Below are 98,859 nucleotides of genomic sequence, written 5' to 3' on the forward strand. Positions count from 1 at the left end.
CGGTCAGTCGACTTATGTGCCATTGACGAGTGCAGAAGTGGGGCAGGCGGAAAACCTTGTGCGCGAGGCAATGGGTTTTAATACACAACGTGGTGATACGCTGAATCTTGTAAACGCACAGTTTGCCGATTCTATGCCGTTAGTAACGCCATCAATGATGGAAAAAATTACCACGGTGGCTAGCACCAACTGGTTGGATATTGCTAGGTACACAGTGGTTGGCTTGATTGTATTCTACTTGTTCTTTGGCGTACTTCGCCCAATTATGCGAGACCTTACTGGTGCAAGTAAGCGTTTCGAGCCGCAATTGGCGGGTGCAGGTGGGGCGGCAGCTGGTGCGGCTACTGGTGAGCCTGGTGCAGCCGGTGAAATGGTTGTCGGGGACGATGGTGTATTGGTTTCGGTCAGTGAGCATCAGCAATCCGCTGACGAGTTGAGGCAAAAAGCAGAAAACGAAGCAAGACTCGCGACCTACACGGAAAACTTGGCTACTATTAAACAAATGGCTAAAGAAGATCCTAGAGTGGTGGCTACCATTATCCGTGAATGGATGTTGAAGGAGGAGTCGGCATGAGTGAAGAAGGTGTTCGACGTAGTGCCATTCTTTTAATGAGTCTTGGTGAAGAAGAGGCTGCTGAAGTTTTTAAGTATTTGGGCCCAAAAGAGGTTCAGAAGCTTGGTTTTGCGATGGCGGAAATGGATGGTGTCACGCAAGAAGAAGTAGAAGGTATTTTAAAAGAATTTAGAGCGTCGACATTAAACCGTGCAAATCTGGGGGCGGCAGACGAATATATTCGTTCTGTGCTGACTCGTGCACTAGGCACCGACAAAGCAGCAAACTTGCTCGATCGTATCTTGCAAGGTGGCGATAATAACGGGATTGAGAGTCTTAAGTGGATGGACTCCTCTTCCGTTGCTGAGTTGATTAAAAATGAGCACCCCCAGATTATTGCAACGATTCTAGTTCACTTAGAGCAAGATCAGGCAGCCGAAATTTTATCTTGTTTTACTGAGCGTTTAAGAAATGATGTCTTGCTACGGGTGGCGACTCTGGAGGGTGTTCAGCCTTCTGCATTGCGAGACCTGAATGAAGTATTGACTCAGTTACTTTCAGGTTCTGACAAGATTAAGAAGAGTGCACTGGGTGGTGTTAAGACCGCGGCAGAAATCCTTAACTTTATGGGGGCGGTGGTTGAAACTTCGGCTATTCAGGCTATTCGTGAGTACGACCCTGAGCTAGCTCAGAAAATTCAAGACAAAATGTTTGTCTTTGAGAATGTTATTGATATTGATGATCGCGGAATTCAATTGTTGCTTCGTGAAGTGCAGTCCGACTCGCTCGTCTTGGCGCTAAAAGGTACAAGCCAAGCGTTGCGCGATAAAATTTTCAAAAACATGTCGCAACGTGCCGCTGAAATGTTGAGAGATGATTTTGAGGCAAAAGGGCCTGTACGGTTGTCTGAAGTTGAGGCTGAACAAAAAGAAATTCTTAAAGTGGTTCGCCGTTTAGCTGATGAAGGTCAAATTGTGCTAGGTGGTAAGGGCGGAGACGAAGGTCTTGTCGAATAGAGTCATTCCAGCTGAAATGCTGACTCAGTATCAAAGATGGGAAATGTCGCCTATTTTTGAGGGGGTGGCACCAGCCTCTCCACAACCGGTTGTGGAAGTGGAGGAGCTTGTTGCGGAGTCTATTGCGCCTGAATTGGTGGAGGATTCCTCAGTAGATCTTTCTGAGGAGTTAATCGAAGCGCAGAATTACCCCACGCCAGAAGAATTGGAGTCGATTCATCAAGCTGCATTTGAAGATGGCTACCAAGCGGGTCTCTCTCAAGCGCAAGATGAAATTACTGTGCTCAAATCTCAGCTCGAGTCTCTCATCGGACAGCTCGATTTTCAATTTAGCACGATGCAAATTCAATTGGCAGATGATTTGGTCGAGTTGTCGGTTCGGTTGGCAGAGCAAGTGCTAAGACAAACCTTAGTCGATGAGCCAGCTCGCTTAGGGCCGATTGTTCAAGAAGCGATCAGTGCATCTCCATTTCTGGGTACTAACCCACGTATTTTAATGCACCCTGATGATGTGCTGCTGCTACAAGACCGCTTAAATCTCACGTTGCCAGATGGCAGTAAATGGCAATTAATTCCTGATGGTCAAATTAATCGTGGAGATTGCCGATTATTGGCGGCCGAAGGTGAGGTTGATTTGTCCCTTGAGATTCGATGGAAGCGCGTTCTCGCTGCGCTTGGTCGATAATCCCCAATGCCTTACGAATTCTCTGATTTTAAATCTTACCTATCCCATTCAATGACGGCGCTGCAGGATGTTTCTCCGTGGCAGTCTTATGGTCGCCTAGTCAAAGCCTCTGGTTTGGTCTTGGAAGCCTCTGGTCTTCGCTTGCCTGTGGGGGCGAGTTGTATCGTAGAGGCGGGCGATCTTCGCATTGAAGCAGAGGTTGTGGGATTTTCGGGTGATCGCCTATTCTTGATGCCATTATCGGATGCCTACGGTTTGGAGGCCGGGGCCCGTGTCGTACCTGTAGAGGCATTAGGGCAGCATACTCCCACTTTTGGTAAGGCTTATCTTCGTGCCGCTTCCGCTGAAGATAAAGGGCGCCAGGTGCCAGTGGGTGAAGGGTTGCTTGGTCGGGTGTTGGATGGTGTTGGTCAGCCATTAGATGGTAAGGGTAAGCTAGATATTGAGCGAATGGTGTCATTAACCACGAAGCCATTTAACCCAATGGAACGAGCGCCTGTTCGGCAGGTGCTGGATGTTGGTGTGCGGGCAATTAACGCAATGCTGACTGTTGGGCAAGGGCAGCGATTGGGCTTGTTTGCGGGCTCTGGTGTCGGTAAGAGTGTCCTTTTGGGGATGATGGCTCGCTACACTGCAGCTGATCGAGTAGTGGTTGGTTTGATTGGTGAGCGCGGTCGTGAGGTAAAGGACTTTATTGAAAACATTCTCGGTGAAGTGGGGCTGCGACGATCTGTGGTGGTGGCCGCACCTGCGGATGCTCCGCCTTTAATGCGTCTGCATGGGGCGAGTTACGCAACGAGATTAGCCGAGTATTTTCGTGATCAAGGTCATAATGTACTTTTGATTATGGATTCCTTAACTCGTTATGCCATGGCGCAGCGTGAGATTGCACTAGCAATTGGCGAACCCCCGGCCACAAAGGGGTATCCTCCATCTGTATTTGCAAAATTGCCCCGCTTGGTTGAGCGTGCAGGGAATGGCTCTCCTGATTCTGGTTCGATTACCGCCTTTTACACTGTGCTATCTGAAGGGGATGATCAGCAAGATCCTATTGCCGATAGTGCTAGGGCGATTCTTGATGGTCACTTTGTCTTAACGCGGCAATTGGCTGATCAAGGGCATTATCCTGCAATTGATATTGAGCAGTCTATTAGTCGTGTGATGACTGATATTATCCAACCAGAAGAGTTGCAGCAGGTGCGACAATTTAAATATCTGTATTCGCGATATCAGCGAAATAGAGATTTAATTAATGTCGGCGCCTACGTACGTGGTTCAGATCCTATTCTCGATCGTGCAATGGCACTCATTCCTTCAATGGATGCATTTTTGCGCCAAGATATTCATCAGCAAGAGAATTACTTGTCTGCTAGAGCGCATCTTGCTGCGTTATATAAGCAAATGGTGTAACGCAACAAGTGTTGAGTCTCCATTTCTGTCTATCGATCATTTACGACTTGGAAAGCAATTGATGAAAAAGATTTTCATATCACTTGGCGTGATATTGAGTACGGCTTTGCTGTTGTCTGCTTGTCATTCTGAAGACCCGAATTCTCCTGTTTCAATGCGTAAGCACGTATTTAAACAAATGCTTTCCTCAAAGGAAGTGTTGTTTAAAATAGCGAGTGGTCAAAAGGGTTTTGATGCAAAGTTGGCGTTGACTGAGGTGAATGCGCTAAACGCACTTTCCGATCAGCCTTGGAAATACTTTAGTGAAGAGTTTAAATCTGCAGGAAATGGTGCAGCTAAAGATAATGTTTGGACGAACAAGGCATTGTTTCAGCAAAAAGTAACTGCATTTAAAGGGGCTGTTTCAAATATGAAGCAAGTGATGGCGGCAGATCGTGTGGATTTTGTTACCTTTAAAAAGGCATATCACGACCTAGAAAATACCTGTGCCCAGTGCCATCAGCAATTTAGAGATTTTTGATAAAAAATATGCTATAAAAATAACCGTTTTTACTAGCTGGAAACGGTTATTTTTTTGGAGACTGTAAAAGAAAAAAGCCAGCTTTTCAGCTGGCTTTTTAATTGGCGTCCCCACGGGGATTCGAACCCCGGTTACCGCCGTGAAAGGGCGATGTCCTAGGCCTCTAGACGATGGGGACAGTAACCTGTCTTCGTTAAAAAAAACTGATTTGAGGCATTCAGTTTTTTCCTCTTGTGGAGGTAAGCGGGATCGAACCGCTGACCTCTTGCATGCCATGCAAGCGCTCTCCCAGCTGAGCTATACCCCCTTGCGAAGAAACGAGATTATGCATTAGCTAAAAGTTTTTGTAAAGAGGTATTTGAAAAATTATAGACCTTTTACAGCGTAAATTCCTGGGGCGTTGCGCCAATACCCTTTGTAGTCCATGCCATATCCAAATAAGAAGCGATCTTGTACAGAAAGCCCAACAAAGTCAGCGTGTGCACCATCGGCTTTTCGATTGTGTTGTTTATCAATCAGCACCGCTACTTTTACGCTAGCAGCCCCTGCTGCTTGGCAGGATTTTACAATTTCAACTAGCGTGTTGCCTTCATCTAAAATATCGTCAATGACCAGAATGTTTCGACCGCTTAGGTCCGCTTTAGGAGGTACTTTCCATAATAGTTTTCCACCACTTGTCTCATCTCCATAGCGTGTAGCATGGATATATTCATACTGTAGTGGAAAATTTAAATGGGTAAGTAACTGACCCGCGATGATCAGTCCACCGTTCATGACACAGAACACTATTGGGTTACTGTCTGCCATGTCTTCGGTAATTTTCTCCCCCATCTTTGCTATGGCTGCGTTGATCTCCGCTTGTCCATGCAACAGGTCTGCTTCCGCCATTACTTGGCGTGCTTCATCGATTGAAAATGTCATGATGGAAATTTCACAGAAAACTTCAATATCGTATTTTACTGGAAACTCCTACCCCTAATGCAAGGTTGTTTATTAATTTTTCTTACGTGTTTGATTTGGGCACGTATCACATTGATTTTCTTTACACAGTCCTGCTTGTTGTAAACCTTCAAGGAGTGCACAAGTAGAGCGGCGGCAAGCGAGAATAGGGATCGACTTTTCTTGTGCAAGCATGCGGAAATGTCTCATCACATTGTGGCCAACAAAGTCGGTAAATAGAATCAAAATGTCAGTATCTTTTGGTAAGCCTGGTAGCTTGCGCTGGTGAGAAGCGTTTCTCCCTGAAATATGTTTCAAAATACCTATTCCTTGATTGGCTAGTAAGCCTGGAATGTTTCCTAGTGTATCGGCACCAACTAATATTGCATTCATTGAAAATCCTCCTTTTTATTTATTAAACGATAATCATTATCATTTGTCAATTGATTATCACCAACTTTTCATGCGTTTGTACTTGCGGCTAGATTCAGAATGTACGATGCTTAAGGCATGGGAACTGCTTTAAATAAGGTGCAAAAATGATTGATGCAAATTTTGGTGAAATTAAATTGGCTGCGACTGGTGAAAAGTCGATTTCTCTCAATGATTTAACAGGCCAATGGATCGTTCTTTATTTTTATCCAAAAGACAATACGCCGGGATGTTCAACAGAAGGAGAGAATTTTCGCGATTTACATCATGAGTTTGAATCGTTAGGTGCGGTTGTTTTGGGCGTGTCGAGAGATAGCATCAAGTCTCATGAAAACTTCAAGTCAAAAATGACTTTTCCTTTTGATTTATTGTCAGATTCTGAAGAATTGTTATGTAATGCTTTTACTGTCATCAAAATGAAAAACATGTATGGCAAACAGGTAAGAGGTATTGAGCGTAGTACTTTTATCATTTCTCCATCTGGAGAAGTAGAAAAGGAGTGGCGAGGCGTCAAAGTTCCTGGGCATGTAAATGAGGTATTGGAGTTACTAAAAAATCTATCAGTTTCGTGACTGGTATTCAAAATCTCCTCTTGAAAGGTAAGAATATGGCTACCACAAGGAAGTCCAGCAAGAAAAAAAATGTAGATATTAAGCTGTTCGTTCTTGATACCAATGTCTTAATGCACGATCCAACCAGTCTTTATCGGTTCGATGAGCATGATATCTTTGTGCCAATGATGACGTTAGAGGAGTTGGATAACAACAAGAAAGGGATGTCTGAAGTTGCGAGAAATGCACGTCAGGCTAGTCGATTTCTTGATCAGATGGTTGGAAATGTAGAGCACATTCTCACTGAAGGTATTGCACTTTCAGAGCATTCTCAAGGCGCGGCTTCAGGTAGGCTCTTTTTGCAAACAGAACCACTGGTTCCTGTTCAATCCATGACGATGTCGATTGGCAAGGCAGATAATTTAATTCTATCTGTTGTGCTGGCACTCAAGGAAAAGCATCCGACTAGACAAGTGATCCTTGTCTCGAAAGATATCAACATGCGGATTAAGGCTCGTGCAATGGGCCTTTCTGCTGAAGATTATTTCAATGATAAGGTACTTGAAGATACTGATCTGCTGTACACCGGCATGCGTGAACTCCCTGCTAACTTTTGGGAGACGCATGGTAAAGATATGTCTAGTTGGAAAGAGGGTAATCGTAGCTTTTATAAACTTAAAGGCCCAATTTGCAAAACATTGGTGGTCAATGAGTTTGTGTACCATCCAAATGACGGGGGTGAGTTTGCAGCCATTGTGCGCGAGCAAAGTGGCTCTACTGCTGTCCTAGAAACGCTGACAGATTATTCTCATCAAAAGAATAATATCTGGGGGATTACAGCGCGAAATCGTGAGCAGAATTTTGCTTTGAATTTGCTCATGGATCCTGAGATTGATTTCATCACTTTACTGGGTCAAGCGGGAACAGGGAAAACCTTACTCACATTAGCGGCTGGTTTAGCGATGACATTAGAGAAGAAAATTTTCTCTGAAATTATCATGACCCGGGTGACGGTGCCAGTTGGTGAGGATATTGGTTTCTTACCAGGTACTGAAGAAGAGAAAATGACCCCTTGGATGGGCGCGTTAGAAGATAACCTCGATGTGCTTAATAAGTCCGATCAAGATGCGGGTGAGTGGGGGCGTGCAGCTACTAGGGATTTAATTCGTGCAAGGATTAAAGTGAAATCTTTAAACTTTATGCGTGGACGAACATTTCTAAATAAGTTGGTCATTATCGATGAGGCGCAAAACTTAACTTCAAAACAAATGAAGACACTGATCACCCGTGCTGGTCCTGGCACTAAAGTGGTATGTCTTGGTAATATTGCTCAGATTGATACCCCGTACTTAACCGAGGGTAGTTCTGGCCTTACCTTTGTGGTGGATCGCTTTAAAGGATGGGCCCATTCTGGTCATATAACCTTGCAAAGAGGTGAAAGATCTCGTCTTGCGGATTACGCTGCTGAAGCACTGTGATTTTTTTCTTGTATAATGTGTAATTGTTTGGCCGGCCTTCGCCGGCCAATTCTTTGGATGAACAGACACTTCTGAACAGGTTGACGAGATGAGTATTCTGGCAGTCTTTAATCAAAAGGGTGGCGTAGGTAAAACAACCACTTCATTTAATCTTTCTGCCGCGATGCGTCGGGATAATGTTCATCCGTTGTTGCTAGATTTAGATCCGCAGTGCCATTTGACTATGTTGGCAGGGGTGCAAACCCAATTAGGTACTTCTTTGTATGGATTTTATAAGGAAGGTAGACAGCTAACCGATTTAATTCGACAGTTGCCAAATGGCTTTAATCTCATTCCATCACATATTGAATTATGTAAGATGGACATGTTGCTTGGTCGTGAGCCAAGAATTGCAACGAAATTAAGAAATGCCATTCGTTCTGAAATGTTAGAAACACCTGACATGCCAATTGTTTTTGACTGTTGTCCGATGCTTGGCGTGCTTTCTATAAATGCCCTTGTTGCTGCAGAACGTGTGTTAGTCCCAGTTGCTGCTGACTACCTCTCTTATCAAGGTGCAGTTCAACTTTCTCATACTTTGACGGGGTTGGAGCATGCGCTGAAACGCAAGTTTAAACGCCGTTATCTAATCACGAGATTTGATAAAGATCGTAAAACCTCACAGGAAATTGTAGATAAGCTTCGTGATACGTTTGGGGATGATGTATGTGATACGGTCATTAGTGAGAGTGCTCCACTGGCCGAAGCATTACTGCTTGGTAAAGACGTTTTTCAATACGATGCAGCAAAAGCGGCCGCGGATGAGTATACTAAATTATTCGAAGAGTTAGTCGGATGTGGCTTTTTGCCAATTGGTGACTAATGCTTACTTCAATTAGGCATGGCGATCAGTTTGTTTTAACCAGTTTTCAATTCCTCGCCATGCCTCTCTATCTCTTGTGAATCGCTGCGCGGGTAAGTCGAATAAGGTTAACCCTCTTGGCAGGGTTTGAAGATAGAGTTGTGTGTCTCGAATAGTAGCGAGTAATGGTAGTTCTTTATCTCGAATAAACTCGGTCAGCTTTTGATGGCTCTGAGTTCTGACATTTTGTCTCATTGCCACAACGCCAATCTGCAGCTTCCCTTTGCGGATTGTCTTATGATCTAGCACTTTTTCCAAGAATTCTTCTACCGCCCACATATCAAACTGTGATGATTGAATGGGAATAATCATCTGGTCGACGGTTTGAATAAGTTGATCTAGTTTCTTTCCATGTAATCCAGCAGGACTATCTAGTACAGCTATCTCTGTTTCTTTTGGTAGCTTAGCCGGACCGTTTTCTTGAATTTCCCAGCTATGAATTTCTGGCAGATTATCGGGTCGGTGCGATAGCCATCTGAGGCTGGACTGTTGACGATCTACATCTCCCAACATGGTTTTTTTGCCTTGCCATGCATACATGGCAGCAAGATTGGTTGCGAGCGTTGATTTGCCACTACCACCTTTAGGGTTTGCGATGAGAATTTTACGAGTGCTCATAATGTTTTTCGCTCGTAAACTGATTGCGCGAGTGTGCCGGTATCGACGTATTCTAACTCGCCGCCTACGGGCATGCCTCTCGAAATTCTCGTCACAAGAATGGAAGATCGTTTTAGCATCTCGGAGATGTAGTAGGCCGTTGCTTCACCTTCTGCAGTGTAATTGGTTGCCAAGATTACCTCTTCAACAATTCCATCTTTCGCACGGGTGAGAAGGCGATCAATTTGTATATCATCTGGTCCAATGCCATCTAACGGGGAGATTTTCCCTTGTAGCACGTAATAAAGACCAGAATGGCATTTTGCCTGTTCCATTCGATTTAGGTCTGCAGGCATTTCAACAACACAAAGCTTTGTTGCATCACGATCTGCATCGAGACAAAGTTCACAAACCTCAGTGTCGCTATAGTTATTACACCGCTTGCACTGCTTTAGTCCATCTAATGCCATGTTCAAGGAAAAGGCTAGACGCCGAGCCCCTTTTTGGTCTCGCTGAAGTAAGTGGTAAGCCATTCTCTGTGCAGATTTTGGACCAACCCCAGGAAGGCACTTTAACGAATCAATTAGTTCGTTCAGTATACTCGGCGTGCTATCTTTCATTGTGGTCTTAGAATGGGAATTTCATGCCTGGTGGTAGGTTTAAACCTGCACCAAATGAAGCCATTTTTTCGTCTGATGTGGTTTTTACTTTGTTCAGGGCATCATTTAACGCGGCTGTGATTAGATCTTCCAGCATTTCTTTATCATCTTCGTCGCCAGACATAAGGCTAGGATCAATATTGACACGTTTGACTGCGTGATGACATGTCATTGTTATTTTTACCATACCAGCACCGGCTTGACCTTCTACTTCGATCTGGCCTAGAGATTCTTGCACTTTACGCATGTTCTCTTGCATCTGCTGGGCCTGTTTCATGATATTGCCTAGGCCACCTTTAAACATTTCTAAATCTCCTAACCGAATAGATAATTACAACTGCAAACTTTATTTCTTCATTTCAATGCTCAGCATATAAGTCCAAATCATTGAAATTCAATCTTGTTAGCCAATTGGCGTGACGCTATCATCAATTAGCCTTGCCCCTGCATGTTCTGCTAAAAAACTAACCACCGGGTCTGTCAGTATTGCTTGCGTGGCAGCTTCTAGGCGTTCTGCTTTTGCTTTGGCCTCTAAATGAATGGGAGCAGGGCCTTCGGACTCACCTAACTCAATCCGGATGATCACTTTTTTACCTAGCCACGCCCAAAGACTTTCCTTAACTTTTTCTTCTTGAAGTCTTAAAGGTTGTTGATTAGCAGGTAACTTGAATGTCCACTCTTCGTCATTTCTGCTGATTAAGGACATGTGTTTTGCGAGCATACTCGCCATGCCAGATAAGTTCAGTTCATTGACTATTTGTTGCCAATCTTCCGCGTTTTCCAATGCTAGTTCTGGGATTTGCACTGGCGCTTCTGGTTGTGGTGCTTGCCCGGATTCAGGATTTGTAACTTCTTGGATATCTTCAGCAGAAATGCTGACGGCCTCTAGTACTTCCGAAGATGAATTAACTTCTGCCATTTGATCAATGGTTATTGTTTCATTCGGCACGCTGTTTGATGAGTCGACTACAGGTACATTTTCTGTAGTTGGAGCGTTATCTTCCCAAGGGGCAGCTGGCGGTGAAGATATATCTGAGGGCTCTTCGCTGCTTGTGATGACGGCACTATGTGTAGGCGTAACGGTGACTTCTGATTTTGACGTCACGTCAGAACTTACTGCTTGAGCTGTGGGTAAGATTGTCTCTGGCAAGTAATTTGCAGGTTTAAACGCAAGCATTCTCATGATTGCCATCGTAAACCCTGCATATTCATCAGGTGCTAGCTCGAGCTCTTTTCGCCCATGAATTGCAATTTGATAATAAAGCTGTACATGTGCAGGTGGAATCCGCTTCGCCAATTTGATTAAGTGATCATAATCGGGCGACGTGTTATCAATCGCTGCAGGTACGGTTTGAGCAAGGGCCGTTTGATGAAGAATCAGCGCCAAGGATTGAAGTGCTTGATCAAAATTAATTGATCTAGCCTGCATTTCTTGAGCTTCACGAATCGCTGCTGAGCCAGCCCCTTCGCAAACAGCATTTAAGACGTTAAAGAGATGCGTATTTTCAACGGTACCTAGCATGCCCTGAACTGCATCAACGGTGACGTTTCCTAAACCGTAGGCAATCGCTTGATCTAGTAAAGACAGCGCATCGCGCATACTACCTTGTGCGGCTTGCCCAATTTGTATTAATGCACTGTTTTGGAACGTGATGTTTTCAGCGGTCAACACATGCGCTAAGTGCTCAGAAACCACTGAAGGAGGAATTTGCTTTAAATTAAATTGAAGGCAACGACTCAAAACCGTTACTGGCACTTTTTGTGGGTCGGTCGTTGCAAGAATAAATTTTACATGTGCAGGCGGCTCTTCTAGTGTTTTTAGCATCGCATTAAATGCACTTTTAGAAAGCATGTGCACTTCATCGATGATATAAACTTTAAAGCGGCCTGCAGTTGGCGCATATTGAGCGTTTTCAAGTACTTCTCTGATATTATCAATACCAGTGTTACTTGCCGCATCGATCTCTAACAGGTCAACAAATCTGCCTGTATCAATTTGCTGGCAGGCGTTGCAGGTACCACATGGGGTATCTGTCATACCGACTTCACAGTTTAGAGATTTCGCTAAAATACGAGCAAGCGATGTTTTGCCAACACCGCGAGTGCCGGTAAATAAATAAGCGTGATGCAACCTACCTGTTTGTAGGGCATTGGTGAGCGCGCGAACCACGTGGTCTTGCCCAACTACTTGAGCAAAGTTCTTGGAGCGCCATTTTCTAGCAAGTACTTGATAAGTCATAGACCTGAATTCTACCAGAATCACACACGAAGCGAAGACGCTCACGCACGTTGTTATTTAAAGTCGTAGATTAAATTTCAGAAATCATCGAGTTTTTAGCTATTTTGGCAGTTTTTCGACTATAGTTGAAATAACTATCCAAAATAAATATTAAATGAATCACGTGATACTTCTATTGCGGCAGTAATGGAAACTGATTTTTTCTCAAGCAAAGGCTAACAGGGTAAGTGATTACTAAGCGTACTCTTTCCATCCGCCAAGCAATCTTTTTTGTGATTGCCATGGGGTTGCTGATTCCAGCACTGGTCAGCAGCGTTATTTCTTTGCGTTATTCCCAAATAGCTCTCCGTAAAAACCTTGAGTCTCAAGGGCAAATCATGCTCGATAATTTGGTTGTTTCTTTAGAGCAACCTTTATGGGATATGAGCTTTGCAACGGCTGAGCGTCTGGTTGATTCATTGATGCGGGATACGCGTATTGTTCGTGTGACGGTGACAGATGCAAATTTTGGGAAGTTTGTCGATCGTTTTAAACCCGAGAGAAAGCGGGCGACACAGTGGCAAGAGCAAAAGACGATTGTGCATGAAGGTCAGTCGATTGGACGCGTTTTATTGGTCTTGGATGATGAGCAACTACATAAAGATTTGAATGCTCAAATTACCGGGATTTGGGTGCTGATTATTGGCCAATTGTTCATATCATTGGCCTTAATTAGTTGGTTACTACAAATACGTTTGGTTAAACCACTTGTTCAGTTGATTAATGACTCGAAGCGCCTTGCTTCTGGCGCTTTAGATTTGTCGTTCAATTGGACCCGAAGCGATGAATTAGGCATGTTAGGTAATAGTCTTGAGTTTACCCGCCAATCAATTGAAAAGATGGTGGGAGAACTCGAGGAAAAGAATAAGCAACTTAACTCGGATATTCAGGCTAGAAAGCAAGTGGAAGAAGCATTGAGGGCTTCTGAACATCGCTTCCGGACGCTAGCTAGTAATGCCCCCGTAGGTATTTTCCGTGTCACTGCTACTGGGCGTTGCTTGTTCATTAATAATTACTGGACAGGCCGTACCGGCATTTCTGTTGAAAGTGTGATTGGTTCTGACTGGACAGAGTTGGTTGTAGAGACTGAGCGAAGCCGAATATTTGATCTTTGGCATCTGCATTCGCGTGATAAGTCTGCCTTTATGACTGAGTTTTTAGCGGCGACAGTTTTGGAAACCCCATTTTGGGTGGATTGTAAATTACTCCCCCTTCTGGATGATCAAGGAAATTTGACTGGCTATATTGGCACATTGACGGATATTTCTGAGCAAAAGGAAGTAGAGACAATTCTTTTAAAAGCGAAAGAAAGTGCAGAAGCGGCAAACGCTGCAAAAAGCGAGTTCCTGTCTAATATGTCTCATGAATTACGCACGCCAATGCATGCGATTTTGTCCTTTTCTGATATTGGCGAACGTCGAGTGGAAGAGGTTGGGGCGGATAAAGTTCGTCAGTACTTTTCAAAAATCAGAATTAGCGCCCACCGCTTACTCAGCTTGCTAAACGATTTGCTAGATTTGTCTAAACTAGAGGCAGGCCGAATGACATACCTTCGCAGACCTTCTAGCTTAGCAAAGGCAACGCATGAGATTCTTGATGAGTTCCAATCGTTAGCGTTATCAAAGAAAGTACCGCTTAAACTTTTACCTATAGATGATGAACCGGTTGTGTTAATCGATCAGCAGCGTATGAAACAGGTGATAGCGAATATCGTTTCTAATGCGTTGAAATTTGCCCCGGAAGAGTCGACGATCGAATGTGTGCTAACGAAGAATTACAAGATTGACGGGAAAAAAGGTTTGCTGCTTTCTATTTCTGACCAAGGTCCAGGTATTCCGTTGGAGGAGTTGGAGCTAATCTTTGATAAGTTTATCCAAAGTAGTCAAACAAAAACAGGCGCAGGAGGTACTGGCTTGGGTTTATCAATCTCTCGGAAGATTGTTGAAGACCATGGTGGAAAAATTTGGGCAAGTAATCAGACTGAACCTGCAAATGGGGCTATATTCTATGTATGGTTACCAGTAACGGAAAGTAAGGACGAAGTGATCGAGATCTGATCATTTTTGATGACCTTGGCTATTTTTGTGCACTACAATGGTGCGTGAAAATAAGTAATGGTGCTAGCAAAACACGATTTTGTGTTCGCTTGATGGATGGCATGTTTATTGCATAGTGTTTATGTATAAAATTGCCAATAGACCGATGTCTCGTCATTCAAATGAATTTAAACGATATGCCAAATATTTTGTCCGCTGAGCTAGCCTCGCGATTTTCATCTCTGATTGCACCCAAACATATCACGAGGGTAGAGAGCTTTTTTCAACCAGTTTTTGGGTTGGCACACAAGCATATCATCGGGTTTGAGGCTTTGCTGCGAGCAGGTAATGATGCTGGTGAATGGGAGGAAACGGCATCGTTAATTGCTGATGCAGAAAAACTTGGTTTGGCTGATGCCTTAGATGAAGTTGGGTTAGACGCACATATTGCAGCTTTCAAAGCAACTAATTATGCATCCACTTGGTTGTATCTAAACATTACAACGCAAGTGTTTTTGTCCGATGATTTTGCCAATCGTATTTTACCGAATGCACTAAAGAAGCATCAGTTCCCGGCAGGTAGCTTGGTGCTGGAAATTACGATTGATACCGATATTGATACAGATCATTTTCTAAATGTGTTCAAAAAGTACCGTGCATTAGGTTGTATGGTCGCAATTGATCAGTTTGGAACGGGTCGTGGTTCTGTTGATTTGGTTTGGCAAATTCAGCCTGATATTGTAAAGATCGATAAAAACCTCTTGGCGAGAGCGGCGACAGATCAAAGAACACATAGTTTGTTAAAAGGTTTGGTGGCGTTACTGCATGAGTCCGGTTCTTTGATCGGTATTGTTGGCGTAGAAACTGAACGACAAGCGATGGTTGCTATGCAAACGGATTGTGACTTTGTGCAAGGATTTTACTTTGGTAAACCACAGGCACAGATTGATATGATCCATGAGCAAGCCGAAGTGTTCGATCAACTTTGGCAAAATTATCAGCGCATCGATATCGAAACTAGTACTGAGCATCGTGAGCGTTTAAGCCCATATGTCGATGCCTTTAGATTAATTCCTACTCACATGATGATGAATGGTGTGCCTTGGGAATCTGCTGCGAAAGATTTTCTAAAGCTTGCAGCGTCTGAACTTTGTTTTGTGTTAGATGCAGATGGTAAGCAAATTGGTGAGTCACTTCGGAGTGATAGTCGTCAGACTGCTAGCCCAAAGATCAATAGGCTACAAGAAACTGCTGGTGCTAGTTGGTTACGTCGTTCGTACTTTAGAGATGCAATGCACGCGGTGGGTGAGTTACAAATTTCTCGTCCTTATTTATCGTCAAGCACGGGGCGGTTCTGTGTCACCTTGTCGATTGCATTTGAGTCTGGTGGCCAGACGATTGTGCTTTGTGGTGATATCGACTGGGATCAAACGAGATAAAATACGATTGTTCTAAGATAAAGATCACTAAAACAAAGTGAAGCTTTTGATTTGATCGAGATTAAAAGGGTACAATCTTATCTCTGTACGGGTAAAACACCTGTTATGAAAGTAACAGGTGTTTTTTTATGCCAAATTCGAATGAAAATATTGGCTTAACAGCATTAAAAGTTTGATTGTGGAAAACAACATTCAGCGAATTCCTGTGTTGGCCGTTGTTGGCGTAGGGCTAATTGGCGGTTCATTTGCTTTAGCAATGAAAAAGGCTGGTCTGGTCGATAAAGTGATCGGCGTTGGACGTGGCTTGGCCAATTTAGAAGATGCGCTTCATCATGGTGTAGTGGATGAAATAACGACCGACCCTGCTTCGGCTATTGCTACTTGCGATTGCTTAATGCTGGCGACCCCTGTGGGGCAGTTAAGCCATCTTTTCCCTTTGGTTGAAAAGCATTTAAAGCCAACAGCAATTGTTACAGACGCGGGTAGTACAAAAGGCAATGTTGTTGGGTTCGCTCGCGAGCATTTAAAGGATCGATTGCCTAATTTTGTGCCTGGACATCCAATTGCAGGTGCCGAATTTAGTGGTGCGAAAGCGGCTAAAGAAGATTTGTATCACCGCAAACATGTGGTTATTACGCCTTTAGCTGAATCATCTATTTCCGCAGTAGCGGCAGTGTCTGCTTGGTGGGCGGCGACAGGTGCTGATGTCAGATCGATGACGCCTGAGTTGCACGACCAAATATTTGCAGCAGTAAGTCACTTACCCCATGTATTGTCATTTGCCTTGGTGGATATGTTGGCGAATAGAACAAATGGCAGTCTCTTTTTTGACTTTGCAGCAAGCGGATTCAGAGACTTTACACGTATCGCAAGTAGCCACCCTGAAATGTGGAGAGATATATGTCTCGCAAACAAATCAGCCTTGCTACAAGAAATGTATGATTACCAAGCGCAGTTGAGTAAGATCACTGCTTTATTAGAAGCCGCAAATGGCGCTGAAATCGAATCCATTTTCGCGACAGCTAGAGAAGCAAGAAATGCCTGGCTTCATCAAAAGCAACAATCATTATTGAAATAATTACAACGGGTTTAAAAAAATGAGTGATTTGGAATTTTTGGATCTTGCGCCTATTCAATCGGTGAAAGGTACCGTTGTATTACCTGGGTCAAAAAGTATTTCTAACCGCACACTGTTGTTGGCAGCATTGGCTGAAGGAAAGACCGAAGTAAAGGGCTTACTCGCTTCTGATGATGTGCACTACATGCTGGAAGCACTGAAAACGTTAGGTGTGAACTGGACTCAACAGGGCGAATCACGAGATTTTATTGTTGAAGGTGTTGCTGGAGCGTTACCTGTTAAATCGGCCGACTTGTTTTTGGGTAATGCAGGAACCGCTTTTCGTCCGCTAACGGCGGCATTGGCTTTGGGTGCGGGAACCTATCGTTTATCAGGTGTGCCGCGGATGCATGAGCGCCCAATTGGTGATTTGGTCGATGCGCTTCGACAATTAGGTGCGGATATCGCCTATGAGCAAAATGAAGGTTATCCACCTTTGGCAATCAAACCTGCCAATATCGCAGCGAATGGTTCTGTCAAAGTAAAAGGCAATGTGTCTAGTCAGTTTTTAACAGCGTTATTGATGGCCTTACCTTTAACTGGTGAAGCCGCGACTGTCGAAGTGGTTGGCGAGTTGATTTCTAAGCCATACATTGAAATTACATTGAATCTAATGAATAAATTTGGTGTAACGGTGACAAGAGATGGGTGGGAGAAATTCCATATTGCTGCTGGCCAACGTTACGTGAGTCCAGGACTAGTGCATGTAGAGGGGGATGCTTCTAGTGCGTCTTATTTTCTAGCGGCTGGCGCAATGGGATTGGGGCCTGTTCGTGTGGAAGGCGTTGGAAAAGAGAGTATTCAGGGGGATAAGCGTTTCGCTGAAACGTTAGAACAAATGGGTGCTCAAATCATCTGGGGTGATAACTGGATTGAAGCAAGTGCGCCCCTAAATGGGCAATTAAACGCAATTGACGTGGATTTAAACCATATTCCAGACGCAGCAATGACAATTGCTGTTGCCGCGTTAAAAGCAAATGGAACCACCACCATTCGCAATATTGCTAGCTGGCGAGTCAAGGAAACCGATCGCTTGTCTGCGATGGCGACAGAGTTGCGAAAAGTTGGTGCATTGGTTGAAGAAGGGGAGGACTATATTTCTGTTACCCCTCCAGAAGCATTTATTCCTAATGCAGCAATTGATACTTATGATGATCATCGAATGGCAATGTGCTTCTCACTAGTGGCGCTTGCAGGGGTACCTGTTCGTATAAACGATCCAAAATGTACCGCAAAAACCTTCCCAACCTACTTTGATGTGTTGGCAGGAATCTGCAATTAATTTGTGCGACTGCGCAACTGAAATAAAAAGGGCTGTGCTCAAAAAGCTGGGCAAGCCCTTTGTTTTTTAAGATAAAATACTCAATGTTTGCCAATCTTCTATTGGCTTTATTACTTTTGTGACCAAAATGACTCTTCTGCAATTATTAAATCAACGTGTTAAAGCCGCTCTAGAAAAAGCCGGTGCCCCAGATGCACAGCCAATTGTTCAACCTGCTGCTAAGCCAGAGTTTGGCGACTACCAAGCCAATGGTGTGATGGGGGCTGCAAAGCAACTGAAGAAGAATCCTAGAGAGTTAGCGCAAACCGTTATTGATTGTTTGGATTTAGAAGGTATTGCGAGTGAGGTATCGATTGCTGGTCCTGGGTTTATCAATATTCGCTTGGATAATGCCTTCTTAGCGAAATTAGCTAATCAAGCATTGGTAGATGAAAAGCTAAGCGTGTCCACTAGCCAGCCACAAACAATTGTGGTTGATCTGTCTTCGCCGAATTTAGCGAAAGAAATGCATGTAGGGCACCTACGTTCTACGATTATTGGCGATGCGTTGGCTAGAACACTAAGCTTTATTGGCCACCGTGTGATTCGCCAAAATCACGTTGGCGATTGGGGTACTCAGTTTGGCATGTTAACCGCGTATTTAATTGAGTCTGGAAATACCGAGAGTGCAGATCACGCACTGGAAGATTTGGAAGACTTCTATCGCAAAGCTAAAGTTAGGTTTGATGAGGATGCTGCTTTTGCTGAACGCGCACGCGAATATGTGGTGAAGCTACAAGGTGGTGACACAGAAGTGTTGGCGCTTTGGAAGAAGTTTGTGGACGTATCTTTGTCGCACTGTGAAGCAGTGTATGAAACCCTTGGTGTCGATTTGACACGTAAAGATGTGATGGGGGAATCTGCTTACAACGAAGATTTACCACGTGTTGTTTCAGAATTAAAAGCTAAAGGCTTGTTAACGGAAGATGCCGGTGCACAAGTGGCTTTCTTGGACGAGTTCAAAAATAAAGAAGGCGAACCCGCTGCTTATATCGTACAAAAGCAGGATGGTGGCTATCTCTATGCAACAACAGACTTAGCCGCTGTTCGCTATCGTGCGCATACGTTGAAAGCAGATAGGGCATTATATGTGGTGGATGCTCGCCAAGGTTTACATTTCCAGCAAATGTTTACGTTGGCTAAAAAGGCTGAGTTTGTCCCGTCAGAAATGCAATTAGAACATGTTGCATTCGGCACCATGATGGGTGAAGACAATAAGCCTTTCAAAACTAGGTCTGGTGGTACTGTCAAACTGGCAGAATTGTTAGTGGAAGCAAAAGAACGCGCTTTTGCTTTGGTATCTGAAAAGAATGAAGATCTATCTGTTGAACAGCGTCAAGTAATTGCAAATGCAGTCGGTGTTGGCGCTGTAAAATACGCAGATTTAAGCAAGCATCGCACTAGTGATTATGTCTTTAACTGGGACACAATGCTTGCATTTGAAGGTAACACAGCACCGTATTTGCAATATGCTTATACCCGTATTCAGAGTATTTTCCGCAAAGCTGAAGTGGAATACGCGCAAGCTTCCATTGACGTGAGCGAGGTTGCTGAGCATGGTTTGGCGTTAACCTTGGCACAATTCCCTGATGCAGTGGAAAGTGTTGCAAGAGAGGCTTGCCCACACTTTATGTGTGCCTATTTGTACCAACTAGCGACTCAATTTATGCGCTTCTATGAGGCCTGCCCGGTATTGAAGGGGGAGGAACAAACCCAGAAGAGCCGATTAAAGCTTTGCCAGTTGGTTGCAGAAACATTAAAAACTGGTTTGGGATTGCTGGGTATTGATGTGCTAGAAACCATGTAAGTTAACGATTTATTTTCTAAGACGGGGTGCAAAGCGCCCCGTTTGTACTTCTTGCTTAATATGACCTGTTAAAGGGTGAGTATTGGAATCCTGCCTAGGATTCCTTATGTTAGGAACATAAGCTGATGAATGAACCAGTTCCCATTATTGCAATTGACGGACCATCCGCTTCAGGTAAAGGTACCGTGGCTCAAATCGTCGCCCAAAAGTTAGGGTTTCATTTTTTAGATTCAGGCTCTCTATATCGTCTTGTTGCGCTAACGGCCATTAATGCTGGGTGTGCTTTAGATGATGAAATTACGATTGCAGAAAAAGCCAAATCTTTGGATGTAAAGTTTGAGCAAGGAAAAATCTTGCTTACAGGAGAGGATGTCACTGAAACCATTCGGCAAGAGCGTATTGGAACTTCCGCGAGTAAAATCTCGGCGTTGCCTAAGGTGCGTGATGCATTAACGCAACGTCAACGCGATTTTGCCAAAGCGCCAGGATTGGTTGCAGATGGACGAGATATGGGCTCTGTGATTTTCCCAACTGCGCAAACAAAGATTTTTCTGACCGCATCTGCAGAAGTGCGCGCGGAAAGAAGATATAAGCAGTTGATCACAAAGGGAAATAGTGCTAACCTAGACGACATTCTTAAAGATATCCGGGATAGAGATGTCCGGGATAGCTCAAGAGCCGTTGCTCCATTAAAGCAACAAGCTGACGCCTTACTACTAGACACATCAGACATGACCATTGAGACCGCTGTCCAATTTGTGCTTGATGCCTATTTAGGTAAATAGGTTTCTTACTGCTCCCGAGCCAAGAAAAAAACTTTGCCCAATTGTGGGTATTGGTTCTGTTTTTCTCAAAAAACAGACGTTATTAACTAACAGTTGTCGCAAGACAACACTCCTAGGTAATTATCTCATGTCAAATGTAACCTCTGCTGCCGTGGATTCTATGGAAAGCTTCGCCGCCCTGTTCGAAGAAAGCCTTCAACGTCAGGAAATGCGTGCTGGTGAAGTGATCACTGCTGAAGTGGTAAGCGTTGACCACAACTTCGTGGTTGTTAACGCAGGCCTTAAGTCTGAGTCTTTGATTCCAGTTGAAGAATTCAAGAACGACAAAGGTGAAATCACTGTTAACGTTGGTGACTTCGTTCAAGTAGCGATCGATTCTCTAGAAAACGGCTTCGGTGAGACCAAACTGTCTCGCGATAAGGCTAAACGCCTAGCAGCATGGCTGGATCTAGAAGTTGCTCTAGCTGAAAACAAACTGATGTCTGGTATGATCAGCGGCAAAGTCAAGGGTGGCTTGACTGTTATGATCAACGGCATCCGTGCTTTCTTGCCAGGTTCATTGGTAGATATCCGCCCAATCAAGGATACCTCTCCATTTGAAGGCAAGCAGATCGAATTCAAAGTGATCAAACTTGATCGCAAACGTAACAACGTAGTTGTATCACGTCGTGCAGTGTTGGAAGAAAGCCAAGGCGCAGAGCGTCAGGCATTGTTGTCTAACCTGAAAGAAGGCGCGATCGTTAAAGGTATCGTTAAGAACATCACTGATTACGGTGCGTTCGTTGATCTTGGCGGTATCGATGGCTTGCTACACATCACTGACTTGGCATGGCGCCGTGTTAAACACCCATCTGAAGTGTTGGCTGTGGGTGATGAAGTTGAAGCTAAAGTATTGAAGTTCGATCAAGAGAAGAACCGTGTTTCTCTAGGTCTGAAACAACTAGGTGACGATCCTTGGATCGGTCTATCTCGTCGTTACCCACAAAGCACTCGCTTGTTCGGTAAAGTAACTAACTTGACTGACTACGGTGCGTTCGTTGAAATCGAACAAGGTATCGAAGGTCTAGTTCACGTTTCTGAAATGGATTGGACTAATAAGAACGTTCATCCATCTAAAGTGGTTGCTTTGGGTGATGAAGTTGAAGTCATGATCTTGGAAATCGACGAAGAACGTCGTCGTATCAGCCTAGGTATGAAACAGTGTATGTCTAATCCATGGGATGACTTCGCTGCTAACTACAAAAAAGGCGACAAGATGAAAGGTACTATCAAGTCAATTACTGACTTCGGTATCTTCATTGGCTTGCCTGGTGGCATCGATGGCTTGGTACACCTATCTGACTTATCTTGGACATTGGCTGGTGAAGAAGCCGTTCGTTCATTCAAGAAAGGTGACGAAGTTGAAGCCGTTGTTCTGTCTATCGACGTAGAGCGCGAGCGCATTTCTATGGGTATCAAACAGTTGGATGGAGATCCATTCAACAACTACATCGCTATCAACGATAAAGGCGCTGTAGTTAAAGGTACCGTTAAGTCTCTAGATGCTAAAGGCGCGGTTGTTACACTTGATGGCGATGTAGAAGGTTACCTACGTTCTACTGAAGTTTCACGTGAGCGCGTTGAAGACATCCGTACCGTGTTGAAAGAAGGCGACGAAGTTGAAGCGTTGATCATCAACGTTGACCGCAAAAACCGCACTATCAACCTGTCAGTAAAAGCTAAAGATATGGCTGAAGAGTCTGATGCAATGAAGTCTCTGGAAACTGCAGGCAATGCCGGTACTACCAGCTTGGGCGCTCTGCTGAAGGCTAAACTAGATGGTCGTTCTGAGTAATCAGTTTAACGATTAGCGATTAGCTAGTGTGTTAGTTTGGGCTCTGTGCGAAATGTTCAGAGCCCAAATCTTGAGTCTTATGTTTTATTGAGCAGGGGTCACATGACAAAGTCCGAGTTGATTGCGAAGCTCGCGATGCGTTATCCGCAACTTGTGGCCAAAGATGCCGAACTTGCGGTAAAGGCAATTCTGGATACCATGGCACAAGGCCTGGCTGAAGGACAGCGAATTGAAATACGTGGCTTTGGTAGTTTTGACCTTAACTATCGTCCTCCGCGTTTAGGTCGCAACCCTAAATCGGGGTCAAAGGTAGAGGTTCCGCCGAAGTACGTGCCACACTTTAAAGCTGGCAAAGAGTTGCGAGAACGAGTTGATGCCGCTATTTTGCCGGATGATTTTTAATTTAGCGTCATTGACAAAAAATGCTCATAGACAGTGAATTGATTTGATTGATTTACGCTGTAACTGAATCAAGTTGATCAGTTGTATTCGATACCAGACACACAGTGTCTGGTATTTTGTTTTCTAAAGTAGGGTAGGTATCTTGCCTACATCACGTAGATTATTTGAAATGGGTGCTATTTCGGATTCATTCAACTAGTTATCCTGAATTATAATCTGACACCTTTCTATATCGGAAAATCGATCTCATGCCATTACTTACGCTAGATAACGCGCAATTAGCTTTCGGACATTGGCCACTTTTAGATGGCGCAGAACTTGTCCTAGATAAAGGTCAGCGTATCGGTTTAATTGGCCGTAATGGTGCGGGTAAATCGTCGATGATGAAGGTGCTCTCAGGAAAACAGGCATTAGATGATGGCAAACTGTGGGTTTCTCCAGACGCAGTGATCTCCTTTGTGCCGCAAGAGCCAGTCTTCCAAGATGGCCATACTGTGTTTGAGGCGGTGTCAGAAGGTTTGGGTGACTTACAAAAAGTATTAGTAGACTATCATCACATTACCCAACTAATTGCGACAGATTCATCCGAAGTGAATTTAGAAGAAATGCAACGGTTGCAGCATTTGCTGGAGTCGCAAGATGGATGGCGCTTTAATTCGCTCGTTGATACAACCATCTCTCAGTTGGGTTTAAGTGCAGACACCTTGATTTCTTCCTTATCTGGTGGCTGGAAGAAGAGGGTCGCGTTGGCTAGAGCCCTAGTTGCTGAGCCAGAGGTGCTATTGCTCGATGAGCCAACCAACCATTTGGATCTATCTGCTATTCAATGGTTAGAATCGCTTTTATTGACTTTTTCTGGTGCGATTCTGTTTATTACGCATGATCGTCAGTTTCTGGACAATGTCTCTACCCACATTGTTGAATTGGATCGCGGCCGTTTGGCGAGCTTTATAGGTAATTTTTCTGCTTATCAAATTAAAAAAGCAGAAATGTTAGAGGTTGAAGCGATTCATAATGCGAAATTCGACAAGTTCTGGAAAGAGGAAGAGGTCTGGATTCGTAAAGGAATTGAGGCACGCCGTACGCGTAATGAAGGCCGTGTTCGCCGTTTGGAAGAGTTACGCCGTGTGCGCGCGCAAAGAAGAACGCAGCAAGGACAAGTCAATCTGCAGTTAGACGCTGGTGAGAAATCCGGAAAACTAGTGGCAGAACTAGAGAATGTGAAATTCTCTTATGGTGATAAGCCGGTCGTTAAAGATTTTTCAACTCGCATTCAGCGTGGAGATCGTATTGGTCTGATAGGGCCAAACGGGATTGGTAAAACAACCTTACTTAAGCTGATTTTAGGAGAGATTACGCCTGAAGCGGGTAAGGTGAAGCAAGGTACAAACCTAAATATTGCCTATTTTGACCAATTTAGAACGCAGTTAGATGAAAATGCGACGTTGACCGATACCATCAGTCCCGGTAGCGAGTTTATCGAGATTGGCGGCAGTAAAAAGCATGTCATTAGTTATTTAGAAGAATTTTTATTTCCACCAGCACGCAGCCGTTCGCCAGTCAGTTCACTATCTGGTGGAGAGCGAAATCGCCTGCTGTTAGCTCGTTTATTTGCTCGCCCTGCGAATGTGCTAGTCCTCGATGAGCCAACTAACGACTTAGATATTGATACCCTAGAGTTGCTAGAAGCGCTTTTATTAGATTATCCGGGTACCGTTTTCTTAGTTAGCCATGATCGTATATTCCTTGATAACGTTGTGACGAGTGTGATTGCATTTGAAGGGAATGGCATCTTAGAAGAGTACGTTGGCGGCTATTCTGATTGGCTAAAATTTAAAGCTGACCAAGCGCTGAATGCTCAAGTGATTAAGAAGTCGAGCGTTGAGCAGAAAACCATGCAAGAAGGGCGTCAAAGAACACGTGCCACCAAGCTTTCTTTCAATGAAAAGCGCGAACTTGAACAATTACCGGTCGAGATTGAATATCTTGAACAAGAGCAGCAGGGCTTACAATCCATGCTGATGGATCCAGAGATTTATCGGACTGATCCAAAGGGGGCAGCGAAGGCGCAAGCCCGTATTGAAGAGATTGAATTGTCGTTATTAGAAAAACTCACGCGTTGGGAGTCGCTAGAAGCAAAGTCAAACGCTTGATCATCATGTTAATATGTGAGTCACGTTTACGCCAACGCTTCCATTTTTGCCAATTTTTGTTCAGGAGTTTTGCAATATGTACAGCAAATCCGTTTCTCTTGCAGAGCAAGATCCTTCACTTTGGGGTTTTATTCAGCAAGAAGTACAACGTCAGGAAGATCACATTGAGTTGATCGCATCTGAAAACTTTACTAGCCCTGCAGTGATGGAAGCGCAAGGTTCTCAGCTAACTAACAAGTATGCTGAAGGTTACCCAGGCAAGCGTTTCTACGGTGGTTGCGAGTATGTTGACCAAGTAGAACAACTAGCGATTGACCGTTTGAAGCAGTTGTTCGGCGCTGAATACGCTAACGTACAGCCACACTCTGGTTCTCAAGCTAACCAAGCCGTGTATTTCTCTATCTTGAAACCAGGTGATACCGTAATGGGTATGAACTTGGCTCATGGTGGTCACTTAACACACGGTTCTCCAGCAAACTTGTCTGGCAAACTGTTCAATATCGTTGCTTACGGTCTTAACGACAAAGAAGAGATCGACTACGACGAAATGGAACGTGTAGCGACTGAAACTAAACCAAAATTGATCATTGGTGGTGCTTCAGCATTTGCATTGCGTTTCGACTTTGCTCGTATGGCTGAAATCGCTAAAAAAGTTGGCGCTTACTTCATGGTTGACATGGCTCACTATGCAGGTTTGATCGCTGCTGGCGTTTATCCAAACCCAGTTCCACACGCTGACTTTGTAACCTCAACTACTCACAAAACATTGCGTGGCCCACGTGGTGGTTTGATTCTTGCTAAAGCTGAACACGAAAAAATCTTGAATTCAAACGTGTTCCCAAGCTTGCAAGGTGGTCCTTTAATGCACGTGATCGCCGCTAAAGCAGTTGCTTTCGGTGAAGCATTGAAACCAGAGTTTAAATCTTACCAAGAGCAAGTGTTGAAAAATGCTGCAGCAATGGCTGAAGCATTGGCTGCTCGCGGTGTTCGTATCGTTTCTGGTCGCACAGAGTCTCATGTTTTCCTAGTTGACCTACGTGCTAAGGGTCTAACTGGTAAAGCTGCTGATGCTGCCTTGGGTAAAGCGCACATCACTGTGAACAAAAATGCGATCCCTAACGATCCAGAAAGCCCATTTGTTACTTCTGGTATTCGTATTGGTTCTCCGGCGATTACTACACGTGGTTTCAAAGAAGAAGAAGCTCGTATTGTTGCTAACCTAGTTGCAGACGTACTGGATAATCCAGAAGACGAAGCAAACTTGGCAACTGTACGTGAAAAAGTAAAAGCACTAACTGCTCGTTTCCCTGTATACGGCGCATAAGCTTTCTTGCTTTTTCCAAAAAAACCCCGCTTCGGCGGGGTTTTTTATTTTGTGTTTACTTGTAGAGTTGAACTGTCATGGATGAATCTAAGCAACTGTCTATGTTTGTCAGCTAAGAATATTTCTAAAGTCGCGACTTACAAAATCAATTTTGGATACAAAATGAATTTTAAAATGCCCGTTTCTACAGTCATCGCTGGGTTGATTACCGTGCTAGTTGGCTATACGAGTTCGGCAGCTATTGTGTTTGATGCCGCCAGAACAGCGGGCGCAACACCTGCCCAGTTAGCTTCTTGGCTGTGGGCATTGGGGCTAGCAATGGGGCTTACCTGTATTGGGCTGTCCTTCAAGTACAAGGCTCCTGTTGTCACTGCTTGGTCTACACCAGGTGCTGCATTGTTGGCCACTAGCTTAGCGGGCTACTCAATGAATCAAGCGGTTGGTATTTTCCTGTTTTCTGCCCTGCTAATTATGGTGGCTGGATTTAGTGGCATTTTTGAAAAAATGGCTGACCGTATTCCCGTGAATATTGCTTCCGCTATGTTGGCTGGCGTGCTGTTACATTATGGTATAGATGTGTTTGGTGGCATTTCTCAAGCACCGGTATTAATTGTTGCCATGCTTGCAACGTATTTGATCATGAAACGACTCGCACCACGCTATGCAATTTTGCTTGTGTTGTTGGTTGGCATTGGCTTAGCCATCGGGCAAGGGCAGATGAGTTTATCGTCTGTTGGCTTTCAAATGACCCGACCAGAGTGGATTACTCCTTCGTTTAGCGTGAAAGGGATGATTGGCGTTGGTATTCCTTTATTCCTGGTCACCATGGCATCTCAAAACCTCCCTGGTGTAGCTGTCTTACGAGCAAACGGTTATGAGGCACCCATTTCGAAACTGATTGGATGGACTGGCGTAACTAACTTTGTTTTAGCGCCGATTGGTTGTTTTGCGGTTAACCTTGCCGCGATTACCGCGGCAATTTGTGCAGGCCCAGAATCTCATGAAGATGTAAAAGAGCGATATAAAGCGAGTATGGCTGCTGGTTTCTTTTATTTAATTCTTGGTTTACTTGGCGCGACAGTTGGTGCGCTGTTTAATGCATTTCCTCATCAGCTGGTATTAGGCTTGGCGGGTATCGCGTTATTTGGAACGATCGGCCAATCTCTATCTGTCGCTATGCGAGATGAACTAGAAAGAGAAGCTGCATTAATTACGTTATTAGTGACCGCATCAGGGGTGAAGATATTTGATATTGGTGCGGCCTTCTGGGGCTTAATTGCTGGGCTTATTGTCAGACAGGTGATGATTAAGCGTTAATGCAATTGTTTTATTCTCCACTCATTGTAGCTTGGCATGTATCATATGTTTTTTGATTTTGTCGGTCATACCAAGAATAACTAGTCACAATTGATGTACTAGAAATAGTGAGTGGAGTAGTTGATGAAATGCCCTTTTTGCGGTTCTCCAGACACACAAGTAATTGATACTCGCATGACCGAGGAGGGCGATACGATTCGCCGTCGTCGCCGTTGTGTGTCATGTGAAAAGCGCTTCAATACATTTGAGACTGCCGAGGTTCGGCTCCCTCAAGTCGTTAAACAAAATGGTAATCGCTCAGAGTTTGATCGTGAGCGTTTACGTATGTCTTTTATGCGTCCTTTGCATAAGCGCCCTGTTCCAACTGCTCTGGTTGATGAAGCAATTGGAAAAATAACGCAACGCATTCTGAGTCTTGGTCTTAGAGAGATTCCATCTCGCCAAATTGGTGAAATGGTCATGACTGAACTGAAAAAATTAGATCAGGTTGCCTACATTCGTTTTGCTTCGGTATACCGTAGCTTTGAAGATGTAGACGATTTCCGTGATGTGATTAAAGAAGTCCAAAAAGATGCCTGAAGTAACTGCGGCAGATATTGCTTGGATGCAAGAAGCGCTTGCTGAAGCAGATAAAGGTATTTACATCACCACACCTAACCCTTCGGTTGGTTGTGTGTTGGTAAAAGAAGGTGAAGTTGTTGGACGTGGACATACGCAACCAGCAGGTCAAGCGCATGCTGAAGTAATGGCATTGCGATCTGCAGGAGCGCTTTCTGTTGGCGCGACTGCTTATGTGACACTCGAACCATGTAGCCATTTTGGAAGAACTCCTCCGTGTGCCGATGCTTTGATTCGAGCAGGAATTTCCCGTCTTGTGGTGGCTGCGTTAGATCCTAACCCGCTTGTGTCAGGGCAAGGGCTAGATAGAATAAAAGCCGCTGGGATTGAAGTCGTGACCGGCGTGTTGGCCGATGCTGCAACTTATCAACTGCGTGGCTTCCTTAGTCGAATGACAAGGCACCGCCCTTGGTTGCGATTAAAAATAGCAGCGAGCTTAGATGGTAAAACTGCATTAGCCAATGGTGATAGTAAATGGATAACCGGTAACGCCTCGCGTTCGGATGTACAGCATTGGCGAGCCAGAAGTTGCGCAATGGTCACAGGTATCGGCACCGTTATAGCGGATGATCCTCAGCTAAATGTGCGGATATTAAACGGTGAGGATTGGCATGGACGTCAGCCCGTTACGGTTATTTTAGATACAGATCTGAAAATATCACCCAATGCCAAAATTCTGAAAAACCCGCAGGTGGTGGTTTTAACGGCAAATACAGCACAACTTCAAACCATTGCTTCAGACCATATACAAGTAGTGGTTCTGCCAAGAGAAGGTCATCACCTTTCTATGAGAGCCGTCCTGGATTTCTTGTCGTCGCAATCTTGGAATGAAGTAACAGTGGAAGCTGGTGCAATACTGAATGCGGCATTTCTAGATAGTGGAATGGTTGATGAAATTATTCTGTACCAAGCGCCGAAGCTTTTAGGCACGGGTGGCCGAGAAATGATTGCATCTAAACCATTGCAAAACTTAGCATCCGCCACCACCTTTGTAGTGAAAGATTGCCAGCCTGTTGGTGAAGACATGCGCTGGATATTACATACCCAACCTAAACCATCTGCGTTAGTGCAGACAGAAGTGGAGTGATCGTGTTTACAGGTATTATTCAGGCGGTTGGTACGATTACCGCAATAGAAGAAAAAGGCCAAGATGTTCGTCTGACAGTCGATAGCAGTAAGCTAGATCTAGGTGATGTTGGTCTCGGTGATAGTATTGCCCACAACGGTGTGTGCTTAACGGTGATTGAAAAATTACCGAATGGCTACTTATTAGATGTATCTGCAGAGACGTTAAATGTCACTGTGGGTCTAGACAAGGTGGGTAACCTAGTCAATTTAGAAAAGGCTATGCGCTTATCTGATCGTTTAGGTGGTCATTTGGTATCTGGTCACGTGGATGGTGTTGGTATTGTAAAAAGTTTTGCGACGCCAGAAGGTGAAGCTGATAGTGATTGTATGGAGTTGGTGATTGATGCACCAACGAATATTGCTCGTTATATTGCCAAAAAAGGATCAATCACCGTCAATGGTGTTAGCTTAACCGTGAATAAGGTTGATCACACGGCCTTCTCAATCAATTTGATTCCACATACGTTACAAGAAACGAATCTGCATCAATTGGCACCAGGTAGTAAAGTGAACTTAGAAATTGATTTGATTGCACGTTATGTAGAGCGAATGAATCAGTTTGATCGCGCCTAATTTGTGCGATTAACTGATTTTGTCTCAAAATAAAAAAGCCCCGAGTTAATCGGGGCTTTTTACTGGTGGGAAGACTTATTGCTAAGTTGTTTTTTTCCGTCGTCTAGTTCCCGTCGGCTTAGCAGCAGGTTTTCCACTTGGAGTCGTTGATGCTGTTCGCGGTTTGGCAGTTGATTTTGCACGACGACGTGGGGGTCGAGGGTTCGGTTCAGTTGGAGCTGCCGATTTTTGTTCAGACTTTCCAGTTGCAGCAGAACGACTCCGCTGACTTGTGCTGTTCTTACGTCTAGGTTTTTTCTGAGGAGTTAGATCCGTTTCTTCGTTCTCAGATTTTTCGTCAACTAGTACAAAATCTATCTTGTTGGTTTCCATGTCTACACGAACAACTTTAATGGTGACACGAGAACCTAACTGATAGACAACGCCTGTTTTTTCACCTAGTAGTTGATGTCTGATTGGATCAAAATGGAAGTAATCACGACCTAACTCAGAGATATGTACCAGACCTTCAATATAGATATCATCTAATAGTACGAAAATACCAAAGGCAGTCGCTGCTGAAATGGTACCAGCATACACTTCACCCACCTTGTCTTGCATGAAATAGCATTTCAGCCAATTTTCGACGTCGCGAGAGGCTTCATCTGCACGACGTTCTGTCATCGAGCAATGTTCACCTAATTGCGTCCAATTACCGGCTTTATATTTTTTTCCAGCAAGGATTGCCTTGATCGTCCGATGTACCAGTAAATCTGGGTAACGGCGGATAGGGGAGGTAAAATGCGTATACGCTTCGTAACCTAAACCAAAGTGGCCAATATTGTCAGGTTCATACTGTGCTTGCATTAGCGAACGCAGTAAGACGGTTTGCATCAGCCCCGCATCAGGACGTTCACGGATTTTTTCCATCAACTGCGCATAGTCTTTGGCCGTTGGTTTTTCTCCACCACCTAGACCTAATCCGGTTTCTCTTAAAAAAGTACGAAGCTTTTCCTGTTTATCAGGAGATGGTACATCGTGATTACGGAATAAACATGGATGCTTATGCTTTAGAATAATATCTGCTGCGCACACGTTGGCCGCTAGCATACACTCCTCAATTAATCGGTGCGCATCATTGCGGACAACCGGAACGATTGTTTCAATTTTACCTTGATCATTAAAGATCATTTGTGTTTCGGTTGTGTCAAAATCAATCGCGCCACGTACATCGCGCGCTGCTTTTAATGCGTCGAATACTTGATTGAGATGTTGCAAGTGCGGTAATAAGGCTTTTGCTTCCGGGTCTACGATTTCCTCTGGTTTTGCTAACCAGTTTGCCACCTTTGTATAAGTTAAACGTGCTTGAGAGAACATCACCGCTTCGTAGAACTCATACTTCTTAATTTCACCCTTCTTATTGATTTGCATATCACAAACCATACAGAGGCGTTCAACCGCAGGGTTTAGTGAGCAAATCCCATTTGAAAGGGCTTCTGGCAACATTGGGATCACACGCCTAGGGAAATAGACCGAGTTACCGCGTGCTTTCGCTTCTTCGTCTAAAGCTGTACCCGGTGTGACATAAAAGCTAACGTCAGCAATGGCAACAACCAATCGCCAACCTTTGCCTTGCGGCTCACAAAATACCGCGTCATCAAAGTCTTTTGCCGTTTCACCGTCAATCGTTACTAACGGCAGGCTAGTTAGATCGACACGGCCTTCCTTATCTTTCTTACGTACTTTTTTCGGGATCTTTGTTGCTTCTACTTCATCAGAAAAAATGTGCGGCAAATTATGTTTGCGTAACGCAATTTCAATTTCCATGCCTGGATCAGCATAGTTGCCTAATACTTCTGTCACTTTCCCAATGGGTTTTGCGTACTTACTCGGCTGTTGAATCAGTGAAACCATCACAATCTGACCAGTTTGTAATGGTTGTTCTAAATGAGAATTTTCTGATTTAGGAAGCAGAATTTCATGAGAGATGCGTTTATCTTCTGCTAATACAAAAGGGATACCGCGCTCGACAATAATTCGACCAACTAGATGTTGTTGGGCGCGTTCTAATACTTCAATGATGATGCCTTCACGCTTGCCGGTTCGATTTCCGCCGCGTTTTTCACCGGGTACTTCACGCACTAAGACCTTATCGCCATGCATGACTTTCTGCATTTCTCTTGCAGATAAGAATAGATCTGATGATCCATCTTCAGGTAAGCAAAATCCAAAACCATCTGCATGGCCTTGAACTTTACCCACGATTAAGTCGATTTTCTCCGCAATGCAAATCGCACCTTTTCGGTTAAAGATGATCTGGCCATCTCGCTCCATCGCGGCTAGTCGTTTAATGAAAAGTGTTTCTTCATCATTTCGGATTTCTAACAGATTCATCAGTTCAATCGGAAGAACTGGTACACCCTGGTCGGTTAAGATTTGGAGAATATATTCACGGCTTGGAAGAGGAAATTGATAGTTTTGCTTTTCTCTATCTAGCCATGGATCTTGCATTCGTAAACCACTTGAACGCGCATTTTGTGGCGCTGTTTGTCTCGCTGGTTTTGTTGCGGTTTTTTGTGGGGGATTTGCCTGTCTTCTAGGACTGGCGCGTTTTACTGAAGAGGTGTTTGCTGTACTTTTGCTTCTTGGTTTTTTTTGCATCGTGATAGTTGACACGGTTTTGTAAAGTCTTATAATGCGTGCTTCTTGACAGGCATGCAATAGATTTATATGGTCTATTTGCAAAATAGTTTGTAAAGCTGGTGAGCCCAGGTGGCGGAATTGGTAGACGCACTAGGTTCAGGTCCTAGCGGTGGCAACACTGTGGAAGTTCGAGTCTTCTCCTGGGCACCACGCAAATTATTGAAAACTCTGCTCATCATGCCCAGGTGGCGGAATTGGTAGACGCACTAGGTTCAGGTCCTAGCGGTGGCAACACTGTGGAAGTTCGAGTCTTCTCCTGGGCACCAGTTGTCCTTCTGTAGTATTTCTCCTTTAAAATTATCCAAATCATTGTTTTAGATGCAATTTATCGTTGGCTTCTAACATACATTTGTGCCAATTTGTCGATTTCCACTTGTCTACACCCAAGGTTCTGTGAAATAGTTAATGTTTTTTCAAATCGTTTGCAGATTTGGCAAAATTTAGAATTTAGATGTACCCGTATAACTCAAGAAACGAGGAAAACATGGCAGTAAAGCATTTCTTGCAATTCAGTGACTTCACTTTGGCCGAGCATGAATACTTGCTACGACGAACAGCCGAATTGAAACGACGCTGGAAAGCAGGCGAAATTTACCAGCCACTTGCAGGTAAAGTGTTGACCATGATTTTTGAGAAGAACTCGACACGTACGCGTGTTGCGTTTGAAGCTGGTATGGCGCAATTAGGCGGTCATGCAGTTTTTCTATCTAATAATGACTCTCAACTTGGTCGTGGTGAGCCAATTGAAGATGTATCTCGTGTTGTTTCACGCATGACAGACATTGTCATGGTGCGTACTTTTGAACATCGCATTGTTGAACGTTTCGCATCGGTTTCAAAAGCACCAGTGATTAACGCACTGACGAATGAATTTCATCCATGCCAAATCATGGCAGATATCTTTACCTTTATTGAGCACCGAGGTGATATCAAAGGTAAAACTGTTGCTTGGATTGGTGACGCGAATAATATTTCTTATACATGGAGACAAGCAGCGAAACTGTTTGATTTCCAATTACGTGCAGCGACACCAAAAGGGTATGAGTTCAAAGATGTCGATGGCGTGAAGTATGATGAACGCCATTTTGTACAATTACATGATCCAATTGCGGCAGTAAAAGATGCTGACATTGTCACTACTGATGTTTGTGTCTCAATGGGCTTTGAGCGTGAATCATTGCAGCGTAAGATGGATTTTGAACCATACGAAGTAACAACAGATCTAATGTCTCATGCAAAGCCAGATGCGTTATTTATGCATTGCCTACCTGCTCACCGTGGTGAAGAAGTGGCCGCAGAGGTGATTGATGGGCCGCAAAGCGTGGTATGGGATGAAGCAGAAAACCGTATGCACACCCAGAAGGCGCTTTTAGAATACCTATTGTTAGGTCAAGTTGACTAAAATGAGTGGCTTCTTGATGAAGTCACTCTAAATCCCAAGTGAAGGAATATAGATCATGCAAATTAGTGAAGAAGTTGTTGCTACGCTAGGTATGCAAATCGGTCTAACGGGATTGATCCTTTACATGTCATTTATTGTTTATGACTTAGCTAAAGAATCAAAAGCGGGAAAGTACGGCACCATCGTCTTGTTTGGTACATTAGGTTTAGGTGTATTTGGGTTTGTTTTGAAAACTATTTTGACCGAAATTTTGGTCTGAGTTGAGAGAGAAAAATGGCTGATTTAGTAATTGCAGATGTAACCGTAAATAAAAAAGCTAGCGTTTATTTTGATGGTAAATGTATTAGCCATGGTGTTACTTTTCCTGATGGTACTAAAAAATCAGTTGGTGTGATTTTGCCAGCATCTTTGACTTTCAATACCGGCGCACCAGAAATCATGGAAATTGTTGACGGTGCATGCAAGGTACGCTTGAAAGGTACTGAAGAATGGGTAGCTTATGCTGCTGGTTCAGAATTCAAAGTACCAGGTGATTCTAGCTTTGATATTGAAGTATCAGAAACAGTGCATTACGTCTGCCATTTTGGTTGATTTAAACTCGCCAGCGGTTAGCGAGTTTATGCATCGCAAAAAAGCCAGCAACTGTTGATGCTGGCTTTTTTATTGCTAAGTGTTTGGCAATTGCCAATTAATCGGTTTCACGCCTCTCTCTTGTAACCATTCATTCGCTTTATTAAAGTGGTTACAACCAAAAAATCCTCGGTAGGAAGATAGTGGGGAGGGGTGAGGTGCTTCTAGCACCAACTGATGAGAAGGAATGAGTGATTTCTTCTTTTGTGCATCACTTCCCCAAAGTAAAAATACAATCGGTTGAGATTGGTTGGCGATAACACTTATCAGATGATTGGTAATGGTTTCCCAGCCGTGCCCTCGATGACTCCCTGCTTTGTCTTTTCTTACACTAAGAACCGTATTTAGTAACAAAACCCCTTGCTTTGCCCATTCTGAAAGCTCTCCGCTAACTGGTGCAGATGTAATCGCGTTTGATTCTAGCTGTTCTTTAAACATGTTTCGTAAGGATGGCGGGATCTTCACACCTTTTTGTACACTAAATGCCAGCCCGTGCGCTTCACCTTCCCCGTGATAAGGGTCTTGCCCTAGGATCACAATTTTTATTTGATCAAGCTTGGTCAAATGAAATGCAGTAAATAAGCTAGTAGGGTAAACCGTTTGTCCAGCTTCCTTTTCCTTTGCTAGTAAGGCATTGACTTGTTCCCATGCACTATCAAGTAAGGAGTTACTTAAAATTTGTTTCCAAGCATCAGGCAATGCAGCTACTTGATGGGTGATTGACTCGAATTCAGTTTCATTTTGAAACATAAAATTTTGCTGCATGATTATCTCTTTAGCTTGGCAAATGCCTCTGAAAAGGCGGTTGCCTTTGGCTGGTTTACATTGGCCTTAGGTGATGCGGTTGGTTTGTTAGTCGTTTGCTTATTCGCTTGTTTAACCGGCTCTGCGTTTAACTTCATACTTAATGCGATTCGTTTTCTTGCGACATCAATTTCAGTCACTTTTACTTTGACAATATCGCCAGCTTTGACTACTTGGTGTGGGTCTTTCACAAACTGATCGGATAATGCAGAAATATGAACTAAACCATCTTGATGAACGCCAATATCAACAAATGCACCAAAATTAGTAACGTTAGTGACAACGCCATTTAATAACATACCAATTGCTAGGTCTTTTATTTCATTGACTCCATCGTCAAAGGTAACCGCTTTAAATTCTGGCCTTGGGTCACGACCGGGCTTCTCTAGTTCTTTCAGAATATCCATGATGGTAGGAAGACCTGTTTCACCATCAACAAACTCAGTTGCGGGAATTTGCTTAAGAAGGCTGCTATTTCCAATTACTTCTAAAACCGGTTTGTTTAGTTTTGCTAACATTTTTGCGACAACAGGATAAGACTCTGGATGAACAGAAGAGTTATCTAGCGGATTATTGCTATTGCGAATGCGTAAGAATCCCGCTGCTTGCTCAAACGTTTTTTCTCCGAGGCGAGGTACTCTCTTCAATTGTTCTCTGTTTAAAAACTCGCCGTTCTGATCGCGAAACTCAACAATGTTTTTCGCAATCGTTGCAGATAACCCAGATATTCTTGTTAGCAGTGAAATAGACGCTGTATTTAAATCTACACCGACCGCATTGACACAATCTTCGACTACCGCATCAAGTGACTTTGCTAATTGGACCTGATTCACATCGTGTTGATACTGGCCAACACCAATGGATTTTGGTGTGATTTTGACGAGTTCCGCGAGCGGATCTTGTAATCTTCTAGCGATAGAAACGGCACCTCGTAAACTCACGTCTAGCGTAGGAAACTCTTTCGCCGCTAGTTCTGAAGCAGAATAAACTGAGGCCCCTGCTTCAGATACAACAATTTTTTGCAGCTTGACTTGGCTATCGAAAGACTTGATTAATTCTTGTGCTAACTTATCTGTTTCTCTACTTGCAGTACCATTTCCAATCGCAATTAATTCTACTTGATGGGTGTTCACTAATTGGGTCAAGGTTTTAAGGCTACCAGACCAATCGTTGCGAGGGACATGAGGATAGATAGTATCTGTTGCGAGTAATTTTCCCGTTCCGTCTACTACTGCAACTTTGACGCCGGTACGAAGTCCTGGGTCTAACCCAATCGTTACGCGTTGACCTGCAGGTGCGGCCAGTAACAAATCTTTTAAATTCTTGGCAAAAACGCGAATGGCTTCTGTTTCACTGCTTTCTTTTAGGGTTGCCAGCAATTCATTTTCTAGACTTGGTCCAATTTTACCTTTCCAAGCTAATTTTGCAGTTTCTACACGCCATTTTTGCGTGGCATGAGCATCAATTCGGGCATGCTGCAAGATCATGACTTCGGCTGCATTATTTACTTCTGAGGACTCTGGTAAATCTAGTTTAATACTCAGTGCATTTTCGGCAACTCCACGCAATATCGCTAATGCTCGGTGAGAGGGAATGGAGCGGATGTCTTCAGTAGCAGCAAAATAGTCTTTAAATTTCTCAGCACTTTCGCTTTGGTCAATTCGCTTGGTGGTGATTTGTCCTTTTTGCCAAAGTAAATTTCGAAGCTTCCCAATTAAAGAGGCGTCTTCTGACCAGGTTTCAATCACAATGTGTCTAGCGCCATCTAGCACGCTTTTAAGGTCAGCTAAATCTGGGTGTGAGCCGACAAACGTTGCCGCTAATTCTGCTGGCTCCAAATGTAATTGGCTGAGAATTTTATCTGCTAGCGGAGCAAGTCCTTGCTCCCGCGCAATTTGTGCTTTGGTTCTTCTTTTGGGTTTAAAAGGGAGATAGAGGTCTTCTAAGGATTGCTTTGTATCTGCTTGTTGTAATTGTGTGAGTAACGATGGCGTCAGTTTTTCTTGCTCTGTGATGCTTTTAATAATCGCAGCACGTCGGTCTTCTAGTTCGGTTAGATAAGCTAGCCGTTCTTCTAAGGCGCGTAATTGGGTGTCGTCTAAGCCGTTGGTGACTTCTTTACGATATCGTGCAATAAATGGAACCGTTGCACCTTCATTAAGTAAGGTAATTGCAGCATTAACCTGCTGCTCACGAACGTTTAGTTCAACCGCAATTCGTTTGGCAATCGAAGAAGACATATAGTGGCAATCTAGCTATTAACAAGACCGCCACTTTGAAGAGGTTTCTATTGAAAATCAAGCAGGAATTTCATTTTGCATGAATAAGGCCATCTCAGCAGATGGCAGTGGCTTACTGTATAAGAAGCCTTGTGCAAACTCACATCCTAATTCTTTCAGGAAACTAGCTTGCTGCTCCGTTTCTACGCCCTCGGCCACTACTTTTAACTTTAGGTTGTGCGCCATCGCGATAATCGCAGAAGTAATCGATGCATCATCTGGGTCATTAATTACATCGCGAACAAATGAGCGGTCAATTTTTAGGTGGTCAATTGGGAAGCGTTTTAAGTAGGACAAGCTAGAGTAACCAGTACCAAAATCATCAATCGCAAGTGAAACACCTAGTTCATTCAATCGAGAAAGCAGCTGGATAGTATCTTCTACCTCATACATCAGTAGAGACTCAGTAATCTCCAATTGTAGTAATTCGGGGTCTAATCTACTTTCGGCAAGCGCGGAGGCAACCGTTTCTACAAGCGATCCTTTTAAGAACTGACGTGCAGATAAGTTAACCGCAACTGGAACAACTTTTAAGCCTGCATCTTCCCACACTTTTGTTTGTCGACAAGCTTCACGCAGAACCCATTCACCAATTGGCACAATTAGGCCAGTCTCTTCTGCAATTGGAATAAAGCGTAGTGGCGATACTAAACCTAGTTCTGGGTGTCTCCAGCGAATCAACGCCTCCATGCCGACTAGTTCTTTGGTAATCAAATCAATTTGAGGTTGGTAATGTAATTCAAATTGATCATTACGTATGGCAATACGTAACTGACGCTCCATATCAAGGCGTTCAGTTGCGGCAGTGTTCATGCTTTGTTTGAAGAACTGATAGTTATTGCGACCACTATCTTTCGCAAAATACATGGCAGTATCAGCGTTACGCATTAAGCCATCAACAGTTGATCCATCGTCAGGGCATAAGGCAATACCTATAGATGGTGTGATGTGTAAGTCCATGTTATCAATAACGAAGGTGCTGGTTAGCGCCTCCATGATTTTTAATGCGGTATTTTCTGCCTCTTTCGCATCATCTAAGCCAGACAACACAATCACAAACTCATCACCACCAATTCTAGCTACCGTATCCGCATGACCAACACAACCGATTAGGCGGTCTGCAACGTGTTTCAGCAAGCGGTCACCAAAACTATGGCCTAAGGTGTCGTTAATGTTTTTAAAGCGATCTAGGTCAATAAAGAGAAGTGCGCTTTTCTTATGATTGCGCTCAGCTTGTAAGATAGATTGCATCAATCTATCGTGCAGTAAGTTTCTGTTAGGTAGTCCAGTGACGGTATCGTGGTGTGCCAAGTGCCAAATGTGGTCGGCGTGCTGTTTTTGTTCTGTAATGTCAGAAGTGATACAAACAAAGTTCCGAATTGCACCATCATCGCCTCTAATTGGCGATAACGTCACTAGCTCTAAGAACATTTCGCCATTTTCTTTTCTGGTCCAAATTTCACCTTCCCAGAAAGTGTGGCTATTCAAATGATGCTGAATCGTATCGATTAATGTGTGGTAATGATCTCTGCCTTTAAGCATTGGTGCTACCACACCAATTAAATGATCTTCTGTTGTGGCCAGCATTTGGCAAAATGCCGGGTTCGCAGAAATAATGCGAAACTCATTATCTAGAATCAGAATACCGTCTCGGCTTTGCTGAATTGCTTTAGATGCAAGTTGTAGGCCTTCTTCAATTAGTTTTCGCTGTGTCACATCTACAATGGTTGCGCGGACAAAGTTACCATTCATCGAAGGCATTCTAGATAAACGGATTTCAACAAATAAATTCGGGTTTCTAGCTGTAGTGTGCTGCCATTCAAGTACTTGTGGTTTTCCGGCAAAGGCCGCATCGAGAATTTTGTGGCCAAGGTCAGATGAAGATTTTCCATCCGGCTGAAAAGCTGGTGTAATGAGTCCATCCCAAAGCGTTAAAGACAGTAGCTTCTCGCGCGTTAAGTTATATAGGCTACATGCAAATGGGTTTGCGTCTGTGAACGTACCGGTGTTTACATCGATCACGACAATGGCTTCCGGCGCATTTTCGATCAGTGAACGATACCGGTCTTCACTTAAGGCCAATGCTTGGGCTGACTTTTTGCGTTCTTCTAGTTCTTCTTCAAGTCGGATATTGGTTTCTTCTTGTGCAACAAATAGGTTATTCAAAGCCATCCGCGTGGTTTCGAGCGATTGACCTAGCATGCCTAATTCATCCGTTCTTTCCCAAACAAAGGGTTCGTCTAATTCACGACGCGCCAAGCTAGTCGATTCTGAGATTAGTTTTCTGAGCGGATCTAACAGACGACGTTGAAGAAGTACCAAAATCATGATCATACTGAGCAGAATCTGCCCAAGTAGAATGTTCAAGAAGGTTTTTTCGTAAATCGTTAGCTGTTCTTGTAATTGCCCATCGTGCATGACAATCTGAACTTCACCAATTTGAGCCCCTTTTCTTACGATAGGGCGTTTGACCACATAAGGTTTACCGGTCGCAAATTCTGAATGTGTCAGGGACAAAAAAGTACCGACGTTTTCGGCATGAACTTCTATGCTCGAAATTCGACGGTCACTAGATAAAGCTTCTAAGATAGGCTTGGCAGACTCTGGGCTTAAGTTCCAAACAGGTTCTTGCATACCTAATGAAAGGATCTCCGCCAAACGAGTTTGGTCGGTCATAAATGCATCATACAGATCAGCACGGCGTTTTTTGATCGCATAAAGGCCTGTACCAACTGCTGGTATCAGCAAGGCAAGAACGACCGTAATGATGAGTGCGCTACGTAATGTTAGTCTTGGCTTCAGTTTCATCAATTGCTTATTCATCCATGCAATAGGCAGATGTCACAAAAAGGGGATATTTGCTTATCATCGAATTAGCATAACAGATGTGCTCGGTACTGTCTTATTTAACCTGTAGTCTTCTGACAGTTTCAGTTAAAATTGTCCCTTTGCATCTCTTTTAATGCAGTTTTCATACATATGCAACCATACCCAATAGGGTAATCCGTGTGTATGGTTATTTTATAGCTGTTCTGATAATCTTCCGGGCCGATTTCTATAGGTTTTTTGGGTTTAATGCAATAAAAATTTTGCAAGCAGTCGATTCAAATTACACATTCGAGTTCAAGCAGGTATTCGGATGGTGTGTTGAGTTGAAGGCTCCAAAGCGCTGTAGAGATGTTTCAAAATAAATGACTTGTCAACCAACTGTTTCGACAGCTCGTTGTTAGTAAATGACTTTAATTCGCATAGTGAACAATGAATGAAGCAAGCTGAATCTCGAATGTCACCCATCGAAATGAGAGCAAGCCTAGGGCTGGCAGGCGTTTATGCCCTTCGTATGTTGGGGATTTTTCTCTTTTTACCTGTGTTCATGCCCTATGCATCACACTTGCCAGGTAGTGATCCCGCTTTAGGTGGTTTTGCGTTTGGTATTTTTGCCTTAGTACAAGCCTGCCTATTGATTCCGTTTGGCATGTTGTCTGATCGTATTGGCCGCAAAAAAGTAATTTATATTGGCTTAACGCTGTTAGCAATCGGTAGTTTTATTGCGGCTTATGCCAGTAATATTTACTGGCTAATTGCAGCTAGGGGTTTGCAAGGAACAGGGGCGATATCTGCTGCTCTAACCGCATTACTCGCGGACTTAACGCGTGAAGAACATCGTACCAAAGCGATGGCGATGATTGGTGGCAGTATTGGTGTCACATTTGCAGTATCACTAGTGCTTGCAGCAAGGATTGAGCATTGGATTGGTGTGCCTGGCATGTTTAAGCTGATAGGATGCTTGGCGATTGCCGCAGCAATTGGTGTTAAATTTATTGTTCCAGACCCTGTTATTTCTCGTTTTCACTCAGATACAGAAACGAATGCAAGTAGATTACCTTCTGTATTGAGAAATACCGAATTACTGCGTTTAAATTTTGGTGTATTTGCATTGCATGCTGCACAGGCTGCGATGTTTGCCGTCATTCCGTTTGTATTAAGTAAAGAACTAAAGCTAGATCAATCAATTCAATGGCACGTGTACTTACCCGTTGCAATTTTAGGATTTGTACTTATGGTGCCCGCCATTATTTATGGTGAGAAAAAAGGAAAGCTAAAACCTGTATTCTTGGCGGCAATTGCACTGATGCTGGTTGCCCAAGCGGGCATGTCTTTCGGCCTAGTTTCCTATGCGGGTATTTTTGGATTGCTAGGTATTTACTTTATTGCCTTTAATATTTTAGAGGCTACTTTGCCATCAATGATTTCCAAAATGGCGCCAGCAGATGCAAAGGGTACGGCAATGGGGGTACAGAATACCGCCCAGTCGATTGGTTTTGCCGTTGGTGGTGGTTTAGGTGGTGTGGTTTATAAGCATGCAGGTATTGCGCCTACCTTTTTGTTTTGTGCATTTCTAATGTTCTTGTGGCTGATTGTTGCCGCAGCAATGAAGCCACCGCTAAAAGCATCTAGCAAGATGTTCCATCTCGCTGATGATTGGAATGGTGATGCTAATTTACTAAAACAAAGTTTAGCGGCATGCCATGGTGTGTTGGAAGCGGCGGTAATCACTGAAGAGCGGGCGATTTATCTGAAGGTTTCACAGGCTGGGTGGGATGAGGCAGGTGTAAAGCAATTGCTGGAAGCTGCCTAATCTGATGTTTTGTTTAGATGGTAATTGAAAATTTTGCGCTTTTATTTTCTTCAGCTCAGCTTATCCGGTAGAATTTACAGAGAACTATTGGGTTGTCTACTGTCATGTAGGGCAATCTGTAAGATTAATGATGTTGAAAATGGATGATTCTAAAAGATGGCATCTCTGAATAAAGTGTTGTTGATTGGTAATTTGGGTCGTGACCCAGAAGTGCGTTACATGCCAAACGGAGAGGCAGTTGCCAACTTTAGTATTGCAACGACAGATTCTTGGAAAGACAAGAATGGTCAAAAGCAAGAGCGTACCGAATGGCATAACATTGTTATGTATCGTCGCTTGGCTGAGATCGCAGGCCAATACCTGAAAAAAGGAAGTTCAGTGTATTTGGAAGGTCGTTTACAAACCCGTAAATGGCAAGACAAACAAACAGGTGCAGATCGCTATACGACAGAAGTGGTTGCTGATCAGATGCAAATGTTAGGTGGACGTGGCATGGGCGGCGGTGCTGCCGACTTTGGTGGTAATGATGACGGCGGCTTCCAAAGTGCGCCACCTGCGCCAGCTTATGGTGGTGGTAATCAAGGTCAGGGTGGTCAGGGTGGCGGCTTTAGTCAGCCAGCCCCAAGACCAGCTCAACAACGTCCTCAGATGGATGACTTTGCCGATGACGATATCCCTTTCTAAGCCGAGAATGGGGTAGGTGTGTTGCAGAAAAATTAAAAGCCACTAGTGATAGTGGCTTTTAATTTAGAAATTTTAGATATTCTTTTAAGACTTGATAAATTTGGTCAGAAGTCTATCTAACTGATTGGAAAACTGTTGTTTGTCAGCAGCGCTAAATGCACTAGGGCCACCAGTTTCTACCCCACTATTTCGTAATGACTCCATAAAGTCGCGAATCGATAAGCGTTCACTGATATTGAATTTGTCGATTAACTCCCCCTTAAAGTCTATTACGGTTGCCCCTTTGGCAATGACCAAACTCGCTAGCGGGATATCAGAAGTAATCACTAAGTCATTTGCTTCGACAATCTCATGAATATATTTATCCGCCTCATCAAATCCCGATGGAACTTGATATGCTTTGATCCAGTCTGAAGGCGGAGTGTTCAGTAATCGGTTGGCAACAAATAAGGTGGATAGTTGACAGCGATTGGCTGCACGATAAATCACCTCTTTAATGGCAACAGGGCAAGCATCAGCATCTACATAAATGCGCATAACATTTCTTTTCGGTAATTTGGAGGTGATTTACTCGTCTGAGTAGGTCAGTATTATGCCATCCAATTCGCTGTCCAGTTAAAATTGCCATTAAAAAGGATAGCTCGTCGTATTAGGACAAGTAATTTAGAATTATTTCTGTATGCTTGATACATTTTTTTCAAAACCTCTGGCAAGGAGATTCTGTTAAGTAAAGCGATAGGGCTACTTAATATGAATGCCAGATAATTTAGGAGAACAAGATGGATGTTCGTGCAGCGGTTGCACATAAAGCAGGTGCGCCTTTAACGATTGAGACTGTTCAGCTTGAAGGCCCTCGCTACGGTGAAGTATTGGTCGAGATTAAAGCGACTGGTCTTTGCCACACAGATGAATTTACCCGTTCTGGTGATGATCCTGAAGGTTTGTTTCCTGCGATTCTTGGCCATGAAGGCGCCGGTATTGTGGTTGATGTCGGTCCCGGCGTAACGACGCTGAAAAAAGGAGATCACGTCATTCCTTTGTACACCCCAGAATGTCGCCAATGTAAGTTTTGCTTGAGCCAAAAAACAAACTTGTGTCAGGCGATTCGCGCCACACAAGGTCAAGGATTAATGCCTGATGGTTCTAGCCGTTTTACCTTAAATGGTGAAAAAGTATTCCATTATATGGGTACATCTACCTTCGCAAACTACACCGTTGTGCCAGAAATTGCGTTGGCAAAAATCCGCGAAGACGCACCATTTGATAAGGTTTGCTATATCGGTTGCGGTGTAACAACAGGTATTGGCGCTGTGATCAACACCGCAAAAGTAAAGCCAGGTGACAATGTAGTTGTCTTTGGCTTGGGTGGTATTGGTCTGAACGTGATTCAGGGCGCGCGCTTGGCCGGTGCGAATATGATCATTGGTGTGGATATCAACCCTGCACGTCGTGAATTAGCAGAAAAATTTGGTATGACTCACTTTGTGAACCCGAAAGAAGTTGAGGGTGATCTAGTTCCATACCTAGTTCATCTAACTGATGGTGGTGCAGACTATAGCTTTGAATGTATTGGTAATGTCGATGTGATGCGTCAAGCACTAGAATGCTGCCACAAAGGCTGGGGCGAGAGCATCATTATTGGTGTGGCTGGTGCAGGTAAAGAAATTAGCACACGTCCATTCCAGTTGGTAACAGGCCGTGTATGGAAAGGTTCAGCATTTGGTGGCGCACGTGGCCGTACCGATGTGCCAAAAATTGTCGACTGGTACATGGAAGGCAAGATCAATATTGATGATCTGATTACCCATGTGATGCCACTGGAAGACATCAACAAAGGCTTTGACCTGATGCACTCTGGCGAGTCTATCCGCAGTGTGGTGGTATTCTAAATGAGTAATCTGACGATGGAAGTGCTGAGCGAACATCGTGCATTTGGTGGCAAGCAGGGCTTTTATCGTCATGCGTCCACCAGCTGCAACGGCAGCATGAAGTTCTCGCTCTACCAGCCGCCACAAGCGGAAGCAGGCAAGGTGCCCGTACTGCTGTACTTGTCCGGGCTGACTTGTACCGAAGAAACCTTCATGATCAAAGCAGGTGCTCAGAGGCTTGCTAGCGAACTAGGCATGATGCTGGTGACTTGTGATACTAGCCCGCGTGATGCAGCTGTTGCTGGTGAGTCAGATAGCTGGGACTTTGGTCTGGCAGCCGGGTTTTATCTGGATGCCACGCAAGCACCTTGGTCGACCGCTTACAATATGTATAGCTATGTCGTTAAAGAGTTGCCCGCAGTGCTAGCAGCTAATTTTCCTGCAGCAGACCTAGACCGTATGGGGCTTTTTGGCCATTCGATGGGTGGGCATGGCGCGTTAACAATTGGTCTAAAGCATCCAGAGCAATTTAAATCTGTTTCCGCTTTTGCGCCAATCGTTGCTCCTAGCCAATGTCCGTGGGGTGTCAAAGCCTTCACCGGTTACTTGGGCGCAGATCAATCGGCTTGGGCGGCTTATGATGCGACTAGCCTCGTTGCCAAGCAGCAGCATCCGCAAACCATTCTGATTGATCAAGGTACAAGCGATAAATTCTGGGTCGAGCAATTGAAGACCGAATTATTTGTCGAGGCTTGCCAGAAGGCTGGTCAAGCGGTGTCGGTGAATCTGCGTGACGGTTATGACCACGGCTATTACTTTATTAGTTCCTATATTGATGACCATTTGCGTCATCATGCAGGGATTTTGAAGGGCTAAACTGGTCCTTGGCTTGCCGTGTGCAGACTGCTTGGGCTACTCTTCGAGGTAGCCCATTTTCATTGGTGTGTGTTGTGTACGCCCACTTAGCCCATAAAGGTTAACCGATTGATTCCTGTTCTTGTCTTTGATATCGAAACGATTCCTGACGTTAGCGGCTTGCGAAAACTGCAAGGTTATCCAAGTAACTATACCGACGAAGACGTAATTTTGTCCGCACTCGAAAAGCGCCGTGAATCCCATGGTAATGATTTCTTGCCTCACTATTTGCAGCGAATAGTCGCTATTTCCTGCGTACTTCGCTCGGATGCCGGTTTAAAAGTCTGGTCGCTAGGTGAAGAAGGTGAAGATGAGGGTAGTCTCGTTAAACGCTTCTTTGATGGTGTAGGGCGTTACACTCCTCAGCTCGTCTCTTGGAATGGCAGTGGTTTTGATTTGCCGGTGCTCCATTATCGAGCCATGGTGAATGGGGTTGCTGCACCTCGTTATTGGGATTTGGGCGAAGATGACCGTGAATTTAAATGGAACAACTATATTAGTCGCTACCATACCCGCCATATCGACTTGATGGATGTGTTGGCAATGTATTCTGGACGAGCAAATGCGCCGTTGGACGAACTATCCAAGCTTTGCGGTTTTCCGGGGAAATTGGATATGGATGGTAGCCAAGTATGGCGAACATGGCTGGATGGCGGTTTAAAGGCCATTCGTGACTATTGCGAAACCGATGTCGCCAATACTTATCTGATGTACTGCCGTTTTCAGCTCATGCGAGGCCATTTTAGTCCTGAGGCCTACCAGTCTGAGGTACAGTTTGTGCGAGACTCTCTAAGCCATCAAGACGGCGAGCACTGGCGTCAATTTTTAGCCGCTTGGCCTGTTTAACTTTCTTTTAAACCCACCAGATACAAAGAAACACCATGAAGGACGATAAATACCCAATTACAACGGCCGTGAGGGCCCTACGTGCTGCTAAAGTAGATTTTGAGCCATTCCTATATGAATACATCGAAAAAGGCGGCACAAGAGCGAGTGCAACGGCTTTAGGTGTAGATGAACATTTGGTAATTAAAACCATCGTATTAGAAGACGAAGCTAAGCAGCCAATGATTGTGTTGATGCATGGTGATAAAGATGTATCGACGCAGCAATTGGCTCGTTTAATTGGTAAAAAGAAAATTACCCCTTGCCAACCAGAAGTGGCGAATAAGCACACTGGCTATTTGGTTGGCGGCACTTCGCCATTTGGCACCAAAAAGACTTTACCCATCTATGTAGAGGAAACCATCAAAGAACTTCCTCAAATCTGGATTAACGGTGGTAAGCGTGGTTTTCTTGTGCGGCTATTACCTGCTGATATCGAGAAATGTCTGAAGGTTGGTTATGTGACGGTTGGCGTGTAAACATAAATATGTTGACGGAATATTGTTTGAGTGATTAGCATAAAATTTTTAGATCAAAAAACGTTGTTTTTGATCTAAAAATAGGAGTGCTAATGAAAAATAGACGTACGGATAATCTCAAACGGCCTGAGTCTCCAGGAATTATTGATCGAATATTCATGGCAATGTTCGCGCCAATTGTCTTTAACATTGCTGTCTTGCTTATTCTAGTGGTTATTTATCGGGAGTCTAGAATTGTTGGCGGGATGTTGGTGGGACACATACAGATTTTTTCAAAAACAGCTATATTGATGACTGTTTTTTTTCCTGCGGTTGTTGGCTTTATTCTGGGTACAAATCGATTTGTGAAGTTATTAGGACATCTCTGTTATACGAATTTTGAAGAAGAGAGAGATATCAATATTACGATCATTTGCTGGCTCGTACTTCTCTCTATTACTTATCTAATTTCAAAAACTATCTAGAAGCCGGGACGTTTCTGTTTTCACTGGTTTTGGTATTTCCGCACTTCATTGGTTGATCTGCTGATGCAGGTCGGTTTAATTTCGCACCGACAGTTAACTTTCAATACGTAATAAAAAAGGCGATGTCCATAGGAAATCGCCTTCTCATACCTTTAATCGATAGACACTTTTAATAGCTTAGTCTTCTAGCAATCCTGCTGCAATAAAGGTATTTTCCATCAAGGAAGCAACTGTCATTGGGCCAACACCACCCGGTACAGGGGTAATCCAGCTGGCTTTTTCTTTTGCTACTTCAAACTCCACATCACCGGTGATTCTGTCATCGTCCAAGCGGTTAATGCCAACATCTAGTACGATTGCACCAGGTTTAATCCAGTCACCTTTAACAAACTGTGGGCGGCCAACCGCTGCAACCACGATGTCTGCTCGTTTTACATGCTCGGCCAACTCTTTAGTGGCACTGTGGCAAACGGTGACGGTGCAACGTGCCATGAGCAGTTCTAGTGCCATTGGGCGGCCAACAATGTTAGATGCACCAACCACCACCGCATTTTTCCCCACTAGGTCTTCGCCTGTTTCTTCTAGTAAGGTCATCATCCCTTTTGGGGTGCATGGACGTAGTAGAGGCATTTTTTGTGCTAGGCGGCCAATATTGTAAGAGTGAAAGCCATCTACATCCTTGGCTGGGTCAATGGCTGCCGTCACTGCATCTGCATCAATGTGAGCTGGTAGCGGCAATTGCACCAAAATCCCATCTACTTCTGGATCTGTATTGAGTTGGTTAACCAGATCAAGCAAGGCAACCTGGGTGGTAGATGAGGGTAATTCATGAGAGATAGAGCGGATTCCTGCTTTCTCACAGGCATTTTTTTTGTTGCGAACATAAATCGCAGAGGCCGCATTATCACCCACAAGAACAACTGCTAACGTTGGGCTGCGTTTTCCTTGAGAAATCAGCAGCTTGGTACGCTCAGCCAGTTGGGCAACGATGCGTTGAGAAATTGTCTTACCGTCTAAGATACGTGCAGTCATGGGGAGGTAATATAGTAATAAGTTGTGAAAGGTGGATTATCTCATTCCTTAATAGTGAGACTCAAGCACGAAAAATGTTTGACAAGCCAGATTCCAGCGAGTATAGTTCGGCTCTCTTTGATTCGGTGTGTAGCGCAGCCTGGTAGCGCAACTGGTTTGGGACCAGTGGGTCGGGAGTTCGAATCTCTCCACACCGACCATCAAGACTTGCAAAATTGTGTTATCATACGCAACTTGCATTATGTAGCAAACGGTGTGTAGCGCAGCCTGGTAGCGCAACTGGTTTGGGACCAGTGGGTCGGGAGTTCGAATCTCTCCACACCGACCAAATATTCTAAAAAGGCGTAATGTGAAGACATTGCGCTTTTTTGTTTAAGCAGGCAACATTTTGTTGCGTGTATCCTGATGCGGCAGTAGCTCAGTTGGATAGAGCAGTGACCTTCTAAGTCACCGGTCGGGGGTTCGACTCCCTCCTGTCGCGCTCTTCTTCTCCTTATTTCCTATTTTTTTCTATTTCTCTTGCCTAAACTTGGTTTAGACATGCTATTGTCGTTCGCCATGACGTTTGTCCCCCTGTCAGATTAAAAGAAAAGAAGGTGTCTCATGCCTCATTTATGGTCATTCTTAATTCACAACACCTTGATTATTGCTGCTGCACTGCTTCCAATTATCAATCCTGTTGGTCAAGTACCTGTTTTCCTTAGCCAGACCAGAATGGATACGGCTGCAACGCGTAATATTCTCGCGCGCAAGGTGGCGATTTATAGTTTTTTTGTCATTTTAATTTCACTAGAAATCGGCTCTTATGTGCTGGATTTTTTTGGTATATCACTAGCGATTGTGAAATTAGGTGGTGGCTTGCTGGTTACTTCAATCGGCTGGTCCTTGCTTCATCCCGATGAAAGTCCTAAGTCAAGCAATGAACCGGATAAACCGAAGTATGGTTCTGCTTTCCGTAAAGCATTTTATCCAATGACCTTCCCGTTAACCGTTGGCCCCGGTTCAATTTCTATTTCGATTACTTTGGGTGCGTCGGTTCCAGATACAAAAATTGAAATGTTCTACTGGTTAATTGCGGGTATTGCTGGCGCATGTATTATTGGTGTCGCGGTCTTTTTGGCATATCGATTTGCTGATAAGGTCTCGAAACTTCTGGGTGAGACCGGGACGCACATCTTCTTGCAGCTTTCTGCCTTTATTTCATTTTGCGTTGGCTTGCAGATTGCATGGGGAGGCTTAATGGAACTTGCTCATCAACTGCAAAAATCATTAGCAGGTTAAAATTTTCAAAGAAATCGAACTGTTTTAGTACGAACGTTCTTTATAGCTTAATTAAACCGTGGTATAACCACGCGAATATTGTTCTGGTTAGTGGAATATAAGAATGTCTAAGCAATATGACGAGTCATCGGTACGCGTTTTAAAAGGGTTAGAGCCTGTAAAAGAACGTCCTGGTATGTACACCCGGACGACAGATCCAACTCATATTTGCCAAGAAGTGATTGATAACGCGGCTGACGAAGCATTAGCTGGGTTCGCTAAAAAAATTGAAGTGACTTTGCATGCCGATGGGTCGTTATCGGTCTCTGATGATGGTCGTGGTATTCCTGTCGGTTTGCATCCAGAAGAGGGCGTACCAGTCGTTGAGTTGGTATTTACTCGTCTACATGCTGGCGGTAAGTTTAATAAAAAAGATGGTGGCGCTTATAGCTTCTCTGGTGGCTTACATGGTGTTGGCGTGTCTGTCACAAATGCATTGTCGACGCGTTTAGAGGTCGAGGTGATGCGAGAGGCAAAAGTGCATCGCCTCGTTTTTTCTGCCGGTGATGTGATTGAACCGTTAGCAGAAGTCGGCACGTGTGGCCAAAAACGTAGCGGAACACGTGTTCGCGTTTGGCCAGATGGCAAATATTTTGAATCTCCAAAAGTTAGTGGAAGCGAATTAGAGCGTTTGCTTAGGGCTAAGGCGGTGCTTTTGCCCGGAACCACTGTCAGCTTGCATCATGAAAAAGCAGATGGCCAATTAGAGAGCAAAACGTGGAGCTATCCTGATGGTTTAAAAGGGTACTTAGCTGAAATGTGTATGGATGCTGAGTTAATTGCTCCTATTTTTGCTGCAGAGAAATACTGCGGCAAACCATCAGATGGCGATAGTTTTGCTGAAGGTGAGGGCGCAGCTTGGGCGGTTGTATGGACAAATGAAGCGGGTGGCGGTGAGTCTTATGTGAATTTGATTCCAACCGCTTCCGGTGGAACCCATGAAGCAGGTTTGCGTACAGGACTGTTCGAAGCGCTAAGAGACTTTATTGATCATCATAATTTGTTGCCGCGCAATGTGAAGTTGCAAGCGGAAGATGTATGGTCACGTGTACGGTTTGTGCTATCTGCAAAAGTGCTAGATCCTCAATTCCAAGGCCAAACCAAAGAAAAGCTAAATAGCCGTGAAGCGCTAAAGTTGGTCGCGGGTGTGGTGAGATTACCATTTGAGACTTGGCTAAATGCGCATGTAGAAGACGCAAAGAAATTAGCCGAAATGGCGATTTCGCAAGCCATGAGCCGCCTACGTTCTGTGAAAAAAGTAGAGCGTCGCAAGAGTTCTGGTATTGCTGTGCTACCTGGAAAATTGACCGACTGTGCATCCGAAGACATTGAGCGCAATGAATTATTTTTGGTAGAGGGTGATTCAGCCGGTGGTTCTGCAAAATTAGCACGAGATAAAGAGTACCAAGCCATTTTGCCGCTCCGTGGAAAGGTGCTGAACTCCTTAGAAACCCCACGTGAACAATTATTCGCTAACCGAGAGATTGCTGATATTTCCGCATCTATTGGGGTGGATCCTCATGATGTTACTGAGCCTGATAGTGTGTTGTCAGGGTTGCGCTACGGCAAGATTATTATTTTGTCAGATGCGGATGTGGATGGCTCTCACATTCAAGTGTTGCTGTTGACGCTCTTTTATCGTCACTTTCCAAAATTAGTCGCTGCTGGTCATGTTTATATTGCCAAGCCTCCGCTATTTCGTATTGATACGGCAAGTCAGGGCAAAGGAAAGCCGGCACGTAAATTCTATGCGCTAGATGAAGCCGAGAAATTTCATATTTTGGATCGGTTGTCTGACGAGGGGGTTAAAGCAGACCATATTTCTGTTGGCCGCTTTAAAGGTCTGGGTGAGATGAATGCAGACCAACTAAAAGAAACCACCATGGCTATTGATACGCGCCGCCTATACAAAGTAATGGTGCCTAATCAATCAGTAGAGCCTACGAAGCAGTTGATGTCTATGTTGATGGGTAAAGGCGAGGCGGCCGGCAGACGCGAGTGGATGGAACTAAAAGGCAACGAAGTAGAAGCAGACATTTAATAGGCTACTGCTTGCCTTCTCTGAATCATTGATAAAAATACATGACCCGGTTGATTGATCATGAATGACCAAGTTGTTGACGATTTAATGCCTGATGACGCTTTAGCATTAGGCGAATATGCAGAACGTGCATACCTAGAGTATGCAATGAGTGTGGTAAAAGGTCGCGCACTTCCAGATGTTGCGGACGGGCAAAAGCCTGTGCAAAGACGTATTTTGTACGCAATGCGCAGAATGGGGTTGGTTGCGTCCTCTAAGCACGTTAAGTGTGCAAAAGTAGTAGGTGAAGTGTTGGGTAACTATCACCCGCATGGAGATAGTGCTGCATATGAAGCCATGGTGCGCTTGGCTCAAGACTTTGTGATGCGCTACCCGTTGGTGGATGGGCAAGGTAACTTTGGTAGCCGAGATGGTGACGGCGCTGCCGCCATGCGATACACCGAAGCAAGGTTAACGCCATTTGCCGAACTACTGCTGTCCGAACTAGATCAGGGTACGGTTGATTTTATTCCGAACTATGATGGCACTAGCCAAGAGCCATCTCTCTTACCGGCCAGATTGCCAATGGTGCTATTAAATGGTGCCTCTGGTATTGCCGTTGGTATGGCAACTGAAATCCCTCCGCATAATTTACGTGAAGTAGCTGCTGCGGCGATTGCTGTTTTAGAAAATCCGGAAGTATCGATTTCAGAACTACGTCAGTTTGTCCCTGCGCCAGACTTTCCAGGTGGCGGTCAAATTATTAGTAGTGATCAAGACATTCAAAATGCCTATGAAAGTGGGCGCGGAAGTTTACGTGTCCGGGCTAAATGGGAAGTCGAGCAATTGGCCAGAGGGCAATGGCGAATTATCGTGACAGAATTGCCGCCAGGCACTTCTACCCAAAAAGTGCTTTTGGAAATTGAAGAGGCGACTAATCCGCAGGTAAAAGCGGGGAAAAAAGCGCTTTCCCCTGAACAGCAAACCATCAAGACCTTGATGACTGGGTTGTTAGACAAGGTTCGGGATGATTCCGACCAGAATAGTCCTGTTCGAATTGTATTAGAGCCAAAATCGAGAACGGTCGATCCAAATGAGTTTATGGCCGCTTTACTCACCCATACCTGTTTGGAAACATCGGTTTCGATGAACTTGGTGATGGTGGGGAGAGATGGTCGCCCGCAGCAAAAAAATCTGAAACAAATTATCAGTGAATGGTGTAGCTATCGCTTTGATACGGTGACCCGCCGCTTGCAGCACCGTTTGTCACAAGTGGAAAAGCGTATTCATATTCTTGATGGCCGCATGATTGCCTTCTTGCACATCGAAGAAGTGATTCGAGTAATTCGAGAGTCTGATGAGCCAAAACCAGCGCTGATGAGTGCATTTGGATTAAGTGAAATTCAAGCTGAAGATATTCTTGAAATTCGCTTAAGACAATTGGCAAGGTTGGAAGGCTTTAAAATTGAGGCTGAACTCAATCAACTGAAAGAAGAAGAGGGCCAACTACGTCATTTACTAGGCAGCGAAGATGCGCGTCGCCAGCTAGTGATTGATGAGATACGTGCAGATGCTGAAAAGTATGGGGATGATCGCCGTACGCATATCGAAGAAGCTCAGCGCGCGGATGCGGCGAAAGTGGTGCCAAACGAGCCAGTCACATTAATTGTGTCTAAAAATGGCTGGATTCGGGCAAGAACCGGTCATGGTATTGATGTTGGCAGCCTTGGATTTAAAGAGGGTGATGCGCTATTTGCTGCCATTGAAACACGCACAGTGTATCCGTTAATTGTGATGGATACGAAAGGACGTACTTATCAAATTGATCCGACCGATATTCCGACTGGTCGTGGCGATGGCATCCCAATTTCCACCTTGATTGAGTTGCAAGATAAAGCGAAGATCAGCCAAATTTTCTCCGCACCGCCAGAACATGCATTGATGGTTGCCAATACAGGTGGATATGGTTTTATCTGTAAATTGTCTGACATGATGACAAGACAACGCGCCGGTAAAGTCTTTATGACGTTAGAAGAAACCGAGAAACCGCTTGCTCCTGTGTTAGTCACTAGCGCGATTGAAACCAGCTACGCAGCATTCTTGTCTGATGCGGGAAAATTATTGCTGGTTCAAGCATCCGAAATTAAGCAATTGCCAAAAGGTAAGGGCGTGATTTTAATGGGCTTGGATAAAGACGACCCATTAGCATCAATGGTCTGGTGTGACGGCACTAAATTTGTGAGCCACATTACGCTAAGAACGGGACGAACTGAAGAGGTTGTTCTTGAAGGTGATCGTTTTGTCGAATTTGTAGGTAAGCGAGCCAGAAAAGGGAAGCCATTTTTAAAACGTGGCCAATCTTTAGGTAGCCTTTTCTAATACAAAACTAAAGCGAAATGGGAAGATCGATGTAAAAGTCGATCTTCTGCTATTGTTGATCGAGAAAACGCCCTCATATATAAATGATTGTAGATAATGTGGTGAGCTGTTTCTCAATAGAGAAGAAACAACAAAAACCAATAGGCAAATTAGCTTAAAAGGATATTCCGTGTATTCAATCGCATCGGTGCAAGAGATCATTCAAGAAATTCGTGCTGGCCGCATGGTCGTCTTGGTGGACGAAGAAGATCGTGAGAATGAGGGCGATTTGGTAATGGCTGCTGAATTTGTTACCCCTGAAGCCATTAACTTTATGGCCAAATACGGGCGTGGACTTATCTGCTTGACGCTTACTGAAGAACGCGTTGATCAATTGCAATTGTCGATGATGGCAGCTAGAAATGGCACTCAATACGGAACGGCGTTTACGGTTTCAATTGAAGCAGCCGAGGGTGTAACCACGGGTATCTCTGCGGCAGATCGTTCACATACGATTCGTACAGCAGTAGCCAGAAATGCAAAAGCGACAGATATTGTGCAGCCTGGCCATGTATTTCCTCTACGTGCCCAGAAGGGTGGCGTGTTAGTGCGTGCTGGTCATACAGAGGCTGGTTGTGATTTGGCTCGCTTGGCAGGTTTAGAGCCTGCATCGGTTATTTGTGAAATCATGAATGACGACGGTACGATGGCGCGTTTGCCAGAGTTAATCGAGTTTGCCAAAGAACATAATTTAAAAATTGGTACGATTGCCGATTTAATTCATTATCGCCATCAGACAGAAAGCTTGGTAGAAAAAATTGCTGATCGTGAGATTACTACGCCAGCTGGTGATTTCCGTTTGGTCGCTTTTAAAGATACCTTGTCTGGACTAGTGCAATTGTCGCTAGTTAAAGGAGATATCTCTCCTGAAGATGATGTGCTTGTTCGCGTTCATGAGCCAATCTCTGTGATTGACTTACTTGATATCGGCCAATCTAAACACTCTTGGGCGCTTTTTAAAGCGATGCAACGCGTGCAGCAAGAAGGCAAAGGCGTAATTTTGCTATTGCATCGTCCTGAGTCGGGTGATGAATTGCTGGCGAATTTGTTCCCGCAAAAAGATGTTAGACCAGCCAAATGGGATGCAAAAACATTTGGTATTGGTGCACAAATCTTGTCTCATCTTGGTGTCAAACGAATGAAAGTGATGGCGACACCAATGCGCTTGGCAAGTATGACGGGTTTTGATCTAGAAGTTACTGGTTTTCTGTCTCCTGAAGAGTAATCCAGAGTAACACCCCATGCCTGCCCACAGGCATGGGGTGTCATGCTATAATCGAAAAATTCACAATTGTAGTCATTTAAGGTTGTTAATCATGTCCCGTTTTAATGGTGTGGTAGAGATTCCTTCTGAATTCAATGGCGCAGGTTTAAAAATTGGCGTGGTGATGAGCCGTTTTAATACGCCTGTATGTGAAGGGTTGCTATCTGCTTGCCTAAAAGAGTTGAAAAACCTTGGTGTGAATGAAGCGGATGTCACATTGGCAACGGTTGCTGGTGCATTAGAGATTCCTCTTGTGCTGCAAAAAATGGCTGCAACGAAAAAGTTTGATGCTTTAGTTGCCTTAGGCGCAGTGATTCGTGGCGAAACCTATCATTTTGAATTGGTTTCAAATGAATCAGGTTCGGCAATTACTCGTGTGGGACTAGATGCTGGTATTCCAATTGCGAATGCAGTGTTGACTACAGAGAATGATGAACAAGCTGAAGTTCGTATGCATGAAAAAGGTTCTGACGCAGCAAAAGTTGCTGTTGAAATGGCCTGCTTATTAAAAAGAATTAGTTGAAAATAATTTAGTTATTTTGTCCTACAAAATAGCTAAATAGGAAGTGTTAAAAGTCATGAGTCAAGGACAAAAGAAAAGTGCCCGCCGTCGTAGCCGTGAACTAGTAGTTCAGGGTTTATACCAGTGGCAGTTAACAGATGCAGAGGCATTGCAGATTGAGTTGAATCTTCGTGACGAAATCGAAGACTTCAACAAGTGTGATATTCCACTTTTCAAGAACCTGCTAAATGGCTGTTTAAGAGAAATTGAATATCTAAAAACGGAAGTATCTGTATTTTTAGATCGTCCATACGAAGAAATTAGCCCGGTTGAAAGAGCGGTGCTATTACTCGCAACGTATGAATTTATTCATACAGCGGAAGTGCCTTACCGTGTTGTCATGAATGAAGCCATTGAACTAGCCAAAACATTTGGCGGCACGGATGGACACCGCTATGTGAATGGCGTGTTGGATAAACTCGCTGCAAAACTTCGTGCAACCGAAGTGAATGCACCTCGCGCGTAATTTCTCGTTCTTCAAACAGAAAGTCTTTAATGTCTGAGTTCGATACCATCAGACGTTATTTCACCAGACCGGCAAGATCTACAGATCTTGCCGTCGGTGATGATGCCGCTCTTATCTCTATTCCCTCTGAATATCAACTCGCCATCTCTGCTGATATGCTGGTTTCTGGCCGACATTTTTTTGCGGATGTTGATCCCTTTCTGCTTGGTCGAAAATCACTTGCAGTAAACCTTTCTGATATGGCTGCGATGGGTGCTATTCCTCGATGGTTTACACTCGCCATTAGTTTGCCAACTATTGATGACGCTTGGTTAGCGGCTTTTTCTGAAGGGTTATTTTCTATCGCTGAAGAACACCAAGTAGATCTCATTGGTGGTGATACGACGGCAGGCCCGTTGACAATATCTATTCAGATTATGGGGTTGGTCCCAAAGCATCAGGCGATTTTGCGAAGTGGCGCAAAGCTTGGTGATGATATTTGGGTGACAGGTAACCTAGGGAATGCGGCGCTTGCTCTACAAGAGCTTCTCGGTAATTTAAATATTACTGATAAGGCTGAAATAGACTATTTGCGTTCTTATTTAGAAAATCCAACACCAAGATGTGCGCTTGGTGCCGAATTGCTGGAAATTGCTAGTGCGATGCTAGATATCTCTGATGGTTTGGCGGGCGATTTGGCGCATATTGCAAAAGCATCGCACCTGACGGCACGGGTACAGTCTTGTGATGTACCTGTTTCTAATGTGGTAAAGCGATATCAATCCTTTGATGGATGGGAGTCGGCGGTCTTGGCTGGTGGGGATGATTACGAATTGTGCTTTACTGCAAACCCTTCTCATCGGTTGGCAATTCATGCATTATCGAAAAAACACCAGTTAGCAATTACTAGAATAGGGTCGATGATTGAGCAAGAGGCGAAGGCTGTCAGATTTATGCGTGGCGATGCCCCTTTGCAACAATCGCTTCAAGCTTTTGATCACTTTTCCACTTAAGACAATACCTTGAGCTTCAAATGATAAAACGTAAGCCCACTTTTGCTTTCTTAGTTGAAAATCCAGCCCATTTTTTTGCCCTTGGCTTTGGCAGCGGCTTGGCGCCGGTTGCCCCTGGTACATTTGGTTCTATTCTCTCTTGGCCACTTTATCTATTGCTGGCGGCCTTTTTTTCTCCGATCCAGATCATTATTCTTTCTGTTGTCTTTTTTGTGATTGGCATCTATTTCTGTGCAGTGGCAGGTAAAGCATTAGGGGTTGTAGATCATGGAGCAATTGTCTGGGATGAAATCGTTGCTTGTTTACTTTTTTACGCGTTAATTCCTCAAACTTGGCAGGCCCAACTTGGCGCGCTGATTTTATTTCGCCTGTTTGATATTGCGAAACCGTGGCCAATTAGTTGGTTTGATCGTAAGTGGAAAAATGGTTTTGGTGTGATGTGGGATGATCTATTAGCCGCTGTGATGGCATGGGTCGTCTTTCTATTTGTTCATGCCTTATTTATTCGTTAGTAACTCATTTAGTTAATTTAATGGTGATGTAGAAAGTTTTGCAAAATGTCACAACATGCGTTTTCACCAGAGCAAAATACCAATCTTTCCCCTGCTGCGTGGTACGAACAAACACTAACGCAACGTGGATTTCAAGCTGATGATGCTCAGGCTGCAGCAATAGAATCACTCGATGTACTCTATCAGCAGCTTTTATTGTTTAAGCAAAAAAGACACCGTAAATTAGCGATTTTCTTGCCTTCCCCTGATGTCCCAAAAGGGATTTATATGTGGGGTGGAGTCGGACGTGGAAAAAGCTTTTTGATGGATGCTTTTTTTACCTGCCTACCCTATAAGCGGAAGGTAAGATTGCACTTTCACCATTTTATGTTTGATATTCATAATGAACTAAAAACACTAAAAGGTGAGAAAGACCCTCTGATTACTGTTGCTGATCGAATTGCAAAGAAATATAGGGTGATTTGTTTTGATGAGTTTCATGTGAGCGATATTGCTGATGCCATGATTCTCGGTCGATTGATGGCTGCTTTGTTTGAGCGTGGTGTCGTGTTTGTGATGACCTCAAACTATCCGCCGGATGATTTGTATCCGAATGGATTAAAGCGGGAAGACTTTTTGCCAACAATTGCACTTTTAAACGCTCAATTACAAATCAAAAATGTAGATGGGGGTAAAGATTATCGCTTGAGATCGCTGACACGCATTCCTGCCTATTTGTCGACAAAATCTCCAGAGACGCCTGCTCAGCTACAAAGTATTTTTGATTCTGTCGTTACCGGTAAATTAGCTAAGCCAGAACTGCATATTGAAGGTAGAACTATCAAGGCAATTAAATTGTCTCACGGTGTAGCGTGGTTTGATTTTGATACTTTATGTAAGTCGGCTAGATCGCAAGTCGATTATCTTGAGATTGCTCGAGCACATCACACATTAATTTTAGCGTCAGTGCCAAAAATGACGTCAACCATGTCATCAGAGGCACGACGTTTTACTTGGCTTGTCGACGTTTGCTATGACCAACGCGTAAAACTATTTATTTCTGCCGATGTACCTGTAACAGAGCTCTATACTGAGGGTGCTTTTTCTAATGAATTCTTTAGAACAATTAGTCGCTTAGAAGAAATGCAGAGTGAAGAATATTTAGCTTTACCTCATATTGCCTAGATTTATTAAGGAATAGCTAGTCATTGTAATAAAGACACGATAGGCTGGTGCTTGAGCGCTAGTTAATAGGGATTCGGAGTGCAACATGTTGGGTGATACAGAAAATTTATTTTCAGAACGAACTAGACTTCTGATTGTTGACGATTCCCGTATGGTAAGGGCTTCTCTACGTAAGCACCTGTCAGATACTTACGACTTAATCGAAGAAGCTGATGGCGAAGCAGGGTGGGCGCGTTTGCTGGCGGACGATAGTATTCGTCTAGTTATTAGCGATGTATCTATGCCTAAACTAGATGGGCATGCTTTGCTACAACGAATCCGTGCGTATGATGATCAGCGTATTAGTCATGTGCCCGTCATTATTATTTCTGGTGATGATGAACCGGGAGCCAAACAGCATGCAGTCAGTATTGGTGCTAGTGATTTTATTACTAAATCGACTGACCAAGCAGAGTTGTTGGTCCGTGTAAAAACGAATTTAGAAAAGCGTGAAATTGAATCTAAATTAGTGGTTGCTAACAAAGCGATTGCGGAAGAGGCGACAACGGACCCTGTTACTGGCTTGTTTACGATTAATTATCTCCGTAAACAAGGGGAAAAGTTTGTATCGTTTGGTAATCGCCACAACACCTCAGTGTCCTGTTTATCTATTGCCTTAGATCGCTTTGATGAATTAAGCCAACGTTACCCTGACGCGGTTTGCAATAAAGTGCTGCAATTACTTGGCAAAATGTTTGCCGGTAAACTGCGTGGCGAAGATTTGGTTGCGCATGTTTCGGGTGCCTTATTCATTGTGGCACTACCTAGCGCTGTGACGAACCAAGCCTTGGTGGCTGCTGATCGTATGTGCCAAGCAACCAGTGCAGCTAAAATTGGTTATAAAGGCGATACTATCGCACTGTCTTGTAGTATTGGTGTCGTTTCGACAGAGCAGTTTCCGAATTTAAGTTTTGAAGAGCTAATTAGTGCGGCGAACCAGCGCAGACAATATGCCCAAGACCAAGGAGGTAATTGGGTAGAGGCTGCGGCCGAGGTTGCTACGGCGAGCGCGAACGGACAGACTGAATCCGCGGTGGGTGAGTCGGTTGAATCAAGCTATCAGTCTATTGATCAAATCTTGGATTGGTTAAATTCAGACCAAACAGATCGTGTCTTGGATCGTTTGCCTCAAGCAATTGAACGACTTGTTCCTTTACTAGAGCTGGCGAATGGGCTTTATGGACTTGGGATGGATGTTGGGCAAATTCAAGCGAAAGCGAAAAGTATGCAATAAAAAATAGCCACTTCAAGTGGCTATTTTTTTAGGGTTTTTTCACTGCAGAAGCAGTTGTTGGTGCAACTACTTTTGAAGCGACAGTTTCTTTTTGTTTGGTTTTGATATTTTTCTGTGTGCCTTCCGGTAGCGCCTTAAATTTTACATACTGCTCACGCGCTTTGTTACGCTCGGCAGGGGTCATCGCTACCCATTGCTTTAATCTGCTTTGGAGTCTGACTTTTTGAGCCTCTGGTAATTGATTATATTTTCCTGCAATACCTTGAAGCGTTTTTTGCTGCTTGCTGCTGAGCGTTTTCCATTCTTTCGAAATGGGCGAAAGTACCTGCTTCTCTAGCGCAGATAGAGAGTCCCACGTAATTGCCGTATCTGCAGTTGCCGCTCCGGCTACTTGAGACGCGGCTGCAAGTAGAAGAATTAGGACGGATTTTGAGAGCTGTTTAGCCATGATGCAAATTGCTCGTCTAAATATGCATGTGGAGGAAGTTCATCAGTAAGTAATTGGGTATCAATATCCACATGATCTTCCATTTCTGCTGTACTAAACCACCAGCCAAATGCCAAGGCCGCTGCAATAATGCAAGCACTTGCAGAATAGGCAACTGGGTGTTCACCTAAATGAAGAACATGGTTGATACGCCAGAAAATCGTACGATTTTCTTGTGGTCGGTATGCTTTTAGGGCTGCTTGTCTGGCAACAAGTAAACGCGTTTGGGCAGCATCAGAAAGTGATGAAGGCTGCTTGTCTAGCGCCTCTTTGACGAGGCGAATCGTCTTTTCTTCCTGATTTTGCATGTTATACCCCTTTGATGCCATGTTTATTGAGCCAATCGGTCAAACTCGCATTTGCCCGTGCGCAGTGCGTTTTTACACTGCCCTCAGAACATCCCATAATACTGGCTGTCGTGGCGACATCGTTTTCTTCTAAATATCTTAAAAGAAATGCTTCACGTTGTCTTTGCGGCAGCCTTGCCAAGCCTTCTTCGATTAGTTTTAACGTTTCTTGATCATTAAACGCTAACGCTGGGTCTTTGCCGTATGACTGATCATTTTCGACTGAGCTAAGTAAATCAAACTCATCCTCTTCGTCTTCTTTGCCTGCAAAGAGACTAAAGGGAAGCACCCAAAAATTTCTTACTTTCTGACGACGGTGATAATCATTAATGACATTATGTAAGATGCGATGGAAAAGCAACGGTAGCTCTTCAATCGGCTTATCTTGATACTTGTCGACTAATTTCAGCATGGCATCTTGTACGATGTCAAATGCATGTTCGTCATTTTGAACGGCTAATCTTGCGTGTCGGTATGCACGTTTCTCAATGTCAGCAAGGAACTGCGACAGTTCTGTCCTGCTAGCCATTTAGACGGCCCAACTTTTTAAAAATTGATGCGTTATAGTAATCAAACGCTCAAATAATAAACTGGTTGACATGGAAAAAAGCCACTATTTTCTAAAAAAGATCACGAGGCGTCATGTTAGGGCTTTTAAAGAAGAAAGGCTAGTAAAACCGAGCGTTACAGATAGGCTAGGAAACGGTAAAATAGGGTCTTGTAGGAGTAACGCTGTTATTGAAAAAATGCAAAAGTCTGTTTGCATTCTTCTACATTGATTGATGAGGTACCGATTCTTAAGATTCGGTACGCTACCGTTTTTTACGTAAAAGGCTTTATTTTGTCCGATAGCATTTTGACCATTTATACAGATGGTGCATGTAAGGGAAATCCTGGTCCTGGTGGGTGGGGGGCTATTTTGTGTTACGGCGAAAAGAAAAAAGAAATCTGGGGTGGGGAAAAAGAAACCACCAACAATCGCATGGAAATGTCTGCGGTTATTGAGTCGCTAAAGCTGCTAAAGCGAAATTGTAATATACATATATATACTGACTCTCAGTATGTCCTCAAAGGGATGACAGAGTGGTTGTCTGGCTGGAAAGCAAGAGGCTGGAAAACTGCATCTAAAGATCCTGTTAAAAATTCAGATCTTTGGATGAAGCTAGATGACTTGGCTCGTCCTCATGATATTACCTGGCATTGGGTGAAAGGACATGCTGGTCATCCAATGAATGAACGAGCTGATGAATTAGCGAATCTAGGCGTGCTAGAAGCTAAATAATTTTGTAGTGATAGGAAGTTAATTTCATGCGCCAAATTATCCTTGATACGGAAACAACCGGTCTGGAACCTAAGCAAGGGCACCGTATCCTTGAATTGGCTTGTGTAGAGCTGCTTGATCGTCGGTTGACGAAGCGACATTTACATTTATATATCAATCCAGAGCGCGAATCAGATGAAGGTGCGCTTCGTGTTCACGGCATTACAACCGATTTCTTGGCTGATAAGCCAAAGTTTGATGAAATTGCTGATGAGTTTATTTCCTTTGTCGAGGGGGCTGAATTAGTTATTCACAATGCACCGTTTGACGTGGGATTTTTAAATGCAGAATTAGCGAGAGCTGGTAAGCCACTCATTGAGGAAATTTGCCCATCTGTATTAGATACGCTAGTCATGGCGAAAGATCTTCGCCCAGGTAAACGGAACAATCTAGATGCACTTTGCCGTGACTTCGGAGTAGATAATTCTGGACGTACCTTTCACGGCGCGTTGCTCGATTCTGAACTATTAGCAGAAGTTTATTTGCAGATGACCAGAGGCCAAGATAGCTTGGTCATGGATTTAGAATCTGATAGTGGCTCAAACCAATTAGCGACAGAACATAAAGAATTGTCGGCTAGACCGAGTGTTCGTCAGTTGTCTGAAGAAGAGGATAGCCTTCATCAACAATATTTGGCAGATCTGGAAAAGGCGAATAAATCACCTAGCCTATGGGTCTCTTTGTTGAATCCTCCAGAAGCAGAGGCGGTTTGATGTCTGTGAGTGATGTTTATATTGCATTGGTGCCGGCGGCTGGAGTAGGGGCACGGATGCTATCTGATCGTCCAAAGCAATATCTCGAAGTCGATGGAAAGCCGATTCTTTGGCATACGATTGCGGCGTTGCATCAGGATGCTCGTATTTCGCAAGTTTGCGTTGTGATTGCGCCGGATGATCCTTGGTTTGATCAGTTTACCTGGACAGACTTGCCGTTGCTGCGAGTGGAAAAAGTAGGGGGGGCTTCACGTGCGGAAAGCGTACGTAATGGCTTAGCGGCTTTAGATGTAGACATTACAAAGAAAAACCCTTGGATTTTGGTGCATGATGCGGCTAGACCTTGTTTAGGTGGAAAAGAGCTAACTGCGCTGATGAATGAAGTATCGGGGGATAGTGTCGGAGGGATATTAGCGGTACCCGTGCCTGACACGGTAAAACGTGCAAATGCTGATTTTCATATTGTAGAAACGGTACCAAGAGAGGTACTTTGGTTAGCTCAAACGCCGCAGATGTTCCGTTGGGGATTGCTATCTAAAGCGCATGAAGGAAGCTTAAAACTAGTAACTGATGAGGCTTCTGCCATTGAGGCATTGGGGCTTTCGCCTAGGCTCGTAAGTGGTAGCAGAAACAACCTGAAAGTGACTTTCCCTGAGGATATGATGGTCGTTTCTGCTTTATTGGGTGGATTAAAGCAATCTAATCCCTCTTCTTAAAATACATTTTTCCATTCCCTCAATAAGGTAAAAGTCGTTAGCCTATCTTTTGCTAATGGCGCTTCTTGAGGGAAGTTTTGCTTTACCCAACCTTGTACCTGTGAAATTAACTCTTCATCTGTTGGGTTAAGAAATGGATTGGTTTCTTTTTCGACCAAAAGGGTGGATGGTAGGGTGGGTTGGTCTGTCGCCCTTAGTGCTTGATCAGCTAGTATACGCTTTTGCACAAACGTATTAGATGGCATAACGGCTTGAGCAAACTTTAAGTTGCTTAACGTGTATTCGTGCGCACAGCAAACAAGTGTGGTGTTTGGTAATGCACTTAGTTTATCTAGGCTGGTTTGCATCTCTAGTGGACTACCTTCAAACAAGCGACCACATCCCGCTCCAAACAGCGTATCTCCGCAAAATAACCAAGGTTCACCATAAAAGGCGATATGATCGATCGTGTGACCGGGGACCGACATTACTTCAAAACTTTTACCTAATACGATAATCTCTGATTGAAACGAACAGGTTCTGAGGTGGTCAAAACGAGCAGTGGGTGGCGCGTAGACATCACATTGTGGATATTTCGCTGTTAGTTCTGCTATACCGCCAATATGATCTCCGTGATGATGGGTGCAGAAGATGGCTTGTAAATTCAACTGATTTGCGGTTAAGTATTTAGCGACTGGTTTTGCATCACCGGGATCAACGACAATGGCGTCTGTGCCATTTTGTAAGACCCAGATATAATTATCATCAAATGCACGAAGAGAAACGAGTGTAAGCATGGCAAAGTGGTCTAATAGTGATTGGTCAAGAAATCGCTCATTTGATGCTGATAAATGGGCGGAGTGGTTGGTTAGTCCATTAGGGCAGTACATTTTGCAAATGGAAAGCCGCTGGTTTTTCAAAACACTGGAAAACCAATTTGGCTTTACTGCTATTCAATTTGGTTCGTCAGAAGTCAATCTACTCGCAAGTTGTAAAATTCGTCAACGGATTTTGGCTGGACAAGGCCCTACCGTTCATATTGTCGCCGACCCGTTAAACATGCCATTTGCCACCAATAGTGTGGATGTGCTCGTGTTACCTCATCTCTTAGATTTTACGACAGATCCTCACCAAGTATTACGTGAAGCCCAGCGAGTGCTAATCCCTGAAGGAAGAATACTAATTTCTGGTTTTAACCCTGCTAGTTTGTGGGGTGGCCGTCGTTTTATTGGACGAGATGCCATGCCTTGGTCGGGAAATTTTATTAGTTTACCTAGGGTGAAAGACTGGTTGTTGCTATTAAATTTCAAGATACGAAGCAGTGAAACGGGGGGGTATATTCCTCCTTGCGCACAACCGAAATGGCAAACTCGGTTTCATTTTATGGAAGCTGCAGGCGGAAAATGGTGGTCTGGTTTAGGTGCGGTTTATTTTATTGAAGCAACGAAAAAAGTGTACAGCATGCGTTTAACCGGCGTTGTGCAGCGTCAACTTGCTAAGCATAAGCGGCCATCTAGATTGAAGCTAGTCGCAGGGAGAGATGATTTCCGTTTAGACCAAGAAACCATACCTCCCGTACAAGAGCCCTTAGAAAGCTAAACTGTACATACTTTATTCTTTTAATTCCTGCCTATCTCTTAGCGCAGGGAAGAGTTTCATCCAACTTGCGACCACAATCAGCGTACCGATACCGCCAATAACCACTGCGGCAACTGGGCCAAACCAATGCGCAGTAAGCCCAGACTCGAACTCGCCTAGTTCATTTGATGTGCCAATAAAGATAGCATTCACCGCACTTACCCGTCCGCGCATTTCATCTGGGGTTTCTAGTTGAACTAAAGTAGTACGAACCACAACGCTGACCATGTCTGATGCGCCTAGTAGTACAAGGGCTACATAGGAAAGCGGAAACCAACTAGAAATGCCAAATAAGATGGTGCTAATACCAAACATCGCAACTGCACCAAACATCTTTAGGCCTACATGGTGTTTCAGTGGGTGTTTGGCTAGATAAAGAGACATTACTAGAGCGCCGACAGCAGGTGCGGAGCGTAATAACCCTAATCCCCACGGGCCAGTATGCAGAATATCTTTCGCAAAAATAGGGAGTAGCGCTGTGGCGCCGCCCAAAAGAACAGAGAATAAATCTAAAGAAATTGCTCCTAAAATCACCGGTCTTTTCTTAATAAAGGCGATGCCGCCTAGTAGCACTTCCATGGTGACTTTGCGACTTTGAGCAACTGCTTGTGTCAGCCCTTTAATTTGCATAATGGATAATGAGGCGACTAAATAACAGGTCGCACTAATACCGTATACCCAATCTGCACCCACTGCGTATAAAAAACCACCAAGCGCTGGGCCGCCAATGACGGCTACTTCGCGACCAGCACTACCAAGTGCCATGGCTTGCGCATAATGATCTGGTTTGACTAGGTTCGGTAAGATGGATTGGGTCGCAGGAAATTCAAATGCTCTGGCTGTACCTAAAAGGCAAGCCATGGCGTAAAGCCAGCCTTCTGTTAATGTCCCGTTGTATGATCCGTAAGCAATAAACCCCACCCCAATGGCTTCGATGAATTGACAGGTGTAAGTGATGCGTTGGCGATTAAAGCGATCTGCACACACACCGGCTGGTAATGTGAATGTTAATTGCGGCAGAAACTGAGCCAACCCCATTAAACCTAGGCTCATTGCGCTGTGGGTGAGGTCATAGATCTGCCATCCCATGGCAACCACCACCATTTGTCTGGCGACCGTCGATAAAATTTGGGCAGACCAGAAGTTTAAGAAACCTGGGTATAGCTTAAATAGTTTGGTTAGCATGAGAACTTGCTTCCTGCGCAAACCACCATGTGAAAAGGGCGGTTAGCGCGGTTGGTTTATTGTGTTTTTCGCTAGGCATAGGTCTTCCCATGCTTTTGCTTTGTCTGGCAGATTTCGTAATAGGTAGGCAGGGTGGTAAGTCACGATGACTGGAATGCCATGAGATTCGTGAACTTTACCTCTAAGACTACTTAAGGTTGTTTCTTGAGCTAACAAGGTGTTTGCTGCAAATTTTCCTAATGCCACTATTTGTTTAGGTGCAATGAGATCAATTTGGCGTTTTAAAAATGGACGACAAGCATTTACTTCTTCTGGCAGCGGGTCTCTATTGTTTGGTGGACGGCATTTCAAGACATTTGCAATATATACTTGCTCGCCACGTCTTAAGCCTGTGGCAAGCAGCATATTGTCTAGTAATTTACCTGCAGTACCAACAAACGGTTCGCCTTGTTTGTCTTCCTCTGCCCCTGGTGCTTCGCCAATAAATAACCAGTCTGCCGTTTCATCTCCGACGCCAGGAACCGTTTGCGTTCTAGACTCGCATAAGGAACAGGCGCGGCAAGCCCTAATATCCTGATACAGTTTGTCCCAATTGTCTGTTTCAGGTTTGTTACTGACGGTTAAGTTTTGTAAATCTTCCGCCGGTTGTAGGGTTGGTGTTTCTGAGATTGGCGTAACAGGAGCCTTAGGCGTATTAGGTGCTGGGGTGTTACTAGGTTTACTGCCCCCTCTTGCCGCCGCTAAGGCGGCAGCAAGCCCAGCTTTTGCAGTAGCGGATGGCGCTGCTTTCGTATTGGATGTAAACGCTGGTGGTGTGTACGAGTGCTCATGGTCTGGAGGATGTGTGTTTGTACGCTCTTCAGATGAGGTGTGCACAACCGCTGTTACGTTGCTTGAAAGTGGAATGCTTTGATCAATATCTGTCGCTGGGGCTGGCGTCTCTTTGGGAATCCAAAGTGGCCAAAGCCCCATCGCTTTTAGAAACTGTTCATCAAACACTTGCATTAATCATGGCTTTCTATGGCTAACGACATACAGATAGCTGCTTCTCTTCCATTGTGAGAGGGGTAGTAATTTTTTCTAATACCATCTGTTTGAAAGCCCATTCGCTCGTAGAGTTTTTTCGCGCGAATATTACTTTCTCTAAGTTCTAAAAAAACTTTCGAGCAGCGTTTGTTTTCAATGGCTTTCAAGATGGCGGTAAACCACTGTTTTCCATAGCCTTGCGATTGATACTCTGCTGCAACGGCAAAGTTTAACAAGCTAGCTTCATCTAAAACAATTTGAAAAACCGCTAAAGCAATTAATTGCTCGTGCTCAACCCAGCCGAGAACCAGATCATGGTGTTCAAATGAACCTTCGTACTGGGTTCTTAGCCACGGCCAATCACCAGCTGCTGCATCTAATTCGATTAGCGCGTCTAACCATTTTGGTGTGAGTGGCAAAGCAACTGCTGGTGCTGTCATTTTGCTTCACGTTCTTTGGTAGTAAGTGCGACTTTGTCACGCAAGTAAACCAAACCAGATTCTTTTGCATCTGTTACAAGCCCTGCTTCAAGGTCTTTTGCAGCGATTTTGGCAAATGCGCGTGCATGCGGTAACTGATGTGTTTGAATCAGTGTCGATGTTGACAGTAGCTGCGGCTGAAATTTGTCTTGGTAGGCAAAAAAGCCATTTCCAACTAAGTGCACCCCGGCTTTCGGTGGGGAAATCTCTTCTGGATTGGCTAGTCTATCGGCTTCTAGATTTGAGAGCGTAGCATTTTCTAGCTGGTACAAGCCGGTATAGACTTGTCCCATTCTGGCATCTAGGCAGACTAGAATTTCGCCATCGGTTTCAACTGCTGCGGCCATTGCTTTCAAAGTTGAAATACCAAGTAAGGGGATATTGAGCGCAAAACCTAAGCCTTGAGCAATCCCACATCCAACGCGTAACCCTGTAAAAGCACCAGGACCAACTGGATATGCCACGCCATCTAACTCGGCTGGATCGACCGCAGCACTTGCCATTAATTCTTGAATCATTGGCAAGATAAGCGATGAGTGTTGTTCACCAGGTGGTTCGGTTCTTTCTACAATGTTTCCATCTAGCCATAAGGCTAGTGATAGTTGCTCGGTAGAAGTATCAATGGCTAGTATTTTCATAGGCAACATTATACTTGAAGCTGTCTGAATCTTCTCTATGCGTTAGGTAGAAATTTAGGTGGCTAAGAGAGAATAAAAGGGATGTTCTCGAACGGTTTTCCTAGCACCTTGGTTGGTGAGGTTTGCCACCATTGCGATAACACCGTGGCGTAAATTTGTCTAAAATCGATATTAGCGACGAGATTTCCGTTGTCGAGTTGGGCTAACGAAGGTGTATTGCCATAGAAACCACCTTTTACTCGGCCACCTAAAGCAAAATGTACGTTTGCTGTGCCATGATCGGTACCGCCGCTTTGGTTTTCTTTGACCCTGCGGCCAAATTCCGCGTAGGTAAGGATGAGCGTGTCATCCCATCTATTCTGTTGTTTCATCTCTTCGCTAAATGCTGTAATCCCTTCGGCAAACTCTTGTAAGAGTCGCTTTTGTCGGCTGAGTTGATTGGTGTGTGTATCAAAACCGCTAAGAGAGACCCTTGCAATATTGATTTCACTGCCACCTGCTAAATAGCTTGCAAGTAATTTCAAATCATTACCAAAGGTTGAGTTCGGGAAGTTGGTGGCGACGTCTTGTTTACGCAAACCATATTTTGCTTGGTTTAACTCGGCACTGACGGCATTAAGATGTGCTAAGGCATCATTTTTCGAAGATGACGCCGGTTGTATCATTGTTGGTTGTTCATCTAAGGTTTCTAACTTAAGGTTTTTGGAAATCACCAAGGCGTTAGATTTTCCGGCAAATGGTCCTAAGGTGTCCGTGCCAAAAATTAAGCCATCTGCAATTTGGTTAAATTGTTTCCCGTTGGTTTGAACAAATCGACTTAACCATCCTTCTTGCAAATATTGATTACTATTGGATGCCGTGTCCCAAATATCGATAGACCTAAAATGAGAGAAATTTGGCGCTGGATACCCCACTCCTTGTAATAGGGCGAGTTGTTTGGTGTCCCACTGCGGTAGAAGAGCAGAAAGGGAATGGTGTAACGCTAGACTATCTGATACGGGTAACAGCGTATCTGCGGATAAGCTGATTGTTGGTCTGGCTGAAAAATACAGGGGATCTTTGTAGGGGACGAGGGTGTTTAAACCATCATTCCCGCCTTTGAGTTCAATCAGCAAGAATAAAGACTTTTTCGGGGCGGCTTTCGCAAACGCAGGCAGCCCCATCGAACCCGCTGAAATTGCTAATGCACTACTTAGTTGAAGAAAATGTCTTCTGTCCATTTTCTACTCCTTATTTCAGTTGAAAAGCGGGTTGACTAAATAGATCTGCAAAGTTGGTTATCACCGGCTGATTGCTGCTTTCTGCGAGAGATAAATACGCTGTCGTTAGGGGCAAATCTTTAGGTAAAAGATTGAGACAACTTTTCACCGATACTTTGCTGTGAGTTTTATCTTTTTTACCTGCGGCATAGGTTTGCAGCCATTGGTTACGCAAGGTGAGGGTATTACTATTTATCCAAGTGTTACCGCCGGGCCAACCTTTGACATTTGGCGGCTCCATTAATTTTTCGCCCCAACTGGCCGTTGTATTCACTAACTGCTCATAGTTCACTGATTCTGGTGGGCAAAGCCGAATGGTGCTTACCGCTAAATCAATAGGGGATTTAATCTGCGTGCCTCGATTATCTTTTGCCCAGAACGCAGGGGATAACAAAATGGAACGAACCAAGGGTTTAATTTCGTAATTGCTTGCAAATGATTTGGCTAACTGGTTTCTGGTTTTATCATCTAGTTTCGTTGAAATGAAGTGTTGCCACAGACGAGAGGTAATCCAACTAGCGGTTTCTGGTTTAGATAAAATGAGATCAATTGCCTCATCTCCACTCCAATTTCCTTGTTGCCCAAAAATCGTTTTCTCATCACGATTCATTTGTTTGGGGTTTTCAACAAACTCACCGGTTTCACGGTCAATCGTCCAGCCAGTAAAGGCTTTTGCTAGGTTTTGGATATCGGATTCCGTGTAATGACCTTCTCCCATGGTGTATAGCTCTAATAGCTCACGGGCAAAGTTCTCATTTGGCTTATTCTTTTTGCTGCGCGCGCCATCTAAATATTCCAGCATGGCAGGGTCTTTGGCGATGGCATGTAGTAGCGCTGCAAAATTGCCTAACGATGCTTTTCGAAGCAACTCATTTTGTGCATACATTAAACGAGGTTCTTTTACCTTATCAACGCCAGAAGTAAAGTGGCCATGCCAAAATAGGGTCATGTTTTCTGTGAGAGGGTTTGGCGTCTCGATCATTCTCTCCATCCACCAAGCCTGTAATGATCGGGCATTTCCTCTAACTTTGGCAGCTAGTGCACGTTTGTCTTGTTCGGAGAGATCTTTGATGTCACTTTTTGAAACAAATGCCAGTACATCGGAGGAGGGCGGCGGAAAATTATCTGCTTGATTCGCATTAAGAAGCGTATCAACTGCCGTTTCTTTCTCTAATTTTGCGATTGATTGGATTTCAGCATAGGTGGGGCTGCCAAATCCTGTTCTAGATAACAGGTGCTTGGCGTCTTCAAATCCAAGTGGTGCGGCAAATACACAAATTGACTTAAAGGTCAGGAAAAAACCAATCAATAACTGTGTTTTTTGCTTAGTTCTGAATCTTTGATGTGATAGCATTTTCACCCTCAAATCAGATTAGAATGATTAAGTTAGCTTAACATGATAAACGCATGAAACTGCGGATAAATGACAACCTTTCCTGTTGCAAACTTCTTTCATTTGTAAATTCTTGTATCCAGCGTTCGGAAAATAATGGCCAAAACTAAATCCATCTATGTATGTACTGAATGTGGCGGCACCTTGCCAAAGTGGCAAGGACAATGTCCTCATTGCCAAGCTTGGAATACATTACAAGAAACTGTGGTGGATACTGGCCCTACACGTTTTAAATCATTAGCTAATACCAGCGAACTACAATCGTTAGAGTCTGTTGAAGCGCTAGATATCCCTAGGCACCCAACCGGATTAGGCGAATTTGATCGTGTTTTAGGTGGTGGTTTGGTCGATGGGGCGGTGATCTTAATTGGTGGTGATCCGGGGATTGGTAAATCTACCTTGCTGCTGCAAACCCTATGCTCCGTGACGGATCGGATGCAGGTGATATATGTATCTGGTGAAGAGTCGGCAGAACAAATTGCATTAAGAGCCAAACGTCTGAATGTGCAATCTAAGGGAGTGCAGCTATTAGCTGAAATTCAACTAGAAAAGATCCTCGCGACGCTTGAAAAACATCGTCCACAATTAGCGGTGATTGATTCTATCCAAACCATTTATTCCGAAGCATTAGGTTCTGCTCCGGGAAGTGTCGGACAAGTAAGAGAGTGTTCTGCGCAATTAACCCGATTTGCAAAGCAAAGCGGTACGACTATTATTTTAGTAGGGCATGTAACCAAAGAAGGTTCATTGGCTGGTCCGCGTGTGTTAGAGCATATTGTGGATACGGTGCTATATTTTGAAGGGGATACGCATTCTAGTTTTAGATTGATTCGTGCCTTTAAAAACCGTTTTGGTGCGGTGAATGAACTAGGCGTCTTTGCCATGACAGAAAAAGGCCTACGAGGGGTAAGCAACCCATCTGCCTTATTTTTATCTGGCCATGAATCACCGGTTGCTGGTAGTTGCGTCTTAGTCACCCAAGAAGGAACCAGACCATTATTAGTCGAAGTGCAGTCTTTAGTGGAAGACGCACACGGGTTTAACCCAAAACGCCTAGCAAATGGGATGGAGCAAAATCGCTTGGCCATGCTATTAGCTGTCTTGCATCGTTTTGGTGGTTTGGGGCTTTTTGATCAGGATATTTTTCTAAATGCCGTCGGTGGCGTCAAAATATCTGAGCCAGCCGCAGATTTAGCTATTTTAGCTGCAATTATTTCTTCTTTTAAAAACCGACCATTAAAAGAAAAACTGGTTGTGTTTGGTGAAGTGGGGCTAGCTGGTGAGATACGACCCGTGCAAAGAGGGCAGGAGCGTTTAAAAGAAGCGGCTAAACTAGGTTTTCATGTCGCGATTGTTCCTGCTGCAAATGCGCCAAAGCAACCGATTGATGGACTAACTATCCATGCTGTATCTAGAATTGAACAAGCATTAGATTACTTTTTTGATTAATGTAAACTGAACCGGCAGTCATTACGTTATCAACTTTTAAAGCAGAGTGGTTTACAATAGCTTTGAAGAAAATACTGAAATAAATCAGCATAGTGTCTGACTAATCTGTGATTAGCACGTCAATGCTCGTTTAGATGAAATAAATACATTGCCAGTACGTTGATGAAGTATTAAAAAGACGCTTCGTATTGGATGACTTACGCAGAGAATGGCCAGATGTCTGAAGTGAAACACAAAGTCCTCATTGTGGATGATAACGCGACGAATCGTCAGGTATTGCTGTTTCTGTTAAAACAATACGCGGATGATGTTGAAGTAGCAGTGAATGGCGTTGAGGCAGTTGAAAAGGCTGAACAATCCCAATTTGACCTGATTGTGATGGATTGTCACATGCCAGTCATGGATGGCTTAGATGCATGTCGGCTGATACGAGCAAATGAAATACGAACAGGTGCTACACCAAGCAAAATTGTTGCATTAACTGCTTATGGTAGCCCAGAAAATCGAAAAGACTGCCTAGAAGCCGGCATGAATGATTTCTATGTTAAACCAGTTAGCAAGGGAATGGTGCAGCAGTGGTTTGGCCCTGCTGAAGCAGCGAAAAAAGAAACTGAAACGCTTATCCCAAATGAAGAGCGTGTGCCTAAACATCCGGGTGATTTAGCTGCAATTGAAGAGGCGATCTTGCAGCAATTATCTACGCTTGGTTTGAGTGTGAAAACCGTTGCTGCCGCTGCTACTTTGTTGATTCATCAGTTACCGGATTCTTGCGCAAAATTGCATGGTGCTTTTGCGGCAAAAGATCGTATCGCCGTTCAACGAATTGCGCATACTTTAAAAGGATCGGTCGGAACACTAACAGCACATCAACCGTTTCAAGCATGTTTAGCTTTAGATATGCTGGCAAAGCGTGAAGATGCTAGCTGGTCTGAAATGTCGGTTCAGTTGGCAGAGATAGAGCGTTGGCGCCCTGCATTTATTGCGGCGACAGAAAACCTATTAATGCGTTCTGGGTTCACCATCAACTAATATTGCGGATCTACTTACTCAAGAAGGCGTTGATGTTAGCTAACTTGGTTAACGCCTTTCAATAATCTCTCCCGCTTTAGGGATTTTCTCTATGTTCCAATGGCTAATCGCCCAATCAATTAGTGAACTGAGTGAATCAAACTCGCTGATTGCAGGTGGTGCTTGATTCAGCAAGTCTAAAACTTGATGCCATGTTATCAGTGGATTTTCATCGGTAACTGGTGTGGCAAGGTTTTGCTTGCTGAGCTTTTGCCCACTAGAAGAGACGATAATAGGAAGGTGGCTATACATTGGCGTTGTAAAGCCCAAGGCAGTTTGTAATTGCATTTGCCTTGGGGTGGAATGGATAAGATCTATTCCCCGAACAATATGCGTCACCCCTGCTTGATGATCATCCGCGACAACAGCGAGTTGATAAGCGACCAAACCATCTGCTCTAAATAAAACAAAATCCCCTAGTGACTTTGCAATATCGTAATGTTGTGTGCCTTGAATTTGATCTTCAAAAGAGATCTCTGCTCCTTCCATAGCGAAACGCCATGCTCGCACTTGGCTGACGGTTTGTTGCCGGCATGTTCCTGGATAGACTGGTCCTTCTACCCCTGCATGCGCGATTTCTGCAATCTCTTTTCTTGAGCATTGGCAGCCATAGGCACGATGTTTGTCTTTTAATTGGGATAACAATTGTTGGTAATAAGCCGTCTGCTGGTGCTGGTAGACGACCTCTCCATCCCAATGCAAACCATATGCGTCTAAGATGCTTAAAATCTGATTAGTTGCTCCAGGCATGACGCGGGGAGTATCAATATCTTCAATGCGGAGAAGCCATTTGCCCAGATTCGCCTTTGCATCTAAATAGCTAGCAATGGCAGTAAAGAGCGAACCAAAGTGAAGTGGACCAGTAGGAGAGGGGGCAAAGCGGCCTATATAAGTCATGGATACAGAGATCTTAAATGATACGCGTATTATAACGCTCCGTTTTCATACGCTATAGAAAAATGAATGCCCACAAAAAATTACTTGCAGTCCTTAAATTTTATCAATGATAATGTCATTTAAATTGAATGGGTGTGAGTAATGAATATGCAAGTTAAGATCGGTAGAATGGCTTTCTTATGGATGCTACTAGCGGCAACTAGTGTGCATGCGTTGGTGATTGAGACGCCAACAAATGGATGGAACCATTCGGGTTTAACAGATGGTACGAATACCGAAAAAGCCGCCTATCCGTATTCCCCTATTTACCGTGGTATTCAATCAGAACGCACCATGATCCAAGGACGGCTTCGTAGCGCAGGAAAAAATCGTCAGCCCGGCAAGCTAATTGTAAATGGTAACCCTATGGTGCTGTATTCAGATAAAGAAGGTTACTACGCCCGCCCATATGCATTTGGTAAAGGTTCTAATAGCATTGAAGTAAGAGATGCACAGGGTAGTAAGCGTGTGCAGTTTTATGAGGCGAATCCAAATAAACAAAACGCAGACATTCGAATAATTACCGCTTGGGATGACAGCCAAGCCGAATTAGATATGCATGTCATTACCCCTGATGGGCAACACGCCTTTTTTGCAAATCCAGTATTAGATGGTGGTGGCGGTTTGGACGTGGATAGCGTCGATGGTGCTGGACCTGAAATGTTCTCTGTGACGGCAGCGAAGCATGGTGCTTATCATGTGTATATCAATTACTGGGGAAATTTTGGCAATGGCGGTTATCACTTTAATGAATCTACCCGCCAAAAACCAATGATTACGACCACCATTACCATTATTACTTATGAAAATACACTAAAGGAAAAGCGTGAAACGTTTATCGTCCCCGTTCGGAAAATAGGGGAGCTTACGTTAGTAAAATCGATGGTTTTTTAAGCGAATAGTGAATGGAGAATTATTGGAAAGTGTATTTCCTTTAATAGGCAGTGTTTATTACATCCAACAGAAACTGTTTTTTTCACATGAATCCCATTAGTTTTGGTATTCATCAAATGTAATTTTCACTTGCCCTTTGCTTATTGATCCACTTTAGCACTGATGTAATGGAAGAGAGTACGAATGACATTTATCGCTAATGTTGCCTCTGCCTCGCTGAGCAATGAGTCGTTTGGGTGAGCAACCGTGGCATTATTTCTTATTGTATTGATAGCATCAATGACAGTCCCAAAACCATTTAAAATTCGAACTATCTCATTGTCTCTGGTACCTAAGTGCTGAAAAGACAGATGTGATGAGCGAAGTTTTTTAAACAACGTCGTAATTGAGGCACCTTCTAAGTCAGGGATACCTGCTTCAGTACACAGTGCCCGTATGTAACCATGTAATGCGGTGTGTAGCCGATCAACACAGCTAATTGGCCCACTAGTTTTTAAAAGACTGTCCGCATCTGCTAGTGCTCGCTCCACAACTTCAGTAGCCAAAAGGGATTTAGTAAGAACTGTTGGGACATGATCAACATTCGCACCTAGCTCAAAAAGCAAGTCTGGAGCATCTCGTTGAAGTATTCTGTTAACCTTTGTGTTGTCAATAATTACCTGAATAGCATCAGGGTTATGCATAGACAAATACTTGAGGACTTGGAAAATACTTGCGCCGTAATCTTCATCCCCGAAGTGCAAACTTCTTAGAAGTCGATTGTGTGACTGAATATACTCATGTTCTCCTGTTTGGTAGCCAATCTCAATCCAGTCACTTTCCGTGAATTCTGAATGTACTGCGCGTTGAAGCGCTAGAATTAACTTACCTTCAAATTTTGAGTCCAAAAGGAAATTGATAAGTGCCATATGATCATGTTGTTATAAAAAGACGAAAAAACGTTCAATTTCGTGAAAGTAGAATTTTTGGACAGAAAGTTAGCAACTACAAATGGATAATTCCATATATGCTGTCAGGCGGTCAATGCTCTTGATTTTATCCCTATTAAAGTAAATTGTGGTTACTCACTCACAATATCGGCCGTGAAAGCGAGAACGTTTCATTTGTATAACAGTAATCATCTCCAGCCAACTTTCCGACGGTACGTTGCTGCGGCCCTGTTAGTAGCGGATCATCAGATTGAGTTTGCGAGGTGCTGATATGGATGACTTCTAGCAGCATCATTTTCCCTGCGCCTGGTTCTTGGCCAAATTCTAATACTTCTTTTAACCTGCATTCGAATCTAACCGGTGAGGCGAAGAGGCTTGATGCTTTTACGGTTTGGCTTTCGATGGTTTCAATCTTTAATTCATCAATTTCGCTGACTTCATACGGGTAGTCTGCACAAGTCTGGTTCATGATTTCAACTGATGCTTCGGTCACAATATTGACGACACACTCTTTGGTGGCTCTTAGATTGATAAGCGTATCTTTCTCTTTTTTATCTCTTGGGTTGACTTGTATGACGCTCAAAATGGGTGGGTTGACGCTGGCAACGGTAAAAAAAGAAAATGGTGCGAGATTGGTTTTTCCGTTTGGGCTAATCGTACTCACCCAAGCGATTGGGCGAGGAGTGATTGCAGTCGTCATGATTTTATAGAGTAGTTGCTGGTTAAATGCTGGTGCAAAATAGTCCATGCTGTTGCCTTTTATGATGATTGTGCGTTATTCCACATCCATTGATCCCAAGGTGGGGTTGCTCCTAGAGATTGGTGGAGATATTCGACCAATGCCCTTGCTTTGGCGGGTAAGTGTCTTCTACTGGTGTATACCGCGTATAACTGAAAGCCTTCGATTGGATAATCTAGCAAAATGGGCGTTAACTCTCCATTTTTTAGCGCATTTCCAACTGAAAAAGTAGGCTCCATGATAATGCCTTCCCCACGAATGGCGGCTTGGCGAAGTAGGTCGCCATTATTGGCTTGGAATGGGCCTTTTACTTTGACTTTAATCGGGTGCTTATCTTCTAAATAGTGCCAAACGTCGGATTGATCACTGTTGGTATAAATGAGGCAGGCGTGATTCGCTAGTTCATTTGGATGTTTGGGGGTTCCGTATTTAGCTAAATAAGCGGCAGATGCACAGGTAATCATCTGAATATTGGCTAATTTTCTTGCAATTAGATTGGGTGCGAGTTGTCTTGTGATTCGAATAGCAAGATCACAGCCTTCTTCGATTAGGTCGATCGTTCTATCGGATAGCTGCACTTCTAATTGTAAATCTGGGTGCTGTGTTTGAAATTGGCCAAGCAGATGAGAGAGGTGATTTACCCCAAAAGTAACCGGCGCATTAAGGCGCAATAGGCCAGATAGCTGTTGTGTTTCTATACGCGCAGCGCATTCTGCTTCATCAATATCCTGAATTATCTGGTAACACCGCTCTAGGTAGGCTCGGCCAGATTCAGTGAGGTTGATTTTGCGGGTTGTGCGCTGTAGTAGGCGAGTGCCCAGGTGTTCTTCTAAATCGCCAATGATTCTAGAGGTGGTTGTCGTCGAAATGTCTAGCTGTTCGGATGCTTTGGCAAAGCTACCTGCTTCAACCACCCGGACGTATACCCGCATACCTAATAGCACATCCATATTTGCCTCTATTATCCCGAAATTCGGGGTAAATAATTAATTGTTTCCATATTTATCATCATAATCAAAACAATCATACTTCGTCCATACCGCTGAAGAGAAGAAATGCTTCAGACCTAACATGAATGACTGAAAGGAATTGAAAATGATTGATACTCGCACCGCTCCTTATGCCGCTTTTGTTTTAAGACTAGCCCTTGGTACGATGTTTATTGCACACGCCTTGCTTAAAATAATGGTGTTTACGTTACCAGGTACCGCACAATTTTTTGCATCAGTCGGTTTTCCTGGCTGGTTGGCTTACCCAACCGCTTTTGCAGAATTAGGTGGTGGTCTTTTACTGATTGTGGGTGTTTACCCTCGCTTGGTGGCTGGCGCTTTGATTCCGCTGCTAATTGGTGCAACCACGGTTCACTTGGGTAATGGTTGGTCTTTTACTAATGCAAATGGTGGTTGGGAATACCCTGTTTTCTTGGTGGCTGCCGCACTTGTGCAATTACTGATTGGCGATGGTGCGTTTGCGCTAAAACCAACGACTCGTAAAGCGAAATAATTGAATAGTTAAATCGGTGGTGAAGATATGCTTCGCCACCGATCCAATAACAGAAAAGCGAGTACACCATGTCTAACCGTTTACCTGTCTACTTTATTTCTCATGGTTCACCAATGTTGGCATTAGGCGCTGGAAGATTTGGTGATGCTTGGGCAAAAATTACAGAAGAAATTGAAACACCAAAAGCCATTTTAATGATCTCTGCCCATTGGACGACGGTAGCCCCTGTGGTGAGTGCGGCAGAAAAACCAGAAACAATTCATGACTTTGGTGGCTTTCCCCGCGCCCTGTTTGAAGTGCAATACCCAACTGTTGGTGCGCCGTGGTTGGCGGAACGAGTGGCGGATTTACTTCAGTCTGCCAATTGGCCGGTGGCGATTCACCCCGATCGTGGTTTAGATCATGGTGCTTGGGTACCTTTACAAGAAATGTACCCAATGGGTGAAATACCGGTGGCGCAATTGTCGATTCAACCAAGACAAGACCCTGCTTACCATTATCGTCTTGGTAAATTATTAGCACCGCTCCGTGAAGAGGGCGTGTTAATTTTGGCTTCCGGCAGCATTACGCATAACTTGGGTGATATTCACTGGCACCGTGATCATGACGATAACTTTAGCGAAGCATGGGCGACCGAGTTCCAAAGTTGGGTATCTGATCAGTTGTTAGCTGGCCAAACAGATGCGATGTTGCAGTACCGTGCGAATGCGCCGCATGCACATTATGCACATCCGCATGATGATCACTTTATGCCTTTGTATGTGACGATGGGGGCAGGGGATGGCGAACAGGTGGATCGACTATTTGATGGGACGATGCTCGGTACGCTAGCGATGGATGTCTATCGCTTTGGTGGTGTGAATTAACTAGTTATATGTGAGAAACCCCATATCGCTTTAACACTTAGCGATATGGGGTTTTGTTGTTTTAGCGGTTAGTTTTCAGTCAAAGTCGAAAATCTCCCCCCAGAAACCTTCTTTTTTCTTTTTATAGCCTTGCTGCTGGCCATATTGATGATGATCATCTTTTTTGTAGTGGTGAGATTCCGTATGCCTTACTGGTTCTGGTTGGCGGTTTGGTACTGGTGAGGCGGTTGAAGAAGAATGGCCAAATCCCTGATTATTTGTTTGACCAACACTTCGTTCAATAATCTTATCTAGTTCACCTCTATCTAACCAGACGCCTCTGCAATCTGGGCAGTAGTCAATTTCTATTCCTTGGCGATCCGCCATCACTAACTTTGTGTCTTTGCAGTTTGGACAAAGCATCTGTTTTACCTCTCACAGTTTGGAAATTAAAATTCTTCACGAACCTGTAGTTCTTCTGTTTGGCGGTTACGTCTTTTCTTTAGCCTTCTGCTGACATCTACCCGCCAAATGAGTTGTACTAAGAAGTAACCTACGGTGCCAATGGTGGCGGCTAGCACCAATAAACCAACGACAAATGGCCAGCCTAAATGCCCAAACCAAGATAAAACCTCCTCACACCATGTCAGTATATGCCAATTGGTGAGGGCAGGGAAATCTGGCACAGTAGATAAAGAAGAAGGTAAAAACGTGGTACCAATTTTTAGCGCCAACAAGTAAAGCGGCACAATCGTGATTGGATTGCTGTAAAAGGTAAACGCAACTGAAACCGGTAAATTCACCCGGAAAATAAGGGCAAATAGAATCGCGCTAATGACTTGGAAGGGGCCAGGAATAAGGCCAGCAAAAGCACCAACAAACACCCCCCCACCGACGCTATGCGGTGCTAGTCGCCACAGTGCTCTGGCGGTAATTAAAGGGGCAATTGGTTTTAGCCAACGGTTATGGATTAACCATTTCCGGGTGGGTAACAACCAACGTGATAGGTACTTCCTTGGCATCTAAGTGATCATCCTTACTGGTATCTCACTTAGATGTTTGAAATGCGAACTAGTTTCTTATTCCGGAGAACAATCGTTTGAAAACGGGGCAGAGCATTGATTTTTCAGCAGTTTATCTAGTAGCTCTTTTAACTGGATTAGATCGTGAGCAGGTAAATCTAGCGTGGTCATGATCTGGTATGGAACATCTTTCGCTTGTTCTTTAATCGAACGGCCGCTGCTGGTGAGTAAGATGCGTACTTCACGTTCATTTTCTGCACGGCGCTGGCGGATAACATAGCCGCTTTGCTCAAGACGCTTTAACAGTGGGGTAAGTGTGCCGGAATCTAAGGCTAGGCGTTCACCAATTTGCTTTACGGTTAGATCATCTTTTTCCCAAAGAACAAGCATTACCAAATACTGAGGGTAGGTGAGTTCTAGTTCGCTGAGAATTGGTTGGTAACTACGAATTAATGCGCGAGATGCAGCATACAAGCGAAAGCAGAGCTGTGAATCGAGTTTTAACAAGTCTTCATTCGCCATGAGAGCGGCCCTTCAATATAGTAACGGCAAACCTGAATTGTACGTAGGCTTGCCGTTTTCAGGCAACAACGAAAAATTAGATAATTTCAATTGTGACGTCTAAATTGCCTCTGGTTGCATGAGAGTATGGACAAACGACTTCATGCGCATAAGTAGCTAACTCTGTTGCAACTGATTTGTCAAAATCGGGTAAAGAAACTTTTAAAGCGACTGTCAGGCCAAAACCACCTGCTGCGCGAGGACCAACACCAACGATGGCAGTTACAAAGGCGCTTTCTAATTTAATGCCGCGTTCTCTTGCCACAAAACGAATGGCAGATTCGAAGCATGCTGCATAGCCACCTGCAAATAATTGTTCTGGATTGGTGGCATCGCCGCCAGGGCCGCCTAAACCTTTAGGTAGTGCAAGTTTAAGATCTAATTTGCCATCATCAGAAATAACTCGTCCTTCACGTCCACCGGTTGCGGTGACACTGGCTGTATAGAGTGTTTGAATGCTCATGTTTTCATCCTGGTAATAAATGATTGAGGGATGGGTGATCAGTCCATGAGTGAAACATATCAAACAATCAAATTGTGTGCAATATATTTGTATAATAAAATATTGATATAAATATTTTTGGTGGTGGATAAATGACTTGCTGGCAGGATGTGGAAGTACCGTGATTGTTCAATCACGGTCTTTATATAAAAGTGTGGTGTTTGAGTTACTGTGCAGGCTTTGCGCTGGCTGTTGTTCCGTCAGGTAAAGGATTTAATTTGTCTTTAAAAGATTGAAATGATGCTAGCTGAGCGTCTGATAAATTGGCGCGAGGAATCCAATAAACAGTGTAGCTCGGCTGATTCGACCAGAAACTGCCAGTGTGAACGCCTGTTGCGTATTCAATGTAAACCCGTGTGCGTGTCTCTCCTATGAGCGTAGCCCAGTTTGCGGTGTTTGTTCCTGATGCCGCTTTTAAGAGCATTTGGATGTCTGTTGCATTTGCTTCTGCAAATTCTTCGGCTCCTACCGAGTAGGATAGAAGTAGTGATGAACATAACAAAGTAGAAAAGAAGATGCTTTTTTTCATAAGATTTTAAAATTAATTATGACAAATGATAGTTTATGTTAAGTGAGTATCGCCGTTTCTGTAAATAAGTACGCAGTATTTTTCTAGGAAAAGCTGGTAACTGAGGCGCTAAAAAGAAAAGCCCCTATTGATTAGATAGGGGCAGGTAAGTGTTTTATACGTATAAATTAAGCGGGTTTTTTTACTCTAAACCAAGCCGCATAAAGTGCGGGTAAGAAGAGTAGGGTAAGCACGGTGGCAACTAGCAAGCCGCCCATGATGGCAAATGCCATTGGCCCCCAAAAGATACTTCTAGTCAGCGGAATCATTGCTAAGATGGCGGCAAGTGCAGTTAGCATGATTGGCCTAAATCGCCTAACAGTCGATTCAATAATGGCTTGCCACGGGGTGCTACCATCTTTGATATCTTGTTCGATCTGATCTACCAATATCACTGAATTACGCATAATCATCCCCGCGAGGGCAATCACACCTAAGTTGGCGACAAAACCAAATGGTTGTTGGAAGACAAGCAATACCAAGGTAACGCCAATTAAGCCTAATGGGGCAGTGAGAAGCACCAAGAAGGTTCTAGAGAAGCTTCTTAATTGCAGCATGAGCAGCGTGACGACAACAAACAGCATCAGCGGCATGACGGCTGCAATCGAATCTTGTGATTCGCCACTACTTTCTTTACTACCGCCAAGCTCTATCCGATAACCCGTTGGGAAGGTCTTTTCTAACGCACGTAGTTTTGGCTCTATTTCGTCAGACACATCTGGTGCTTGCAGACCATCTGCAATATCTGCTCTGACGGTAATCTCTGGCATGCGGTTTCGGCGCCAGATTGTGCCATCCTCAAACCCTAAGCTCACCGTTGCGACTTGCGATAAGGGCACGGTTTTGCCCGATAGGGTGGTGATCGGCATATTTTCTAGCGTGGCAGGGTCTTTTACTTCTGCTGGGTTTAGCCTTGCGGTAATCGCAATGCTTTGATCTCCTTCACGATATTGCGCTAAGGCTTCCCCTGAAAGCATCAAGTTTAAGACGCGGCTAATTTCGGATGTCGATGCCCCAATGGCGCGTGCTTTGTCTTGATCTACCTTGACCTGAATGACTTTTGCCTGGCCGTTAATATCCAAATTCACATGGCGGGTGTTTGGATTCGCCCGCATGATGTCGGCCATCTGGAAGGCAAAACGGCGTACTTTTTGTTGGTCTGGGCCAATCACTCTAAATTGGACGGGATACCCAACCGGTGGCCCGTTTTCTAGACGAATTGCACGTGCTCGAACAGATGGCATCCGTGTTTCAAATAGATGATTCAGTTGCTGTAGCAGTGCCTCTCTATCTGCTAATGATTTGGTCATGATCATTAGTTGTGCGTAGTTTGCACTAAAGAGTTCTTGGTTTAGTGGCAAATAGAAGCGTGGGCTGCCTTGACCAATGTAGGCGGTGATATTTTCGATGTGCGGATTATTTTTTAGCTGTGCTTGCAACTGGCTAGCTTGTGTTTCAGTTGCCAGCTGAGAGCTACCCTCCGGTAACCAAAGATCTACCATCACCTCTAGACGGTTGGAACTCGGGAAGAATTGCTTTGGCACATATTTAAAGCCCGCAATACTCAGTACAAATGCCGCTAACGTAATTAGCATCACGGTTTTACGGTACGTTAAGCACCATGCCAGCAGTTTTCTGAAACGTTGATAAAACGGTTTTTGATATACATCGGCATGATGCGCTTTTTTGCTTTCTGGTAAGAGCTTAAACCCAATGTAAGGTGTGAAAATGACGGCGACCAACCAAGAAATCACCAGTGCTAAACCAACCACAGCAAAGATACTAAAGGTATATTCGCCCGCTGCGGATTTGGCTAAGCCGACCGGTAGGAAGCCTGCTACGGTAATCAGCGTACCTGTTAGCATTGGGAATGCCGTCGCCGTATAGGCATAGGTTGCTGCAGCAATTTTGTCGTAACCTTGTTCTAGCTTCGATGCCATCATTTCGACAGCGATAATTGCATCGTCTACCAGCAGACCTAGCGCAATAATAAGCGCCCCTAATGAGATACGTTGTAGATCGATATTGAAGATGTACATCCCGATAAAGGTCATTGCCAATACCAGTGGAATAGACAGCGCAACTACAATCCCTTCGCGCATTCCGAGAGATATAAAACTAACAATCAGCACAATAGCAACGGCTTCGGCTAGTGACTTTAGAAATTCATCTACCGCGTTTTTAACTACTAATGGCTGATTGGAAACTTGGTGAATTTCTACGCCCAAAGGTAGTTGTGCAGATAGCTGATCTACCGTGGTTTTGAGTGATTGGCCCAGCTTAATTACGTCACCACCTTCTGTCATCGCGACTGCCAGTGCAATGCCTGGTTGGCCTTCAAATTGGAAACCATACGTTTTTGGGTTTTGATAACCACGATGAACTTTTGCAATATCGCTTAAGCGAATGGTTTTTCCATTGGCTGTAATGGGGCTATTGGCAACGCTTTCAACGCTGGTAAGGCTACCTGTTACTCGCAAATTCAGATGATCCATCCCCGATTCGATAAACCCAGCCGATTGCACACTATTTTGCTGGTTGAGCACGTTCGCAATCACTTGCGGATCAATCCCGAGCGTGGCAATTTTGCTGCTATCTAGATCAACATAAATGGTTTCTGGCTGGATACCAATGAGTTCTACTTTTTTTACGGATGGCACGCTAAGGATTTCTTGCCTTGCACGATCGGCAAATTTGCGCAGCTCTTCAATGGTGTAACCTTTGCCAGTAAAAGCATAAATAGAGCCGAATGTATCGCCAAATTCATCATTAAAAAATGGGCCTTGTACACCACTAGGCAGCGTGTAGCGAATGTCTCCAATATTACGTCTAACTTTGTACCAAACATCGGCCACTGCTTTGGGTGGGGTATCTCCACGAAGCTCGATGAAAGACAAGCTTTCACCCGGCTTTGCAAATGAACGCACATATTTGATGTATGGGGTTTCTTGAAGCTTACGTTCGATTTTGTCTAAGACTTGGTTTTGCATCTCATCTGGCGTTGCACCTGGCCAAATGGTACGCATAATCATGATTCGGAAGGTAAATTCGGGATCTTCTTTTTGGCCTAGTTTGCCGAAGGTTAAAAAACCGGCCAGCATGCAAACCAGCATAAAATAAAGAACAAGGGTTCTATTTTTTAAGGCAATGGCAGAAAGGTTAAAGCCGCTCATGATTAGATACCTTCAGCCGGTTTAACAGACTGTCCTTCGTGTATCAGGTTGGCGCCAGCTGCAATAATTTGCTGACCTGTCTGTAAACCACTCTCAATCACGATTTGATCTTGTTCGATTTTGCCGACTTTCACTTTCACAAAGTGAACATTGCCTTTTTTCGGCTGATATACCCAAACCCCATTGCCACTAGCGCCATTGTTAAACACGGCTGTTAGTGGGATTTGTAAGGCAGAAGTCGAATTACTGAGCGCAACCGATACATCACCCGACATTCCCGCAACCGCTTTTAGAGAGGCAGGTAGCTTGAGTTTGGCGGCAAAAGTGCGGGTGGTCGCATCCGCCTGTGGTGAGAGTTCAGTTAAGGTGGCTGCTGATCTTGCATTGCCCAATGCATTGATTTTTACATCGTAAGTTTTGGCAGATTGGAAATCTTGTAATCTGGTTTCTGGCACATTGACCCAGAGTGCGGTTTCTTGAGTCGTCGCGAGTTTACCGATGACTTGCCCTGCAGAGATCACTTGCCCCACTTCTAACTGCCAATCGCTAATCACACCATCTTGTTCTGCTCTTAGTTGTGTATAGCTAGTTTGGTTTTGGCTGGTTTTCGCATTAGCGATAGTCTGGTCTAATTGCGCATTGCTGGTAGCGAGTAGTGTTTTACGTCTTTCGTATTCGGCAGGGCTAATAAACCCTTTGTCTAACAGGCTTTTGTATCTTGCTAGGTCTTTGCTGTTTTGTTGGCGCTCTGCATTAGCGGCACTCACTTGTGCTGAAGCAGCTTGGTAACCTGCCAAATAATCGCTCGCATCAAGTTCGGCTAACAATTGGCCTTTTTTAACCGTTTGCCCAAGCACGGTTTTTTTCTGAATGACTTTACCCGCCACACGGAACGCAAGTGGCGTATCGATATTGGCATGAACTTCACCGGGTAGAACAATCGTGTTCGCTTGGGAAATCGATGGTACGGTGAATAGTTTCACTTGCCGAATTTCCTGCCATACATCTGCTTTTTTTTCTTCATTACAACCTGCTAATAAAAGGGTGGTTCCCATCAGTGACAGCAGTAGGGGAAATTGTTTTGGCTTGATTGTCATTGGTTAGGCGTCCGTGGCGTTGGCAGGCATGGCTAGACCGGCTGTTAAGACATCTAGCATCGTATTAATGAAGGATTTGTAATCAATCGGGGCTGATTCTGAAAAGCAGTGTTTTTTCACCACGGAATACACCATCGGAGAAACCAATAAATGAGTGACTTCAACTGGATCAATCGGGCGAATTTCTTTTCTTTCGATTCCTAGCGTGACTAATGAGCAGAGATACTCGTTTATTGGTTCGATCACGTGGGTGACGTAATAATTGGCCACCTCTGGGAAATTTCCCCCTTCGGCCATCATTAATTTCATGATGGCCGAGCTCTTTGTTTCTAGTACGGTAATCCGCCAGTGATGGGCAATCTGAGACAAAATGGCCAAAACCGGAAGGTTTGGCGCACTTTCAAATAAGCTTTTTACTTCTTGTAGGCGCGGTTCTATATCGTTTTTGATCAGTTCACAAAAGAGCGCTTCTTTATTGGCAAAGTAGCGGTAGGTTGTGCCTTTGGTGACACCCGCCCTTAGTGCAATGTCCTCCATCCTTGTCCCTGCAAAGCCTTTTTCAGAGAACAGTTCTAGTGCCGCTGCCATTAGTTCAGACGGGCGCGCATCTTTGCGACGAACCCATTTGCTAGGGCATAGGTTGGCGAGGGTATCTTTTGTCATTGCACTCTCAAAATAAATAAATGACCGGTTATTTATTAATTTATAGAAATGCAGTGCAGACGTCAAGTAAGGTGAATTAATGAAAAAAAGAGCAAACCAAGTGGCTTGGTTTGCTCTTTGATGGATGTTTAGCCTGGTGGAGCTAGCGAGATTTCATTTTGCCAGCAGCAAATTGTTGGGCTTCATTTAATCCTTGGTCGATTGTTGTTTTTCCTTGCAAAATCATCTGCACTTGCCTACCAAGTTCATCGCCAATTGGCTGGAATTCTGGGATAGAGGCAAATTGAATTCCTTTGTACGGGGATGGTGGCAGGGTAGGTTTCGTTGGGTCTGCCGACATAATCGCGGCTAATTCTTCCTTGCCGTATAAAGAAGATAATTGAAAATGTGTACTGTCATAGGTGGATTTTCTGGTGCCAGTTGGTACGCTATACCAACTAACATCATGCGCGACGAGTGATACATAGTCTTTTGAAGTGCTCCAAGCAATAAAGTCTTTAGCGGCTTCTGCTTGTTTACTATTTTGCGGTATCGCTAATGCCCAAGCCCATAGCCAGTTTGCTCCTCTAGTGGTGACTTGTGATGGCGCTTGGGCAACCCCTGTTTTGCTAGATACTTTGCTGTGTTTCGGGTCTGTTACGAAGGTAGCGGCAACAGAAGCATCTACCCACATGGCACATTTGCCATTTTGGAAAAGGGCTAAATTTTCATTAAAGTTATTATTTGCCGCATCTGCCGGACCATATTTTTGCAATAAATTGACATACATCCCGACCGCTGCTTTCCACGCCGCACTATTGAGTTGTGGTTTCCAATTCATATCAAAATATTGGCCACCATACGCATTAGCGATAGTACTGACTAAGGCGATATTTGCCCCCCAGCCGGCTTGTCCACGCAAACATATCCCATAAACGCCATTTGCAGGATCATTTAGCTTGGCCGCACTGTCGGTAATGAATTGCCAAGTTGGACGTGAAGGCATTTTGATGCCTGCTTTTATGAATAAATCTTTTCTATACATGGTGATTGAGCTTTCACCATAAAAGGGTGCTGCATAGAGTTGGTTGTTATACGTTAGCCCAGCTCGGATTGGCGGTAAAATATCGGCTAGATCGTATTTTGCATCAAATTTGAGTGGTTTTAGCCAACCTTTTTGTGCCCAAATGGGGGTCTCGTACATACCAATGGTGATGATGTCGTAGCTGCCATTTTTTTGTGTGATGTTCTCTGTGACTTTTTTTCTAAGCGTGGCTTCTTCTAATACTTCCCATTTAAATTTGATTTCTGGGTTCAAAAACGTGTAAAACTCGCTCAGTTTTTGCATCTCTTGCATGTGTGCATTGTTAACGGTTGCTATGTTTAAGGTGAGTGCGCTGCAAGGGAATGCGACAAATGGTAATACAGCCAACAGTGCCTGCTTAGCCTGCATGTTTGTTCTCCTCTTTTATCAATGGAAACTTTCTTGTTTCCTGGTAAAAGAGCATAAACAAGCTATGCGTGTGCGTTTGCAGCAATTCTGATACTTGGGCGTTAATAGCGCGTACTAATTAACATGAATAAAGACATTTCGATCGAATTTAACCCGCCTGCACTGAGATACATTGCAGGCTACCCCGCGCATATTCAGCAGCAGGTACTTAGGCTCTATCAGCAAGGGGCGTTAACTGCGTATTTAGAGAAAAAGTACCCCGCGAAACATCAAGTCCAAAGCGATAAATCACTCTACGATTATGTGAGCAGACTGAAGCAGCGGTTCTTAAAAAATGCAGCCGCAATAGATAAGGTTTGCTTTGATCAAACGTTAGGATTAACCCATCATGCATTGGGCTTACATACTGCTATTTCTCGAGTGCATGGAGGCAAATTAAAAGCCAAAAAAGAAATTCGTGTGGCTAGTTTATTTAAACAAGCAGCACCAGAATTTTTAGAAATGATTGTTGTGCATGAATTGGCTCATTTAAAAGAGAAAGATCACAACAAAGCGTTTTATCAACTCTGTGAACACATGCTGCCGGATTACCATCAAATCGAGTTTGATCTGAGGCTATTTTTGATCGATAGCGATGCAAGTTCTTAGCACATTTTTGATATATTTAAGTTAAATATTTATTTTTCGTATGACATTGGTTTGTTAATTAAAATTGTGCAAATGTAGTTAACAAAAATTCAAATAATCAATGTCTTATTTGTGTCATTTGTTTGATTTAATACGCTACTTTTTAATAAAAAACATCCATACTGACTATGTGAAATTCTGTTCAGAAATTTGAGTTAAATTTTTCAGAGGTTAAGGTGGGTAAAGGGATGTACAAATCACAACTATTAAAAAATAAGCGAATCCCTAGTCTTTGTCTTTTATTGTTGCTAACGGGTTGTGCTTCACAAACTTTTTCGCCTGTTTCATCAAATGAAATTAGCAAAGTGGCACGTCTAGATATTGCACAGATCCAAGAAAAGATAGAGCCACTTTCTGGCCCGCTTAGCTTAAATGAAGCCATTGCTAGGGCAATGAAGTACAACCTAGATCGTCGTGTGAAATTGATGGAGCAAGCGATTGCTGTCGATCAATACGATTTAGGTAATTACGATCTACTACCAAAAGTTGTTGCTAATGCGGGTTATCGCACAAGAGATTCTGACTTAATTTCTAAAAGTAGAGATTCTGTTACTGGGGATTTATCTACTTCTCACCCTTATATTTCTAGCGATAGAAATGTAACTACCTATGATCTTACCTTTACCTGGAGTCTGTTGGACTTCGGTCAGAGTTATTACATTGCAAAACAAAATGCTGACCGTGTGTTGATTGCGGGTGAACGTCGCCGCAAAGCGATGCAAAACTTGGTGCAAGACGTGAGCACCGCTTTTTGGAAAGCAGCAAGTGCTCAGCGGTTAAAGCAAAAAGTTAAAGATGCGATTCAAAACGCCGAAGATGCATTAGACGATGCAAGAAAAGTGGAGGCAGAGCGTTTGCGCCCCCCAATGGAGGCATTACGCTATCAGCGCCAAGTGCTAGAAAACCTGCGTCTTTTAGAAACGATTGATCATGAATTATCGGCTTCTAAAACCGAACTAGCGGCATTAACAGGCTTGCCGCTTTCTGCAAATTTTGATGTGGTAGAACCAGAGCGTTTAATTAGTGACAGTTGGTTAGCTGCGCCAATGGATAAGATGGAAACCATCGCCATGGCGAACAACCCTGATTTTCGCGAATCATTCTATGGTAGCCGCATCGCAGTCGAAGAAACCAAAAAAACGATGTTGCGTATGTTTCCGGGCTTAACGTTTACGGCGGCAGCAAAAGGGACAGACGATAGTTATCAGATTTACAAGCAATGGCAAGAAGCGGGTATTCAGGTTTCTTATAACCTACTTGGTTTGTTCTCTTTGCCTGCACAGAAAAAAATGGCAGAAGATGGGGTAACACTAGCAGAGCAACGCCGTAAGTCGGTTTTGATGGCAACGCTTGCTCAGGTACATATTGCCTTTTTGCAATACCAACACGCGTTTAGACAATACCAACGTGCAGACTCTATTTGGTCGGTCGATGCAAAAATTGCAGATCTATTTGCAAAGCAAGAGCAAGTTCAAAAGCAATCGAAGATGGATAGTATCGCCAACCAAACCACCGCGATTTTAAGTGAGTTAAGACGTTATCAAGCTTTAGCAGTTGCAAATGCATCGGCTAGTAAATTACGCGCCTCTCTAGGAATGGAGCCGGTTGTATTGGGCAGTGCGGATATGAGTATCCAGCAACTGAGTGTGGAAGTAGGAAAAGCATTAGATGTATGGGAACGTGGCGTACCGGAGAGCGTGGGTGGTAATGAAGCGGAAGCATTAATCTTGAAAGAGGGCGTGAAATGAAAACATGGATGATTGCCCTTGCCGCTATCGTACTACCTGCTACACATGTGGTTGCAGAGGTGGCAAAGGCCCCTCAGGAAATTCGCGCTCAATTAAAACCGAAACGGTTTACAACCTTAGCGGCTGAAATTGGCGCAAAAGTGATGAAGCTGCCGTATGAAGAGGGAATGTCATTTAAAGCAGGCAGTGCGTTAGTGACGTTTGATTGTTCTATTCAGCAAGCACAGCTTGGCAAAGCCAATGCTGCCTTAAAAGCTGCAGACAAAACCTGGAAAGCCAACAAGCGTTTGGACGAGTTAAACGCGGTGGGCAAGGTAGAGTTAGAAGTGTCTGAGTCTGAGATGATTAAGTCTAGAGCAGAAGTAAGTGCTAACGCGGCGGTATTAAAAAAATGCATTGTTAGTGCCCCATTTGCCGGACGAGTAACAGAGCAAAAAGTGCGTGAACAGCAGTTTGTGCAGCCTGGGCAGGCATTACTAGAAATTATTGATGATTCTGTTTTAGAGCTTGTGTTTGTTGTGCCATCAAAATGGTTGGTATGGATGAAAGTGGGTGATCCATTTCAGATCAAAGTAGATGAAACAGCAAAAACGTACCCTGCAAAAATCCAACGAATTGGCGCAAAAGTGGATCCGGTTAGTCAAACGGTACGGGTAACTGCAGCCATTGATGGTCGATTCCCCGAGTTGATTTCTGGCATGAGTGGGAAAGTGCTGATCACACCAAAAGTTCAGTAATTGCACAGAACTTGTTGAATTAGGTTGAAGAAAATGTTTACACGTAATCGCATGCCCAAACTGCTAAAAAGCTTACTAGGCCATGTATGGCAAGGTAAGACAAGTGCAACCACTTCGTTGCCAGTCTTTAGACCAAAACCATTGGTACTAGAGCCGCGCTATATGTTTGATGGTGCAGCAGTAGAAACGGCGATTACTGGATTATCGACGGATACCTCTGGCACTGATGTACATGACGTAACCGATGCAAGTTTGCTCACCGCATCGGCGGACTTGGTAAAGGATATGAGTGTTGTCAACCTTTCGACTTCAAGCACCGCACCAATTCAAATTGTCTTTATTGAAGACGATGTACCTGATTACCAGCAATTGGTCTCTCAGACCGCATCTGGGTCAATTATCTATGTGCTAGATCACACCAAAGATGGTTTGTCTGAAATTGCTTCTATTTTAGGTAATTACGAAGATGTCAGCGCGATTCATATTGTTAGTCATGGTAGCCAAGGAAGTATTTCTTTAGGCGCGACAGAGCTAAACGCCAGCAATATTGATGAATACCAAGCGACGCTAACCGAAATTGGCCTGCATTTAGCGCAAGATGGCGATATCTTAATTTATGGCTGTGATGTGGCCGAGGGGACGATTGGTGGCGCGTTTGTTAATCAAATTGCCACCTTAACCAATGCAGAGGTTGTCGCCTCTACGGATGATACAGGCGCAGCCGCACTAGATGGCAACTGGAACCTAGAATATAAAACCGGTGAAATTGATTCCTCTATTTTTCTAACGACAGATGGCGTAGATAGCTACGCAGATCGTTTATCTACTGTTTCCTTAGATGGCATGGCAGGCTGGGTGGCAGTGATGTTTGGTACGATGCAAGATCCAAACAACGATAACCAAGCAGGCGCTGCAGATACCGATATTATTGGTGATTCTGCGCATGGTTCCCTTTACACTGCTTATTCTGATAGTGGAACAACCTCCACCGCCGATGATTATTTATATTTCAGAATGCGGATTGATAACCCCACCAGCAGCACGAACTTTTCTGGTGTGGCGGTGGTTGGCCTTGATGTCAACTTAGATGGGCGGATTGATCTCTTCATTGCGGTAGATGGCCGTAACAATGGTCAGTGTATTCGCATTCTTGATCCAGGTAATGGATTAAACAACTCGCCAAATACAACCACGACCCAAGCCTTACCTTCCGGTTGGTTAGATAATAATGGTGTCTACGCGTTTACCTCTTCTAACTATTCAGTGACTGCGGTGAGCGCCTTAAATGACCCTAACTGGGGTACTTCCACTGTGACTAACGCAGTAGGAACAACCTCCCCATCCGATTTAACCGGTGATGGCAAGACAGATGTATTCGTCAGTTGGCGTATTTCAATGGCGGATTTGGCCACGGTGTTAGCTACACCATCGCTAGTTGACCGCAATGGGGTGGTTGGACCACGCGGTACAACAGGGATTAGTGGGTTTACCAAAGATACAGTGGTGCAATACGTTAGCTTCACGCAAACCCAATCGGGCCCAATTAACGGTGACTTAAACGGGGTAGGGGCTACATATGATAAGAATGCCACTTTTGCCCAATTAGGTGCATTTACCGCGCAAATGTCTGCCAGTAACCCCGTTGCTGCTTCTACAAACCTAACGATTACCGATAATGTGCCTGGTATTGCAAAAGGGGATGTAACCTTCACGTTTACATTTAGCGAAGGGGTATCTGGGTTTGATATTAACGACGTGAATGTTACCGGGGGCACAAAAGGTGTGTTTACTCAGGTAAATTCATCTACCTATACCCTAGTGGTGTCACCAAATTCTGGTGTCAATTCAGGTGAAATTGGTGTGTCTGTGGCCGCTGGTGCTGGCAATGGTCTAACGTCTGGCTTAATTACTTCAGCCGCAACGGCGACTCAAAGCTATGACACATTGGCACCAACCATTTCTATCGATACCCCCTCCACTGCACTGAGTGGCACACCAACCTTAACTGGCCATAGTGATTTAGCAGATGGCAGCATGGTGTCTATTTCGCTAGATACCGACAACAACGGCACAGCGGATATTATCTACCAAGCAATGGTGACTGCAGGGGCTTGGACACTAAATACAGCTACTGCCGTGCCAACCTCTGGCACGATGCCATCTAGTGGCCTGACTAGTTATACCAAAGTAACCGCAACAGCGACAGATGCGGCAGGGAATTCAACTTCTGCTGTTGAATTAAACCGCCCAACAGTGAATACACTGTCTACCAACAGTACCGCACCTACCATTACGGGGACTTGGACTAACATCTCCGGAGATGTCTTAACCGTGACGGTGAATGGGGCGACTTATACCTTAAGCCCAAGTGATAATACGTGGAGTTTAGATCTTAATATCGCTACACCAACGACAGGCTCAAAAACAGCACTCGTTGTTGGGCAAACATACGAAGTCACTGCCACTGTTACCCGCAGTAGTACATCTGTTTCTGATACAACATCCACCGAAATTACGGTGACGTCTACCCCTGTGAAGGCCGTTGATATTGCGGGCGGTGCAACAGCAACCGGCACCAATACTTACCCAACAATTACCGGTACCTCTAGTAATTCTGGCGGTTACGTCATTGTTCAGATTGATCCAAATAACGATGGCAATTTGTCGGATGCGGTAACTTACTCTGTTACCACCGATGGCAGTGGCAACTGGACACTTAATACCTCCACCGCGCAGCCAATTTCTGGCACCGTGCCAAGCGGTGGCTATATAGGCAGTATTGGACTAAGGGCAACGGATAGTTCCGGTACGGTCAATGATACGCAAGTCCTTACTATTTCGACGCCAACCGTGACGATTGGCAGCATTACGAGTACAGCAACGGCTAACACTTATGGACTAATCAGTAATACGAGTGGTGGTCAATCATATTTGAACATTACAGAAGATGATGCCGTGACTATTTCAGGTACGGCAGCTAACGGTTATACCGTTGATTTAGTGATAAGCGATGCCAATGGACATTCGCTGAGTTATACCGGGTTGACAGTAACTAGCGGGGGTTGGACAAAAGCAGGGCTAGATTTATCTTCTTTGGATAGCACAACCTTAACTGTAAAAGCGACACTAAGTGGGACAAGTATTAGTGCCACAGATACGAGTGTTACGCATGATGCGATTGCACCCTTAATCTTTAATACTACTCAATCTATTGTTACTAAAACTGCCGGTGTAGAAATTAAAGGGACTGTATCTTTAAAAACGGATGGAAGTCCAGAGATTACGGCGGGTACTGCAATTACTGTTGAACTGTACTCTGATAGTAATTATACAGGTACCCCATTTGAAACAATCACTACCTCAGTTCTCAGTGATGGCTCTTGGCTTGCTACAACAACTAAGAATATTTCAAATTCGTATAGCACAATATATATAAAAGTTTCTGCGCCTACTAACTATACAGATAATGCTGGTAATCTCGTACAAACTGTAAGTGAAAGTAGATCTGTACTTCAAAGTGCTGGTAATTCTCTTGCTACAATAAATATTAAAGCAATAACAGGTGATAATTTAATAACGTTATCAGACATTTTTAATGGTTCATCTGCTACAGGTGTTACTATTACAGGTGAAACTAGTGTAACTAGTGCAACTGTATCGGTTGTAATATCAGATGGTACAACAACGCTACCCACAAAAACAGTCACTAGTGCATCATCATATTCTAGTGGTACTAATAATTGGTCGATAACCTTATCGGCTTCTGAAATACAAAGTCTAAAAAATGGCGTACTAACTGTTAAAGCTTCAGTACTCGACACCTCAAAAAATGTAACAGTTTATGATGTTGAATCTCCAACTTTAAACTTAATTAGTCCAACACTTGCCATCACCGACTCTGTTTCCGGAACTGCCTCTGGTGTTGTGACATTTACGTTTACCTTTAGTGAAGATGTAGGCTCTAGTTTTACGATTGGTGACATCACTGTTTCAGATAGTAACGGTGGAACCCCAACCCTTGGAACACTTACAAAAGTAAACGCAACGACTTATACATTGGCAGTGACCCCGCCAGCATCCTCTAGCGGCACATTGACTGTATCAGTTGCTAACGGAACTGCAACAGGGGCTAATTCAGGTAGAACAATTATTGGTGCATCCGATGCGCAAGCTTATAACACTACAGGCGCTGCGGCTGCTCCATTACTCACCATCAATACCGACACCCTAGCAAGTGATACTACGCCAGTGATTTCTGGCACGACTTCATTATCGGCTGGCGCACCTATTACACTTGTTTTTGACCTTGGTAATGGCACCACGCTAACTTACAGTGCCATCGTGCAAACAGGGGGAACTTGGTCGCTAGATGTGGGTACGGCAACTCCGGTTTCAGGTACGTTACCTACCGATGGCATGCCTGTTTACACAAAAGTCACTGCAACGGCAACTAACGCATATGGCAATAGCACCAACGCCGTGGGTTTAAATAAACCCGCAGTTACCGCAAAACTGACCAACTCTTCTACACCAACAATTTCTGGTTACTGGACAAATATTTCTGGTGATACGTTAAGCGTGACCATGAATGGTGTGACTTATTCGGTTGGAGATAGCAGCCATCCGCTAACTGTCTCCGGAAATACGTGGTCCTTTACGCCATCTTCTACGGCAGATGGCACATATGAAGTAGTGGCGACGACTACCCGATCTGGAACAACCAAGACAGATATATCCTCACAAGAAGTTACGATCGACACCTTGGCAGGGGTTTCTATCGTTGGTGGCAGTTCAAAGCTAACCAATGATTCAACCCCACTATTAAGTGGTACGGTAAGTGATGTGCCATCTGGCTCTATTGTGACCGTTACATTAGATCTAGATGGTAATGGTACAGCAGATGTGACCTACAAAACGGTAAGTGACGCGTCTGGAAACTGGCAACTAAATACTGAAACCGCAGTACCATCTTCTGGTACGTTCCCTACTACAGGCCTAAATGGTAGCGTAACGGTGAAAGCGACGGTGTCTGATTTGGCAGGGAACACCGCTACTGCGACTCAAGCCTTAACAGTAGATGTTACACCGCCAGAAATTGCCATTACCACTTCTAGTAAAACAGCGGATACAACACCAATTATCACCGGTACAACAGATTTACCGGCTGGCGCTACGATTACGCTGGTGATTGATCCAGATGGCGTAACAGGTGGAACAACCTATACCTATACTGCAATTGTCGATTCAAATGGAAAATGGCAGGTCGATACCGAAAACCCGACAGCCAATGGTGGTACCGGACCGATGGTTACCTATACCAGTGGCAATACGATTAGCCTGAAGGCAACCGGTACAGATAGCGCAGGAAATTCTACCGAAGCAAATCGTGGCTTAACGATTGATACGGCTGCACCAACATTGTCTATTTATAGCCCGCTAGACTGGAACCTAGGCAATAGCAATAATTCACTTTCTAGTTTGGAAGACGATACGGTAATCGTTAAAGGGACGATTACGAATGTGGCCGTAGGCCAAACCGTTGTCGTTAGTATTACCGATGGTAGCGTATCAATTTATGATACTGCCACGGTAACTTCTGGTGGCAACTGGGCGTTAAGTAGCCTTAATTTATCCGCATTAAAATCGGGCACGATTACGGTGACCGCTAGTTATACCGATAGCAGCGGTGCAGAATTTACAGCTTTGGCAACCGTAGATCACGATAAATCTGCAACGGTAGCGATTGATAGTATCAGTGAAGATACCGGTACGTTGGCAGATTTTATTACCAAAGATACGACAATAACGATAAAAGGGAGCGCAACACCATCGGCTAGTGTGTTGGTCGAAGTACTTAACAGTGCAAGTTCGGTTGTCGCTACGTTTAATGTCACCGCAAACAGTAGTGGTAGTTGGCAAACTACTGATACGAGCAGCCTAGCCACTGGCGATTACACCTTGCGTGCAACGGTAGGTGGTACGGCTGTGACCAAAGCCATGACGATTATCGATTCGTCAGCGCCAACACTGGTTTCTAGTACGCCAAGCGATAACAGCACCTCTGTAAGCGTTTCAGACAACCTAGACTTAACCTTTAGCAAAAATGTGGTAAAAGGCACAGGGTTTATTAGCCTTTATAAATCTGATGGCACCTTAATCGAATCATTTGATGTGAGCACTGGCGTTGGTGATCAAGGTGGATCGCTAACCTTTAATGGCACAACAGGGGTTTCTCTCAATCCAAATGCAGATTTGTTAGCCGCGACTGATTATTACATCACCATTGGTACCTCTGCCGTTCGTGATTCGGTAGGTAATCAATATGCCGGTATTACAAACAGCACGACATTAAATTTTAAAACGGCAGGGACAGATACCACCCCTCCAACCATAACAGGCCCATCTGGAAGTGCTGGTGATGCAAACTCGACTAAGAGCATCACAGAAAACCAAACTGCAGTGACTACACTCTCAGCAAGCGAATCTGTGACATGGAGT

90 protein-coding genes and 7 tRNA genes (1 of these 97 running past the window's edge) are annotated in these 98,859 nt (G+C 44.1%); 60 read left to right on the top strand and 37 right to left on the bottom strand.

Going from position 1 to position 98,859, the window contains the following annotated elements:
* The 5 genes from fliF to LIN78_RS02505 form a co-directional block, all read left to right on the top strand.
* Window positions 1-574, top strand: the 3' portion of a protein-coding gene (gene fliF, locus LIN78_RS02485; protein ID WP_227178124.1) for a flagellar basal-body MS-ring/collar protein FliF. Its footprint begins 1,172 nt before the window's first position; only the last 574 of its 1,746 coding nucleotides appear in the window; its start codon lies beyond the left edge, outside the window; its stop codon occupies window positions 572-574.
* Window positions 571-1,569, top strand: a complete 999-nt coding sequence (fliG, locus tag LIN78_RS02490; RefSeq protein WP_227178127.1) for a flagellar motor switch protein FliG — start codon at window positions 571-573, stop codon at window positions 1,567-1,569. Before fliF ends, fliG begins: the two co-directional genes overlap by 4 nt.
* Complete coding sequence (locus LIN78_RS02495) at window positions 1,559-2,254, top strand: FliH/SctL family protein (protein WP_227178129.1); 696 nt, start codon at window positions 1,559-1,561, stop codon at window positions 2,252-2,254. The genes fliG and LIN78_RS02495 overlap by 11 nt, the downstream gene beginning before the upstream one ends.
* A gap of 6 nt (window positions 2,255-2,260) precedes the next feature.
* Window positions 2,261-3,664 carry a flagellar protein export ATPase FliI gene (gene fliI, locus LIN78_RS02500; RefSeq protein ID WP_284700238.1) on the top strand — a complete coding sequence of 468 codons (1,404 nt, stop codon included), beginning with the start codon at window positions 2,261-2,263 and terminating at the stop codon, window positions 3,662-3,664.
* A gap of 61 nt (window positions 3,665-3,725) precedes the next feature.
* On the top strand, window positions 3,726-4,184 hold the full coding sequence (locus LIN78_RS02505; RefSeq protein WP_227178131.1) for a c-type cytochrome: 459 nt from the start codon (window positions 3,726-3,728) through the stop codon (window positions 4,182-4,184).
* Window positions 4,185-4,286: 102 nt separating this feature from the next.
* Here the strand turns inward: LIN78_RS02505 and LIN78_RS02510 are convergent.
* The 4 genes from LIN78_RS02510 to LIN78_RS02525 form a co-directional block, all read right to left on the bottom strand.
* Window positions 4,287-4,362 (bottom strand) — tRNA-Glu (locus LIN78_RS02510).
* 56 nt (window positions 4,363-4,418) lie between these two features.
* Window positions 4,419-4,491: transfer RNA gene (locus LIN78_RS02515), tRNA-Ala, on the bottom strand.
* A 59-nt stretch (window positions 4,492-4,550) separates the two neighbouring features.
* Window positions 4,551-5,105, bottom strand: a complete 555-nt coding sequence (locus LIN78_RS02520) for a hypoxanthine-guanine phosphoribosyltransferase (protein ID WP_227178132.1) — start codon at window positions 5,103-5,105, stop codon at window positions 4,551-4,553.
* A gap of 72 nt (window positions 5,106-5,177) precedes the next feature.
* Entirely contained in the window at window positions 5,178-5,516 is a 339-nt protein-coding gene (locus tag LIN78_RS02525) for a DUF2325 domain-containing protein (RefSeq protein ID WP_227178135.1), read from the bottom strand.
* 146 nt (window positions 5,517-5,662) lie between these two features.
* On the opposite strand from LIN78_RS02525, the gene LIN78_RS02530 reads away from it, so the two are divergent.
* The 3 genes from LIN78_RS02530 to LIN78_RS02540 all read left to right on the top strand — a co-directional run bounded on the left by LIN78_RS02530 (window position 5,663) and on the right by LIN78_RS02540 (window position 8,446).
* Window positions 5,663-6,127, top strand: coding sequence for a peroxiredoxin (locus LIN78_RS02530; RefSeq protein ID WP_227178137.1), 465 nt, complete (start codon window positions 5,663-5,665; stop codon window positions 6,125-6,127).
* A gap of 35 nt (window positions 6,128-6,162) precedes the next feature.
* Window positions 6,163-7,584: a PhoH family protein gene (locus tag LIN78_RS02535; RefSeq protein WP_227178139.1), complete on the top strand. Its 1,422-nt coding sequence runs from the start codon at window positions 6,163-6,165 to the stop codon at window positions 7,582-7,584.
* 88 nt (window positions 7,585-7,672) lie between these two features.
* On the top strand, window positions 7,673-8,446 hold the full coding sequence (locus LIN78_RS02540; RefSeq protein WP_227178141.1) for a ParA family protein: 774 nt from the start codon (window positions 7,673-7,675) through the stop codon (window positions 8,444-8,446).
* A 12-nt stretch (window positions 8,447-8,458) separates the two neighbouring features.
* Here the strand turns inward: LIN78_RS02540 and LIN78_RS02545 are convergent, their stop codons facing one another.
* From LIN78_RS02545 to dnaX, 4 genes are all read right to left on the bottom strand, one after another.
* Window positions 8,459-9,103, bottom strand: coding sequence for a nucleotide-binding protein (locus LIN78_RS02545; protein ID WP_227178143.1), 645 nt, complete (start codon window positions 9,101-9,103; stop codon window positions 8,459-8,461).
* Window positions 9,100-9,702 (bottom strand): recombination mediator RecR, encoded by a 603-nt coding sequence (gene recR / locus LIN78_RS02550; protein WP_227178145.1) that lies wholly within the window; start codon window positions 9,700-9,702, stop codon window positions 9,100-9,102. The genes LIN78_RS02545 and recR overlap by 4 nt, the downstream gene beginning before the upstream one ends.
* 7 nt (window positions 9,703-9,709) lie before the next feature.
* A complete protein-coding gene (locus LIN78_RS02555) occupies window positions 9,710-10,045 on the bottom strand; it encodes a YbaB/EbfC family nucleoid-associated protein (protein WP_227178147.1) in 336 nt (111 codons plus the stop codon).
* Window positions 10,046-10,144: 99 nt separating this feature from the next.
* The gene (dnaX, locus tag LIN78_RS02560; protein WP_227178149.1) at window positions 10,145-11,980 is read right to left on the bottom strand and encodes a DNA polymerase III subunit gamma/tau; all 1,836 of its coding nucleotides are present in this window, start codon (window positions 11,978-11,980) and stop codon (window positions 10,145-10,147) included.
* A gap of 227 nt (window positions 11,981-12,207) precedes the next feature.
* Here dnaX and LIN78_RS02565 point away from each other — a divergent pair, with 227 nt between their 5' ends.
* The 14 genes from LIN78_RS02565 to LIN78_RS02630 all read left to right on the top strand — a co-directional run bounded on the left by LIN78_RS02565 (window position 12,208) and on the right by LIN78_RS02630 (window position 29,873).
* Window positions 12,208-14,076, top strand: coding sequence for a sensor histidine kinase (locus LIN78_RS02565; RefSeq protein WP_227178151.1), 1,869 nt, complete (start codon window positions 12,208-12,210; stop codon window positions 14,074-14,076).
* A 161-nt stretch (window positions 14,077-14,237) separates the two neighbouring features.
* On the top strand, window positions 14,238-15,494 hold the full coding sequence (locus LIN78_RS02570; RefSeq protein ID WP_227178153.1) for a sensor domain-containing phosphodiesterase: 1,257 nt from the start codon (window positions 14,238-14,240) through the stop codon (window positions 15,492-15,494).
* A 178-nt stretch (window positions 15,495-15,672) separates the two neighbouring features.
* On the top strand, window positions 15,673-16,572 hold the full coding sequence (locus LIN78_RS02575; protein WP_227178155.1) for a prephenate dehydrogenase: 900 nt from the start codon (window positions 15,673-15,675) through the stop codon (window positions 16,570-16,572).
* Between the two features lie 28 nt (window positions 16,573-16,600).
* Window positions 16,601-17,893, top strand: a complete 1,293-nt coding sequence (gene aroA, locus LIN78_RS02580) for a 3-phosphoshikimate 1-carboxyvinyltransferase (RefSeq protein WP_373307731.1) — start codon at window positions 16,601-16,603, stop codon at window positions 17,891-17,893.
* 127 nt (window positions 17,894-18,020) lie between these two features.
* Window positions 18,021-19,739 (top strand): arginine--tRNA ligase, encoded by a 1,719-nt coding sequence (argS, locus tag LIN78_RS02585; RefSeq protein WP_227178159.1) that lies wholly within the window; start codon window positions 18,021-18,023, stop codon window positions 19,737-19,739.
* Between the two features lie 125 nt (window positions 19,740-19,864).
* Window positions 19,865-20,524, top strand: coding sequence for a (d)CMP kinase (gene cmk / locus LIN78_RS02590; RefSeq protein ID WP_227178161.1), 660 nt, complete (start codon window positions 19,865-19,867; stop codon window positions 20,522-20,524).
* A 160-nt stretch (window positions 20,525-20,684) separates the two neighbouring features.
* The gene (gene rpsA, locus LIN78_RS02595) at window positions 20,685-22,358 is read left to right on the top strand and encodes a 30S ribosomal protein S1 (protein ID WP_227178305.1); all 1,674 of its coding nucleotides are present in this window, start codon (window positions 20,685-20,687) and stop codon (window positions 22,356-22,358) included.
* Window positions 22,359-22,460: 102 nt separating this feature from the next.
* Entirely contained in the window at window positions 22,461-22,760 is a 300-nt protein-coding gene (locus LIN78_RS02600; RefSeq protein ID WP_227178163.1) for an integration host factor subunit beta, read from the top strand.
* 248 nt (window positions 22,761-23,008) lie between these two features.
* Window positions 23,009-24,913: an ATP-binding cassette domain-containing protein gene (locus LIN78_RS02605; protein WP_227178165.1), complete on the top strand. Its 1,905-nt coding sequence runs from the start codon at window positions 23,009-23,011 to the stop codon at window positions 24,911-24,913.
* A gap of 76 nt (window positions 24,914-24,989) precedes the next feature.
* A complete protein-coding gene (gene glyA, locus LIN78_RS02610; protein ID WP_227178166.1) occupies window positions 24,990-26,237 on the top strand; it encodes a serine hydroxymethyltransferase in 1,248 nt (415 codons plus the stop codon).
* 81 nt (window positions 26,238-26,318) lie between these two features.
* Window positions 26,319-27,554 carry a benzoate/H(+) symporter BenE family transporter gene (locus tag LIN78_RS02615; protein ID WP_227178168.1) on the top strand — a complete coding sequence of 412 codons (1,236 nt, stop codon included), beginning with the start codon at window positions 26,319-26,321 and terminating at the stop codon, window positions 27,552-27,554.
* A 123-nt stretch (window positions 27,555-27,677) separates the two neighbouring features.
* On the top strand, window positions 27,678-28,133 hold the full coding sequence (nrdR, locus tag LIN78_RS02620; RefSeq protein WP_227178170.1) for a transcriptional regulator NrdR: 456 nt from the start codon (window positions 27,678-27,680) through the stop codon (window positions 28,131-28,133).
* Complete coding sequence (ribD, locus tag LIN78_RS02625) at window positions 28,126-29,259, top strand: bifunctional diaminohydroxyphosphoribosylaminopyrimidine deaminase/5-amino-6-(5-phosphoribosylamino)uracil reductase RibD (protein WP_227178172.1); 1,134 nt, start codon at window positions 28,126-28,128, stop codon at window positions 29,257-29,259. The genes nrdR and ribD overlap by 8 nt, the downstream gene beginning before the upstream one ends.
* Window positions 29,260-29,261: 2 nt before the next feature.
* Complete coding sequence (locus tag LIN78_RS02630) at window positions 29,262-29,873, top strand: riboflavin synthase (protein WP_227178174.1); 612 nt, start codon at window positions 29,262-29,264, stop codon at window positions 29,871-29,873.
* Window positions 29,874-29,954: 81 nt separating this feature from the next.
* Here the strand turns inward: LIN78_RS02630 and rnr are convergent, their stop codons facing one another.
* Window positions 29,955-32,363 carry a ribonuclease R gene (rnr, locus tag LIN78_RS02635; RefSeq protein ID WP_227178176.1) on the bottom strand — a complete coding sequence of 803 codons (2,409 nt, stop codon included), beginning with the start codon at window positions 32,361-32,363 and terminating at the stop codon, window positions 29,955-29,957.
* Between the two features lie 255 nt (window positions 32,364-32,618).
* Here rnr and LIN78_RS02640 point away from each other — a divergent pair.
* From LIN78_RS02640 to ppnP, 5 genes are all read left to right on the top strand, one after another.
* A tRNA-Leu gene (locus LIN78_RS02640) sits at window positions 32,619-32,705 on the top strand.
* A gap of 29 nt (window positions 32,706-32,734) precedes the next feature.
* Window positions 32,735-32,821, top strand: a tRNA-Leu gene (locus tag LIN78_RS02645).
* 218 nt (window positions 32,822-33,039) lie between these two features.
* Complete coding sequence (gene argF, locus LIN78_RS02650) at window positions 33,040-33,957, top strand: ornithine carbamoyltransferase (protein ID WP_227178178.1); 918 nt, start codon at window positions 33,040-33,042, stop codon at window positions 33,955-33,957.
* A gap of 61 nt (window positions 33,958-34,018) precedes the next feature.
* Complete coding sequence (locus tag LIN78_RS02655) at window positions 34,019-34,216, top strand: DUF2788 domain-containing protein (RefSeq protein WP_373307733.1); 198 nt, start codon at window positions 34,019-34,021, stop codon at window positions 34,214-34,216.
* Window positions 34,217-34,230: 14 nt separating this feature from the next.
* Window positions 34,231-34,548 (top strand): pyrimidine/purine nucleoside phosphorylase, encoded by a 318-nt coding sequence (gene ppnP / locus LIN78_RS02660; RefSeq protein WP_227178182.1) that lies wholly within the window; start codon window positions 34,231-34,233, stop codon window positions 34,546-34,548.
* Between the two features lie 75 nt (window positions 34,549-34,623).
* Here ppnP and ung read toward each other — a convergent pair whose 3' ends face one another.
* The 3 genes from ung to LIN78_RS02675 are packed head-to-tail and all read right to left on the bottom strand — an operon-like array spanning window position 34,624 to window position 40,478.
* The gene (ung, locus tag LIN78_RS02665; protein ID WP_373307735.1) at window positions 34,624-35,337 is read right to left on the bottom strand and encodes a uracil-DNA glycosylase; all 714 of its coding nucleotides are present in this window, start codon (window positions 35,335-35,337) and stop codon (window positions 34,624-34,626) included.
* A gap of 17 nt (window positions 35,338-35,354) precedes the next feature.
* The gene (locus tag LIN78_RS02670) at window positions 35,355-37,631 is read right to left on the bottom strand and encodes a Tex family protein (protein WP_227178185.1); all 2,277 of its coding nucleotides are present in this window, start codon (window positions 37,629-37,631) and stop codon (window positions 35,355-35,357) included.
* A gap of 57 nt (window positions 37,632-37,688) precedes the next feature.
* Window positions 37,689-40,478 carry an EAL domain-containing protein gene (locus tag LIN78_RS02675; protein WP_227178187.1) on the bottom strand — a complete coding sequence of 930 codons (2,790 nt, stop codon included), beginning with the start codon at window positions 40,476-40,478 and terminating at the stop codon, window positions 37,689-37,691.
* Window positions 40,479-40,932: 454 nt separating this feature from the next.
* Between LIN78_RS02675 and LIN78_RS02680 the strand changes: the two genes are divergently transcribed.
* On the top strand, window positions 40,933-42,309 hold the full coding sequence (locus LIN78_RS02680; RefSeq protein ID WP_227178189.1) for an MFS transporter: 1,377 nt from the start codon (window positions 40,933-40,935) through the stop codon (window positions 42,307-42,309).
* Between the two features lie 156 nt (window positions 42,310-42,465).
* A complete protein-coding gene (locus tag LIN78_RS02685) occupies window positions 42,466-42,993 on the top strand; it encodes a single-stranded DNA-binding protein (protein ID WP_227178191.1) in 528 nt (175 codons plus the stop codon).
* Window positions 42,994-43,077: 84 nt separating this feature from the next.
* Here the strand turns inward: LIN78_RS02685 and LIN78_RS02690 are convergent, their stop codons facing one another.
* Complete coding sequence (locus LIN78_RS02690) at window positions 43,078-43,530, bottom strand: YaiI/YqxD family protein (RefSeq protein ID WP_227178192.1); 453 nt, start codon at window positions 43,528-43,530, stop codon at window positions 43,078-43,080.
* A gap of 242 nt (window positions 43,531-43,772) precedes the next feature.
* On the opposite strand from LIN78_RS02690, the gene LIN78_RS02695 reads away from it, so the two are divergent.
* The 5 genes from LIN78_RS02695 to LIN78_RS02715 all read left to right on the top strand — a co-directional run bounded on the left by LIN78_RS02695 (window position 43,773) and on the right by LIN78_RS02715 (window position 47,604).
* Window positions 43,773-44,882 carry an S-(hydroxymethyl)glutathione dehydrogenase/class III alcohol dehydrogenase gene (locus LIN78_RS02695; RefSeq protein WP_227178194.1) on the top strand — a complete coding sequence of 370 codons (1,110 nt, stop codon included), beginning with the start codon at window positions 43,773-43,775 and terminating at the stop codon, window positions 44,880-44,882.
* Window positions 44,883-45,737, top strand: coding sequence for an S-formylglutathione hydrolase (fghA, locus tag LIN78_RS02700; RefSeq protein ID WP_284700239.1), 855 nt, complete (start codon window positions 44,883-44,885; stop codon window positions 45,735-45,737). It begins immediately after the preceding gene.
* 108 nt (window positions 45,738-45,845) lie between these two features.
* Window positions 45,846-46,622 (top strand): 3'-5' exonuclease, encoded by a 777-nt coding sequence (locus LIN78_RS02705; RefSeq protein WP_227178197.1) that lies wholly within the window; start codon window positions 45,846-45,848, stop codon window positions 46,620-46,622.
* Window positions 46,623-46,657: 35 nt separating this feature from the next.
* A complete protein-coding gene (gene ybaK, locus LIN78_RS02710; protein WP_227178199.1) occupies window positions 46,658-47,140 on the top strand; it encodes a Cys-tRNA(Pro) deacylase in 483 nt (160 codons plus the stop codon).
* Between the two features lie 92 nt (window positions 47,141-47,232).
* On the top strand, window positions 47,233-47,604 hold the full coding sequence (locus LIN78_RS02715) for a hypothetical protein (protein ID WP_227178201.1): 372 nt from the start codon (window positions 47,233-47,235) through the stop codon (window positions 47,602-47,604).
* A 177-nt stretch (window positions 47,605-47,781) separates the two neighbouring features.
* On the opposite strand, the gene folD is transcribed toward LIN78_RS02715, so the two are convergent.
* Complete coding sequence (folD, locus tag LIN78_RS02720) at window positions 47,782-48,636, bottom strand: bifunctional methylenetetrahydrofolate dehydrogenase/methenyltetrahydrofolate cyclohydrolase FolD (RefSeq protein ID WP_227178203.1); 855 nt, start codon at window positions 48,634-48,636, stop codon at window positions 47,782-47,784.
* 123 nt (window positions 48,637-48,759) lie between these two features.
* Here folD and LIN78_RS02725 point away from each other — a divergent pair.
* The 13 genes from LIN78_RS02725 (at window position 48,760) to LIN78_RS02785 (ending at window position 60,627) form a co-directional block, all read left to right on the top strand.
* Window positions 48,760-48,836: transfer RNA gene (locus tag LIN78_RS02725), tRNA-Pro, on the top strand.
* Between the two features lie 51 nt (window positions 48,837-48,887).
* Window positions 48,888-48,964, top strand: a tRNA-Pro gene (locus tag LIN78_RS02730).
* Window positions 48,965-49,043: 79 nt separating this feature from the next.
* Window positions 49,044-49,117: transfer RNA gene (locus LIN78_RS02735), tRNA-Arg, on the top strand.
* A gap of 122 nt (window positions 49,118-49,239) precedes the next feature.
* Window positions 49,240-49,917: a MarC family protein gene (locus tag LIN78_RS02740; protein WP_227178205.1), complete on the top strand. Its 678-nt coding sequence runs from the start codon at window positions 49,240-49,242 to the stop codon at window positions 49,915-49,917.
* 97 nt (window positions 49,918-50,014) lie between these two features.
* Window positions 50,015-51,997: a DNA topoisomerase IV subunit B gene (gene parE / locus LIN78_RS02745; protein ID WP_308443942.1), complete on the top strand. Its 1,983-nt coding sequence runs from the start codon at window positions 50,015-50,017 to the stop codon at window positions 51,995-51,997.
* Window positions 51,998-52,057: 60 nt separating this feature from the next.
* The gene (gene parC / locus LIN78_RS02750) at window positions 52,058-54,355 is read left to right on the top strand and encodes a DNA topoisomerase IV subunit A (RefSeq protein ID WP_227178209.1); all 2,298 of its coding nucleotides are present in this window, start codon (window positions 52,058-52,060) and stop codon (window positions 54,353-54,355) included.
* Window positions 54,356-54,524: 169 nt separating this feature from the next.
* Complete coding sequence (gene ribBA / locus LIN78_RS02755; RefSeq protein ID WP_227178211.1) at window positions 54,525-55,619, top strand: bifunctional 3,4-dihydroxy-2-butanone-4-phosphate synthase/GTP cyclohydrolase II; 1,095 nt, start codon at window positions 54,525-54,527, stop codon at window positions 55,617-55,619.
* 91 nt (window positions 55,620-55,710) lie between these two features.
* Window positions 55,711-56,181, top strand: coding sequence for a 6,7-dimethyl-8-ribityllumazine synthase (ribH, locus tag LIN78_RS02760; RefSeq protein ID WP_227178213.1), 471 nt, complete (start codon window positions 55,711-55,713; stop codon window positions 56,179-56,181).
* Window positions 56,182-56,236: 55 nt separating this feature from the next.
* Window positions 56,237-56,686, top strand: coding sequence for a transcription antitermination factor NusB (nusB, locus tag LIN78_RS02765; RefSeq protein WP_227178215.1), 450 nt, complete (start codon window positions 56,237-56,239; stop codon window positions 56,684-56,686).
* Window positions 56,687-56,715: 29 nt separating this feature from the next.
* The gene (gene thiL / locus LIN78_RS02770) at window positions 56,716-57,678 is read left to right on the top strand and encodes a thiamine-phosphate kinase (RefSeq protein WP_227178217.1); all 963 of its coding nucleotides are present in this window, start codon (window positions 56,716-56,718) and stop codon (window positions 57,676-57,678) included.
* Window positions 57,679-57,698: 20 nt separating this feature from the next.
* Entirely contained in the window at window positions 57,699-58,190 is a 492-nt protein-coding gene (locus LIN78_RS02775) for a phosphatidylglycerophosphatase A family protein (RefSeq protein WP_227178218.1), read from the top strand.
* 45 nt (window positions 58,191-58,235) lie between these two features.
* On the top strand, window positions 58,236-59,354 hold the full coding sequence (zapE, locus tag LIN78_RS02780; RefSeq protein WP_227178220.1) for a cell division protein ZapE: 1,119 nt from the start codon (window positions 58,236-58,238) through the stop codon (window positions 59,352-59,354).
* Window positions 59,355-59,439: 85 nt separating this feature from the next.
* On the top strand, window positions 59,440-60,627 hold the full coding sequence (locus LIN78_RS02785; protein WP_227178222.1) for a GGDEF domain-containing response regulator: 1,188 nt from the start codon (window positions 59,440-59,442) through the stop codon (window positions 60,625-60,627).
* A gap of 28 nt (window positions 60,628-60,655) precedes the next feature.
* Here the strand turns inward: LIN78_RS02785 and LIN78_RS02790 are convergent, their stop codons facing one another.
* Genes LIN78_RS02790 through LIN78_RS02800 form a run of 3 tightly spaced genes read right to left on the bottom strand, consistent with a single transcriptional unit; the run spans window position 60,656 to window position 61,990 of the window.
* The gene (locus LIN78_RS02790; protein ID WP_227178224.1) at window positions 60,656-61,075 is read right to left on the bottom strand and encodes a DUF3106 domain-containing protein; all 420 of its coding nucleotides are present in this window, start codon (window positions 61,073-61,075) and stop codon (window positions 60,656-60,658) included.
* Window positions 61,045-61,422, bottom strand: coding sequence for a DUF3619 family protein (locus tag LIN78_RS02795; RefSeq protein WP_227178226.1), 378 nt, complete (start codon window positions 61,420-61,422; stop codon window positions 61,045-61,047). Before LIN78_RS02795 ends, LIN78_RS02790 begins: the two co-directional genes overlap by 31 nt.
* 1 nt (window position 61,423) lies before the next feature.
* Window positions 61,424-61,990, bottom strand: a complete 567-nt coding sequence (locus tag LIN78_RS02800) for an RNA polymerase sigma factor (RefSeq protein WP_227178228.1) — start codon at window positions 61,988-61,990, stop codon at window positions 61,424-61,426.
* 309 nt (window positions 61,991-62,299) lie between these two features.
* Here LIN78_RS02800 and rnhA point away from each other — a divergent pair, with 309 nt between their 5' ends.
* Genes rnhA through ispD form a run of 3 tightly spaced genes read left to right on the top strand, consistent with a single transcriptional unit; the run spans window position 62,300 to window position 64,211 of the window.
* A complete protein-coding gene (rnhA, locus tag LIN78_RS02805) occupies window positions 62,300-62,743 on the top strand; it encodes a ribonuclease HI (RefSeq protein ID WP_373307736.1) in 444 nt (147 codons plus the stop codon).
* Between the two features lie 26 nt (window positions 62,744-62,769).
* Entirely contained in the window at window positions 62,770-63,495 is a 726-nt protein-coding gene (gene dnaQ / locus LIN78_RS02810) for a DNA polymerase III subunit epsilon (protein WP_227178231.1), read from the top strand.
* Window positions 63,495-64,211, top strand: coding sequence for a 2-C-methyl-D-erythritol 4-phosphate cytidylyltransferase (gene ispD, locus LIN78_RS02815; RefSeq protein WP_227178233.1), 717 nt, complete (start codon window positions 63,495-63,497; stop codon window positions 64,209-64,211). The genes dnaQ and ispD overlap by 1 nt, the downstream gene beginning before the upstream one ends.
* On the opposite strand, the gene gloB is transcribed toward ispD, so the two are convergent.
* A complete protein-coding gene (gene gloB / locus LIN78_RS02820) occupies window positions 64,208-64,987 on the bottom strand; it encodes a hydroxyacylglutathione hydrolase (protein WP_227178235.1) in 780 nt (259 codons plus the stop codon). The genes ispD and gloB overlap by 4 nt on opposite strands.
* Between gloB and LIN78_RS02825 the strand changes: the two genes are divergently transcribed.
* Entirely contained in the window at window positions 64,986-65,789 is an 804-nt protein-coding gene (locus LIN78_RS02825) for a class I SAM-dependent methyltransferase (RefSeq protein WP_227178237.1), read from the top strand. The genes gloB and LIN78_RS02825 overlap by 2 nt on opposite strands.
* A gap of 12 nt (window positions 65,790-65,801) precedes the next feature.
* Here LIN78_RS02825 and LIN78_RS02830 read toward each other — a convergent pair whose 3' ends face one another.
* From LIN78_RS02830 to LIN78_RS02855, 6 genes are all read right to left on the bottom strand, one after another.
* Window positions 65,802-67,013, bottom strand: coding sequence for an MFS transporter (locus LIN78_RS02830; protein WP_227178239.1), 1,212 nt, complete (start codon window positions 67,011-67,013; stop codon window positions 65,802-65,804).
* 42 nt (window positions 67,014-67,055) lie between these two features.
* Window positions 67,056-68,018 carry a uracil-DNA glycosylase gene (locus LIN78_RS02835; protein ID WP_227178241.1) on the bottom strand — a complete coding sequence of 321 codons (963 nt, stop codon included), beginning with the start codon at window positions 68,016-68,018 and terminating at the stop codon, window positions 67,056-67,058.
* The gene (gene rimI / locus LIN78_RS02840) at window positions 68,018-68,479 is read right to left on the bottom strand and encodes a ribosomal protein S18-alanine N-acetyltransferase (protein ID WP_227178243.1); all 462 of its coding nucleotides are present in this window, start codon (window positions 68,477-68,479) and stop codon (window positions 68,018-68,020) included. The genes LIN78_RS02835 and rimI overlap by 1 nt, the downstream gene beginning before the upstream one ends.
* Window positions 68,476-69,156 (bottom strand): tRNA (adenosine(37)-N6)-threonylcarbamoyltransferase complex dimerization subunit type 1 TsaB, encoded by a 681-nt coding sequence (tsaB, locus tag LIN78_RS02845; RefSeq protein ID WP_227178245.1) that lies wholly within the window; start codon window positions 69,154-69,156, stop codon window positions 68,476-68,478. Before tsaB ends, rimI begins: the two co-directional genes overlap by 4 nt.
* Window positions 69,157-69,218: 62 nt before the next feature.
* Window positions 69,219-70,376 (bottom strand): DUF1501 domain-containing protein, encoded by a 1,158-nt coding sequence (locus LIN78_RS02850; RefSeq protein ID WP_227178247.1) that lies wholly within the window; start codon window positions 70,374-70,376, stop codon window positions 69,219-69,221.
* A 10-nt stretch (window positions 70,377-70,386) separates the two neighbouring features.
* Complete coding sequence (locus LIN78_RS02855) at window positions 70,387-71,769, bottom strand: DUF1800 domain-containing protein (protein ID WP_227178249.1); 1,383 nt, start codon at window positions 71,767-71,769, stop codon at window positions 70,387-70,389.
* Window positions 71,770-71,904: 135 nt separating this feature from the next.
* On the opposite strand from LIN78_RS02855, the gene radA reads away from it, so the two are divergent.
* On the top strand, window positions 71,905-73,257 hold the full coding sequence (gene radA / locus LIN78_RS02860) for a DNA repair protein RadA (RefSeq protein ID WP_227178251.1): 1,353 nt from the start codon (window positions 71,905-71,907) through the stop codon (window positions 73,255-73,257).
* A gap of 216 nt (window positions 73,258-73,473) precedes the next feature.
* Window positions 73,474-74,286, top strand: a complete 813-nt coding sequence (locus tag LIN78_RS02865) for a response regulator (RefSeq protein ID WP_227178253.1) — start codon at window positions 73,474-73,476, stop codon at window positions 74,284-74,286.
* A 48-nt stretch (window positions 74,287-74,334) separates the two neighbouring features.
* Here the strand turns inward: LIN78_RS02865 and gluQRS are convergent, their stop codons facing one another.
* Window positions 74,335-75,222, bottom strand: coding sequence for a tRNA glutamyl-Q(34) synthetase GluQRS (gluQRS, locus tag LIN78_RS02870; protein WP_227178255.1), 888 nt, complete (start codon window positions 75,220-75,222; stop codon window positions 74,335-74,337).
* A 141-nt stretch (window positions 75,223-75,363) separates the two neighbouring features.
* On the opposite strand from gluQRS, the gene LIN78_RS02875 reads away from it, so the two are divergent.
* Window positions 75,364-76,155, top strand: a complete 792-nt coding sequence (locus tag LIN78_RS02875; RefSeq protein WP_227178257.1) for a YfaP family protein — start codon at window positions 75,364-75,366, stop codon at window positions 76,153-76,155.
* Window positions 76,156-76,295: 140 nt separating this feature from the next.
* Here the strand turns inward: LIN78_RS02875 and LIN78_RS02880 are convergent, their stop codons facing one another.
* From LIN78_RS02880 to LIN78_RS02890, 3 genes are all read right to left on the bottom strand, one after another.
* A complete protein-coding gene (locus tag LIN78_RS02880; protein ID WP_227178259.1) occupies window positions 76,296-77,063 on the bottom strand; it encodes an abortive infection family protein in 768 nt (255 codons plus the stop codon).
* Between the two features lie 160 nt (window positions 77,064-77,223).
* On the bottom strand, window positions 77,224-77,832 hold the full coding sequence (locus tag LIN78_RS02885; RefSeq protein ID WP_227178261.1) for a flavin reductase family protein: 609 nt from the start codon (window positions 77,830-77,832) through the stop codon (window positions 77,224-77,226).
* A gap of 11 nt (window positions 77,833-77,843) precedes the next feature.
* Entirely contained in the window at window positions 77,844-78,773 is a 930-nt protein-coding gene (locus tag LIN78_RS02890) for a LysR family transcriptional regulator (protein WP_227178263.1), read from the bottom strand.
* 145 nt (window positions 78,774-78,918) lie between these two features.
* On the opposite strand from LIN78_RS02890, the gene LIN78_RS02895 reads away from it, so the two are divergent.
* Window positions 78,919-79,326, top strand: coding sequence for a DoxX family protein (locus tag LIN78_RS02895; protein WP_227178265.1), 408 nt, complete (start codon window positions 78,919-78,921; stop codon window positions 79,324-79,326).
* A gap of 68 nt (window positions 79,327-79,394) precedes the next feature.
* On the top strand, window positions 79,395-80,192 hold the full coding sequence (gene ygiD, locus LIN78_RS02900) for a 4,5-DOPA-extradiol-dioxygenase (RefSeq protein ID WP_227178267.1): 798 nt from the start codon (window positions 79,395-79,397) through the stop codon (window positions 80,190-80,192).
* Window positions 80,193-80,267: 75 nt separating this feature from the next.
* Here ygiD and LIN78_RS02905 read toward each other — a convergent pair whose 3' ends face one another.
* From LIN78_RS02905 to LIN78_RS02945, 9 genes are all read right to left on the bottom strand, one after another.
* The gene (locus tag LIN78_RS02905) at window positions 80,268-80,594 is read right to left on the bottom strand and encodes a TFIIB-type zinc ribbon-containing protein (protein ID WP_227178269.1); all 327 of its coding nucleotides are present in this window, start codon (window positions 80,592-80,594) and stop codon (window positions 80,268-80,270) included.
* 26 nt (window positions 80,595-80,620) lie between these two features.
* On the bottom strand, window positions 80,621-81,193 hold the full coding sequence (locus LIN78_RS02910) for a DUF2062 domain-containing protein (RefSeq protein ID WP_227178271.1): 573 nt from the start codon (window positions 81,191-81,193) through the stop codon (window positions 80,621-80,623).
* A 57-nt stretch (window positions 81,194-81,250) separates the two neighbouring features.
* Window positions 81,251-81,715, bottom strand: coding sequence for a MarR family winged helix-turn-helix transcriptional regulator (locus tag LIN78_RS02915; RefSeq protein ID WP_227178273.1), 465 nt, complete (start codon window positions 81,713-81,715; stop codon window positions 81,251-81,253).
* Between the two features lie 76 nt (window positions 81,716-81,791).
* Window positions 81,792-82,217, bottom strand: a complete 426-nt coding sequence (locus LIN78_RS02920; protein WP_227178274.1) for an organic hydroperoxide resistance protein — start codon at window positions 82,215-82,217, stop codon at window positions 81,792-81,794.
* A 205-nt stretch (window positions 82,218-82,422) separates the two neighbouring features.
* On the bottom strand, window positions 82,423-82,785 hold the full coding sequence (locus tag LIN78_RS02925) for a hypothetical protein (protein ID WP_227178275.1): 363 nt from the start codon (window positions 82,783-82,785) through the stop codon (window positions 82,423-82,425).
* Between the two features lie 167 nt (window positions 82,786-82,952).
* A complete protein-coding gene (locus LIN78_RS02930; protein ID WP_227178276.1) occupies window positions 82,953-85,997 on the bottom strand; it encodes an efflux RND transporter permease subunit in 3,045 nt (1,014 codons plus the stop codon).
* Window positions 85,998-85,999: 2 nt separating this feature from the next.
* Window positions 86,000-87,094: an efflux RND transporter periplasmic adaptor subunit gene (locus tag LIN78_RS02935; RefSeq protein WP_227178277.1), complete on the bottom strand. Its 1,095-nt coding sequence runs from the start codon at window positions 87,092-87,094 to the stop codon at window positions 86,000-86,002.
* A gap of 3 nt (window positions 87,095-87,097) precedes the next feature.
* Window positions 87,098-87,757: a TetR/AcrR family transcriptional regulator gene (locus LIN78_RS02940; RefSeq protein ID WP_227178278.1), complete on the bottom strand. Its 660-nt coding sequence runs from the start codon at window positions 87,755-87,757 to the stop codon at window positions 87,098-87,100.
* 142 nt (window positions 87,758-87,899) lie between these two features.
* A complete protein-coding gene (locus tag LIN78_RS02945) occupies window positions 87,900-89,189 on the bottom strand; it encodes an ABC transporter substrate-binding protein (protein WP_227178279.1) in 1,290 nt (429 codons plus the stop codon).
* 123 nt (window positions 89,190-89,312) lie between these two features.
* On the opposite strand from LIN78_RS02945, the gene LIN78_RS02950 reads away from it, so the two are divergent.
* From LIN78_RS02950 to LIN78_RS02965, 4 genes are all read left to right on the top strand, one after another.
* Window positions 89,313-89,837 carry a YgjP-like metallopeptidase domain-containing protein gene (locus LIN78_RS02950; protein ID WP_227178280.1) on the top strand — a complete coding sequence of 175 codons (525 nt, stop codon included), beginning with the start codon at window positions 89,313-89,315 and terminating at the stop codon, window positions 89,835-89,837.
* 227 nt (window positions 89,838-90,064) lie between these two features.
* Window positions 90,065-91,624, top strand: coding sequence for a TolC family protein (locus tag LIN78_RS02955; RefSeq protein WP_227178282.1), 1,560 nt, complete (start codon window positions 90,065-90,067; stop codon window positions 91,622-91,624).
* Window positions 91,621-92,361 carry an efflux RND transporter periplasmic adaptor subunit gene (locus tag LIN78_RS02960; protein WP_227178284.1) on the top strand — a complete coding sequence of 247 codons (741 nt, stop codon included), beginning with the start codon at window positions 91,621-91,623 and terminating at the stop codon, window positions 92,359-92,361. The genes LIN78_RS02955 and LIN78_RS02960 overlap by 4 nt, the downstream gene beginning before the upstream one ends.
* Window positions 92,362-92,394: 33 nt before the next feature.
* Window positions 92,395-98,859 (top strand): DUF4347 domain-containing protein (locus LIN78_RS02965; protein WP_227178286.1); only part of this gene is annotated, 6,465 nt, incomplete at its 3' end.

The organism is Leeia speluncae, from assembly GCF_020564625.1.
Classification (GTDB): Bacteria; Pseudomonadota; Gammaproteobacteria; order Burkholderiales; family Leeiaceae; genus Leeia; species Leeia speluncae.

Excerpts from the sequence above, each read along its gene's own strand:
- LIN78_RS02785 (WP_227178222.1), top strand. The coding sequence starts at position 59,440 with ATGTTGGGTGATACAGAAAATTTATTTTCAGAACGAACTAGACTTCTG.
- LIN78_RS02830 (WP_227178239.1), bottom strand. The coding sequence starts at position 67,013 with ATGCTAACCAAACTATTTAAGCTATACCCAGGTTTCTTAAACTTCTGG.
- LIN78_RS02600 (WP_227178163.1), top strand. The coding sequence starts at position 22,461 with ATGACAAAGTCCGAGTTGATTGCGAAGCTCGCGATGCGTTATCCGCAA.
- folD (WP_227178203.1), bottom strand. The coding sequence starts at position 48,636 with ATGACTGCACGTATCTTAGACGGTAAGACAATTTCTCAACGCATCGTT.
- LIN78_RS02670 (WP_227178185.1), bottom strand. The coding sequence starts at position 37,631 with ATGTCTTCTTCGATTGCCAAACGAATTGCGGTTGAACTAAACGTTCGT.
- rpsA (WP_227178305.1), top strand. The coding sequence starts at position 20,685 with ATGGAAAGCTTCGCCGCCCTGTTCGAAGAAAGCCTTCAACGTCAGGAA.
- LIN78_RS02530 (WP_227178137.1), top strand. The coding sequence starts at position 5,663 with ATGATTGATGCAAATTTTGGTGAAATTAAATTGGCTGCGACTGGTGAA.
- LIN78_RS02905 (WP_227178269.1), bottom strand. The coding sequence starts at position 80,594 with ATGCTTTGTCCAAACTGCAAAGACACAAAGTTAGTGATGGCGGATCGC.
- LIN78_RS02540 (WP_227178141.1), top strand. The coding sequence starts at position 7,673 with ATGAGTATTCTGGCAGTCTTTAATCAAAAGGGTGGCGTAGGTAAAACA.
- LIN78_RS02915 (WP_227178273.1), bottom strand. The coding sequence starts at position 81,715 with ATGGCGAATGAAGACTTGTTAAAACTCGATTCACAGCTCTGCTTTCGC.
- gluQRS (WP_227178255.1), bottom strand. The coding sequence starts at position 75,222 with ATGACTTATATAGGCCGCTTTGCCCCCTCTCCTACTGGTCCACTTCAC.
- LIN78_RS02525 (WP_227178135.1), bottom strand. The coding sequence starts at position 5,516 with ATGAATGCAATATTAGTTGGTGCCGATACACTAGGAAACATTCCAGGC.
- LIN78_RS02930 (WP_227178276.1), bottom strand. The coding sequence starts at position 85,997 with ATGAGCGGCTTTAACCTTTCTGCCATTGCCTTAAAAAATAGAACCCTT.
- LIN78_RS02890 (WP_227178263.1), bottom strand. The coding sequence starts at position 78,773 with ATGGATGTGCTATTAGGTATGCGGGTATACGTCCGGGTGGTTGAAGCA.
- ung (WP_373307735.1), bottom strand. The coding sequence starts at position 35,337 with ATGTTTCAAAATGAAACTGAATTCGAGTCAATCACCCATCAAGTAGCT.
- LIN78_RS02795 (WP_227178226.1), bottom strand. The coding sequence starts at position 61,422 with ATGCAAAATCAGGAAGAAAAGACGATTCGCCTCGTCAAAGAGGCGCTA.
- recR (WP_227178145.1), bottom strand. The coding sequence starts at position 9,702 with ATGAAAGATAGCACGCCGAGTATACTGAACGAACTAATTGATTCGTTA.
- fghA (WP_284700239.1), top strand. The coding sequence starts at position 44,883 with ATGAGTAATCTGACGATGGAAGTGCTGAGCGAACATCGTGCATTTGGT.
- LIN78_RS02680 (WP_227178189.1), top strand. The coding sequence starts at position 40,933 with ATGAAGCAAGCTGAATCTCGAATGTCACCCATCGAAATGAGAGCAAGC.
- LIN78_RS02695 (WP_227178194.1), top strand. The coding sequence starts at position 43,773 with ATGGATGTTCGTGCAGCGGTTGCACATAAAGCAGGTGCGCCTTTAACG.
- rnr (WP_227178176.1), bottom strand. The coding sequence starts at position 32,363 with ATGCAAGATCCATGGCTAGATAGAGAAAAGCAAAACTATCAATTTCCT.
- gloB (WP_227178235.1), bottom strand. The coding sequence starts at position 64,987 with ATGCTTACACTCGTTTCTCTTCGTGCATTTGATGATAATTATATCTGG.
- LIN78_RS02950 (WP_227178280.1), top strand. The coding sequence starts at position 89,313 with ATGAATAAAGACATTTCGATCGAATTTAACCCGCCTGCACTGAGATAC.
- thiL (WP_227178217.1), top strand. The coding sequence starts at position 56,716 with ATGTCTGAGTTCGATACCATCAGACGTTATTTCACCAGACCGGCAAGA.
- LIN78_RS02855 (WP_227178249.1), bottom strand. The coding sequence starts at position 71,769 with ATGCTATCACATCAAAGATTCAGAACTAAGCAAAAAACACAGTTATTG.
- ppnP (WP_227178182.1), top strand. The coding sequence starts at position 34,231 with ATGGCTGATTTAGTAATTGCAGATGTAACCGTAAATAAAAAAGCTAGC.
- argS (WP_227178159.1), top strand. The coding sequence starts at position 18,021 with ATGACTCTTCTGCAATTATTAAATCAACGTGTTAAAGCCGCTCTAGAA.
- dnaX (WP_227178149.1), bottom strand. The coding sequence starts at position 11,980 with ATGACTTATCAAGTACTTGCTAGAAAATGGCGCTCCAAGAACTTTGCT.
- parC (WP_227178209.1), top strand. The coding sequence starts at position 52,058 with ATGAATGACCAAGTTGTTGACGATTTAATGCCTGATGACGCTTTAGCA.
- LIN78_RS02775 (WP_227178218.1), top strand. The coding sequence starts at position 57,699 with ATGATAAAACGTAAGCCCACTTTTGCTTTCTTAGTTGAAAATCCAGCC.
- LIN78_RS02825 (WP_227178237.1), top strand. The coding sequence starts at position 64,986 with ATGGCAAAGTGGTCTAATAGTGATTGGTCAAGAAATCGCTCATTTGAT.
- LIN78_RS02570 (WP_227178153.1), top strand. The coding sequence starts at position 14,238 with ATGAATTTAAACGATATGCCAAATATTTTGTCCGCTGAGCTAGCCTCG.
- fliG (WP_227178127.1), top strand. The coding sequence starts at position 571 with ATGAGTGAAGAAGGTGTTCGACGTAGTGCCATTCTTTTAATGAGTCTT.
- LIN78_RS02910 (WP_227178271.1), bottom strand. The coding sequence starts at position 81,193 with ATGCCAAGGAAGTACCTATCACGTTGGTTGTTACCCACCCGGAAATGG.
- LIN78_RS02555 (WP_227178147.1), bottom strand. The coding sequence starts at position 10,045 with ATGTTTAAAGGTGGCCTAGGCAATATCATGAAACAGGCCCAGCAGATG.
- ribH (WP_227178213.1), top strand. The coding sequence starts at position 55,711 with ATGTCCCGTTTTAATGGTGTGGTAGAGATTCCTTCTGAATTCAATGGC.
- radA (WP_227178251.1), top strand. The coding sequence starts at position 71,905 with ATGGCCAAAACTAAATCCATCTATGTATGTACTGAATGTGGCGGCACC.
- fliI (WP_284700238.1), top strand. The coding sequence starts at position 2,261 with ATGCCTTACGAATTCTCTGATTTTAAATCTTACCTATCCCATTCAATG.
- ybaK (WP_227178199.1), top strand. The coding sequence starts at position 46,658 with ATGAAGGACGATAAATACCCAATTACAACGGCCGTGAGGGCCCTACGT.
- LIN78_RS02615 (WP_227178168.1), top strand. The coding sequence starts at position 26,319 with ATGAATCTAAGCAACTGTCTATGTTTGTCAGCTAAGAATATTTCTAAA.
- LIN78_RS02605 (WP_227178165.1), top strand. The coding sequence starts at position 23,009 with ATGCCATTACTTACGCTAGATAACGCGCAATTAGCTTTCGGACATTGG.
- LIN78_RS02535 (WP_227178139.1), top strand. The coding sequence starts at position 6,163 with ATGGCTACCACAAGGAAGTCCAGCAAGAAAAAAAATGTAGATATTAAG.
- LIN78_RS02960 (WP_227178284.1), top strand. The coding sequence starts at position 91,621 with ATGAAAACATGGATGATTGCCCTTGCCGCTATCGTACTACCTGCTACA.
- LIN78_RS02935 (WP_227178277.1), bottom strand. The coding sequence starts at position 87,094 with ATGACAATCAAGCCAAAACAATTTCCCCTACTGCTGTCACTGATGGGA.
- LIN78_RS02885 (WP_227178261.1), bottom strand. The coding sequence starts at position 77,832 with ATGGACTATTTTGCACCAGCATTTAACCAGCAACTACTCTATAAAATC.
- tsaB (WP_227178245.1), bottom strand. The coding sequence starts at position 69,156 with ATGAAAATACTAGCCATTGATACTTCTACCGAGCAACTATCACTAGCC.
- cmk (WP_227178161.1), top strand. The coding sequence starts at position 19,865 with ATGAATGAACCAGTTCCCATTATTGCAATTGACGGACCATCCGCTTCA.
- LIN78_RS02505 (WP_227178131.1), top strand. The coding sequence starts at position 3,726 with ATGAAAAAGATTTTCATATCACTTGGCGTGATATTGAGTACGGCTTTG.
- LIN78_RS02850 (WP_227178247.1), bottom strand. The coding sequence starts at position 70,376 with ATGGACAGAAGACATTTTCTTCAACTAAGTAGTGCATTAGCAATTTCA.
- ribD (WP_227178172.1), top strand. The coding sequence starts at position 28,126 with ATGCCTGAAGTAACTGCGGCAGATATTGCTTGGATGCAAGAAGCGCTT.
- LIN78_RS02835 (WP_227178241.1), bottom strand. The coding sequence starts at position 68,018 with ATGCAAGTGTTTGATGAACAGTTTCTAAAAGCGATGGGGCTTTGGCCA.
- LIN78_RS02955 (WP_227178282.1), top strand. The coding sequence starts at position 90,065 with ATGTACAAATCACAACTATTAAAAAATAAGCGAATCCCTAGTCTTTGT.
- LIN78_RS02675 (WP_227178187.1), bottom strand. The coding sequence starts at position 40,478 with ATGAAACTGAAGCCAAGACTAACATTACGTAGCGCACTCATCATTACG.
- zapE (WP_227178220.1), top strand. The coding sequence starts at position 58,236 with ATGTCACAACATGCGTTTTCACCAGAGCAAAATACCAATCTTTCCCCT.
- glyA (WP_227178166.1), top strand. The coding sequence starts at position 24,990 with ATGTACAGCAAATCCGTTTCTCTTGCAGAGCAAGATCCTTCACTTTGG.
- LIN78_RS02545 (WP_227178143.1), bottom strand. The coding sequence starts at position 9,103 with ATGAGCACTCGTAAAATTCTCATCGCAAACCCTAAAGGTGGTAGTGGC.
- LIN78_RS02865 (WP_227178253.1), top strand. The coding sequence starts at position 73,474 with ATGTCTGAAGTGAAACACAAAGTCCTCATTGTGGATGATAACGCGACG.
- nrdR (WP_227178170.1), top strand. The coding sequence starts at position 27,678 with ATGAAATGCCCTTTTTGCGGTTCTCCAGACACACAAGTAATTGATACT.
- LIN78_RS02690 (WP_227178192.1), bottom strand. The coding sequence starts at position 43,530 with ATGCGCATTTATGTAGATGCTGATGCTTGCCCTGTTGCCATTAAAGAG.
- LIN78_RS02920 (WP_227178274.1), bottom strand. The coding sequence starts at position 82,217 with ATGAGCATTCAAACACTCTATACAGCCAGTGTCACCGCAACCGGTGGA.
- LIN78_RS02520 (WP_227178132.1), bottom strand. The coding sequence starts at position 5,105 with ATGACATTTTCAATCGATGAAGCACGCCAAGTAATGGCGGAAGCAGAC.
- LIN78_RS02740 (WP_227178205.1), top strand. The coding sequence starts at position 49,240 with ATGCCTCATTTATGGTCATTCTTAATTCACAACACCTTGATTATTGCT.
- LIN78_RS02875 (WP_227178257.1), top strand. The coding sequence starts at position 75,364 with ATGAATATGCAAGTTAAGATCGGTAGAATGGCTTTCTTATGGATGCTA.
- LIN78_RS02945 (WP_227178279.1), bottom strand. The coding sequence starts at position 89,189 with ATGCAGGCTAAGCAGGCACTGTTGGCTGTATTACCATTTGTCGCATTC.
- nusB (WP_227178215.1), top strand. The coding sequence starts at position 56,237 with ATGAGTCAAGGACAAAAGAAAAGTGCCCGCCGTCGTAGCCGTGAACTA.
- LIN78_RS02685 (WP_227178191.1), top strand. The coding sequence starts at position 42,466 with ATGGCATCTCTGAATAAAGTGTTGTTGATTGGTAATTTGGGTCGTGAC.
- LIN78_RS02800 (WP_227178228.1), bottom strand. The coding sequence starts at position 61,990 with ATGGCTAGCAGGACAGAACTGTCGCAGTTCCTTGCTGACATTGAGAAA.
- dnaQ (WP_227178231.1), top strand. The coding sequence starts at position 62,770 with ATGCGCCAAATTATCCTTGATACGGAAACAACCGGTCTGGAACCTAAG.
- LIN78_RS02790 (WP_227178224.1), bottom strand. The coding sequence starts at position 61,075 with ATGGCTAAACAGCTCTCAAAATCCGTCCTAATTCTTCTACTTGCAGCC.
- LIN78_RS02880 (WP_227178259.1), bottom strand. The coding sequence starts at position 77,063 with ATGGCACTTATCAATTTCCTTTTGGACTCAAAATTTGAAGGTAAGTTA.
- LIN78_RS02715 (WP_227178201.1), top strand. The coding sequence starts at position 47,233 with ATGAAAAATAGACGTACGGATAATCTCAAACGGCCTGAGTCTCCAGGA.
- ygiD (WP_227178267.1), top strand. The coding sequence starts at position 79,395 with ATGTCTAACCGTTTACCTGTCTACTTTATTTCTCATGGTTCACCAATG.
- LIN78_RS02940 (WP_227178278.1), bottom strand. The coding sequence starts at position 87,757 with ATGACAAAAGATACCCTCGCCAACCTATGCCCTAGCAAATGGGTTCGT.
- LIN78_RS02925 (WP_227178275.1), bottom strand. The coding sequence starts at position 82,785 with ATGAAAAAAAGCATCTTCTTTTCTACTTTGTTATGTTCATCACTACTT.
- LIN78_RS02895 (WP_227178265.1), top strand. The coding sequence starts at position 78,919 with ATGATTGATACTCGCACCGCTCCTTATGCCGCTTTTGTTTTAAGACTA.
- rimI (WP_227178243.1), bottom strand. The coding sequence starts at position 68,479 with ATGACAGCACCAGCAGTTGCTTTGCCACTCACACCAAAATGGTTAGAC.
- argF (WP_227178178.1), top strand. The coding sequence starts at position 33,040 with ATGGCAGTAAAGCATTTCTTGCAATTCAGTGACTTCACTTTGGCCGAG.
- ispD (WP_227178233.1), top strand. The coding sequence starts at position 63,495 with ATGTCTGTGAGTGATGTTTATATTGCATTGGTGCCGGCGGCTGGAGTA.